At 56.8% G+C, this 110,046-nt stretch carries 105 protein-coding genes and 1 tRNA gene (1 of these 106 cut by a window edge); 59 read left to right on the forward strand and 47 right to left on the reverse strand.

The window, feature by feature from the left end; translation table 11 throughout:
* A protein-coding gene (gene maiA, locus GFB49_RS11400) for a maleylacetoacetate isomerase (RefSeq protein WP_153215999.1) crosses the window boundary here: on the reverse strand, positions 1 to 401 show its 5' portion. It extends 214 nt beyond the left edge of the window; only the first 401 of its 615 coding nucleotides appear in the window; the start codon lies at positions 399 to 401; the stop codon falls past the left edge of the window.
* 3 nt (positions 402 to 404) lie between these two features.
* A complete protein-coding gene (locus GFB49_RS11405) occupies positions 405 to 860 on the reverse strand; it encodes a MarR family winged helix-turn-helix transcriptional regulator (protein ID WP_153216000.1) in 456 nt (151 codons plus the stop codon).
* A 290-nt stretch (positions 861 to 1,150) separates the two neighbouring features.
* On the opposite strand from GFB49_RS11405, the gene GFB49_RS11410 reads away from it, so the two are divergent.
* The 3 genes from GFB49_RS11410 (at position 1,151) to GFB49_RS11420 (ending at position 5,141) form a co-directional block, all read left to right on the forward strand.
* On the forward strand, positions 1,151 to 2,794 hold the full coding sequence (locus tag GFB49_RS11410) for a sulfatase-like hydrolase/transferase (protein WP_153216001.1): 1,644 nt from the start codon (positions 1,151 to 1,153) through the stop codon (positions 2,792 to 2,794).
* 109 nt (positions 2,795 to 2,903) lie between these two features.
* Positions 2,904 to 4,400 carry an aldehyde dehydrogenase family protein gene (locus GFB49_RS11415; protein ID WP_153216002.1) on the forward strand — a complete coding sequence of 499 codons (1,497 nt, stop codon included), beginning with the start codon at positions 2,904 to 2,906 and terminating at the stop codon, positions 4,398 to 4,400.
* 9 nt (positions 4,401 to 4,409) lie between these two features.
* Complete coding sequence (locus GFB49_RS11420) at positions 4,410 to 5,141, forward strand: sulfite exporter TauE/SafE family protein (protein WP_153216003.1); 732 nt, start codon at positions 4,410 to 4,412, stop codon at positions 5,139 to 5,141.
* 174 nt (positions 5,142 to 5,315) lie between these two features.
* Here GFB49_RS11420 and GFB49_RS11425 read toward each other — a convergent pair whose 3' ends face one another.
* The 3 genes from GFB49_RS11425 to GFB49_RS11435 all read right to left on the reverse strand — a co-directional run bounded on the left by GFB49_RS11425 (position 5,316) and on the right by GFB49_RS11435 (position 8,443).
* On the reverse strand, positions 5,316 to 6,578 hold the full coding sequence (locus GFB49_RS11425) for an ABC transporter permease subunit (protein ID WP_153216004.1): 1,263 nt from the start codon (positions 6,576 to 6,578) through the stop codon (positions 5,316 to 5,318).
* Positions 6,579 to 7,379, reverse strand: coding sequence for a taurine ABC transporter ATP-binding protein (locus GFB49_RS11430; RefSeq protein WP_153216005.1), 801 nt, complete (start codon positions 7,377 to 7,379; stop codon positions 6,579 to 6,581).
* A gap of 80 nt (positions 7,380 to 7,459) precedes the next feature.
* Positions 7,460 to 8,443 carry a taurine ABC transporter substrate-binding protein gene (locus tag GFB49_RS11435; RefSeq protein ID WP_153216006.1) on the reverse strand — a complete coding sequence of 328 codons (984 nt, stop codon included), beginning with the start codon at positions 8,441 to 8,443 and terminating at the stop codon, positions 7,460 to 7,462.
* A 314-nt stretch (positions 8,444 to 8,757) separates the two neighbouring features.
* Between GFB49_RS11435 and pdxR the strand changes: the two genes are divergently transcribed.
* Complete coding sequence (gene pdxR / locus GFB49_RS11440; protein WP_153216007.1) at positions 8,758 to 10,224, forward strand: MocR-like pyridoxine biosynthesis transcription factor PdxR; 1,467 nt, start codon at positions 8,758 to 8,760, stop codon at positions 10,222 to 10,224.
* A 14-nt stretch (positions 10,225 to 10,238) separates the two neighbouring features.
* Here the strand turns inward: pdxR and GFB49_RS11445 are convergent, their stop codons facing one another.
* The 6 genes from GFB49_RS11445 to GFB49_RS11470 form a co-directional block, all read right to left on the reverse strand.
* On the reverse strand, positions 10,239 to 11,171 hold the full coding sequence (locus GFB49_RS11445) for a 2-hydroxyacid dehydrogenase (RefSeq protein WP_153216008.1): 933 nt from the start codon (positions 11,169 to 11,171) through the stop codon (positions 10,239 to 10,241).
* The gene (locus tag GFB49_RS11450; RefSeq protein ID WP_153216009.1) at positions 11,168 to 12,793 is read right to left on the reverse strand and encodes an ABC transporter ATP-binding protein; all 1,626 of its coding nucleotides are present in this window, start codon (positions 12,791 to 12,793) and stop codon (positions 11,168 to 11,170) included. The genes GFB49_RS11445 and GFB49_RS11450 overlap by 4 nt, the downstream gene beginning before the upstream one ends.
* The gene (locus GFB49_RS11455) at positions 12,790 to 13,590 is read right to left on the reverse strand and encodes an ABC transporter permease (protein WP_425505212.1); all 801 of its coding nucleotides are present in this window, start codon (positions 13,588 to 13,590) and stop codon (positions 12,790 to 12,792) included. The genes GFB49_RS11450 and GFB49_RS11455 overlap by 4 nt, the downstream gene beginning before the upstream one ends.
* Before the next feature lie 29 nt (positions 13,591 to 13,619).
* Positions 13,620 to 14,597, reverse strand: a complete 978-nt coding sequence (locus GFB49_RS11460; RefSeq protein WP_153216011.1) for an ABC transporter permease — start codon at positions 14,595 to 14,597, stop codon at positions 13,620 to 13,622.
* A 69-nt stretch (positions 14,598 to 14,666) separates the two neighbouring features.
* Positions 14,667 to 16,214 (reverse strand): ABC transporter substrate-binding protein, encoded by a 1,548-nt coding sequence (locus GFB49_RS11465; protein WP_153216012.1) that lies wholly within the window; start codon positions 16,212 to 16,214, stop codon positions 14,667 to 14,669.
* Between the two features lie 80 nt (positions 16,215 to 16,294).
* Entirely contained in the window at positions 16,295 to 17,059 is a 765-nt protein-coding gene (locus GFB49_RS11470; RefSeq protein ID WP_153216013.1) for a class II aldolase/adducin family protein, read from the reverse strand.
* 125 nt (positions 17,060 to 17,184) lie between these two features.
* On the opposite strand from GFB49_RS11470, the gene GFB49_RS11475 reads away from it, so the two are divergent.
* From GFB49_RS11475 to GFB49_RS11490, 4 genes are all read left to right on the forward strand, one after another.
* A complete protein-coding gene (locus GFB49_RS11475; protein WP_153216014.1) occupies positions 17,185 to 17,877 on the forward strand; it encodes a GntR family transcriptional regulator in 693 nt (230 codons plus the stop codon).
* Between the two features lie 3 nt (positions 17,878 to 17,880).
* Positions 17,881 to 18,906 carry a histone deacetylase family protein gene (locus tag GFB49_RS11480; protein WP_153216015.1) on the forward strand — a complete coding sequence of 342 codons (1,026 nt, stop codon included), beginning with the start codon at positions 17,881 to 17,883 and terminating at the stop codon, positions 18,904 to 18,906.
* 34 nt (positions 18,907 to 18,940) lie between these two features.
* Positions 18,941 to 20,323 carry an aspartate aminotransferase family protein gene (locus GFB49_RS11485; protein ID WP_153216016.1) on the forward strand — a complete coding sequence of 461 codons (1,383 nt, stop codon included), beginning with the start codon at positions 18,941 to 18,943 and terminating at the stop codon, positions 20,321 to 20,323.
* A gap of 170 nt (positions 20,324 to 20,493) precedes the next feature.
* A complete protein-coding gene (locus GFB49_RS11490) occupies positions 20,494 to 21,039 on the forward strand; it encodes a hypothetical protein (RefSeq protein WP_153216017.1) in 546 nt (181 codons plus the stop codon).
* Positions 21,040 to 21,089: 50 nt separating this feature from the next.
* On the opposite strand, the gene GFB49_RS11495 is transcribed toward GFB49_RS11490, so the two are convergent.
* On the reverse strand, positions 21,090 to 22,400 hold the full coding sequence (locus GFB49_RS11495; protein ID WP_153216018.1) for a glycosyltransferase: 1,311 nt from the start codon (positions 22,398 to 22,400) through the stop codon (positions 21,090 to 21,092).
* A 469-nt stretch (positions 22,401 to 22,869) separates the two neighbouring features.
* Here GFB49_RS11495 and GFB49_RS11500 point away from each other — a divergent pair, with 469 nt between their 5' ends.
* From GFB49_RS11500 to GFB49_RS21415, 6 genes are all read left to right on the forward strand, one after another.
* On the forward strand, positions 22,870 to 25,086 hold the full coding sequence (locus GFB49_RS11500; RefSeq protein ID WP_153216019.1) for an NADP-dependent isocitrate dehydrogenase: 2,217 nt from the start codon (positions 22,870 to 22,872) through the stop codon (positions 25,084 to 25,086).
* Between the two features lie 269 nt (positions 25,087 to 25,355).
* Positions 25,356 to 27,209, forward strand: a complete 1,854-nt coding sequence (locus tag GFB49_RS11505) for a methyl-accepting chemotaxis protein (RefSeq protein ID WP_153216020.1) — start codon at positions 25,356 to 25,358, stop codon at positions 27,207 to 27,209.
* Between the two features lie 405 nt (positions 27,210 to 27,614).
* A complete protein-coding gene (locus tag GFB49_RS11510; RefSeq protein ID WP_153216021.1) occupies positions 27,615 to 29,516 on the forward strand; it encodes a methyl-accepting chemotaxis protein in 1,902 nt (633 codons plus the stop codon).
* Positions 29,517 to 29,720: 204 nt separating this feature from the next.
* Positions 29,721 to 29,795: transfer RNA gene (locus tag GFB49_RS11515), tRNA-Gln, on the forward strand.
* Between the two features lie 61 nt (positions 29,796 to 29,856).
* Complete coding sequence (locus tag GFB49_RS11520) at positions 29,857 to 30,249, forward strand: hypothetical protein (RefSeq protein WP_153216022.1); 393 nt, start codon at positions 29,857 to 29,859, stop codon at positions 30,247 to 30,249.
* A gap of 56 nt (positions 30,250 to 30,305) precedes the next feature.
* The gene (locus tag GFB49_RS21415) at positions 30,306 to 31,583 is read left to right on the forward strand and encodes a tyrosine-type recombinase/integrase (RefSeq protein WP_194269326.1); all 1,278 of its coding nucleotides are present in this window, start codon (positions 30,306 to 30,308) and stop codon (positions 31,581 to 31,583) included.
* A gap of 6 nt (positions 31,584 to 31,589) precedes the next feature.
* Here the strand turns inward: GFB49_RS21415 and GFB49_RS11530 are convergent, their stop codons facing one another.
* The gene (locus tag GFB49_RS11530; RefSeq protein ID WP_153216024.1) at positions 31,590 to 31,769 is read right to left on the reverse strand and encodes a hypothetical protein; all 180 of its coding nucleotides are present in this window, start codon (positions 31,767 to 31,769) and stop codon (positions 31,590 to 31,592) included.
* Positions 31,766 to 31,999, reverse strand: a complete 234-nt coding sequence (locus GFB49_RS11535; RefSeq protein WP_153216025.1) for a helix-turn-helix domain-containing protein — start codon at positions 31,997 to 31,999, stop codon at positions 31,766 to 31,768. The genes GFB49_RS11530 and GFB49_RS11535 overlap by 4 nt, the downstream gene beginning before the upstream one ends.
* A 165-nt stretch (positions 32,000 to 32,164) precedes the next feature.
* On the opposite strand from GFB49_RS11535, the gene GFB49_RS11540 reads away from it, so the two are divergent.
* The 28 genes from GFB49_RS11540 (at position 32,165) to GFB49_RS11675 (ending at position 54,986) form a co-directional block, all read left to right on the forward strand.
* A complete protein-coding gene (locus GFB49_RS11540; protein ID WP_153216026.1) occupies positions 32,165 to 32,509 on the forward strand; it encodes a helix-turn-helix domain-containing protein in 345 nt (114 codons plus the stop codon).
* Positions 32,503 to 33,120: an autoinducer binding domain-containing protein gene (locus tag GFB49_RS11545; RefSeq protein WP_153216027.1), complete on the forward strand. Its 618-nt coding sequence runs from the start codon at positions 32,503 to 32,505 to the stop codon at positions 33,118 to 33,120. Before GFB49_RS11540 ends, GFB49_RS11545 begins: the two co-directional genes overlap by 7 nt.
* 100 nt (positions 33,121 to 33,220) lie before the next feature.
* Complete coding sequence (locus GFB49_RS11550; protein ID WP_194269327.1) at positions 33,221 to 33,868, forward strand: acyl-homoserine-lactone synthase; 648 nt, start codon at positions 33,221 to 33,223, stop codon at positions 33,866 to 33,868.
* 150 nt (positions 33,869 to 34,018) lie between these two features.
* Positions 34,019 to 34,333 carry a hypothetical protein gene (locus tag GFB49_RS11555; RefSeq protein ID WP_153216029.1) on the forward strand — a complete coding sequence of 105 codons (315 nt, stop codon included), beginning with the start codon at positions 34,019 to 34,021 and terminating at the stop codon, positions 34,331 to 34,333.
* Positions 34,326 to 34,592 (forward strand): hypothetical protein, encoded by a 267-nt coding sequence (locus tag GFB49_RS11560; RefSeq protein WP_153216030.1) that lies wholly within the window; start codon positions 34,326 to 34,328, stop codon positions 34,590 to 34,592. The genes GFB49_RS11555 and GFB49_RS11560 overlap by 8 nt, the downstream gene beginning before the upstream one ends.
* Positions 34,592 to 35,944, forward strand: coding sequence for a DNA methyltransferase (locus tag GFB49_RS11565; RefSeq protein ID WP_153216031.1), 1,353 nt, complete (start codon positions 34,592 to 34,594; stop codon positions 35,942 to 35,944). The genes GFB49_RS11560 and GFB49_RS11565 overlap by 1 nt, the downstream gene beginning before the upstream one ends.
* A 65-nt stretch (positions 35,945 to 36,009) precedes the next feature.
* The gene (locus GFB49_RS11570; protein ID WP_153216032.1) at positions 36,010 to 36,771 is read left to right on the forward strand and encodes a DUF6456 domain-containing protein; all 762 of its coding nucleotides are present in this window, start codon (positions 36,010 to 36,012) and stop codon (positions 36,769 to 36,771) included.
* A complete protein-coding gene (locus GFB49_RS11575; RefSeq protein ID WP_153216033.1) occupies positions 36,771 to 37,010 on the forward strand; it encodes a hypothetical protein in 240 nt (79 codons plus the stop codon). The genes GFB49_RS11570 and GFB49_RS11575 overlap by 1 nt, the downstream gene beginning before the upstream one ends.
* 28 nt (positions 37,011 to 37,038) lie before the next feature.
* The gene (locus tag GFB49_RS11580; protein ID WP_153216034.1) at positions 37,039 to 37,314 is read left to right on the forward strand and encodes a hypothetical protein; all 276 of its coding nucleotides are present in this window, start codon (positions 37,039 to 37,041) and stop codon (positions 37,312 to 37,314) included.
* On the forward strand, positions 37,311 to 37,916 hold the full coding sequence (locus tag GFB49_RS11585) for an HD domain-containing protein (protein WP_153216035.1): 606 nt from the start codon (positions 37,311 to 37,313) through the stop codon (positions 37,914 to 37,916). Before GFB49_RS11580 ends, GFB49_RS11585 begins: the two co-directional genes overlap by 4 nt.
* 4 nt (positions 37,917 to 37,920) lie before the next feature.
* A complete protein-coding gene (locus GFB49_RS11590; RefSeq protein WP_153216036.1) occupies positions 37,921 to 39,114 on the forward strand; it encodes a CHC2 zinc finger domain-containing protein in 1,194 nt (397 codons plus the stop codon).
* On the forward strand, positions 39,107 to 39,814 hold the full coding sequence (locus GFB49_RS11595; protein WP_153216037.1) for a DUF2793 domain-containing protein: 708 nt from the start codon (positions 39,107 to 39,109) through the stop codon (positions 39,812 to 39,814). The genes GFB49_RS11590 and GFB49_RS11595 overlap by 8 nt, the downstream gene beginning before the upstream one ends.
* A 36-nt stretch (positions 39,815 to 39,850) precedes the next feature.
* Entirely contained in the window at positions 39,851 to 40,129 is a 279-nt protein-coding gene (locus GFB49_RS11600; protein ID WP_153216038.1) for a hypothetical protein, read from the forward strand.
* A 75-nt stretch (positions 40,130 to 40,204) separates the two neighbouring features.
* On the forward strand, positions 40,205 to 41,872 hold the full coding sequence (locus tag GFB49_RS11605; RefSeq protein ID WP_153216039.1) for a DNA primase family protein: 1,668 nt from the start codon (positions 40,205 to 40,207) through the stop codon (positions 41,870 to 41,872).
* A gap of 342 nt (positions 41,873 to 42,214) precedes the next feature.
* A complete protein-coding gene (locus GFB49_RS11610; RefSeq protein WP_194269328.1) occupies positions 42,215 to 42,868 on the forward strand; it encodes a hypothetical protein in 654 nt (217 codons plus the stop codon).
* A gap of 370 nt (positions 42,869 to 43,238) precedes the next feature.
* Positions 43,239 to 43,649 carry a hypothetical protein gene (locus GFB49_RS11615; protein ID WP_153216041.1) on the forward strand — a complete coding sequence of 137 codons (411 nt, stop codon included), beginning with the start codon at positions 43,239 to 43,241 and terminating at the stop codon, positions 43,647 to 43,649.
* A gap of 126 nt (positions 43,650 to 43,775) precedes the next feature.
* Positions 43,776 to 44,417, forward strand: a complete 642-nt coding sequence (locus tag GFB49_RS11620) for a DUF1441 family protein (protein WP_153216042.1) — start codon at positions 43,776 to 43,778, stop codon at positions 44,415 to 44,417.
* Complete coding sequence (locus GFB49_RS11625) at positions 44,401 to 46,536, forward strand: terminase gpA endonuclease subunit (RefSeq protein WP_153216043.1); 2,136 nt, start codon at positions 44,401 to 44,403, stop codon at positions 46,534 to 46,536. Before GFB49_RS11620 ends, GFB49_RS11625 begins: the two co-directional genes overlap by 17 nt.
* Positions 46,530 to 47,021: a single-stranded DNA-binding protein gene (gene ssb / locus GFB49_RS11630; RefSeq protein WP_343032550.1), complete on the forward strand. Its 492-nt coding sequence runs from the start codon at positions 46,530 to 46,532 to the stop codon at positions 47,019 to 47,021. Before GFB49_RS11625 ends, ssb begins: the two co-directional genes overlap by 7 nt.
* A gap of 94 nt (positions 47,022 to 47,115) precedes the next feature.
* The gene (locus GFB49_RS11635; RefSeq protein ID WP_153216045.1) at positions 47,116 to 47,661 is read left to right on the forward strand and encodes a hypothetical protein; all 546 of its coding nucleotides are present in this window, start codon (positions 47,116 to 47,118) and stop codon (positions 47,659 to 47,661) included.
* Positions 47,658 to 49,148 (forward strand): phage portal protein, encoded by a 1,491-nt coding sequence (locus GFB49_RS11640; protein ID WP_153216046.1) that lies wholly within the window; start codon positions 47,658 to 47,660, stop codon positions 49,146 to 49,148. Before GFB49_RS11635 ends, GFB49_RS11640 begins: the two co-directional genes overlap by 4 nt.
* Positions 49,149 to 49,152: 4 nt before the next feature.
* Positions 49,153 to 51,045 carry a phage major capsid protein gene (locus GFB49_RS11645; protein WP_194269329.1) on the forward strand — a complete coding sequence of 631 codons (1,893 nt, stop codon included), beginning with the start codon at positions 49,153 to 49,155 and terminating at the stop codon, positions 51,043 to 51,045.
* Between the two features lie 69 nt (positions 51,046 to 51,114).
* Positions 51,115 to 51,396, forward strand: coding sequence for a hypothetical protein (locus GFB49_RS11650; RefSeq protein WP_153216048.1), 282 nt, complete (start codon positions 51,115 to 51,117; stop codon positions 51,394 to 51,396).
* Positions 51,374 to 51,673, forward strand: coding sequence for a hypothetical protein (locus GFB49_RS11655; protein ID WP_153216049.1), 300 nt, complete (start codon positions 51,374 to 51,376; stop codon positions 51,671 to 51,673). The genes GFB49_RS11650 and GFB49_RS11655 overlap by 23 nt, the downstream gene beginning before the upstream one ends.
* The gene (locus GFB49_RS11660) at positions 51,670 to 52,005 is read left to right on the forward strand and encodes a head-tail joining protein (RefSeq protein ID WP_153216050.1); all 336 of its coding nucleotides are present in this window, start codon (positions 51,670 to 51,672) and stop codon (positions 52,003 to 52,005) included. Before GFB49_RS11655 ends, GFB49_RS11660 begins: the two co-directional genes overlap by 4 nt.
* 4 nt (positions 52,006 to 52,009) lie before the next feature.
* Positions 52,010 to 52,399, forward strand: coding sequence for a hypothetical protein (locus GFB49_RS11665; RefSeq protein WP_153216051.1), 390 nt, complete (start codon positions 52,010 to 52,012; stop codon positions 52,397 to 52,399).
* The gene (locus GFB49_RS11670) at positions 52,399 to 52,749 is read left to right on the forward strand and encodes a hypothetical protein (protein WP_153216052.1); all 351 of its coding nucleotides are present in this window, start codon (positions 52,399 to 52,401) and stop codon (positions 52,747 to 52,749) included. The genes GFB49_RS11665 and GFB49_RS11670 overlap by 1 nt, the downstream gene beginning before the upstream one ends.
* Positions 52,750 to 52,901: 152 nt before the next feature.
* Positions 52,902 to 54,986, forward strand: coding sequence for a phage tail length tape measure family protein (locus tag GFB49_RS11675; protein ID WP_153216053.1), 2,085 nt, complete (start codon positions 52,902 to 52,904; stop codon positions 54,984 to 54,986).
* Between the two features lie 33 nt (positions 54,987 to 55,019).
* On the opposite strand, the gene GFB49_RS11680 is transcribed toward GFB49_RS11675, so the two are convergent.
* Positions 55,020 to 55,184, reverse strand: a complete 165-nt coding sequence (locus tag GFB49_RS11680) for a hypothetical protein (protein WP_153216054.1) — start codon at positions 55,182 to 55,184, stop codon at positions 55,020 to 55,022.
* A gap of 326 nt (positions 55,185 to 55,510) precedes the next feature.
* Between GFB49_RS11680 and GFB49_RS11685 the strand changes: the two genes are divergently transcribed.
* From GFB49_RS11685 to GFB49_RS11735, 11 genes are all read left to right on the forward strand, one after another.
* Positions 55,511 to 56,194: a DUF2460 domain-containing protein gene (locus tag GFB49_RS11685; protein ID WP_153216055.1), complete on the forward strand. Its 684-nt coding sequence runs from the start codon at positions 55,511 to 55,513 to the stop codon at positions 56,192 to 56,194.
* Between the two features lie 12 nt (positions 56,195 to 56,206).
* Positions 56,207 to 57,082, forward strand: coding sequence for a DUF2163 domain-containing protein (locus GFB49_RS11690; protein WP_153216056.1), 876 nt, complete (start codon positions 56,207 to 56,209; stop codon positions 57,080 to 57,082).
* A 196-nt stretch (positions 57,083 to 57,278) separates the two neighbouring features.
* Positions 57,279 to 57,689, forward strand: a complete 411-nt coding sequence (locus tag GFB49_RS11695) for an NlpC/P60 family protein (protein ID WP_153216057.1) — start codon at positions 57,279 to 57,281, stop codon at positions 57,687 to 57,689.
* A gap of 5 nt (positions 57,690 to 57,694) precedes the next feature.
* Positions 57,695 to 61,576, forward strand: a complete 3,882-nt coding sequence (locus tag GFB49_RS11700; RefSeq protein ID WP_153216058.1) for a baseplate multidomain protein megatron — start codon at positions 57,695 to 57,697, stop codon at positions 61,574 to 61,576.
* 8 nt (positions 61,577 to 61,584) lie between these two features.
* The gene (locus tag GFB49_RS11705) at positions 61,585 to 61,986 is read left to right on the forward strand and encodes a hypothetical protein (RefSeq protein ID WP_153216059.1); all 402 of its coding nucleotides are present in this window, start codon (positions 61,585 to 61,587) and stop codon (positions 61,984 to 61,986) included.
* A 71-nt stretch (positions 61,987 to 62,057) separates the two neighbouring features.
* Positions 62,058 to 62,297 (forward strand): hypothetical protein, encoded by a 240-nt coding sequence (locus tag GFB49_RS11710; RefSeq protein ID WP_194269330.1) that lies wholly within the window; start codon positions 62,058 to 62,060, stop codon positions 62,295 to 62,297.
* On the forward strand, positions 62,275 to 63,885 hold the full coding sequence (locus GFB49_RS11715; protein ID WP_153216061.1) for a hypothetical protein: 1,611 nt from the start codon (positions 62,275 to 62,277) through the stop codon (positions 63,883 to 63,885). Before GFB49_RS11710 ends, GFB49_RS11715 begins: the two co-directional genes overlap by 23 nt.
* Positions 63,882 to 64,340 carry a dATP/dGTP diphosphohydrolase domain-containing protein gene (locus tag GFB49_RS11720; protein ID WP_153216062.1) on the forward strand — a complete coding sequence of 153 codons (459 nt, stop codon included), beginning with the start codon at positions 63,882 to 63,884 and terminating at the stop codon, positions 64,338 to 64,340. The genes GFB49_RS11715 and GFB49_RS11720 overlap by 4 nt, the downstream gene beginning before the upstream one ends.
* On the forward strand, positions 64,337 to 64,984 hold the full coding sequence (locus tag GFB49_RS11725; protein WP_153216063.1) for a D-Ala-D-Ala carboxypeptidase family metallohydrolase: 648 nt from the start codon (positions 64,337 to 64,339) through the stop codon (positions 64,982 to 64,984). The genes GFB49_RS11720 and GFB49_RS11725 overlap by 4 nt, the downstream gene beginning before the upstream one ends.
* Positions 64,975 to 65,226, forward strand: a complete 252-nt coding sequence (locus tag GFB49_RS11730) for a hypothetical protein (RefSeq protein WP_153216064.1) — start codon at positions 64,975 to 64,977, stop codon at positions 65,224 to 65,226. Before GFB49_RS11725 ends, GFB49_RS11730 begins: the two co-directional genes overlap by 10 nt.
* Positions 65,227 to 65,590: 364 nt before the next feature.
* On the forward strand, positions 65,591 to 66,985 hold the full coding sequence (locus tag GFB49_RS11735) for a hypothetical protein (RefSeq protein WP_153216065.1): 1,395 nt from the start codon (positions 65,591 to 65,593) through the stop codon (positions 66,983 to 66,985).
* Positions 66,986 to 67,322: 337 nt separating this feature from the next.
* Here GFB49_RS11735 and GFB49_RS11740 read toward each other — a convergent pair whose 3' ends face one another.
* From GFB49_RS11740 to GFB49_RS11835, 20 genes are all read right to left on the reverse strand, one after another.
* Entirely contained in the window at positions 67,323 to 68,201 is an 879-nt protein-coding gene (locus tag GFB49_RS11740) for an SIR2 family NAD-dependent protein deacylase (protein ID WP_153216066.1), read from the reverse strand.
* Positions 68,194 to 69,174, reverse strand: a complete 981-nt coding sequence (locus GFB49_RS11745) for a ParA family protein (protein WP_153216067.1) — start codon at positions 69,172 to 69,174, stop codon at positions 68,194 to 68,196. The genes GFB49_RS11740 and GFB49_RS11745 overlap by 8 nt, the downstream gene beginning before the upstream one ends.
* A gap of 860 nt (positions 69,175 to 70,034) precedes the next feature.
* Entirely contained in the window at positions 70,035 to 70,283 is a 249-nt protein-coding gene (locus GFB49_RS11750) for an FAD-dependent oxidoreductase (RefSeq protein ID WP_153216068.1), read from the reverse strand.
* A 6-nt stretch (positions 70,284 to 70,289) separates the two neighbouring features.
* Complete coding sequence (locus GFB49_RS11755) at positions 70,290 to 70,622, reverse strand: RidA family protein (protein ID WP_153216069.1); 333 nt, start codon at positions 70,620 to 70,622, stop codon at positions 70,290 to 70,292.
* A gap of 12 nt (positions 70,623 to 70,634) precedes the next feature.
* Positions 70,635 to 72,131 (reverse strand): amidase, encoded by a 1,497-nt coding sequence (locus GFB49_RS11760; protein ID WP_153216070.1) that lies wholly within the window; start codon positions 72,129 to 72,131, stop codon positions 70,635 to 70,637.
* A gap of 26 nt (positions 72,132 to 72,157) precedes the next feature.
* A complete protein-coding gene (locus GFB49_RS11765; RefSeq protein ID WP_153216071.1) occupies positions 72,158 to 72,970 on the reverse strand; it encodes a sulfite exporter TauE/SafE family protein in 813 nt (270 codons plus the stop codon).
* A 10-nt stretch (positions 72,971 to 72,980) separates the two neighbouring features.
* Positions 72,981 to 74,366: a M20 family metallopeptidase gene (locus GFB49_RS11770; RefSeq protein WP_153216072.1), complete on the reverse strand. Its 1,386-nt coding sequence runs from the start codon at positions 74,364 to 74,366 to the stop codon at positions 72,981 to 72,983.
* 8 nt (positions 74,367 to 74,374) lie between these two features.
* Positions 74,375 to 75,955: a gamma-glutamyltransferase gene (locus tag GFB49_RS11775; protein WP_153216073.1), complete on the reverse strand. Its 1,581-nt coding sequence runs from the start codon at positions 75,953 to 75,955 to the stop codon at positions 74,375 to 74,377.
* Entirely contained in the window at positions 75,952 to 77,589 is a 1,638-nt protein-coding gene (locus GFB49_RS11780; RefSeq protein ID WP_153216074.1) for an ABC transporter ATP-binding protein, read from the reverse strand. The genes GFB49_RS11775 and GFB49_RS11780 overlap by 4 nt, the downstream gene beginning before the upstream one ends.
* Positions 77,589 to 78,503 carry an ABC transporter permease gene (locus GFB49_RS11785; RefSeq protein WP_153216075.1) on the reverse strand — a complete coding sequence of 305 codons (915 nt, stop codon included), beginning with the start codon at positions 78,501 to 78,503 and terminating at the stop codon, positions 77,589 to 77,591. The genes GFB49_RS11780 and GFB49_RS11785 overlap by 1 nt, the downstream gene beginning before the upstream one ends.
* 12 nt (positions 78,504 to 78,515) lie before the next feature.
* Complete coding sequence (locus GFB49_RS11790) at positions 78,516 to 79,433, reverse strand: ABC transporter permease (protein WP_153216076.1); 918 nt, start codon at positions 79,431 to 79,433, stop codon at positions 78,516 to 78,518.
* A gap of 72 nt (positions 79,434 to 79,505) precedes the next feature.
* Positions 79,506 to 81,017 carry an ABC transporter substrate-binding protein gene (locus tag GFB49_RS11795; RefSeq protein ID WP_153216077.1) on the reverse strand — a complete coding sequence of 504 codons (1,512 nt, stop codon included), beginning with the start codon at positions 81,015 to 81,017 and terminating at the stop codon, positions 79,506 to 79,508.
* Positions 81,018 to 81,373: 356 nt separating this feature from the next.
* Entirely contained in the window at positions 81,374 to 82,123 is a 750-nt protein-coding gene (locus tag GFB49_RS11800; protein WP_153216078.1) for an HpcH/HpaI aldolase family protein, read from the reverse strand.
* Between the two features lie 10 nt (positions 82,124 to 82,133).
* A complete protein-coding gene (locus GFB49_RS11805; RefSeq protein WP_153216079.1) occupies positions 82,134 to 83,069 on the reverse strand; it encodes a DUF6282 family protein in 936 nt (311 codons plus the stop codon).
* A 46-nt stretch (positions 83,070 to 83,115) separates the two neighbouring features.
* Positions 83,116 to 83,844 (reverse strand): NAD(P)H-dependent oxidoreductase, encoded by a 729-nt coding sequence (locus GFB49_RS11810; RefSeq protein ID WP_153216080.1) that lies wholly within the window; start codon positions 83,842 to 83,844, stop codon positions 83,116 to 83,118.
* 3 nt (positions 83,845 to 83,847) lie between these two features.
* Positions 83,848 to 84,777: a 3,5-dioxohexanoate:acetyl-CoA acetone transferase gene (kce, locus tag GFB49_RS11815; protein ID WP_153216081.1), complete on the reverse strand. Its 930-nt coding sequence runs from the start codon at positions 84,775 to 84,777 to the stop codon at positions 83,848 to 83,850.
* Positions 84,778 to 84,784: 7 nt separating this feature from the next.
* Positions 84,785 to 86,056, reverse strand: coding sequence for a TRAP transporter large permease (locus GFB49_RS11820; protein WP_153216082.1), 1,272 nt, complete (start codon positions 86,054 to 86,056; stop codon positions 84,785 to 84,787).
* The gene (locus tag GFB49_RS11825) at positions 86,056 to 86,625 is read right to left on the reverse strand and encodes a TRAP transporter small permease (protein ID WP_153216083.1); all 570 of its coding nucleotides are present in this window, start codon (positions 86,623 to 86,625) and stop codon (positions 86,056 to 86,058) included. Before GFB49_RS11825 ends, GFB49_RS11820 begins: the two co-directional genes overlap by 1 nt.
* A 62-nt stretch (positions 86,626 to 86,687) precedes the next feature.
* Complete coding sequence (locus tag GFB49_RS11830; protein ID WP_153216084.1) at positions 86,688 to 87,680, reverse strand: TRAP transporter substrate-binding protein; 993 nt, start codon at positions 87,678 to 87,680, stop codon at positions 86,688 to 86,690.
* Positions 87,681 to 87,756: 76 nt separating this feature from the next.
* Positions 87,757 to 88,665: a cupin domain-containing protein gene (locus GFB49_RS11835; RefSeq protein WP_153216085.1), complete on the reverse strand. Its 909-nt coding sequence runs from the start codon at positions 88,663 to 88,665 to the stop codon at positions 87,757 to 87,759.
* Positions 88,666 to 88,789: 124 nt separating this feature from the next.
* Here GFB49_RS11835 and GFB49_RS11840 point away from each other — a divergent pair, with 124 nt between their 5' ends.
* Positions 88,790 to 89,674, forward strand: a complete 885-nt coding sequence (locus GFB49_RS11840; RefSeq protein WP_194269331.1) for an IclR family transcriptional regulator — start codon at positions 88,790 to 88,792, stop codon at positions 89,672 to 89,674.
* 144 nt (positions 89,675 to 89,818) lie between these two features.
* Here GFB49_RS11840 and GFB49_RS11845 read toward each other — a convergent pair whose 3' ends face one another.
* Positions 89,819 to 90,829 carry a hypothetical protein gene (locus tag GFB49_RS11845; protein ID WP_214644956.1) on the reverse strand — a complete coding sequence of 337 codons (1,011 nt, stop codon included), beginning with the start codon at positions 90,827 to 90,829 and terminating at the stop codon, positions 89,819 to 89,821.
* A 187-nt stretch (positions 90,830 to 91,016) separates the two neighbouring features.
* Complete coding sequence (gene gcvA, locus GFB49_RS11850; protein ID WP_153216087.1) at positions 91,017 to 91,970, reverse strand: transcriptional regulator GcvA; 954 nt, start codon at positions 91,968 to 91,970, stop codon at positions 91,017 to 91,019.
* Positions 91,971 to 92,130: 160 nt separating this feature from the next.
* On the opposite strand from gcvA, the gene GFB49_RS11855 reads away from it, so the two are divergent.
* The gene (locus GFB49_RS11855) at positions 92,131 to 92,790 is read left to right on the forward strand and encodes an FMN-dependent NADH-azoreductase (protein WP_153216088.1); all 660 of its coding nucleotides are present in this window, start codon (positions 92,131 to 92,133) and stop codon (positions 92,788 to 92,790) included.
* 109 nt (positions 92,791 to 92,899) lie between these two features.
* On the opposite strand, the gene GFB49_RS11860 is transcribed toward GFB49_RS11855, so the two are convergent.
* Positions 92,900 to 93,367 (reverse strand): MarR family winged helix-turn-helix transcriptional regulator, encoded by a 468-nt coding sequence (locus GFB49_RS11860; protein ID WP_214644957.1) that lies wholly within the window; start codon positions 93,365 to 93,367, stop codon positions 92,900 to 92,902.
* 210 nt (positions 93,368 to 93,577) lie between these two features.
* On the opposite strand from GFB49_RS11860, the gene GFB49_RS11865 reads away from it, so the two are divergent.
* Genes GFB49_RS11865 through GFB49_RS11875 form a run of 3 tightly spaced genes read left to right on the forward strand, consistent with a single transcriptional unit; the run spans position 93,578 to position 96,395 of the window.
* Positions 93,578 to 94,600 carry a TRAP transporter substrate-binding protein gene (locus GFB49_RS11865; protein ID WP_153216090.1) on the forward strand — a complete coding sequence of 341 codons (1,023 nt, stop codon included), beginning with the start codon at positions 93,578 to 93,580 and terminating at the stop codon, positions 94,598 to 94,600.
* Positions 94,600 to 95,091: a TRAP transporter small permease gene (locus GFB49_RS11870; protein ID WP_153216091.1), complete on the forward strand. Its 492-nt coding sequence runs from the start codon at positions 94,600 to 94,602 to the stop codon at positions 95,089 to 95,091. Before GFB49_RS11865 ends, GFB49_RS11870 begins: the two co-directional genes overlap by 1 nt.
* Positions 95,088 to 96,395, forward strand: a complete 1,308-nt coding sequence (locus tag GFB49_RS11875) for a TRAP transporter large permease (protein WP_153216092.1) — start codon at positions 95,088 to 95,090, stop codon at positions 96,393 to 96,395. Before GFB49_RS11870 ends, GFB49_RS11875 begins: the two co-directional genes overlap by 4 nt.
* 174 nt (positions 96,396 to 96,569) lie before the next feature.
* Here the strand turns inward: GFB49_RS11875 and GFB49_RS11880 are convergent, their stop codons facing one another.
* From GFB49_RS11880 to GFB49_RS11915, 8 genes are all read right to left on the reverse strand, one after another.
* The gene (locus GFB49_RS11880; RefSeq protein WP_153216093.1) at positions 96,570 to 98,000 is read right to left on the reverse strand and encodes an NAD-dependent succinate-semialdehyde dehydrogenase; all 1,431 of its coding nucleotides are present in this window, start codon (positions 97,998 to 98,000) and stop codon (positions 96,570 to 96,572) included.
* A gap of 2 nt (positions 98,001 to 98,002) precedes the next feature.
* On the reverse strand, positions 98,003 to 99,049 hold the full coding sequence (locus GFB49_RS11885) for a tartrate dehydrogenase (protein WP_153216094.1): 1,047 nt from the start codon (positions 99,047 to 99,049) through the stop codon (positions 98,003 to 98,005).
* A 21-nt stretch (positions 99,050 to 99,070) separates the two neighbouring features.
* The gene (locus GFB49_RS11890) at positions 99,071 to 100,534 is read right to left on the reverse strand and encodes an aldehyde dehydrogenase family protein (protein ID WP_153216095.1); all 1,464 of its coding nucleotides are present in this window, start codon (positions 100,532 to 100,534) and stop codon (positions 99,071 to 99,073) included.
* 92 nt (positions 100,535 to 100,626) lie between these two features.
* Entirely contained in the window at positions 100,627 to 102,000 is a 1,374-nt protein-coding gene (locus GFB49_RS11895; RefSeq protein WP_246149689.1) for an NAD(P)/FAD-dependent oxidoreductase, read from the reverse strand.
* Positions 101,997 to 102,296, reverse strand: a complete 300-nt coding sequence (locus GFB49_RS11900; protein ID WP_153216097.1) for a (2Fe-2S)-binding protein — start codon at positions 102,294 to 102,296, stop codon at positions 101,997 to 101,999. Before GFB49_RS11900 ends, GFB49_RS11895 begins: the two co-directional genes overlap by 4 nt.
* Positions 102,293 to 104,284, reverse strand: coding sequence for a hydantoinase B/oxoprolinase family protein (locus tag GFB49_RS11905; protein ID WP_153216098.1), 1,992 nt, complete (start codon positions 104,282 to 104,284; stop codon positions 102,293 to 102,295). Before GFB49_RS11905 ends, GFB49_RS11900 begins: the two co-directional genes overlap by 4 nt.
* Positions 104,277 to 106,343: a hydantoinase/oxoprolinase family protein gene (locus tag GFB49_RS11910; protein WP_153216099.1), complete on the reverse strand. Its 2,067-nt coding sequence runs from the start codon at positions 106,341 to 106,343 to the stop codon at positions 104,277 to 104,279. Before GFB49_RS11910 ends, GFB49_RS11905 begins: the two co-directional genes overlap by 8 nt.
* Positions 106,344 to 106,435: 92 nt before the next feature.
* Positions 106,436 to 107,332 carry a LysR family transcriptional regulator gene (locus tag GFB49_RS11915; protein WP_153216100.1) on the reverse strand — a complete coding sequence of 299 codons (897 nt, stop codon included), beginning with the start codon at positions 107,330 to 107,332 and terminating at the stop codon, positions 106,436 to 106,438.
* A 101-nt stretch (positions 107,333 to 107,433) separates the two neighbouring features.
* Between GFB49_RS11915 and GFB49_RS11920 the strand changes: the two genes are divergently transcribed.
* Positions 107,434 to 108,531 (forward strand): NAD(P)/FAD-dependent oxidoreductase, encoded by a 1,098-nt coding sequence (locus GFB49_RS11920; protein ID WP_343032553.1) that lies wholly within the window; start codon positions 107,434 to 107,436, stop codon positions 108,529 to 108,531.
* Between the two features lie 2 nt (positions 108,532 to 108,533).
* On the opposite strand, the gene GFB49_RS11925 is transcribed toward GFB49_RS11920, so the two are convergent.
* A complete protein-coding gene (locus tag GFB49_RS11925; RefSeq protein WP_153216102.1) occupies positions 108,534 to 109,859 on the reverse strand; it encodes an NAD(P)/FAD-dependent oxidoreductase in 1,326 nt (441 codons plus the stop codon).
* Between the last annotated feature and the right edge of the window lie 187 nt (positions 109,860 to 110,046).

A 110,046-nucleotide genomic window follows, 5' to 3' on the forward strand; every position in this document is an offset into this window, starting at 1 on the left:
GGTGGGATGAAATGCTTCATCCAATCTGCCATGGACAGGTTTGGATTTTGCGCGGTGCCAAAACGCGCCACGCGCAGGTTGCAGACCGGGTGCAGATCCATGGCAATTGCATGGGCCAAGGCGCGCACATGGGCGCGATCAGCTGCGTTTTCCGGCAACAGGCCAAGGGCGCGGGTTTCATCCAGATATTCGACAATGGCCAGGGATTGAGTCAGCTGTAACCCGTCGATCTGCAGCACCGGCACCAGCCCTTGCGGGTTGCGCGCCAGGTGATCGGGGGCGGTCTGGTCACCTTGGACCAGGTCCACCAATGTGCTGGTCCAGGACAGCCCACACAGCCCCAGCGCGATCCGCACCCGGTAGCTGGCAGAGGATCGCCAGTAGTCAAAAAGATGGATCATTTCCTATTCCTTGAGCAGCCTGTCCAGACCTGCCTCAAACCCTTCCCGCGTCTCTCCCAATTGTTCCAGGATCTGATCCTGAAAGGCTTCGGCCAAGGGGAGAAGATCCACCATCATCGCCCGGCCTTTGTCCGTCAGCGCCAGATGCACCAGCCGCCGGTCACCAGGATTGACGGTTTTGACAACCAGCCCTGCCTCTTCCAACCGGGTGGCGGCGCGGCTGACTTTGGACTTCTCCATCGCCACCCGCGCTTCGATGTCACGGATCGAGACCCCGTCAGATTGGGTCAGATGCACCAGCACCCGCCAGTCCGGGATCGAAATGCCAAAATGGCTGCGGTATTGCCGCGCCAGCAGTTCCGACAGCTTCTGAGCCGCCACCGCAAGGCGGTAGGGGGTAAAGTTCTCCAGATCAAAATCTTCAAGGATCTGGGTCGGATCAACGGGAGTGTTAGTCATAAAGGGGTCGAGCCTGGCATTGGAGTAAGGGAACAGATTGATTTCACCCGCGGCCGGGCTGGGTTGCAAGTCCTCATTAACAGGTTTCAAAATATTCATTGCATGCGCAACAAATAACTTATCCCCATTGCAATTGCAATAATCATCAAAGCCCATCCAAACCAGCGCAGAATTGGCCTGTTGAGGTGAATTGGCGATTGCAGGAGCGGGAGGCGTAGCGCAGAACAGATGCCAGTCTGTGTCCCTGGCCTGGGTGGCCCCTGCGGCCCGTTAATTGATCGGAGGTTTCCTTGAACATCCTGTTTGTCATGTATGATCAGCTGCGGTTCGACTACCTCAGCTGCGCAGGTCATCCCACATTGCAGACCCCTCATTTTGACCGTGTGGCTAAAATGGGCGTGCGATTTACCAAGGCCTATGTGCAATCTCCGATCTGTGGCGCGTCACGGATGAGCTATTACACCGGGCGCTATGTTTCCTCGCACGGGGCGCAGTGGAACGGGTTTCCGTTGCGTGTGGGAGAGATCACGCTGGGGGATCACCTGCGCCAAGCGGGCATGGCCTGTTGGTTGCTGGGCAAGACCCATATGAAAGCCGATGCCAAAGGGATGGCGCGGCTGGGATTGTCGCCCGACAGCGTGATTGGCGCGCGCCAAGCGGAATGTGGATTTGACGCCTGGGCGCGCGATGACGGGCTGTGGGGACAAGGGCCGGATGGGTTTTATGACGCAAAACGCTCGCCCTATAATGAATATCTGAAATCCAAAGGCTATGACGGCGAAAACCCTTGGGCAGATTACGCCAATGCCGGTGTCGAGGGCGATCAGATGGCAAGCGGCTGGATGTTTGAAAACGCCGACAAACCCGCCAATATCCGCGAAGAAGACAGTGAGACCCCCTGGCTGACATCGCAGGCGATCGACTTTATCAACCAGGCCAAAGGTCCGTGGTGTGCGCATGTGTCATTTATCAAACCGCACTGGCCTTATATTGTGCCTGCCCCCTATCACGCGATGTATGGCACCGAGGACATCCAACCGGTGCAGCGGGACGACCGGGAATTGGAAAACCCGCATCCCGTTCTGGCCGCCTATCACGACATCAAAGTGGCCGATGCCTTTCGCAAACAAGAGGTGCGCGACAAGGTGATCCCGGCCTATATGGGGCTGATCAAACAATGTGACGATCAGCTGGGCCGTCTGCTGGACCACCTTGAGGCCACGGATCGGATGAAGGACACGATGATTGTCCTGACCTCGGATCATGGGGATTACCTGGGCGACCACTGGCTGGGAGAGAAGGATTTCTTCCATGAGGCCTCGGTCAAGGTGCCCATGATCATCTATGATCCGCGCGCCGAGGCCGACGCCACCCGCGGCAGCACCTGTGACGCGCTGGTCGAAGCCATTGATGTGGCGGCAACCTGTGTGGATGCCGCCGGCGGCGATGTCGCCGATCACATATTGGAAGGGCGGTCGCTGCTGCCCTGGCTGCATGGCAAATGCCCAAAAAACTGGCGTCAGGTGGTGATCAGCGAATATGATTATTCCGCGACCCCAAGGGCGGCAGCCCTGGGTGTATGCCCGCGGGACGCGCGGATGTTCATGGTGTTTGACGGGCGCTGGAAGCTGATCCATTTCGAGGGGGGCTTCCGCCCGATGTTGTTTGATCTGCAATGCGATCCGGATGAGTTTGTGGATCTGGGCGATGACCCCGCCTATGCAGGCGAAATTGCCGTTATGTATGAACATCTTGCGGCCTGGGGGCGGCGGATGTCGCAGCGGGTGACCATGTCGGATGCGGATATTGACGCCAATCGCGGCCGGTCGGCGCGCAAGGGGATCCTGCCGTTTCTGGTGGATGGCAGCGAAGTTCCGGACGCGCTGACCGAGAAATATCGGGGTCCAGTCCGGCAGGATTACACCCCGGATTGATGGGGCTCGCGTCCAGTTTGGATCTATTTTCTGGGTGCATTGGCCCTACTCTGTCCGGGCGATGCGTTCATATGAAGGAGCAAATCTGAACAAGAAGCGAGTCCCTCCTATGGCACAGCCCAACGCCCCTTTGTCTTTTGCCACCGCCGATGATGTGATCACCGCCTATACCCAGGTGAACCTGGTCGGTGGGGCCCGCGTGGCCAGTGCCGCAGCGCTGGATGTGAAAAACCCGGCCACCGGCGCAGTTCTGGGTAAAGCTGCCGCCAGCAACGCCGAAGAAACCGAAGCCGCCGTCGCCACCGCCAAAGCGGCTCAGGCCGGTTGGGCTGCGATTCCCGCCCGCACCCGCGGCAAGATGGTCGCCGAAGCCGCCCGCGCTGTGGCCGCACAATCCGAGATGATCGCCCAGGTTCTGGCGCGTGAGACCGGCAAGGCGATCCGCACCGAATGCCGGGGGGAGATCACTGTAGCCGCGGATATCCTGGAATTCTACGGCGCGCTTGGTTCCGAGCTGAAGGGGCAGACCGTACCGTTTAACCCACGCATGATGACCACCACCACGCTGGAGCCGCTGGGTGTTGTCGCCGCGATCCTGCCGTGGAACGTGCCGCTGGTTCTGGGGGCGCTGAAAATCGGCCCGGCGCTGGTTGCGGGCAATACTGTTGTGGTCAAAGCCTCGGAAGAAGCGCCTTTTGCCACCTTCCTGATGGCCGAGATCATGACCCAATACCTGCCTGCGGGCGTGTTGAACGTCATCAATGGTGACGGCAAGACCTGCGGCACTGCGCTGACCCACCACGAGGATGTGGCCAAGATCACCTTTACCGGGTCGGAAGCCGTGGGCGAGGCGATTTATAAGGTGGCCGCCAGCCGCATTATCCCGGCCTCGCTGGAACTGGGTGGCAAATCGCCGATGATCATCTGCGCCGATGCGGATCTGGACAAGGCGGTGGCCGGCGCGATTTCCGGCATGCGGTTCACCCGTCAGGGCCAAAGCTGCACCGCGGCCAGCCGGATCTATGTGCATGATGATCTGTTTGACAGCTTTATGGAGAAACTGGGCACCGAACTGGAGAAGCTGGTGATTGGTGATCCGCTGGATGAGTCCACCGATGTGGGCACCGTGATCAACCAGAAACAGATGGATGTGATCCAGGGCTTTGTGGCTCAGGCCGAAGCCACCGAAGGGGCTGATATCCGCCGCTTTGGCGCGCTGCCCGAAGGTGGTGATCTGGCGCCGGATCTGTTCATGCAGCCGACCCTCTTGCTGGGTCTGCCTGAGGATCACCCCTGCGTCACCCAAGAGATCTTTGGCCCTGTGGCCGCAATCCAGCGCTGGTCCGATTATGAGGACGTTATTGCCCGCGCCAATGGCACCCATTATGGGCTGGCGGCCTCGGTCTGGACCAAGGATCTGTCGACCGCGCTGGACAGCACGTCACGCCTGAATGCAGGCTATGTGCAGGTGAACCAGAACCTGACCATCCAGCCCAACGTCTCTTACGGCGGATTTGGCCGGTCTGGCTTGGGCAAGGAAGCCTCGCTTGAGGCGATGGTGGAGCATTTCACCCGCTCCAAGACCATTGTGATCAACTTCGATTAAGGCCCAGATATGGATCATGTGATTTTATTGTCCGCAGCGAGTTTCGCTGCGGGCTTTTTGCGTGGGGTGACCGGATTTGGTTTTGCCCTTGCGGCCGTGCCGATCTACAGCCTGATCGTCTCGCCGATATATGCGGTGCTGATGGCGCAGATCCTGCAGGTGGCAGCAGCGCCCGTGGATCTGGTGCAGAACCGCCGTCACATTGATCGTCAGGCGCTGGGGCGGCTGGTGATCGGCTCGGTTCCCGGTGTTGTCATTGGCGCGCTGATCGCCACCCAGCTGTCGCCGGATCTGTTGCGTCTGGTGATTGCGGCGCTTGTGTTGTTAGGGCTATTTGCGCTGATGGCCAAGGTCACCCTGCCGGACGGGCGTGGACCTGCGCTGATTGCCGGGAGCTGTTCCGGGCTATTGGCCGGGCTTGCGGCGATGCCGGGGCCACCTGCGGTGGCCTATTTCCTGGGACGCGGGGCCGACAAACAGGTGAGCCGGGCGTCCTTGCTGATCTTCTTTGCCTTTACGGCCACAGTCGCCCTTGGGTTTGTGGCGGCGACATCGGATGTGTTGAGCTGGAACATCGGCCTGAGCGCGGCGCTGTCTTTTCCTGCGATGATGGCAGGCAGCTGGGGCGGAACTTGGGTGTTTCAGCGCTTGGGCGATGGCTCCTATCGCAAGGCGGCCTTGGGCGTGTTGCTGCTGTCGGCGCTGATGACCGGTGGCAAAGGGCTGATGGGCCTGTTGTAAGTCATCTCTGTTGTTAAATGGAAAAGGGTCGGCATTTGCCGACCCTTTACAGTTTGAGGAAGGGGCTGAGGCGCCCCTTCCCGGTTGGGATATGCCGCACTCAGGGGCGACCTTGTTCTTGTTGGAGGTTGGAAAGGTCAGGAGCGACCTTTTCCTGTTTGGGGGTTGGAAAGGTCAGGAACGACCTTTCCAAGGAACCAAGATGGTTTCAGCCCGGCGCATCAGAATGTCGATGCCAAAGCCGATGAGACCGATGATCACAATACCCATGATCACAATGTCGGTGGCCTGGAACTTGGAGGCGGCTACGATCATCTTGCCTGCACCTTTCTCAGCCGCAACCAGTTCGGCGGCAACCACGGTACCCCAGCAGACGCCCATGGCGACACGGGCACCGGTGAAGATTTCCGGCAGCGAGTTCGGCACGATCACATGGCGCAGCACTTGCCATTTGGAGGCCCCGAGGGAATAGGCGGCCTGCACTTTGGTGATGTTGACACCAGAGACACCCGCGCGCGCGGCGATGATCATCACCCAGAGCGCAGCCAGGAACAAAAGCACCACTTTGCCGTTTTCGCCAATGCCGAACCAGATGATGACCAGCGGGATCAGCGCCAGAGGCGGCACCGGGCGCATGAATTCCACGATGGGATCAAACCAGCCGCGGGCCCAGCCCGAAAGCCCCATGGCATAGCCCAGGGGAACCCCGATCAGCGTGCCCAGGACAAAGCCTGCAAAGACGCGCCAGAGGGACCAGCCGACGTGTTCGAACAGGGCGGCGTTCTGGTAGCCGTTTGAGGCGATCTCAACCAATCGAGAAACCACATCTTCTGGGGGCGGCATCCAGATCGGCTCCATCTGGAGACCGGGATTGGGGGAGAAGTTCAGCGAGCCTTTGGCGGTCATGGTGACGCTGCCGTTTGGCACTTTGACCGTTTCACCGGGCGCAATGGCCTGACCTTCGACAGCGGTGGTTTTGGCCCCATCACCATCGTTTCGATGGGCGCGGATCAGAACCGAGCGCCAAGCGGCCACGGTTGCCGCATCACCTTGCGCAAAGCCTGTGGCGGCGGGCGCATCCGGCGTGTCGACCTTGGCACCGGTTTCATGCACCAGCACGTTCACGGTGGCATCAGATGTTTGCCCCGCGTCATTGGTCGAGGTGTAGGTGAAGGAGGTATACCCCACAAACGGTCCCGGCACATGGACCGGCACCAGTTTTGAGCCCGTGAAGGCTCCCCAGACCAGAAAGACCACCACAAGTGAGACCACCGACGCGGCTCGGTCGGCGCGCACCGCGCTTTCGTCGCCGAAGGTCACGGTTTTCAGCGAGTTAAAATCGGCCGCTGGCTGCATCGCTGCGCGCACCGTGCGAATGGCAAAATAGGTGCCCGCAAAAAGCGCCACGTAGATAAAGAGAATGAGTAGACCCGTCATTTAGCTCTCTGATGCTCCCATGATTTCTTCTTCCATTTCCCAGATCATCTCGAGGATCTCTTTCTTGGTCTCGCCAAACAGCGGATCCTCTTTAACGGCGCGCAGATCTGCCCCCACGGCACGGTCTGCAAAGGGAAGGCGGTATTCTTTGAAAATCCGCCCCGGACGAGGGGCCATGACCAGAAGCCGTTCACCCAACAAAAGCGCCTCGTCCACCGAGTGCGTGATCAAAATGATGGTCTTGCCCGTCTTCTTCCACAGATCGAGCACAAGGCCCTGCATCTTTTCCCGTGTCAGCGCATCCAGCGCGCCAAGGGGTTCATCCATCAGGATCACATCGGGATCATTGGCCAGACAGCGCGCCAAAGCCACACGTTGCTGCATGCCGCCCGAGAGTTCATAGACCGCCTTGTCCTTGAACGCGCGCAGACCCACGGTGTCGAGGAGGTTCTCCACGATGGTGTTGCGCTCAACCTCGGGCATGCCCTTCATACGGGGGCCAAATTCCACATTGTGGCGCACGCTCATCCACTCAAACAACGCGCCTTTTTGAAACACCATGCCGCGTTCGGCACTGGGGCCTGTCACCGTATTGCCATTCAGCGATACCTGTCCGGCGGTTGGGGCCAAAAAACCGGCCAAAATATTCAACAGTGTGGATTTCCCGCAACCTGATGGTCCCAGAACAGACAGGAGTTCACCCTGCTTCAGTTCCAGCCCCACATCCTGGAGGGCTTGCACATGCGATCCATCCGGAAGATCAAACCGCATGGAGACATCATTGATACTCAAGGCTCCCATATTCGGTGGCCCCCTTTCCCCAACTTCTAATATGACGAACCCGCAGACAGGAGCCTGCGGGTCCATAGGTTTAAATGTACTTACTTGGCGGCGGTCAAAGGACCTGCGTTGACCGCGTCCACATAGCTTTCGAGCGCGCCATCGATGGAGCCTGCGGTCACAAAGACGTCGGCGACACCTTTCATGAAGGTTTGCGCGTTGCCACCCAGCCATTTCTCGGACAGTTGCTCATCCACGGATGGGAAGGAGAAGGTCGAGATGGACGCTTTGGCCGCCTCGATGTCCATACCGGCTTCGCGGGCGATTTTATCCAGCATCTCGTCTGAATGGCTTTCGTTCCATGTGGCGTTGGCTTCTGCGGTTACGGCCAGGAACTTGGACACAAGCTCTTCGTTTTCGACAACAAAGTCGGCCGGTGAAGAGGAGACGTCAAAGACCAGGATGCCCAGCTCTTCTTTTTCGGCACCGGTCAGCAGAACATTGCCGTGTTCTTTCATGCGAGCCAGACCGCCGCCGAAGCCACAGGCAAAATCAACCGCGCCCTGGGCCAGGGCCGCAGCGCCATCGGTTGGGGCCATGTCAACAATATCCAACGAAGCGACATCGACGCCAAAGTGGTCCATCTGGCGCAGGAAACCATAGTGTGCGGCGGTCCCGATCGGAACGGCGACCTTTTTACCGGCCAGCTCATCCGCGCTGTCTTTGTCGATCTCAAGCTCGGCCGCCACAACGCAGTTGTCGTTTTCCGAGTAGCTGACAGCCACATCGATGACCTGCAATGGCTGCCCGGCAGAGGCCGCAACCACAAATGGCGGCACGCCTTGGGAGATGGAAATCTGCACATCGCCCGATGCCATTGCGGCGGACATGGCGGTGCCGGTTTCAAAGGCAACCCAGTTGACTTTTACACCCAGAGCTTCGTCATAGGCGCCATCTGCTTTGGCAGCCAGGAACGGCATCGGCCATTCCAGGAAATAGCCAACAGTCAGCTCCTCGGCGGCTGCGGCATATTGTGCGCTAAGGGCCAGGGCTGTGCCTGCCAGCAGCTTGGTGAATACTTTCATCTTACTCTCCTTGTCTGGACATCTACGGGACTAACCCGCGCTCGGGGCCTTGAGGAGCCCACTTTTTTGTGATTCAGCCACAGGGGCGAACGTGTGGTCAATAAGGCGTGCTCTGATGGGTGGGGACAACAAAAGAGCCACGTTGGATTCATCTCTGGTGGTATTTTGGATCTAAGAAATATCGCAAATGCCTAGTTTTTCATCAGTTTCGAAGCTGGCTTTACCACAATTACGGGCGTTGCCTGGGCTGGCTTGTCTCTGGTCACCAGCATTGGTAGCTTTAGCGCCAAACCGTCAGTGAGATAGATCCAATCATGGCCATCCCCCCCGAAATTTTCCTGCTTCCCCCTGGCGGCGAAGGGACATTACAGCAGAAAATTCAACAGGTTGTATCAGAATCCATTGTGTCCGGGCGCTGCGTGGTCGGGGAACGGATGCCCTCCACACGGCGGCTGGCAGAGCATCTGAATGTGGCCCGGATTACCGTGACGTTGGCCTATAATGAACTGGTGGCCAACGAGTATCTGACCTCCCGCGGGCGGTCGGGCTATTATGTGGCGGACACGGCCCCCAAACGGCCAACCTTTGATCCTTTGGCCACAGAGGCCCAGGAAAAGGTGCAATGGGGGAAGAAGTTCAATCAGAAATTCTCGGCCCATTTCGAAATCTCGCGCCCGCCCAATTGGCGCGATTATCGTTACCCCTTTATCTATGGGCAGTCGGATGCGGATCTGTTTGACCACCGCAACTGGCGCGCCTGTGCCCTGCGCGCTGTGGGGCGGCGGGATTTTGATACGCTGGCCACCGATCATTATCAGCGCGACGATCCGATGTTGGTGGAGTTCATCCTGCGTCAGATCCTGCCCCGGCGCGGGATTGCGGCGCAGCCGCAGGAAATCCTGATCACGATGGGGTCACAAAACGCCCTGTGGCTGGTGGTCGAATTGCTGCTGAACCGGCGCCGCAAGGCCGTGATCGAAAATCCAGGTTATCCGGGCCTGCGGCAGATCCTGGCCCCCAAACGCTGCGCGGTTGAGGCGATTGATGTGGATCACGACGGCCTGCCGCCCGATCTGATCCCCCAGGACGCCGATCTGGTCTTTACCACGCCCAGCCATCACTGCCCGACCAATGTGACCATGTCGCTTGCACGCCGGCAGGCCCTGTTGGACCGCGCGGCGCGGGATGACTTTGTGATTGTCGAAGATGACTATGAGTTTGAGCTGTCGTTTCTCAAATCCCCTTCCCCCGCGCTCAAGTCGTTGGATCAGGCGGGGGCTGTGATCTATGTCGGCTCCTTCTCGAAATCGGTCTTCCCCGGATTGCGCCTGGGCTACATGGTGGCCCCAGAAGAGGTGATCGACGAGGCGCGCGCCCTGCGCAGTGCGGTATTGCGCCACCCGCCCAGCCATGTGCAGCGCACCGCCGCCTATTTCCTGTCGCTTGGCCATTTTGACGCGCAGTTGGCACGCCAGTCCCGCAGTTTCAGCCGACGCCGCACGGTGATGGAGGCTTGCCTACGCAAACATGGGCTGCTGAACAGCCAGCGCGGCGATTTTGGCGGCTCGTCCTTTTGGCTACGCGCGCCGGATGGGGTGGATACCTCACAACTGGCCTATGACCTGCGCAAAGACAGCGTGCTGATCGAGCCGGGTGCTGCGTTTTTTGCCCCCGAAAAGCCCGACCGGCGGCATTACCGGCTGGCCTATTCCTCGATCCCTTCGGGGCGGATCGAGGCGGGGATTGATCTGATGGCGGAACGGATGGCTGCCACGCTTTAGCGCAACGCGGGTCATCAATACCCGCGCGCCTGCCTGTCATCGGTGTGGGTTCCGGCCGCCACCCGTGCAAGGCTGTCGCGAATCGAGAGCACAACCGCACGCGAATCCGGTGCGCTGGCGGTATGAGGAGTCACCAGAACCCTTGGGTGGACCCAAAAGGGATGTCCCTGCGGCAAAGGTTCCGTCACAAAGGCATCCAACGACGCGCCAGAGATCTGACCCGTTTCAAGTGCGGCCAACAGGGCCGTTTCGTCCAGATGTTCCCCCCGACCAATGTTGATCACGGCGGCCCCTTTAGGCAGCGCCGCGAACAGCTCAGCGTTCATAATGTTGCGCGTTGCTTCGGTCAGCGGCAGGACGTTGATCAGAATATCCGTGCGGGCCAGGAATGCAGCGCGGTCATCGTCCAGAAAATGGGTGACCCCTTGGACCACGGGAGCCGGCATGCGGCGCGACAGGCTGGCGGTGGGATAGCCAAGTGCCGCGATCTGAGTGGCCACCTGCCGCCCCATCAGACCAAAGCCCATCACCCCAACCCGGCGTTCCATCGGTGAGCGGCCAAACATCGGACGGTTCCAATGCTGTGCCGCCTGATCCGCCAGATGTTGATCCATGCCCCGGTGATGCCACAGCACATGGAAGGCGGCAAACCCCGCCATCTGCAGGGCCTGATCCTGATCTTCGACCCGCAGGACCGGTACGTTGTCCGGCAGCGATGGGCAGGACAGGATCGCATCCACCCCAGCAGCGGCAGACACCACCGCTTGGAGGTTGGGATATGCCGCAAACGCATCCGCAGGCGGACGAAATGTCACCACAAAATCCACCGCGCCCGGATCTGTCACCTGTTCAGGCCGCAGCATGGTCAGATTGGGGGCATGCTCCGCAAAGGCCGCGCCATGAAGGTTCAGGATGTCAAAGCCTTCGCTGATGGCAACACCAATCATGTGCCGCTCCGCAGGTCATGGGCCTGTTGCCAATCGGCTCCGGGCACAGCCGCCAGGAGCTGTTTCGTATAGGGATGTTGCGGGGTCAGAAACACCTGTTGCACGGGGCCGATCTCCACCAATTGTCCGGTTTGCATGACAGCTATGCGATCACACAGCTGGGCCGCAACCCGCAAGTCGTGGGTGATGAACAAGATCGACAATCCCATGCGGGCGCGCAAATCCCGCAACAGGTCCAGAACCTGCGCCTGAATGGACACATCCAACGCCGAGACCGCTTCGTCCGCGACAATCAGATCGGGTTCCATCGCCAGGGCGCGGGCAATGCCGATCCGCTGCCGCTGGCCGCCGGAAAACTCATGCGGGAACCGGCTGGCGGCTTCGGCGCCAAGGCCGACGATCTCTAACAGTTCATGCGCGCGGGTGGTGGCGTCGGATTTGGACTTGCCCATGGCAATCGGCCCGTCGATCAAGGCGCGCAAGATCCGGTGGCGCGGGTTGAGCGAGGCATAGGGATCCTGAAACACCATCTGCACCTTGTCGCGCTGATGGCGCAGCTCTTCCTCTGTCAGGGCGGCCAGGTCCACGCCATCCACCAGGACCTGGCCGCTGTCTGGGGTCACCAAACGCACCACACTGCGCCCCAGAGTCGATTTTCCCGACCCGCTTTCGCCAACCAGGCCCAGGACTTCGCCCCGTGCCACCGAAAGTGAGATATTGTCCACAGCGCGCACTTCGCGGGCGGTGCGGAACAGACCGCCGCCGGTGCGAAACACCTTGTTCAGATTGCGCAACTCCAGAACCGGCACTGGTGCAATCTCGCGCGCGTCCGGCAAAGCGCCGCTGGGGATCGCCGCGAGCAGGCGTTTTGTGTAGTCATGCTGGGGGTGGGTCAGAACCACTGCGGCAGCGCCGCGTTCAACCACCTGCCCCTGACGCATCACAATCACCTGATCGGCGATTTCGGCCACCACGCCAAAATCATGGGTGATGAACATCACCGCCATGCCGCGTCTGCTGCGCAGATCCAGGATCAGCTGCAGGATCTGGGCCTGTGTGGTCACATCCAGCGCCGTGGTGGGTTCATCGGCAATCAACACCTCGGGCTCAAGCGCCAGCGCCATGGCAATCATCGCCCGTTGCCGCTGCCCGCCTGACAATTGGAACGGATAGGCGCGGATGATCTTCTTGGGGTCCGGCAGGCCAACCTCTTGGATCAGGTCCAGCGCTTTTTGCCGCCGCTCGGCCGGGGTGAATTTATTGTGGGCGGCAAAGACCTCGGCGATTTGGTCACCAATGCGCATCAACGGGTTCAGCGCGGTCATCGGTTCCTGAAAGATCATCGCGATGCGGGATCCGCGCAGCTGTTGGCGGGCGGTTTCGGGCAATTGCAACACATCCTGGCCGTGAAACAAAGCCGTGCCGCCCCCGACCGTGACGCCACCGGGCAAGAGCCCCATCAAAGCGTTGGCGGTCATCGACTTGCCAGAGCCGCTTTCGCCCACCACGCACAGGATCTCACCCGCGTTGAGGGTCAGGGTCATGTCCGACACGGCCAAGGGGCGGTCAGCACCGGCTGGCAGGGCAATCGACAGGTCAGTGATTTCCAGAACCGGGCTCATGCGTGACCCTTTCGGCTGAGATGGGGGTTCAGCGCGTCGTTCAGCCCTTCACCAATCAGGTTCAGCGCCAAAACGGTCAGGACAATCGCGACCCCCGGAAAGAAACTAAGCCACCAGGCCGAGCGGATCACAGTGCGCGCCGCGCCAATCATATAGCCCCAGCTCATGATATTAGGATCGCCAAGCCCCAGAAAAGACAGCGAGCTTTCCAGCAGGATGGCCGTGGCCACCATCAGCGAGGCCAGAACGATGATCGGCGAGACTGTATTTGGCAGCACCTGTTCGATCAGAATGCGCCGGTTGCTGAGGCCAGACAGGCGCGCGGCGTCCACATATTCGCGGCTTTTGACCGCCATGACCTCTGCCCGGACCAGACGCGCCACGGGCGGCCAGCTGACGATGGCGATGGCCAAAGTGATCGAGGTCAGAGAGGGTTCCAGAATGGCCACCAGCACAATCGCCAGGGCGAAATTTGGGATGGTCTGGAAAAACTCGGTAAACCGCATCGCGCCCTCATCAACCCACGCGCCATAAAACCCGGCCAAAGCGCCGAGGGGCACGCCGATCAGCAGGGCAACAAGGGTGGAGACGAGGCCAACGAGCAGGGAGACCCGCGCGCCGTGGACCAGCCCCGCCGCCACATCGCGGCCCAAAGTGTCCGTGCCCAGAAGGAAGCCCTCCATCGCCATCGGCTGCAGGAAGGGGCGTTGCACCATGGCCCAGGGACCGCGAGGGTAAAGAAGCGGTGCAAAGACCGCCAAAGCCACCACAATGGCCAGGATCAGGACGCCGATCATTGCGCCCTTGTGTTTGGAAAATCTGCGGATCATGTGCGGGCTCCGATCCTTGGATCGACCAGACGGTAGATCACGTCGGTCAGAATATTGAAAAAAATCACCATTGCGGCTGACACCAGAAAGACGCCGAGGATGGTGTTGTAATCACGGGCGGCGAGGCTTTCGAACATCAACCGTCCGATGCCGGGCCAGGCAAAAACCGTTTCTGTCAGCACCGCGCCGCCGATCAATTGGCCCGCTTGCAGCCCCGCCAATGTCACCACCGGCAGGATCGCGTTGCGCAGGATGTGACGGCGGCGGATGACCGGGCCGCTCAACCCTTTGGCCTTGGCGGTGCGGACAAAATCCATCTGGCTGACCTCCAGCATCGAGGCGCGCGTCATCCGCATATAGACCGCCATAAAGAATAGCCCCAGCGTTGCGGCAGGCAGGATCAGGTGTTTCAGGATGTCCAGCACACGGGCCAGGCCCGAATAATCCGCGCCCACGGTTTCATAGCCAAACCCCGGCAACCAGCCGAGTTGTACGGAAAAGACCAGAACCGCCATCAGCGCCGCCCAATAGAGCGGCGTGGCATAAAACAAGAGCGCAAAGGTGGTGAGGATACTGTCCGAAACCTTGCCCACCCGTGCCGAGGCGGCCACGCCCAATGCGATGCCAAAGGTCAGCGAAATCACAAAGGCCGACAGCGTCAGCAACAGTGTGGCAGGCAGGCGATCCAGGATCAGATCCAGAACCGGCGCCCCTTGGCGGAAGGAATAGCCAAGATCCAGCGTCAGCACATTGGAGACATAGGTCCACAGTTGCACGTGAAACGGCTGATCCAGACCAAACCGCGCCCGCAGCTGGGCGATCATCTGCTCATCGGCAGCGCCCGCTTCCCCGGCCAGAACCACGGCTGGGTCTCCGGGGGCGGCGTGGACCAGAAAGAAGTTCAAGACGGCAATGGCCAGCAGCGTCAGAACCGCCTTGAGCAAACGGCCAAACACTTGGGTGAGGGCAGCCATGGGCGGCATTCCTCCTTTGATATTTAGAATTGGGTTGGCCCGCGCGGGAGAGGCGGGCCAACGACGAGCTTACTTCTCGAGCCAGGCGTCGCGCAGGCCGTCGTTGATCCCGATGGCTGTTGTCACCAGATCCTGGACGTCGCAGCGGTAGATGGTCGGGAATTCAAGCTCGAGGAGCCAGGCCACCGGCACATCGTCAACAATGGTCTTTTGGATGTCGACATAGGCGTCGGCGCGCGCGGATGGGTCCGCCATCACCGCAGCCGCATCCCATTTGGCGTCAAGCCCTTCGTTCACGTAGCCTTGGACATTGTTCCACGGTGACCCTTTGGCGATATTGGACGCCACATAGGTCCGCGATACGCCCAGCGCCGGATCGCCGTATTGGTAGAGATAGGTGAACGCCATGTCATAATCCCATTGGGCGGTCTTCTCATTCCAGCCGGCCACATCCGTTGCATCAATCTCAATCTTGATCCCAACCTCCGAGAGGTTCTGGCGCACCGCTTCGGCCCAGCGCTGCCAGGTCTCACCATATGGCAAGGGCAACAGGCGCACTGGCTCGCCGTTGTATCCCATCTCGTCCAACAACGCTTTGGCCTTGGCGGGATCATGCTCGTAGATGTTCACATCATCCGTGTAGAAATTGGTTTTGGAGGACACCGGTCCGGTGGGCACTTTGCCAAAGCCGTTCCAGACCACATCGCGCACAAATTCGCGGTCCATGGCGTACATCACGGCCTGACGGAAGCGTTTGTCCGCGGTAGGACCTTCGCGGTTGTTCAGCCACATCCAGGCGTGCGGGGCAAAGAATTCCCAGCCCTTGCCGGTGGAACAGACACCCTCCATCGCCGTCAGACGCGGCACATCCCAGTTTTCCACGGATCCCCCCGGCAGAACGTCCACCTCACCGGTTTCAAAGGCCACGGCGCGGGCGGCGGCATCTGGGATCACGCGGTAGAACACCTCATCCAGTTTGGGCAGCCCGTCGAGATAGTAATCCTCGTTCTTGACCAGATGGATATAGCTGCCCTTTTCCCAGGCCGAGAACTTGAACGGGCCGGTGCCGATCGGCGTCGCATTGGCCGGGTTGTTGGCGTAATCCGTGCCCTCATAGATGTGTTTGGGCACAATCGGCATGGTGCCCGTCTCAAAGATCGAGATGAAGGGGCCAAAGGGTTCGTTGAGCGTAAAGACCACGGTTTGCGCATCGGGGGCCGTGATGCTGTCGACATATTTCAGCGATGAACGCAGGCGGGCGTGGGTTTCGCGCAGGAACACATCGGCCGAGAACACCACGTCATCGGCAGAAAACGCTGTTCCATCGTGCCATTTCACACCGTCTTGCAGTGTAAACGTATAAACCAACCCGTCATCAGAAATGGTCCAGGATTTCGCTAGGCTGGGCTGTGGCTCCAGATCGGTGTTATAGCGCAGAAGGCTTTCGTAAATGTCGCCCGCCACCAATTGGGTTGGGCCGTTTTGCACCAGACCCAACATCAACCCCGGCGGTTCAGGCTGTACTACAATGTCCAGACGGCCCCCGGTTTCGGCTGCCAATGCGGTGCCAGCCAGGGCGGCGGCTATAAGAAAAGTCGTCGCTTTAAGATAGTTCATCATTTTCCCTGTCGTTGTTGGATAAGAGCGCCGCGGTTTTCCGTGGTCATTGTCTTCGGTGAAGTGTTGCTTTGGGTAAATTACTGTTCGAATGCAGGTGCCTTTCGTCTGAGGAGCCGCAAAATCGCCTCCCATTCAGGATCCGACGCGCCGTTGAGCTCAACCGCGTCATAAGAGCGGGCGTATTGTCCTGCGGTGTGTTCGGCCACATCGTCCGGCAGCACATCCGGCGTCAGCCCCATGCCAAGGGCTGCGATCTGCGCCTTGCAGGACCGCTCCAGATTGATGGTGTATTTCACCGCCTCAGCAATGGATCGGCCCAGCACCAGAGTGCCGTGATTGCGCAAGAACATGATGAATTTATCGCCAAGGTCCGCCACAATCCGGGCCCGTTCATCCAGATTGAGGGCAATCCCTTCATAGGCGTGAAAGGCGATCCGGTTGTGAAACTGTGCGGACCATTGATTGAGGGACAAGAGCCCCTCTTTGACCGAAGACACGGCAACACCTGCTTCGGTATGGGTGTGCAGCACACAGACCGCATCATGGCGCGCCATGTGAACCGCCGAGTGAATGGTAAAGCCCGCCGCGTTGACACCAGCCCCGTAGGGGTCATCCACAACGGCTCCGGTTTCATCCACGGTGACCAGATTGGAGGCCGTGACCTCGTCAAAGCGCAGTCCAAAAGGGTTCAGCAAAAAGCGGCGCGCGCCATCAGGACCGTCGGGCAGCCGGGCTGAGATATGGGTGTAGATCCCGTCGTCCATACCCAGATGGGCGATCAATTGATAGGCCGCCGCCAGATCACGGCGCAGGGTTTCGATGTCGGATTTATGGTCGAGCATCCCTGCTCCTTTCCTTGCTGTTGCCGTCATTAGGGGGTGCGCTTTGATTCATGTCAAGAAATTGTCGACAATCGACAAAGTGAGCGATATTCTTGCCTCAAGCCTGCGCGAAGAGTGATCAGAGAATGAAGACATCGGAGAATTCCGCCAAATTTCAGCCCATTGACCGGGATGGCTTGGTCGAACGTGTCGCCAATTTGCTGAGCGATGCGATCATCAAAGGGCAGATGAAGCCCGGTGATCGTCTGTCGGAATCGGTAATTGCCCGCGAAATGGGCCTAAGCCGCGCCCCTGTGCGGGAGGCCGCACGGCTATTGGAAAGCTCGGGCCTTGTGGCCTATCAGCCCAACCGGGGCTTTTTTGTGCGCAAAATCTCGGCGCAGCAGCTGGATGACCTTTATGATCTGCGGATCGCAATCGAGGTCGCCGCCGCACGTCGGGTGCTGCGGCATGGTGATGATGCGCTGCTGGATGGGCTGCGAGAGCAATATGAGACGCTGAAAGCCGTCTCAAACATTGAAACGGATATGCATGTGCAGGTCGAAGCGGACATGGAGTTCCACCGCCGCATGATCCTGGCCTCGGGAAATCCCCGGTTTCTGAAGATCTTTGACCAGATCGCCCGCGAAACCGAGCTGAGCATTGTGGTGATCGGCACGCTTTATGGCGATCCCGAATGGATTGCCGAGACCCATGTGCCCATTCTTGAGGCGCTGGCCGCGCGTGATGAGCCGGGAGTCGTTGCCGCAATTGAATATCACATCGGGGAAGCCCAGCGTCTGGTGACCCAGCAATTCCGCCTTCTTGAGGACAAGTGACAGATGAAATGCTTTTATGCGCCAGAAACCGAACAGCATAATCCCCAGTTCCGCCTGACCCATGGCCGCCCCAGCAGCAATGCAGAGCTGCCCAAGCGGGCCGAATTGCTGTTGGCGGGTCTGAAACAGATGGGGTTTGAAACCACAGAGCCCCCCCAAGCGCCGCGCAGCGCCTATGAGGCTGTGCACACGCCCGAGCTGCTGGCGTTTCTGGAAACCGGATGGGAGGCCTGGCAAAAGCTGCCGGGCGCGTCCGAAGAGATCATTCCAAACCTGTCACCTGACAAAAATATCGCAACCTATCCCGACAGCATTCTGGGGCGCGCGGGCTGGCATATGGGCGATGCCTCTGCCCCGGTGGGACCCCATTCGTGGAACGCCACCTGTCGAGCCGCGGATTGCGCCGTGGCTGCGGCCGATGCGGTCGCGGATGGTGCGCCGGTTGCCTATGCGCTGACCCGCCCGCCGGGACATCACAGCAGCGCCGATGTTGTGGCAGGCCACTGTTTGATGAATATTTCCGCCATCGCCGTGGAGCGCCTGCGCCAGACCAAGCCTCGTGTGGCGACGCTGGATATTGACGTGCACCACGGCAATGGCACCCAGGCGATTTTCTATGACCGCGACGATGTGCTGACCGTGTCGATCCATGCGGACCCTTCTGATTACTACCCGTTCTACGTCGGTCATGCCCATGAAACAGGCAACGGCGCTGGCGACGGGTTCAACCTGAACCTCCCCCTGCCCCGCACAACCTCCGATGACGTCTGGATGGCTGCGGTGACCCAGGGGTTAGAGCGGATCGCAGCCTTTGAACCGGATGTTTTGGTGGTGCCCCTGGGGTTGGACGCCCATGAAAATGACCCGTTGGATGGGATGCAAGTGTCTTGGGACGGGTTCCGCCGTGCCGGTGCCGCCATCGCGGCCACCGGGCTGCCCACCGTTTTGATCCAAGAGGGGGGGTATCTGTCTGATGATTTGACCACGTCCCTCGTCTCCTTCCTGTCAGGCATGCTGGACCGCGCCTGATCTCTCTTTCTTCCTTTTGTGGAGCCATACGACCATGAGCACACTTTCCAACTCTCTGCATGCCGCTGATGTGGCGCATTCGATCCACCCCTACACCAACGCCCGCCTGCACGAAGAACAGGGCCCGCTGATCATGACACGCGGCGATGGCGCGCGGGTGTATGACAGCGAGGGCAAGGAATACATCGAAGGGCTGGCGGGCCTGTGGTCTGTGGCCGTTGGGTTTTCGGAACCGCGCCTGCGCGAAGCTGCGATGAAGCAGATGGAAGAGCTGCCCTATTACCATTCCTTTGCGCATAAGGCGAATGAACCCGCCATCCGCCTGGCCGAGAAACTGGCCGAGATGACGCCAGACGGGTTGAACCGCGCGTTTTTCACCAATTCGGGATCCGAAGCCAATGACACCGTGATCAAGATGGTCTGGTTCATGAACAACGCCCTGGGTCGACCCGAAAAGAAGAAGTTTCTGTCGCGCACCAAAGCCTATCATGGGATCACCGTTGCGTCGGGTTCCTTGACCGGCCTGCCCGGCAACCACCGGGATTTTGATCTGCCGATCATTCCGGTCACCCATCTGACCTGCCCGCATTTCTGGCGCAATGGCGCAGAAGGCGAGACCGAGGCAGAATTCACCGCTCGCCTACTGACAGAGCTGGAAGAGACCATTGTGGCAGAGGGGCCCGACACCATTGCCGCCTTTATTGGTGAGCCGGTGATGGGGGCCGGTGGTGTCATAACCCCGCCCCAAGGGTACTGGCCCGGCGTCGCAGAGATCTGCGCCAAATACGATATCCTGCTGGTCTCGGACGAGGTTATCAACGGGTTTGGCCGCCTGGGCGCGCGCTTTGGCTGCGAGAAATACGGGTTTGTGCCCGACATCATGGTTGTGTCCAAACAGCTGACCTCCTCTTATATGCCGCTGGCCGCGATTATGATGAACGACAAGGTCTATAACGCCATTGCCGACAACACCGCCAAGCTGGGCACCTTTGGCCATGGTTACACCACCTCGGGGCACCCTGTGTCCTGTGCGGTGGCCCTAGAGAACCTTGCGATCCTGGAAGAGCGGGATCTGATGGGCAATGCTGCGCGTCTTGCGCCGCTGTTTCAAGAGAAGCTGCAAGCACTGGCCAGCCACCCGCTGGTGGGTGAGGCCCGTGGCGTTGGCTTGATCGGTGGTTTGGAGCTGGTGGCAGATAAAGAGACTAAAGCCGCGTTTGAACCTGCAGGCTCCATGGCGGCGCGGGTGGTCAAACACGCCCAAGAGGCCGGGCTGATCTGCCGCAATATCTATGAAACCGTCGCGCTCTGCCCGCCGTTGATGATCACCGAAGAAGATGTGGAGATCATCTTTGCCCGCCTGACCCAGGCCTTGGATCAAGCGGCCGATTGGGCCCGCGAAACAGGCGCAATGTAACCATAAAATGCAAGCGGCCACGCCTTGGCTTGGCCGCTTCGCTCTTTACGTCGGCAAACGGTCTTGCTAAAAGCCTAGTATTTTAGTAGGAAATAAAAACCCAGCCGCATCGCCCTCTCGATTCAGCCCGGCTTCATTCCTGAAATCGTGGTGATCCCAGAGGGCCGAGCATGAAATCCCCAAAGAAAATCGAGCGCACGCATATCCCAACCGGCCGACCCAAGGTGCAGTTCCCCAAGTCTTGCACCCGCGCCCCATCGGCCAAAGAACGCCCCATTGCGACCTCGGGTGCGGATCAGGATGAGGTCACCTGCCTTCAAGTGGCCCGCCATTTGTTTTGCGCGTTCACCATGCCTGCCTCGCAGGCCTGGATGACGGCGTTTTCTTTGGCCGAAGCCCATTTTGATTATAAAAACGGCCCTGCGATTGCTTCCCTGGTCGCGCGGGTTCTGGATGCGGTGCGCCGGTCCCGGCGTTCTGGTTTTCACTACAACTCACCCAATTGCGAGAAATGTTCCGCCATTTTGACCGAACACGAACGTCGCCTGATGGACGCATTGATGATGGTGCGGCGGGGACGTCTGGAACGGGCGGAGTTGGAATTGATGATGCTGTGCGAAGGCAATGACACAGCCCGCGCCATGATGTGGATCCGGGAATTGGCGCTGGCGCTGCCCCCGTTACGCCATAAACAGCCCTCGCAACGACTGCAGTAGGTACGGTTTCAGGCCCCACGGGTTTGGGCCGCCACGCACTGTCTGGGACGTTACGATTGCGAAGAAGGTCCCGCCAGGCTGTCCCCCCAGCGCGCCCTCAGACGGCCCGCACCGGGCGTGTCTGGCTTTAGCTGTTCCTTGATCAGATGCGAGCGGTGTTCAAAGACGTTTTCATCCGTGAACGGCAGCCCATCGGCACGGGCCTGACCGATCAAACGCGCCATACGCGCCCGATCCGCGGCCAGATTGGCAATTTCATAGGTCAGCAGTTCCACATCATCGCGGGGCACCAAAACCCCGCCCGCATGGGCCGAAATCAGATCCTGAGCATAGGAGCTGTCGTATCCGACAATCGGTGTTCCATTGCTGAGCGCCTCGATCAGGCAACGCGGGCTTTCGGGGGTTTTGTGGCAGAACATAAAGACATGTGCACTGCGCAGCGCCTCCAACACTTGGTCATGGGCCGAGACAAATCCGGGCAAAAACACCTGATCTGACAGTCCGGCGCGGTGGATGCGGGTGCGCATCTGGTCAAGCTCTTCGCCCGCACCCAGCCAGGTTGCGCGGAAATCCACCCCCATGACTTGCAGCCGCTCAAGCACGGCAATCCAATCCAGCGGCCCTTTCATGGCGTCGGCACGTCCGGCATAGACGATCTGTATGGGGCCTGCATCTGCGGTTTTGATCTTCTCGTCCAGACGGCTGGCGGAAATATGATCTTCGGCCCGGATGTGAATATCATGCACCAGATGCGGATTGCTGCTAGAGGGGCTGTAGGCGTCAAACGTGTCTTTGCCATGGAACAGGCCAAGCGCCGCCATCGACACCACCTTATGTTCCAGCCAGACCATCGGGCGATAATAAAGCCGGGCGCGCCAGCGGTTGCGCCGGTCCGGATCCTTGAGGTCCTGGCGCATCACCTCGGATTCGACACGGTCCGTCCAGACCGCAAACCGACGCCCCTGACGGCGCGCCTCAAACCCGGCAACCGCGCCCCAGTCACCAAACAGGCCGCCAATAGCAAAACTGAGATACTCTGCCTGTCTGATCAGATCCGCGATCTGGCGGCGGGTGCTGCGGAGGCAGCGCAGAAACTGGTCCGGACGATAGGCCGTCGGCAAGGGTTCAAAGCGCACACGCTCCAGCTCCTCTTGGAATTCTGCTGCGGGCAACCAACCCGCAGGTGGCGGCGCCTCTTCTACGGGCATCATGGCGGTGACGTGGTCAAAGTGGCTGGCCCACAGGCGCAAACCGTTGATCGCCTGCCGCTCCACATAGAGCTCCCCGCCAAAACGGAACAACGGCACCGGTGCATAGATCAGCAATCGCCCTTCACGGCTCGCCCCCTGTCTGTCAGTCATAATGCACTCTCCACCCGTGACGGGCATAAAACGCCGCGCCCGCTGCTCAGAACCTTTTACCACTCTAGCCGAAATTCTATGCATACGTCCCATAGAACACAGGCGTACCGTGAAAATTCTACGCATTAAATGACGGCAAAGTATGAATATCCCGCCCATAAGGAGAGGACCCTATTCGATATTCCCGTTTTTTGGACGCAATGCCCCGCTTGGACCCCTTTATGCTGGCCCCAATCCCACAGGAAAATGGTCAGGACAAAGGCCCGGGACGCATGCGCGTCACTGTGACTTACAGAAATATGCAGCTAAGAATTGCACGAAAGCCGCGTCTGATTTACACGGGGGCCATGACAGCCGCCGAAGACAAGGGGTTTTCCCTCCTGAATCCAGCTGGCGCATTTCTTCCACAGCGCGGGTTTTGCCCGTGCCCCGTCCAACCACCTCCGTTATCGCTGAAAGGGTATGGAACATGACAGACACTTCGAACCCCGATATTTTGTATACCATTGTAGACGAAGCGCCTGAACTGGCCTCCGCTTCGTTCTTGCCAATCATCCGCACCTTTGCGGCGGCAGCGGGTGTTTCCGTTGGCACCAAGGATATCTCCCTCGCGGGCCGAATCATTGCGACCTTTCCGGAGAAGCTGACCGACGCACAGCGTCAGGATGACGATCTGGCCGCATTGGGTGAGCTGGTGAAAACCGCTGACGCCAACGTTATCAAACTGCCGAACATCTCTGCATCCGTGCCGCAGCTGGTTGCGGCGATCACCGAACTGCAGGCACAGGGTTACGACATTCCGAACTACCCGGAAGATCCCGCCTCTGATGAAGAGAAAGAGATCCAGGCCCGCTACGACGCCATCAAAGGTTCGGCTGTGAACCCGGTGCTGCGCGAAGGCAACTCGGACCGTCGTTCGGCCAAAGCGGTGAAGAACTACGCCCAGAACAATCCGCATTCGATGGGGACCTGGGACGCGGCAAGCAAGACCAAAGTGTCCTCCATGCCCGGCGATGATTTTTATGCGAACGAGAAGTCCGCGACCATCACCGCCGCACAAGCGGGTGACGCAAAAATCGAATTTGTTGCGGCCGACGGCTCTGTCACCGTTCTGAAGGACGTCTATCCGCTGGCGGAAGGCACCGTTGCGGATGCGACCTTCATGTCGGCCAAAGCGCTGGCTGCTTTCCTGGCAGAGGCCATCGAAGACACCAAAGCCGACGGCACCATGTTCTCGCTGCACATGAAAGCGACCATGATGAAGGTCTCGGACCCGATCATCTTTGGCCACGCGGTCAAAGCCTGGCTTGGCCCGGTTTGGGAAGCCCATGGTGACGCAATCACCGCAGCAGGCGGCTCTGCAAACTCTGGCCTGGGCGCGGTTCTGGCGGCCATCGACACGCTGGACAATGCCGACGCCATCAAGGCGGAGATCGCGGCCCTGGACCGTCCGTCCATGTATATGGTCGACAGCGACAAGGGCATCACCAACCTGCACGTGCCGTCTGATGTGATCATCGACGCATCGATGCCAGCCGTGATCCGCGCCGGCGGCAAAGGCTGGGATGAAGCAGGCAACAAGGGCGACACCAACTGTGTGATCCCCGACCGCTGCTATTCCACCGTCTATGACGAAAGCATCAATTTCTTCAAAGCCAATGGCGCGCTGGACGTGACCAAAGCGGGTTCGGTTGCAAACGTTGGTCTGATGGCCCAGAAGGCCGAGGAATACGGCTCTCACCCGACCACTTTTGAAGCGCCTGCAGATGGTGCAATCCGCATCGTTCTGGCCAATGGCGAGACCCTGCACAGCCACGCGGTTGAGGCTGGCGACATTTGGCGGTCCTGCACCGTAAAGAAAGCCCCGATCGAGAACTGGATCGAACTGGCACTGGACCGTCAGCGTCTGACCGGTTCCGAGGCAATTTTCTGGCTGGACGCAAACCGCGCCCATGATGCAGAGCTGATCAAATACGTCACCCCTGCCCTCGAAGCCGCGGGCAAGGCGGATCTGTTCCAGATCCTCGCCCCGCGTGAAGCAACGGCTCAGTCGTTGAAAACCATCACCGCAGGCAACGACAGCATCGCCATCACCGGCAACGTGCTGCGCGACTATCTGACCGACCTGTTCCCGATCCTGGAACTGGGCACCTCGGCCAAGATGCTGTCCATCGTGAAACTGATGCAGGGCGGCGGTCTGTTTGAAACCGGTGCGGGTGGTTCGGCTCCGAAACACGTGCAGCAGCTGGTTGAAGAAAACCACCTGCGCTGGGATTCCATGGGTGAATTCTGCGCTCTTGGCGAAAGCCTGAACTTCCTGGCTGATGTCAAAGGCAACGCCAAAGCGGGCGTTCTGGGCACTGCAGCCGAGGTTGCCACCCAAGGCATCCTGGACAACAACAAATCGCCCTCGCGCAAGGTTGGCCAGCCGGACAACCGTGACAGCCATTACTGGTTCGCCCGCTACTGGGCCGAAGCACTGGCCGCACAGGGTGAGGACGCAGAACTGGCCGCTCATTTTGCCCCAATCGCCAAAGCCCTAGCAGAGGGTGAAGAAGCGATTCTGGCAGAATTGGCAGCCGCACAAGGCAAAGCAGCTGATATCGGTGGTTACTACCGCCCTTCGGTTGAGAAGAAGGCTGAAGTCATGCGCCCAAGTGCCACATTGAATGGCATTATTGGATAAGTTCCGAAGCCGGAAAAATCTTATACAAACTTTTGGAATCTCACCCGACCCCGGGTGAGATTTCTTGATTCTTGAATATTTCCTTTTAAAAACGGCACTTTATAGGTGATTTTTTTATGCATCTTTTGCGGTATCAACCTAAAGCTTCATTTCGACTACAGAAAACATTCAAATAGAGGAAACAGGCGAAACACCTCGTTAACACTCCCCGTCCTACCAAGGTACTGACTGTAACCATTCTACTTTCGACCAGTTAGGACTCGTAAAGAATGCCCGCATTTATGCATAAATTGTCCCTGCGCATCTACGCAGGCGCTGCTCTGGCTCTCCTTTTGACAATCGCCATGAGCGTTATCGTGGACAAACAAGTTCGTGCCGCAGCCTTTGATATGCGTGAACAAGAGCTGGCACGCCTCACTGAAACAGCCGCCAGCCTGTTGGCGGATCTGGAAACCAAGGTTCAAGCAGGCGAATTGACGCCCGAAGCGGCCCAGGCCCAAGGGCAAGCCGCCATCACTTCGCTTCGGTACGAAGGCTCTGGCTACTTTTTTGTCTTTGACCGGCAAAACCACATGATTGTCCACCCGTTCCGTCCCCAATGGATCGGCGAAGACAAATCTGATATAAAAGACGTCAACGGCCTTCCTATCTTCATTGAGATGAACCGCATCGTCTCAGAACAAGGTGAAGGCAAGCTGACTTATTGGTTCAACAAGCCCAACACCGACATCCCTGAGCCCAAGATGGGTTATGTGCATCTGTTCGAACCTTGGGGTTGGGTGATCGGAACCGGCACTTATGTAAATGACGTTGAAGACACATTGGCGACCATGCGAACCAATCAGTTGATCGTGTTTTCGATCGGTTTGGCCTTGGTGATCGCCGTAGCCTATCTCTGTTCGCGCAGTGTGATCAAACCGCTAGATGGTCTCAAGAAACGCATGACAACCCTGACCGAGGGCGACATCGACTCTGAAATCCCGTTTGGCACCTACAAAAGCGAATTGGGCGACATGTCCCGCTCGTTATCCGTATTCCGGGATGGGCTGCATCGCCAAAAAGAGCTTGAGGTGGAGCAGCAGGTTCAATCAAAAGAAATCTCTCAGGTCATCGATGTGCTTAGTAGCCACTTGGCAAAGATGTCCAATGGCGACCTGGACATCAAGATCGCTGAGAGTTTCCCACAGCAATACGAGCAGCTGCGCCAGGACTTCAACAAGACGCTGGATCAACTACAAGAGACCATTTCGCAGGTTGTGGACGCTGCTGCATCAATCCGCAGTGGCGCCTCTGAAATCAGCCAAGCATCGGATGACCTGTCACATCGCACCGAAAGCCAGGCCGCAACTCTGGAAGAAACGGCAGCGGCGCTGGATGAACTGACGACCAGTGTACGCTCGGCCGCAGAAGGTGCCCGTGGTGTGGAAACCACTATGGGAGAGGCGCGAGCACAGGCGGAAACCAGTGGCGACGTGGTGCGCAATGCGGTGTCGGCGATGACCGAGATCGAACAAAGCTCCAGCCATATTGCGCAGATCATCAGCGTGATTGATGACATCGCATTCCAAACCAACCTCTTGGCTTTGAACGCCGGTGTTGAGGCCGCGCGCGCTGGTGAAGCAGGCCGCGGCTTTGCGGTGGTTGCTTCTGAAGTTCGTGCACTGGCGCAACGCTCCTCGGATGCGGCGATGGAGATCAAAAAACTGATCTCTGACAGTTCGCAACAAGTGGAACGTGGCGTGGATCTGGTCGGCAAAGCGGGAGAAGCGCTGGAGCAGATCGTTGATCGCGTCAGCCATATCTCGACCCTGATCTCCAACATCGCCGAAGGTGCCGCCGAGCAATCCACTGGACTTGCTGAGATCAATACCGGCATGACCCAATTGGATCAGGTGACCCAGCAGAACGCTGCCATGGTTGAACAGGCAACAGCTGCCGGTCACATGCTGAACACGGACGCCGGGAAACTGGCCGAATTGGTGGCTTACTTCAACACGGGCAATGGATCGGTTACTCCAATGCCGCGCAGCACACCAGCTGCAGCGCCGTCGGCGCATGGCGACATCAGTGAGGAGATGGCTCCGGTGGCTGCATCTGGCGGGAAAGCCTGGCAGGATTTCTAAGGACCACCTTAAAGCGCAACTCTACGCAATACAGAAAACGATCGCTGTTACAGCGGTCGTTTTTTCGTAAAAAAAAAATTCATCGAATCCAAACTTACGTGACCTGGATGGCGTTTCGAAGCGTTGCGACAGCTTGCTTTCCGGCGAAGCTCTCTCAAACTCAATCACAAACATGTGAAAAGGCAAAAAAACGTTACTCAACCCCAAAGCTGCAGGACCACGCAACGGTATTATTTTGTTTATTTACAGATACTTGCATGAATTCACCTGAGAACATTGCCCGTTTGCGGGCGCTTTTCGGTTTTTCGATGAATTAACTTCTGAACGGTTAGGGATCAGTGACCCCGCGCGCCGCTTTGCGGGAATTTGAAACGAGATACGTCCAGTCAAAGGAACGTTTTAGAGATGCCTAACTTCATTCGCCTCCTTCAAACGCGCATTTACGCAATTGTCGTCCTTGCGATTGCTATGGCGACCGCGCTGACCTTCTTTTTGCTCAACCGATCTGCAGAATTTGCCTATGACTTGCGCCGAGACGAGCTGCGCACGCTGGTTGAAACCGCAATCAGCACGCTTGACGATTTAGACAAGCAAGTGAAATCAGGTGAAATCTCCCTTGCAGACGCGCAGCTCCAAGGCCGTTTTGAGCTGGAGAAACTGAAATTCGGCGATCAGGGGTACTTCTTTGCCTATGATCACAACCACATCACCAAAGCGATCCGACCGCGTCCCGAATGGATCGGCACGGATAAGTCCGACGTCCAAGACAAAACCGGCATCTTCATCGTGAGAGAGCTGGTCAAAATTGCCAAAACCAAGGGCCAAGGCGAGCTGACGTATTGGTTCAATCGCCCTGGTGCTGGCGACGCTTTGGAAGAGAAGCTAAGCTATGTCATCAACTTTGACGCCTGGAATTGGGCGGTTGCGGCAGGCACCTATCTGAATGACATCAAAAGCCAATTGGCTGCGCAACGACGGACTGCTCTGATCTCTTTGGGCGGGGCGTTGCTGGTTCTGTTGGCGATCAGCGTTGTCCTGACCCGCACCATCACACGTCCGCTGTCTGCGCTGAACACGCGGATGAAAAAGCTTGCTGAGGGGGATGAGACCACGGCCATTCCTGGTATGGGGCTGCAAAACGAATTGGGTGCCATGGCCCGCACAACCGATGTCTTGCGCAAAAACCTGATGCATCAGAGCGGGTTGGAAGAAAAGCAAAAAGAAGAAGAACAGCTACGCACCGAGGTGGTGGAGCAATTGCGCACCCATCTGGGGAAGCTGTCGCGCGGCAATCTGGACACCAAGATCCACGCCAATTTCCCACAGGAATATGAACAGCTACGCCAGGACTTCAACACCACGATCGATCAGCTGCAAAGCACAATTTCCCAGGTCATCGATGTATCCAGCAGCATCCGCAATGGGGCCAATGAGATCAACCAATCCTCGGATGACCTGTCCCACCGGACCGAAAGCCAGGCAGCAACACTGGAGCAGACCGCTGCTGCCTTGGAAGAGATGACCGCCAGCGTGCGCTCTGCCGCAGATAGTGCCCGCAGCGTCGAAACCACGATGCAGGAGGCCCGTCAGCAAGCCGAAAACAGCGGTCAAGTGGTGCAGAACGCGGTGTCGGCCATGACCGAGATCGAGCGCAGTTCCAGCCATATCTCACAAATCATTGGCGTGATTGACGATATTGCCTTCCAAACCAACCTCTTGGCCCTGAACGCGGGTGTTGAGGCGGCGCGGGCAGGCGACGCAGGCCGCGGCTTTGCGGTTGTGGCCTCGGAAGTGCGCGGCCTGGCACAGCGCTCCTCGGACGCGGCGATGGAGATCAAAAAGCTGATCTCTGACAGTTCGGAACAGGTTGAACGTGGGGTGGATCTGGTTGGCAAAGCCGGTGAAGCGCTGGAGCAGATTGTGGATCGGGTCAGCCATATCTCGACCCTCATCTCGGCCATTGCCGAAGGCGCGGCAGAACAGTCGACCGGTCTGGCGGAAATCAACACAGGCATGACGCAGCTGGATCAGGTCACCCAACAAAACGCGGCTATGGTCGAAGAAGCAACGGCCGCAGGCCATATGCTGAATTCGGACGCGGGGAAGCTGGGGCAATTGGTGGCCCACTTTGAGATCGGCAAAGGCTCCGTTGCAACGCTCAGATCTTCCAACGCACAGGCCGCAGCCCCAACTGCCCCGACTGCCCATGGGGATGGGATGGACGAATGGAACGCCGAAGCCGATGCGCCCGCCGCTCCCAAACCCGCTGCTGTCGCCAATGGCCGGGACATGTGGCAGGACTTTTAACCGTCCTGCGTTTCACGGAACATCACAGAAGGCCGACCCAAACGGGTTGGCCTTTTTTCTTGCTCAAACCCTAAGAGCCTGCCCCTAAGTTAATGATTTATATACATTTTAGGAGTTGAATTTTTTATCGAGCGAAGATTACATTTTTGCAAAAAAGTGCTTGCACGCCCCCCGCACAAGCATTAGAACGCCCCTCACAAGCGCTGGGATGTAGCCAAGTGGTAAGGCAACTGTTTTTGGTACAGTGTACCGTAGGTTCGAATCCTACCATCCCAGCCAATTTTACCCGCCCCCCGATACGCACCGTATCGGGTTTTTTTGCTTTAAAGAAGCAAAAACAATGACTTACCTGTGGGGCTGGATTTGGCCACTTGACCGCAACATCCTTATCCCGCAACATTTCCCGCAACAAATCCCGCAACATTTTGGCAATCAGTGGATGGTGCAAATGGATGACCGAGGATTAAGACCGAGATACAATCGAAACCCGAGCCGCTGTGAACGTTCCATTGATTGGTTGTTGTTGGCGGTTTCTTTTTCCATTGGCGGTGTGCAATTGCTTGGCATCATCAACACAGTAGTTGAGGCCGGAAAAACCCTCTGGATGAGCCATTTTTTTGCTCAACCCGATAGGGTAGCCATTTGCTTTAGTGTGGTTTCGGCGGCTATTGCACTGACAGTTTTTGCGTGTATCATTATTGGAAAAGCAACCAAAGATAGATTTCAGGGCTGAGGGTCTAATAATTGGGAGTCGTTAATGATCGGGGGCGGTTCTATTGGGTCAAGCGCGTGCCGAAACGATTTGCCGGGATGGTTTTGGGTGCGGATGGCAAGCCTGTAACGCAAGTCAGGCAAGCGCTGCATACAGATAACAAAGCGGAGGCACAGTTGAAGGCGGCGCAAGTTGAGGCTGCCAGACTTGCCGAATGGGAAGCGATGGCAGCGGGTTACAACGATGATGCCCGCGCACACTATGAGGCCGCAAAGAAGCTCGCACAGGCGCGCGGCTTTCCGTACCAGCCGATTTCAGCCCTATCAACCGGCGACACAGAACAGCTTGTGGAACGCATCAAATCGGTTTCGGGGGAAAACCTTGCAAGTAAATCTGTTGCTCAAGCGGTGCTTGGCACCGTTCCTGAGATCTACCCTAATCTTGCTGAGATGAAGGATGAGTATTTCACCCTCACGCGCACACGCCACCTGAAAAAAACAGCCCCCCAGCTAAAGCGCTGGCGTCAACCGCGCGACCGTGCCGTGAAAAATTTTCTTGAGGTCGTGGCGCAACGAGATGGCCGGAATATCCCAATCGCAATGCCGATTAATGAAATCACCCGTGAGCAAGCGTTGACCTTTCGCGACTGGTGGTCCGCGCGGGTTGAGGGTGGCCTAAAGCCGGAATCGGCCAACAAGGACTTTGGCCACTTGTCAGAAATGTGGAACACATGGGCATCCCTGAATAAGGTTGACCTGCCAAACCCGTTCTCAAAACTGTGGTTTGAGATCAAGGGGCGGAAAAAGACCAAGACACCCCCTTTCACAGGGGAATGGATTAAGAAAAAGATGCTTTGTGACGGCGCATTTGACGGGTTGAATGATGAGGCCCGTGATGTGTTTTTGGTCACCGTAAACACCGGATTGCGCCCCAGTGAGGTGACCGATGCGCCTTTGGAGGATTTTGTCATAACGCACAATATTCCACATATCAAAGTGCGCGAGAATGGCCGTGAGATCAAAGTTGCACACACCGAGCGCGACGTTCCCCTCACCGGCGTATCCCTAGAGGCCGCCAGACGCATTGTGGCACGTGGCGGCATTCAGCGATATCGGCACAAGGCTAATTCATGGTCTGCCGCAATCAATAAGTTTCTCGCCAATAACGGCATGAAGGAAACACCAGACCATTCAGCTTATTCCATCCGGCACTATGTCGAGGACGCATTACTTGCGGCTGATGTTGATGATCGAATACGGGCGGATATCTTGGGGCATGAATATGACCGCCCGAATTATGGCACCGGCGGCGCGTTGGAGGGCCGCCTCAAGGCCCTGTCTCGCATCGCACTATGAGGCCGCTTATAATCCCATCGTTTCAACAACCGCGCGCGCCCTCGCTACCGCCGCTGATTTTTCTGACAGAGCGCCAATTTCTCGCTCCATGCGAGTGAAGGCGGGCAAAAATTCATCCCCATAAAGTTTAACAAGTTGCGCAGCACCCTGCAGAGCTTTTTTGTACTCAATTTCTTTCTCTGTCATGACAAAGAAACCTTTGTCTTAACTGTGTATCTGGCAAGCTTGTCCCTCAAGGTTGTATTTGAAAGACCAGCCAATTCAGCGGCTTTTGTTCGATTTCCACCGGCCTGCGTCAACACATATTCCAGATAAATCCGTTCGACCTCCATAATCACTTGAGGCAACGTTTGGCAATCTTGGCACAAGTGGATTTCACCACCCTCACTAATGCAAATCTTGCTTTGTTTTCCCATGGAAGCACCTAACCCAAGACACCAACAACTCGAAATCCATAAGTAGTGATAGCTAAACTAGAGTTATTCACATGTTTTGGGAAGTATATGTAGCATAAAATATCACAAAGCATCATTCACGGGAAAATATCTGGACATATAAGTTTATAAAGCTAATATATCCCTATGGATGATATGGATGCAAAATCACATCGCCTGTTAGCAAAATACCTCTCCCGTTTACGCGAGGGGTTGCGAAACACGGGCGTAACTCTTGAGGAAGCCTCAATAAAAGCAGGCCGCAATAAACAATATGCCTCAAGGGTATTGAGCGGAAAAATTAACCCAACACTTGAGGCCATTATACAACTTTCGGTAGCAAACAATATTGATCCTGATTTTGTGTTTTTGGACGGTGAAGCCTATGCCCGGATATCCTCCTACAAATCCGCGCGGCAGGTTATTCCGAATCAGCGTGAAGAGCTGGCGGCACAGCTTGCAGCCAGCTTCCGCAAAGGCGGTAAATGGTAATGAGTGAAAATCTTAAAAGAGCCGCGCTTGAGGAGTTTGAGCGCGCGTGCCCGGCAGGCTTTGCAATTGTGGTCAATATCGAGTCTTTTCAATATGATTGGGTGGAGTTCCGCTATCCCGATGCATGGGTGGAACGCTACGTGCAGCGCGAATACATTTTGGAAGATCCCACCCTTGTGATTTCAAAACATCGCTCTGGGCATGTGACATGGGAAGAGCTGCGCCAACTGTTCCCCGACAATGTTGTAATGAATGAGGCAAAGCGCTTTGGGTTGAAGCATGGAAACACGCTCATTCTGAACTTTGGCGGCATGAGAACCATCGCAAGTGGCGCGGGAAAGGTCTGGTCCGAAGAGGACATTAAGACACTCACGGCTGCCCTGCGTTTACTTCACGGATTGCATGCAAAGCCACATGACGCGCAACTAAACGAAAAGCAATTGGCGGTGTTGCGCCTTATGGCAGATGGTCTGCGTGACGCAGAGATTGCTGAACGTATGAATGTTGCGCCAATTTCAATAAGAACGTGGCGATCTACTGCGCAGAAGGCGACCGGCACCAAGACGCCTGCGCAACTGTTGGCTTTTGCGATCCGAGCGCAATTGATTTAGGCATAAGCAGCCCACCCCACTTGGGTGCGAGTCGCGCCATTTACTCTTCTTAGGCGTGCATACTTACATCATAGGCGTTTCCCAACAAAGGAGTCGCCTTATGGAAATTTCTATTGCCTCATTCGCTCAATCACCTGCCTCTTGGTCGTTCTTTGATCAATACCTTGAGCTGCGCCGCCGCAAATTCTGCAGTGAGCTTGGTTGGTCTATCTGGTCAGATGACAGGGTTGAATTGGATCAATACGACAACCCAAATACGTTTTACTCTTACGTCCATGAAAAAGGTGTGCTTGTGGCAGCCGCGCGCCTGATACCCGCAGACCTTGAGTGGCACGGGTGGCGCAATCTCTTGGTTGATGCTCACAAGGGGATGGTGCCCGCGATCCCGCCCGGCTTTCTTCCACCAGACTTTGATTTTACAAGTTCATTTGAATGCTCACGTTTGGTTGTGGATGAGGACAACCTCCCCTCAACATCCAAAGCCCATCTATCGGCCCTGAACCTCTTGGTGCAGGGCCTCATTCATGCCGCAAGCCTGCAAAATGGGCGCAAGATGCTTTCCCTTTCACCGCCGCCCCTCAAGCGTGGCCTTCGCATGGCTGGTTTTGACGTGGCCTTTGAGGGCGCGCCCTACACCTGCCCTGATGACCAACGCAGCTATCGTGTGTTGAGCATGCCTGTACCGCGAATGCCCGATGAGATGCGCGAAATTCCGCACTTTTCGCGGCAAGCCGCGCGGGTCGCATAAATACTGTTGACCCCCACCGATAGCCGCTAAAATCCTCCGATAAACCGTTTACTCACAACGCCTTACCGCGAAAACCAACGGTTTATCGGCCTGCCGTTCCATCCCAAAACGGCACATAAATTTTCCAGATCCTTCACGAGGAGACTGGAAATGGAACACATCGAATGCACCCCGCCGGACAACGGCTTTGCAAATCTTCGCAAGTCTTTGCGCGGTGGATTGATCATCTCAAAGACTCTGCCGTTTGACGTGGTTTTGTCCCACATGAACCACTTGGGTGTGCAACCTGACGATGGCGCAAAAGCCATTCTGTCACTGATTGATGACGGGGTGGCAGCCGTTGTGCGCCAAGATGGCGGCGGCATTTTGCAAGCTGCGCCAAACCTCAAATCAACGCATGATCGCTGCCGCTATTTTGATTGCCTGACCTTTTTGCAAATCAACAAGGAGGCGGGCCATGCGTAACCCGTCCTTGCTGCGGTTCCTTGCCGCTGTTGATGAGTACACAAAGACCGGAGCTTTGCTCATGACCGTTTCAGGTTATGACCCCGCCGAATTGGCGGTGGCTGTTCGATCTGCCATGGAGTTGGGCTTCATTGAGGGCACCGGTGAGGTGCACCCCTCGCTGCGTATCACAGATGCGGGCCGCGATTGGGCGGCAGAGGAATTGGCCCCGTTTGCGCGCCTTATGGCCGCCACATCAGCAATCGGGAGGGCCGCATAATGGTTGCCCTGACCTTGCATGAGGGTGATTGCCTAGAAGTTTTGGCGCAACTCCCCGAGGCGCATTTTGACGCCATCGTGACAGACCCCCCTTATCACCTCACGAGCATTGTAAAGCGTTTCGGCGGTGATGCCGCCGCCGAGGCAAAACATGGCACGGATGGACTGTTTCAGCGTTCTTCCAAAGGGTTCATGGGTAAGACGTGGGACGGCGGGGACATTGCGTTTCGACAGGAAACATGGGCGGCTGCCCTGCGTGTCCTGAAACCCGGCGGTCATCTTGTCGCTTTCAACCATTCCCGCACCTATCATCACATGGCGGTTGCAATCGAATTGGCGGGGTTTGAACTACGCGATTGCATCCAGAATCTCTATGGCGCTGAACCCGCTTGGTCCGTGTTCTTGGACACTTTGCAACCTGAACAGATCGGGGCCTTGGCGCGCGCAATGGAGGCAGCTTCACCAAGCCTGCTGGCGTGGTTCTATGGTTCAGGATTTCCCAAAAGCCACGATGTAGCGAAAGGCATTGATAAGTTGCTGGGTGTGGAACGCGAAAGCCTCGGCCTAGATCCGCAGAAGTCCGGCAAAAAACGTAACAGTATGGCGGGCGGTTTCGCAGGTGAATACCACATCACACAACCCGCAAGCCCTGAGGCAGCCGACTGGGCCGGGCACGGTACAGCACTTAAGCCCGCCTTTGAACCAATCGTTCTTGCGCGCAAGCCCCTGCAGGAGAAATCCGTTGCGCGCCAATACCTAGCGACCGGCACCGGCGGGTTGAATATCGACGCCGCCCGCATCCCCGCCGATGATGATCAGTTGGCGCAGAAATATGCTTCTGTTCAGGGTACGGGGGCGCGCCACAATAACGTCTTTGGCTCTGATACACGCCCCCGTGACGGTGCTGCACCACATGAGGCGGGCCGCTGGCCTGCAAATATCTGCCATGACGGCAGCCCTGAGGTGTTGGCTAAATTTCCACAAGAGCCAGTGCCGGGCCACAAAATTGCAACCCAAAGCATGGCCCGTTTCTTTTATTCAGGCAAAGCAACCAAAGCAGACCGCAGAGGGTCAAAACACCCCACGGTGAAGCCACAAGAACTTATGCGCTGGCTGGTTCGCCTGACCACTGCGCGCGGCGGGCGAGTTTTGGATATGTTTGCCGGTTCGGGGGCCACAGGTTGGGCTGCTGCAATGGAGGGGCGTGAATGCCACCTCATTGAACGTGACCCCGGATATGCCGAACACATCCGAACCCAATTGGCTGATTTTGACCCCGAAAAGCTCACCGGTGCCCCTGCCTTGCAAGACGCAGACTCCCTTGAACCAGATCTATTTGGGGGTGAGTCATGAACGGTCTGGCCATTTCGTCTGACGCTCTTTCTGCGTACCTGCGAAACATTATGCAGTGCAGCTCAATGCGCCAAATCGCGGCGCAGGATGGTTGCCAGCCTTCTACAGTCCTGCGCCGGATACGCAGGGTGGAAGATCTGCGCGACATTCCCGAATGGGACCATATACTTTCAGCGGTGGAGGATCATCTCGGCACTGAGCAAAGTCCCGATTTCTCAAAGATCGACCGGCAAACGGTACTAACAGCCCTGAACCTCACCGCCAGACGCGTTGAGCGTGAATTCAAAGGTGCTTTTGAAGCGCTTGCGGACTTGGATTGTTTCCTTTTGTGCGGGGATTTCCCAAAGGCAGCGGTCATTCATGGGGAGAAGACAGTGGGTTCAATGCCCCGTGTTGTCTTGTTGGCCGCGCTCGCGTTTGGCTGGCTGACCCTGTTGGCAGGAAGCACAGACAAAATGCGCTGCTACAAGCCGACCACGGCAGCGCCCGGATGCACTCAAATGTTAGCTCAAATTCCGCAATTCAGCGCCTTAGAAGTTCTGCACAAGCGCAATCCTGAATTGGTGACCATCGAACACCTGAGCACAGGCAAGTCCTTTCAAGTGGCTTACCTGATGCGCGGTGCCACCACCGGTGAGACCTATCGCAAAACCACGGCCCATATCCCACCGAGGTTGTTGTGTATTCTTGAGGAAGTGTGCGGCAAAGGCGCTGGTTTTGAAGCTGTTGAACGCAAGATGAACCTGCCCGCCCGATCTGCAAAGGTGCTTGCGGTCGCGGCGTTGGAAGTTTTCGCACACCCTGCGCAGCCTTCTATTGAACCATAATGCGCCCCCTGACCCCCAAATGTGAGGTCTGTGGCGGGCTCAAACCCACACGCGGCGTTGGCTTCCCTCTACTCCGCCCACCGGCCCCAGACCTCCCCCACCGCTTGCGTGGCGCAGTCCTGTGGATCTGCGACAGCACCCGCTGTGACCGCATCGCACAAATGCGCGCCCGCAAGGCCGCTGCGGCTGAAGGTGTGGAACTCACAACCTTTGACCGCGTTCACATCGTCACCCCTTGAAGCTCACCCCAACAGAAAGGGAACTACTATGGCTGTAAATGTAGACATTCAGATCCGATGCCGAGGTAATCACGACGCCATTTCAATGCACTTGCGCCCGGCCCAAAACGGCTTTGTTGCGGCCTTCGAAATGGGACGCAATCGGGATGATTACGGTTTCAGATCCGATTCATCAGAGCTTGTGGCAACCAGCCCCGCCGCAATCAAGCGGGCGGTCATGGCTGAGTTTGAACGCCGTCTTGATACCCAGCTTGCCGAATTGAAGGGCAGCAAGCCTGACAACAAGGCCGGGGGCGCAAAATGAGTGATTTCAAAAGCACCCAGAGCACCGTTCATGATGCCGCGATCTGGACGGGCACTTGTTACATGGATTTGCTTGACCCAAATCCTGCCGAGATCCACCTAACAGACATAGCCCGCGCCCTGTCTCGCCTTGCCCGCTTCAATGGTTTTGGCCGCGCGTTCTATTCTGTGGCTGAGCATTCCGTTTGGTGTGTGCGCGTATTTGAGGTGCACGCGGCAGGTGATATCTATTCCGATCCGGTCTTACGCGACATTGCACGTGATATCCTCTTGCACGATGCACCCGAGGCGTATCTTGGGGACGTGACAAGCCCACTCAAGGCGCACCTTCCAGACTACCAGCGCCTTGAAACCCGCATGGCCGCTGCAATCGCCGCACGCTTTAACTTGACGGGCAGCGCCCCGGAATGGGTCAAGCGCTGTGATCGCGAAATGCTGGCGATTGAAAAGGCCGATCTACTGCCAACCGCAGGGCCGTGGCCGGTGGATGGCTTGGAATACCCACCCAATATCTCGCCACTACACCTGACCCCAAGCCAAGCGGAAAACTTCTTTCTACAGGAAGCGCAAAAGCTCGGTTTCGACACGCGAGCCGGGGGCTAAACGCATGGCTCTTTCGGATGAGGTCAAAGCCCGGGTTTCGCTGCGCGAAATTGTAGAGCAAACGGTGACGTGGGATCGGCGCAAGAGCAACCCCGCGCGCGGGGAGTATTGGGCACCCTGCCCGTTCCACGGTGAAAAGACAGCCTCTTTTCACATCACAGAACCCAAGGGGCACGGCGGGCAGTTTTACTGTTTCGGCTGCGGGTCCAAAGGCTCGGTCATTGATTTCATCATGGCCCGCGACTCCATTCCCTTCACAGCCGCTGTGCGCGCGTTGGCGGATCACGGCAATATTGATCGCACAGCAGATCCCGCCCGCATCGCCCGCTTTAAGGCTGAGTCCGAGGCACGCCAACAAAAGGCAGAGGATGAGGCAAAGGAACTGGCAGAGCGGGGCGTTACGCAGGCGTCCCGCATCTGGCGGGCATCGCTTGCCGATCACCCGACGCTCATCACCTACCTCGAGCAAGGCCGGGGTGTAAGTGTTGCCGCACTTGGCGGTATCCCCCCAACGCTACGCCTGCACCCGGATTTGCCATGTTATGAGGGCGACGGCGGCAAACGCCCCCGGATCGTGCATCGCGGCCCCGCCATGGTTGGCTTTATCGGTCGTGACCGGTTGGTTGGCGTCCACCTTACGTGGGTTGATCCCGTCAATCCAGCATTGGGCCGGGCGCGTTTTGCGAATGGCATCAAGGTGCCCAAGAAATTCAAGGGCCGCACCGGCGAAATCTGGGGGCAGCCGGTGGTGCTTTCAAAACCTGAGGGCACACTTGTTGTTGCGGGTGAGGGCATTGAAACCACACTGGCGGTGCAATCTGCCACGCTTGTAAAAAATCCGGGCTTTGAGGGGCGATTTGAGGCGGCGCTTTCGCTGGGTGCCTTGTGTGGCCCTGAGGCCAAGACCGGTGCTCGACGCGGCAAGAGCGCGCGCACCGGCAAAACACTGCCCTCCCCCATCCCAGACCTTGAGTCCCCGCGCCCCGGTTGGCTCCCCCCGGCGGGCGTCACCCGCGCAACAATCCTTGCCGACCCAAGCACCAAGTGCCCCGAAAGCGCCCGCCTCAACGCAGAGCGCGCCGAGGCAAAAGCAGCACACCATTGCCCCCACGGCGCGCGCCTCGCCATCCCGCGCGGGCAATGGGATCACAATGACGATTTTGCAGATCTAGCCAAGAAAGGTGAACTCAATGCCTGATACCTCTACACGCCTCGGAATCCCGTTCCTGCAGGCCGCTCAAGCGCAAAAGCATGTGACCGTTAATGAGGCACTGACCACGCTGGATGCGCTCACAAATATGGTGTTGCAGTCCATTTCCACCGCGACCCCACCTGCCATGCCAGAAGAAAGCCAGTGTTATTTTGTGCCCGACAGCCCAACCGGCGATTGGGCAAATGAAGCGGGAAAAATCGCGCATGTCTTTAATGGCGGCTGGCGTTTTGTCACGCCGTTGACCGGCATGCGTGCTTGGCTTGCGGATGAGGACAAGGCGGTGGTTTGGAATGGCAGCGCATGGCAGCCGATAACAACCATAAGCGCCGCCAATGGAGCCACAACTAAAACCGATGTGGTCACCGCGTCCCACACCGTTACAGCCGGGGCCACAAACGACACCGGGCTGATTATTCCTGAGCGCTCAATCCTGTTTGCAGTTTCCGGCACGGTTTCCACCGCGTTTTCAGGGACATTGGCAAGCTTTGCGGTTGGCCTGCCCGGGCAAGAGACGCGCTTTTCCAATGGGCTTTGGATCGGGCAAGGATCAACTTTTGTTGGCCCCAGCACGCCAGAGGTCATTTGGTCTGATACCCCGGTCCGACTTTCAGCCGAGGGCGGTGATTTCACTGGTGGTGAGATCAACCTTGCTGCCCACGTGATGCGCTTCACCGCGCCATTTTAATCCGCGACCGATCAACGTAATGAAGGAAAGCGCAAAATGACACCCGAAGCCCATCAAAAAGCCTCTGAACTTCTGAGCCAAATCAAAGCCATCCAGTCGGCAATTCACTACTGGACCGAGGTTATCAAATCGCCGCAGGAATGGTTGCGCAAGGGTGATGCCGCGCAGCCCAGAAGTGCTTACGAGTACCCCGACTACGCATTCCCGGCGCAAGCGACACCAACCGAGGATGAATTCAGCTCCCTCAAAACCGCAGTGCTCAAACGTCTGCGGCGCGAATATGAGCGCCTAAAAACCGAGTTTGCTGAGCTTTGAGCTTGAGGCTGCGGCGCGTTCCAGCGTGCCGCGTCCCTCACCGCCGAATAAAACCACAAACCGGAGGCTATACCCATGGAAACAGCAGGCACTATTGTTTCCCATCAGCGCGCCACAGAATTGACGCTTGATGAGCGGCTTGAGCTTGAAATGAATGATGAAGACAATGCCGCCCGCATTCTGTCTGTCTATGGCGAGGAGTTGGTTTTTGTATCGGGCAAAGGCTGGGCGGTTTGGGATGGCACCCGGTATTCGTTCCGGTCGGGTCACCTTGCTGCGCGCGAGATCGCGCATAAATTGCGCCAACTGGTCCTTGAGGAAGCCGATTACCTACAGCGCACCCTCAATCCCAGCGACAAGGAAATTGACGATTTTATTGAAGCAATGGCCCGCAAGCGCCCGCCCATTTTTGTGAGAACGCCAGAGGATGCCCGCCGCATGATGGGCTTTGCGGCTTCTGCAAAGCTGCGCCAACACGCCACAAAATGCGGCAACGCGGCCAAGGTCAAAAGCGCCCTGGAGACATGCGAACACCAGCGCCGTGCCGAAGTTGAAGATATGGACGCAGACCCGTGGACATTGGTCTTGCCCAATGGCGCGCTTGACCTGCGCGCCGTGAAGGGCTGGGAAAAGCCATTGGCGGCAACTGAGGCTGAGGTGATCGCCAGCAAGATGACGTGGCTGCGGGAGACCGATCGCGCCAAGCTCCCAACAAAATGCGGCGGTGTACTGTTTGACCCTGCCTCCACCTGCCCGGGGTGGGAAGAATTTATAGAACTCATCATCCCCGACCCCGCCACCCGCGCATGCACAAAACGCATCTTTGGCGCGTTCCTTTTTGGCGAAAACCGGGCACAGATCTGCGTTTTCTTGCGCGGCCCGGGCGGCAATGGGAAGTCCACATTGCTGAACACGCTGGCGCATGTCTTGGGGCGGCGGGACGGGTACGCCGCCACTTGCAAGGTAGAAATGTTTCTTGATACCGGCAACCAAAGCCCCTCAGGCGCGAACCCTGAGGAGGTCGATTTGCCCGGTGCCCGGGTCTATATCGCGACCGAGCCGGGCGCACGCGATGTTTTGAGTGCAAAGAAGGTCAAAGGGCTTACGGGCGGTGACCGCCGCATGAGCCGGGGCAATTATCAAGACCCGTTTTTCTGGACCCCAACCGGCATCCCGGTCGTATCAATCAACAGAACGCCCAAGATCAAAGATGAGGATGAGGGCACAAAGCGGCGCTTGGTCTTTATCCCTTTTGACGTGAACTTGCGCGCCCTGCCGCCCGAAAAACAGCGCTCTCAGGGTGAGGTTGAGGCGGAATTGCGCGAGGAAGGAAGCGGAATTTTGAACTGGCTGATTGAAGGCTTTCAAGAGTTTATGCAACGCGGCATTGATCTGCCCGAACCTATGACCCGGCTGAAAGAGCAACTGCTTGAAGCGGCTGACCCTGTGGGGGTTTTCCTTGAGGAAATGACCACGAAAGAGACCAAAGGCCGCCTGTCTGTCAGCGACTTCTACAAGGTGCATGAGGCATGGTGTGAACAAGAGGGCCGCCAGCTTTACCAAATGAAGACCGTGGGTGACATCATGGTTGAAAAGGGCTTTGAGCGTGGCCCGGTGCGCGGTCGCTCGCATTGGAAGGGCTTGGAATGGAGCGTTGCCGCTGCCGATTTGGTGGAACGTGAAACCGGTGTGCGGATCAGCACAGCACGCGACGTGAGCGATGATAACCCACCGCCGTTTTGACCGCCTTTATCCCTCCCCGCGCACGTCACCTCCCCGCCCCGCGCCCCGGGTGAGGGGGTGAAAAAAGGTCACCCCGAATGAGAAACAGGGCGTGGGGAAAGCGGCCCCCGCCGTGGTCCGGCGGGGAAGGGATATGCGAAAACGGCAAATTTTGAAAACTTACCTCACCCTCTTCACCACAAGGTCACCCTCTTTTTCTCTTATAAGTAATTGAAATTATTGGGTGTGGTGAAGAGGGTGAAGAGGGTGAGTGTCGCGCTATATGGGCGAATTTGTCTTGTAGCCGAAAAAATAGAAATCAATGGGGGTTGGTTCACCCATCCCACCCGGAAAAGGGCAAGTATGATGGCCAGAAAAGGTAAGAAGCGTCCAGCACCCAAAGTCACGCTACCACCGTTTACGTGGGACACCGAAGCCACTTTGTCTGATGGTGGCACATACAACCTAGCGCGCCCGGCTGTTAGGCAGGACAACATTGAAACGCTTGGCGTAGAGGATGATCGCATCGTGTCGCACCGTGCGCGCGTGTGGCGTGTCAAGCAACCCCCGGTCTTGCGCATCCTGAACCCAGCCGCAAAGGCCGCTGTGCTGGATTACGTGGACGTGTTCGAAACGGTGCATTCCTCAGGTGGCACCAGTGACCCTACAGGTGGGGGTGGCGGTGGGGCTGGTGCGCGCGGCCCCAGCCTCCGTGCCATCACCGCCGCAGAACGCCTGCGCACAATGCACACGGCACTTGAGGGGGGTGAAATGATAGTGCCAATCAAGGACGCGCAACGCCAAAGGCGTGGCCCGCGCACAGCCCGCATTGCGTTACGCCAGCTTGTACAGTGGGCCGCCATCGACGAAATGAACGGTGCGGAGATCCTGAAAAAAGCAGGTGCTGCGCCTTCAAATGAGATCGCACAAGATGCCGTTACGGTTGCGGTTGCTGAGATCGGAACCCGCCTTGCGGTCTGTTGCGGTTATATGCCCGCCGCAGAACTCACTTGCTGAAAAAACGCAACGGCCCGTAGGCTTGAGATATAACCCTTGGCATCGTCAAAGAGGTGCGAGAGGCGATCAGCAACAGCGCTAGCCCTCTTGGAGACACCCCCAAGTCACCGGTGGCGCAATCACAGGTTGGTCAAGCTGGTCAAACCGGGGCTTGGGGGTTTGGGTAAGAGAGGCGCCCGCCTTGGATCTGAGAATTAAAAACAACATCAGGGAATTTCGGCGTGGCCTCAATGATGTGGCACAGCGCCAAATCCCATTCGCGCTAAGTCTCGCGATCAACGATGTGTTGAATGAAATCCGCAAGAATTGGGAAAAGCGCTTGCGCCGCGCGATTGATCGCCCCACCCCATTCACCTTGAGGGCCTTTTCAGTGCGCCGTGCAAGCAAACGCACACTCACCGGCACGGTGTTTGCAAAGGCCATACAGGGCGAATATCTCAAACACCTTGAAGATGGTGGCGACCGCAGACCTGCGCGCCGGGCCATCCTTGTGCCGGTGGGCCAGCGGCTCAATAAATACGGGAACATGCCACGGGGCGCGGTTGGCCGTACCCTCAACAGCCAGAAGGTTTTCAGCGGAAAACCCAAAGGGCACCGCCGGGCTGGCATCTGGCAGCGCAATAAGCGCAATGGCTCGCTGAAACTCTTGATCCACTACGCTGACCGCGCGCGCTATGCGCCGCGCTTAAAGCTGGTGATGGGGGCCGCAAAGACTGCCACAGCCCGAATGCCCTCAGCAATGCTCAAGGCAATGCGCAAAGCGGTAGGAAGTGCCCGATAGGTTCTTTCCAGCCGCACGCCACATGGGTAATTCGCGCGCATGTGTGATTTGTGACTTTCTGTTTCTGGGCAACTTGCACTTTGGGTTGTGGTTGTTGTTTTTCCATTCGGTAAAGGACGGTTTGCAATGACAGATCAGACGCAAGATCTGCGCGAACTAACCAGCGTTGAGGTCGAACTTGTAGAAACCCACCCGCTGCCCGAAGGGGTGCCCGACGCTTTGGTGAATAAAGCACAGCTTGAGGTTGGGCTTGGCGTATCTGGCACCACAATTTCAAACTGGTTGCGCCGTCCAGACAATCCTTTGCCCTTTGAAGATGCTGGAACAAATGGGCGCTCCTATCAATTCCGCCTCTCTGTAGCATTCGCTTGGATGAAGGCAATGCGGGCTGAGGAAGAAAGCGCCAAGGCGGCAGGTGATGCCGCCACCGCCCAACTTTCCATGGCCCTGCTGGGTGGCGAGTCTGCTGCTGGGTCATCTGGGAAAATGAGCCTTTCAGATCAGCGCAAACTCATTGAACTTGAGGCGTTGCGGCGTGTTGAAGCGACCAACCGGCGCGAGCTTGTGTGGATGGATGACGTTGTGGCGGCGTTTGAGGCTTACAACGAAACGGTGCGCGATGCGCTTGATGCGCTGCCCGACAAATTGGCACGTGCCCTTGGCCTTGAGGGGCGTGACTTAGAAAAAGTCGAACGTGTTTGTGATGACGTGCTTGAGGGCGCGGAAAGCAAAATCGGGGAGTTAATCGACAATGGCGAAAGCGAATGACGCCCTATTTGATATTGAGCCGCTACCGCCGTTCTCCCGCGCTACAAAAGCAATTCGATCCGCCTTGCCCTCAATTCGGCCACGGGCGCGCGTCTCGGTTTTGGATACCGCCCCGCGCCGCCTGATCAAAAGCGGCGGCCAATGGGTAAAGTGGCGTCCAGATGTAGCGCCTTACATGAATGAACCGATGGAGGTTGTCACATCCAGACGGTTTGACAGCATTGCCTTTGTTGGCCCGGCGCGGTCTTCGAAGTCTGAGGGCTTGGTTATGAACCCGCTGGCCCATGCAATCCTTGCGCAACCGCGCGTGGTCGCGGTGTTCAGCCCCACCAAGGGGGCCGCGCAAGAATGGTCAGAGGGTGCGCTTGATGAATTGATCAAGAACAGCCCCGATTTGCGCGAACGTCTGGCCAAGGGTAAGGGCGCAGATAACGTTTTTACCAAGAAATTCCGGGGCGGGATGCGGTTAACGATTGACTGGCCTGTCAAAGATAAGCTGGCGCAACGTTCTATCGCTTTGGTGGTCGGCACTGATTACGATGCCTTCCCTGCTGATATCGGTCGAAACGCTGAGGGGATGGGAGAGGGCAGCGCCTTTGGCCTGATGCGCAAACGCACCGAGGATGCGGGTTCCCGGGCTATGACGATCATCGAATCGTCACCGCGTTACCCGGTGATTGATGAAACATGGACGCCAAGCACACCACATGAGGCCCCGCCGGTCAGTGGCGGTATCGTTCCAATTTACAACAGCGGGTCGCGTGGTCGGCTGTATTGGCAGTGCCACGATTGCCACGAACATTTTGAACCTCGTTTTGAGAGGCTGCAATTCCCGGAGGCGGGGTCACCACTTGAGCGCGGCGCGGCTGCATATATGGCCTGCCCCCATTGTGGCAGCGTTATGGAGGCGCGCCACAAAGCTGAATTGAACCTTGCTGCCAAATGGCTGCATGAGGATACAAATGGAGAGTTGGTTCCCTTGGCGGATCTGACCCGCGAGGTGGCAACCGCATCCTATTGGCTGCCCGGCCCCGCCGCAGCGTTGGCCCCGTGGTCCCGCATTGTCAGCCGTCACATCGAAGCTGAGGAAGAGCACAGCAAAACCGGTGGTGAGGGCGGTTTGAAATCGGTCACCAATACCGAGCTTGGCTTGCCATACCTGCCGCGCGCGCGGTCTGTTTCAGCCGGTCTAACCGTGGAGGTTCTAAAAGAGGCCGCCACGGATCACGCATGGCAGGTTGCACCGGAGGGCACCGCCTTTCTCACCGCCGCCATCGACGTACAGAAAGGGAAATTCGTTTGCCAAGTGGAAGCTTGGACGCTTGACCTTGAGCGTGTGGTCATTGACCGTTTTGATATCGTCAACCCGCCGGAGACGGCCCCACACCATGAAGGGCGCGGCATCCGGCCCGACCGATATGGTGAAGATTGGGATGCCATTCTCCCGTTGATGGAGAAAACATACCCATCCGCCACCGGTGGCTATGCGCTGAAAGTCTTGGCAATTGTGTGCGATCTGCGCGGCGAACCGGGGGTCACACCACGGGCGCGAGACTTCTACCGAAAGTGCCGTCTTCTACACCCGAACCGGTTTTATCTGGCCATGGGTAAAGGTGGTGATAGGCCCCCACGCGCCGCGTTGAAATATCCAGACACAGCACACCGTGGCAAAGAGCATGTCGCGCGCGATGTACCGGCCATTGAGGCGGGCACGGACAAGCTGAAAGATGAGGTGGCCGCCTCGCTCATGCAGGAATTCGGCGGTTCGAGAAAGTTGAACGTGCCGAAATACGCCTCGCATGAGGTGTTTGAAGAATTTTGCGCCGAACGCCGCTATGATGACGGATGGGCAAAACGCCCGGGCGTTCAACGCAATGAAGCCTTGGATCTTAGCGTTTACAGCCTTGCCCTTGTCATCGTGCTGGAAGCTGAGGCGATCAACCGGGAAAATCCGCCCCTCTGGGCACTGCCCGGCCCGGGCAACCTGATGGCCATCACCTACACTGATGAGGATGGCCAGACCAAAACAGGCACCCTCACTGAACCGAAACCCACCCCCACTGAACAGCCCGCAAAGGCACCTCAGTGGAAGGTGAAGCGAGCAAGGAGAAAGTGGTAATGGCTCTCAACCGTGCTGAAATCATCGGCAATCTTGGGTCCGACCCGGATGTGCGCAGTTTTTCAAATGGTGGCAAGGTCGCCAACCTCAGTATCGCCACCACACGCAAATGGCGTGATCGCCAATCAGGCGAGACGCGCGAAGAAACAGAGTGGCACCGCGTTGCGATCACCGCAGAGGGTCTTGCAGGGGTTGCGGAGCGCTACCTCAAGAAAGGCTCCAAAGTCTTTATCGCTGGACGTCTGCGCACGCGCAAATGGCAAGACCAAAATGGCCAAGACCGGTACAGCACCGAGATTGTTGTATCTGGATTTGAGGGCACGCTTGAGATGTTGGGCGGCCCGCGCAGCGGTGAGGGCGATCAGTCCGGCGGCGGATATGGCAGCCAGCAGGGTGGCGGTTACGGTGGCGGGTCTAGCGGCACCCATGGCGGCACGGGTGGTGGTTCTTCAAACCCCATTGATGACGATGAAATCCCGTTTTGATGGGGGGCGCTGAACTGCCCGACCTACTGGCGGTGATTATAACCTTTGGGTTCTTTTTATTGCTGCCAACACCCCCCACCGGTGGAGATGATAGATGACAAATGAAACGAACATCCCGTCGCAGCTTGTTGCGGGTGACAGTTGGGCTTGGTCTGATGCTCCCGCTTTCGCATCGCACCCGCCCCCGGATTGGTCACTTCATTACATCTTGCGGCCCGTCACTGGTGGTGACCCGATCACCATAGTGGCGAGCCATGGCGAAACCAGCTTTGTGATCACTCATCCTGCATCTGAAACCCAAAGCCTTGCGCCCGGGGAATATGAATGGTCTGCGCTGGCCTTTAACGCTGGTACAGGCGACCGCGCCCGGCTGAGCGTCGGGCGGATCTGCATTTTGCCAGATCCCTTGCAGGCGACAGGTGATCAACGTAGCGGCGCTGAGCGCATCCTTGCCGCAATTGACGCAACCCTTGAAGGGCGTGTGAGTAAGGATGCTGAAAGCTACACGATTGAAGGCCGCAGTATCGCCCGCACGCCGATAGAAGACCTGACCCGGCTGCAGTCCATCTATTCCCAACGGGTCGCGCAAGAGCGCAACCCGGGCGGATCACCTATCCAATATCGGAGGGTCTCGTTTTGAAGCTTTGGCCTTTTGCACGCCGGTCTGAAAAACCGGCCTCCCCGCCTTCTCACCGCCGTGAACCCGCCCTATCGACACGATCATACCGCGCGGCCTATCCCGACCGTCTTGCGTCTGGTTTCAATATCTTTGGCACCACAACCCGAGATGAGACGCGCCGTGAGATCCGTGGTCTTGTTGGTCATTCCCGGCATGCATCCCACAATTTCGACCTTGCACGGTCCTATGAAATGCTTATCCGCCGCCATGCAATTGGTCCAAGCGGTATTCGCTTACAGATGAATGTGCGTGACCCAAACGGGTCGAAGGACACCCGCGCGAACGCCACTGTTGAGGCTGCATGGACGAAATGGGGCAAAAAGGGTTCACCAACGATCTGCGGCAACCTGTCTTGGTGGGGGCTGGAATGCCAAATCGCCACCGGCATTGCACGTGAAGGCGGAGCATTTATTCGCATGTATGAGGGGCGCGGCTATGGTCCCTTTGGCTTTCAGGTGGAGCCGGTGCTGTTTGACCGGCTTGACTTGGATCTGACGCAAGCCCTGCCCGGCGGCAACTACATTGAGGCCGGGATTGAGTTTAATCAAAATGGCCGCGTGCTTGCTTTCCATATTTGGAACAAACCCCAATCAGAAGCGCACCACGGCACCGCCCGCATCCGCGAACGGGTGCCCGCTAAGAACATGATCTATGTGGTTGTACCTGAGGAAATTGGCCAAGTCCTTGGTGTTCCTCGCTCATCCACGGCGTTGCGCCTCCTCAATATGATTGAAGGCTTTCAAGAGTCGGCCATGGCCGCCGCGAACTATGGCGCGGCGCAGATGTTGTTTTTCGAACAAGAAAACGCGGGCCAACAACTCAGTGCAGCTCATGAAAATACGCCTATTGACGAAATCGAGGCGGGCACCATTGGAATGCTGCCCCCGGGCGTCAAAGCGACTTGGAGTCAAAGCAAGTATCCAGATCAGGCGGTTGAGCCATTTATCTGGCACATGACCACATCAGCCGCCGCCGGGCTTGGTGTGGCCCCGGAAAGCCTCACCGGCAATATGAAAAACTCATCTTTCGTGACACTGCGTGCGGGCAAAGGTGAGGAACGCGACGAATGGCGCATGTTGCAGCGCGCGATCTATGAGGGCTTGCACGATCAAGTTTTCTCAAGGTGGCTGCACCTTGCGCTGCTAACGGGTGCGCTGGCCTTGCCAATTTCCAAATTCGACAAATTCAACGCGGCGACATGGCGACCACGCGGATGGGCAAGCGTCAATCCAAAGGATGACGCCAACGCCAACGCCACTGCTTTGGCAAACGGGGACAAGTCCCTGACCGAAATTTGCGCCGAGCGTGGTCGTTCCTTTGAAGATGTGCTGGATGAACGCGCAGCAGAAGTGGCCGCGTTCCAAAAGCGCGGCTTGCCGGTGCCTGAATGGCTTGGGGTGCTGGATGAGGGCACGCCGGGCGATCACGACCCACCACAAAAGGAGTGACAGCATGAGCCTTAAAATTCCGGCATTCGCCCATCGCATGGGTGAGATCACAGGGGCACCAGACGGTGCCCCTTCTGATTCCCGGGAGGTGGAAATCTCATTCTCAAGCGAAACGCCATACAAGCGTTACAACTTTGAGCGTGAGGAAAGCTTTCTGGAAGTTTTGGGGCACGGTGAGAGTGAGGTTGACCTAACACGCCTCAACTCTGGTGCTGCCCCATTGCTGAAAGATCATAAGCCCGTTCTTGACGCCAAAATTGGTGTTGTGGTTCGGGCGTGGCTGGAGGGGGCACGCGGCAAAGCGTTGGTCCGTTTTTCCAAATCCCCCGCCGCCGAAGACGTCCTTGCCCGGGTTCGGGATGGGGACATTACTTGTGTGAGCGTTGGATACGCCATCACACATGCAGAGCGGATGCCTGAACAGGACGGGCACCCGGTCGTGCGCGTCACCCGTTGGGTGCCAAAGGAAATCTCTTTCGTCGCCATTCCGGCTGACCCGACCGTTGGTTACGGGCGGGCAGATCAGAACGCAGCGGCCACCATCATCATCACCGAAAAGGAGGCAGAGATGCCGAACACCGCCACCACTGAAACCCGTGACGACAACCAAACGCCTGCAACCCCAGCCGTAGCAGCAGCGCCCGACGCGCCCCAACAGCGCAGCGAACCAGGCGTGGCTGACGCTCTCACCGCCGAACGCCGCCGCTCCAGCGAAATCATTGCGATTGGTGAGCGTTTCAACATGGCCACTGAAACCGTGCGCAACGCGCTGGACAAGGGCACATCCGTGGGTTCTTTCCGCGAAATCGTGATGGATCAAATCACGGAAACCAACACCGCCGAGCGCAACGCTTCACAAAATCACATCGGCCTCAATCAACAGGAAATTCGCGATTTCTCACTGATGAACCTTGTGCGTTACATGGCAAATCCATCTGATGCCAACGAACGTGCCGCCGGTATGGAAATTGAAGCGGCCCGCACAGCGGCCAACGAAAAGGGCGCAAACACCGAATTCACGCTGCCCACCGACATTCTATTTGACCGCAGCTTTGCAACGCGCGCGCAGAACGTGGGCACCCCGGCTGCTGGTGGCAATCTGGTTGCAACCAACCTGATGGCGGGTTCATTTATCGACACGCTTAAAGATGCAATGCCGTTGGCAGGGGCTGGGGCGGTTGTTCTGCCCGGTCTGGTGGGTGATGTGGATATCCCCAAGCAAACCGGTGATGTGACCGAATACTGGCTGGGTGAAGATGAAGACGGTACAGATAGCGAGATCACCGTGGGGACCGTTTCTCTCTCACCTCACACAGTTGGCTTTGGCACACCCATCACCCGCAAGATGATGAAGCAAGGCACGCCGGGCATTGAAACGCTGGTGCGCAACAGCATTATTTACACTGCCGCGCGCGCAATTGAACGCGCGGCTGTTCCGGGCCACGCATCCCCCAACGCCCCAACATCCGTGCGCTCTCAGATTGTTGCATCAGCGACCGACTGGAGCACTACTGATGAAATCACACGCCGAGAACTGGTTGGTATGAAAACCGCTGTAAAGTCTGCCAACGCGATGGGGTCCAATCCAAAGTGGCTGATGAACTCAGTTTCCTATGGCGGCCTTGAGGAACAACTTGACGGGAACGGCAACCCGCTGTTCTTCCGCAACACTGACAAGCTGCTGCAGTACGGCGTCAACGAAAGCAATGTTCTGGCTGATTTCGAAGTTTTCTTTGGCGTCTGGTCCAACTTGGTGATTGGCATGTGGTCGGGTCTTGACCTTTCAATTGACAAGGCAGCAAAGGCGGCATCCGGCGGCATCGTCCTGCGTGCCTTCCAAGATGTGGACTTTGCCTTGCGCCACATTGAGTCCTTCAAAATGGGCAAAAACGCCTAAGGCGCACAACCCCATGTAATTGAGCGGCACCCCAACCTGAGGGTGTCGCCTTTCCCGGAGGGTTCCCCAATGGAATTGGCTTATTACGCAAAGGCGATCACCGCCTTTGTTTTCTCTCTGATTGTCCCACCTGTGTTGCTGTGGCTCCTAGGTGGTGACTCAAATGACCTTCTGGGCGCTGCAATTCTTGGTGCAACCAGCGCCCTCATCACTGCTTTTGCGGTGTTCTTGGTCCCAAACCGGACCCATGGCTTCAACGTCAACGATATCGCAGCCTCGCTGGTCCAAGCGGGATTTGATGCCGTTGAGCAACGCGAGGAGATCGAAGATGACAAACCCCAAGTCCACTAACCCCATTGCCAATGGCCGCGTCAAAATTGAGGGTGCGATTTACAACAAAGGCGATGAGATCCCGGCAGGACGGGTTGCCGCCGAGCGCCTGTCTCGCCTGATTGACAAGGGCCTTGTTGGCTATCCCGGTCAAGACGTCCAATCCGCTAAGGGCAGCGGCGCTGAAACAGCCGCTGCGGCACCAAAAGCTGTGGAAACACCTGCCCCGGAAAACCGCGCCGAGGGTAAATCTGGTCGCCCTGACCTCAAAGTGCCAGAGGGTAAAACCGAGGCATGATTGAAGGCCCCGAAGAGTGGGCAATTTTCACTGACCCAGACGTATTTGGCGAGGTGATCACCTATCAGGGCCAAGGTCAGACCCCGGCGGAAATCACCGCCGTGTTTTCTGCACCTTATGCGCTCATTGATGGCGGCCCCGGTCCCGGGGTTGCCACGACCCAGCCCACCCTAACTTTTGGGTCCGAACAACTCACATTCACGCCCCGCCAAGGCGATCAGGTGACCCTCACCCAGTCGCACCCGGGTTTTCCGGCTGGCACCACCCTTCGCGTGGCAGACCCGCAACCTGATGGCGCGGGTCTGATCCGGCTTATTCTCGAAAGGAACTGATATCATGTTGAAAGGTAAGGATGGGGTTTTCCGCTACGGTGCCTCAAAGGAGCGCGTTGGCGCGGTCCAAAACTGGAACATTGACGAATCCGCTGATGTGGTGGCGGGGTGGGGAATGGGTGATGCAGGTGAAAGCGCTTTTACCACTGTGTCCCGCTTTTCTGGCTCGGTCGAATTCTACCTAGATCCCACTGACCCCGGCGACGATATTGCAATTGGCGATACGTTTGAGATTGATCTTTACCCGGGCGGTGAAACCAGCGGATCTGCGTACTTCACCGGCACCATCTTGGTTACAGCCACGCCGATGGCGGGCAGTAAAGATGGCATCCCAACCAAGACCGTCAATTTCCGCAACGCCTCTGGCACTCTCAGCAAAAACACGGTGGCATGATGAACGACGCATTGACCTCACTGACCCAACACTATGACCGGCTGCGCAATCAGACTTTCACCGTGCCGGGCGTCACCAAGTCGGACGGTGAACCCTTGGTGATCTATTTTGATCCACCCACCAACGCGCAAGCCGCACAGGTTCGTGCGCGTGCCGGGAATGCGCAAGATGAAGCGCGCATTACCCTCTACACCGTCCTGTTGCTGGCCAAGGATAAGGATGGAAACCGCTTGTTTGACGACAAGGCCGAGACTGTTCAAGCGCTCACCGAGAACGTGCCCGGGCGCATCCTTACGCAGATCGCAAATGCGATTATGCGTTTCTCAAGCGTTCCCGACTTGGGAAACTGATACAGGCAAGCGGCGAGGCGAAAATGGTTTATCGCCTCGCTGTGCGCCTGAACAAATTCCCATCTGAAATCATTGAACGACCCATTGAAGAATTGCGCGGCCTTTATGCCTTCCTTGAGTGCGAGGCGAGCGCGCAAAGCAAAAGGTGAGCTATGTTCGGTAAAGTAAAAGACCTGTTTTTCAACATCACGGGCCGCGATCAAAGCGGCCCGGCCTTTGGGTCGGTTAATCGACGTCTGCGCGAAACTGATGCGCTTGCAGCAAGTGTTAGCGAGCGCACAGCCCGCGCCGGGCGTTCAATGCAGCGCTTTGGCGCAGCGGGTACATTGGCTACGGGGGCGGTTGCCTTGGCGTTTCGCGATGTGATCGGCCTCTATGATGAGCAAGCCCGGGCTGAGGCGAAAGTTGCGCAGGCAGTGCGCCAGACCGGCGGCGCTGCTGGTTTCACCGCCGCACAGCTCAATGAACAGGCCAGCGCCTTACAAGACCTCACCCGGTTTGGCGATGAGGATATCCTGAACAAGGTCACCGCCCAATTGCTGACATTTGGCAATGTGTCTGGCCAGATCTTTACCGACGCTCAAAGCCTTGCGCTTGATTTGGCGACCACTCTGGATGGCGACCTACAAAGCGCGTCAATCATGCTTGGCAAGGCCCTCAATGATCCGGTGAAGGGTTTGAGCGCTATGAGCCGCGCGGGCATCACGTTTAGTGAGACGCAAGCCGAGGTTATCAAAGACCTCGCCAAAACCGGCGACATTGCCGAGGCACAGCGCCTAATCCTTGATGAGATCGCAACATATTACGGTGGGCAAGCTGCCGCCGCGCGGGACGCCGGGGCCGGTATTGTTGATGCGTGGTCAAATACATGGGGCGACGTCAAAGAAATCGTTGGCGGTGTTATTGTGGACACCTTGCCGCCCATCATTGCGGGTTTGAAAGACCTGATCGGGTGGTTCACTGACCTCACCCCAGAGGGTCAAAAAACCGTTGTGATGTTTGGCGCGCTGGCCGTTGCAATCCCGCCCGTTACCGCAGCAATCGGCCTTATGGCGGTTGGGGTTTCGGCCCTCATGGGGCCGGTGGGATTGATCGCCGCAGGCTTGGCGGCAATAACGGGCGCGGCAATTGCCCTTACGCCTGAACAAACCAAACTCTCAACAGCGACCGATAATGTCACATTGGCGCTGGGTGACGAAATCACCCAATCACAGCTATTATCCGAGGTTCTGGGCACAAGCACACGCATGTCACTGGATGCGGCAAACAAAAAGCTTGATGAGGCCCGGGCGCGTCATGAAAACGTCAAAGCAATCGTGGCTGAGCAACGCGCGCTAAAGCTTCAATCATCCGACTATCAAGACATTCTGGGGGCGATTTCGGACACTGAAAACGCCCTAAACTCTCTTGGCTTTCCGTCCATCGACGTGGCACCCGCGCGCAGCTCTGAGGCGTTTGAGGACTTGCAGTTGCGAATGGTCGAACTCCGAAAGCAGCAACAGGAATTTCTGCGCGCCGGGACTGAATATGAGGATCAGCTTAAACGGACTGAGGAAAATATTCGCTCATTGGAGGAGGCGATTGCCGACGCAGCCGGTGGGACGGTCACGCTTGGTGGTGACGATTTGATCACCCCCATCTCCCCCGGCGACCGTGCGGATACGCCAGACACACCGGGCGGCGGTGGTGGTGTGGCCAACGCCTTGCGCGACATCGGTTCGGCCATAGATGAAACGGCTGATGCGGATGGTTGGGACGTGGTGAAAGGAAACCTGCGTGCCCTGTTGTTTGAGGGGCAGAGCTTTGGTGACACCTTCGCAAACGTTGTGTCATCGGCCCTTGATCGCTTGTTTGACCTTGCCTTTTCGCCCGCGTGGGATGCGCTCTTTGACAACCTGTCAGAAAGCTTTTCCGGCACCGGCGGCGGATCAGGTGGCGGCGGTTTGTTGCAGGGTCTGTTCTCTGGGGCAAACAACTTTGTCGGCAACATCCTTGGCCTTGATACAGGTGGTGACGTAACTGTCAGCGGTAAGGCCGGGATCGACCGAAACTTGACCGTGCTGCGCACTTCGGACGCTGAACAGGTTAGCGTGCGTAGGCCGGGGGATATGGGCGGCATGGGTCGGGCGGTGAATGTCTACATCCAGACACCAGACCCGCAAGCTTTTCAGGCCAGCCGGGCACAGATCGGGCAGCAAATTTCCCGGGCGGTTGCTGTGGGAAATCGGGCAACGTAGCTTTAGGGCGGTTTTTGTTGAGGGATTGGCGCGTTAGTCCTGTTTCGCGCTGGTTCCCCAAAGCTTGAAAAGCCGCTTTCCTGAGATGACCAACAAAACTGCCACGGTCACAGAAATGACAAGCGCGCCAAATCCCTGAGCCTCAAGAAAACCAAGTTTCACATTGGTTTCTGAGACTAGCTCAACAAGTATTTTCATTTGGATCTTCCTTAAAAATAAGGAGCGGGAATGATTACCGCTCGAGGGTGAGATCCCAAAGCCTCTCAACTTCGGGGTATAGAAATCGTATTGGCAGCGCGACCGCAGCCAACCGAACCTGTCGCTTTATCACTCTCTCTTTACTTATCTCCGCGCTATGGCACACGTCCTTAGCGTGTGCGCCCGTCCCTTAGCGCTCCCACACAGTGCCATCATGATTCTAACAGCACTATGTAGTGGGGCAAGCTTATCAAACCACTCCATCTTGCGCAAGCACTGCGTGAGTTACTGACGCTTGTTTAACTTTCAAACCGAAGGAAGCGGCAATGGCCCACTATTCAATCGAATTCCCGCGCGATATTGCACAGGGCTGCCAAGCCATCCTTGAGCGCCGTGATGAAGTGGTCATGTTGGCAAGTGGTCATGAGGAATCCAATCAGCGTTGGACACATGCCCGGCGTTCTTGGGCCGCCGGTCTGGCAATCCGCTCACATGCTGATCTTGCCAAAGTGGTTGAGCTGTTTGAGGAGGTGCGGGGCCGCGCCAACTCGTTCCACTTTCGCGATTGGCTGGATTGGCGCAGCGCTTTAGCACCCGGGCCAATCACGCCGACTGACCAACCCCTTGGCAGCCCAATCACAGGCAGCACCGAATATGAGCCTGCATTTGGGGATGGGGTCACAACTGCATTCCAGATCACCAAACGATATGGACTGACCAATCCTTACTTGCGCCCCATCGCGCTGCCGCACTCAACATCCCTAAGGGTGGCCGTTGATGGCACCGAGATCGTTTCAGGATGGACGCTTTCACCCACTGGTGGCGTGCTGACATTTGACACGCCGCCCGCTGCTGGTCTCCCCCTCACTGCCGGGTTCACCTTTGATGTACCGGTTCGGTTTTCAGACAGCTCGCTTTCCTTGGAGTGGGCTTATTTCAATGAAAACGGCGGCTCTGGCATGGCCCCGGATATCACGCTGATTGAAAAACGCCTTGATTGGCTGAGCTGAGGAACATCTGACATGAGTGCTTATTCAGACGCCCTTGAAACGGGCAGCACAACCTTGTGCCGTTGTTTCCGCATCACCCGCGCCGATGAGACGGTAATGGGGTTCACCGATCATGACGCGGATATCAGTTTTGACGGCGTAACCTACAGCGCAGAGGCCGCACTGAGCGCAAGTGAAGCAGCCTCAACACTTGGATTTGCGCCTGATGAAATGGAGGCGCACGGTGCGCTTTCTCATCAGGCCATCACGGAGGCCGATCTTATTGCCGGGCGCTTTGATGGTGCCGCTGTTGAGGTCTGGGATGTGGATTGGCGCAACACTGCGACACGTGCGCTTTTGGGGCGCTACACGGTCGGTGAAGTTGAACGCGGTGGTGTGGCATTTCGTGCCGAGCTGCGGTCCTTGGCCGCCTCTTTGGATCGGCCAGAGGGTCGCGTACATACCACACTTTGCGATGTGCGCCGCCTTGGGGATGGGCGCTGCGGGCTTGATCTTACCGCTTGGCAAGCCACCGCCACTGTTGTTTCGGTTGATGGCCTTGAGGTCTGGGTATCAGGTTTGGACGAGTTCAATCCGGGCTTTTTTGACAAAGGCACGGTGGAATGGCTGACAGGGGGCAACGCGGGATCGGCAGGTGACATCCGGGCGACTTTGGATAGTGCGGGATCACTGGTCTTGTCGCTTTGGCGGGCACCGGCGGCAACCATTGCTATTGGTGATACGCTGACAGTGACAGCGGGCTGCAACAGAACGGCTGACACTTGCCGCAATCGGTTCAACAACTTGGTGAACTTTCGGGGCTTCCCGCACATGCCCGGCGAGGCGTTCTTGCGTGATTATGGCATTGAGGGTGACCCGGATCAGACCGGAGGCAGCCGTTTTGAATGATGCGTTAAACCCCGCCTTAGTCATAGCTCACGCCCGGGCTTGGATTGGTACACCCTTTATTCAGCAGGGCGCATTTCGCGGCGCAGGTGCGGATTGTGTCGGATTGATCCGGGGCTTGTTTTCCGAGGTCGCAGGAAAGGTGGTCACCCCACCACCGTGGCATCACGATTGGTCAAGCGGGGTTGGTGAGCCGATATTGAAAACCTTGCCGCAGCATGTCACCCCGATTGCTATTTCGGATGCGCGCCCGGGCAATATCGTGACCTATCGCGTTGGCAAGAAGCGCGCGGCCCATGTTGGCATTCTCACCGATCTGGGAATCATTCACGCTTGGGAACATTGCGGCGTAACCGAAAGCCCTGACCATATCCGATCCGTTACAAGTGCTTGGGCCATACCTTGCCCCTCAGGCTGCGAAACCGGGCCTAAAAGCCTGAGGTTAGACGATTGCCTTGCGGTGATCTATCCAGACCCCAACGGCTATTATGCGGAAATATCGCTCTTGGTCGACGGCTCTCCCCTCGCCCGGTCCCGACATTACACGTCTCAAGCGCAAGCTCTGGCTATGCTTGATCCGATTTATTCAAACATCGAAACAGTGGAGTAAGCTTCATGGCAACGCTATTACTTGGTGCGGCAGGGGCCGCCGTTGGTGGCGCTATTGGCGGCACTGTGTTCGGGATTGGTGCGGCAGCGATTGGCAAAGCGGTTGGCGCTTCCATTGGCCGCGCCATTGATCAGCGCCTTTTATCGGCTCTGGCTCCCGCAACCAAGCAAGAGGGGCCGCGCTTGGAAACGCTGGATGTTATGACCAGTGAAGAAGGTGCCCCGCTTTTTAGCTTGAATGGACGGGTTGCCATCGCCGGGGAGGTCATCTGGGCAGCAAAGCTCAAAGAGGTCGTGAAGACATCCACCCAAAAAGTTGGGTCAGGCAAGCGCAAGCAAAAAGTTGAAAAAACTGAATACAGCTATTTTGCCTCCTTTGCGGTCTCGCTGGGCGAGGGGCAATTGTCTGGGTTTGGCCGAATTTGGGCCAATGGAGAACTGCTGGACATCACCGATTTGTTGAGCGATGGGCGGTTGCGGTTTTACCCGGGGTCTGAGACGCAAACGACAGACCCTTTGATTTTGGCGATTGAAGGTTCAGCCCCTGCTTATCGCGGCACCGCGTACATCCTATTTGAGGATTTGCCACTTGCAGATTTCAACAACGCGGTGCCTCAGATCAAGGTCGAAGTGTTTGGCCAAAGCGGTGAAATGGAGCAACTGGTCAAGGGTGTGAACATCATCCCCGGCTCTACCGAGTGGGGCTATATGCCTGAGGTTGTGCATAAGCAGGAACTCAACAATCAAGGTGAGGTTGTTCAACAGGAAGCCGACAATGCAGCGCGTTACAGCGGTGTTTCTGATTGGACTGTCAGTTTAAACCACATGGAAACTGTGCTCCCTGAGGCCAACACCGTGAGCCTTGTTGTTGCATGGTTTGGCACCGACTTGCGCGCTGGTCTTTGTGAGATTGAACCACGCATTGAAGATCGGGAGAAATCCACAAGCGTACCATGGGGTGCATCTGGACTGACCAAAGAGACCGCAAACGAGGTTTCGCAAACTTCGGACGAGCGGCCCGCCTTTGGCTCAACGCCCGCCGATATTGCGGTGATCAGCGCCATTCGCGACCTGCGCGCACGCGGAAAGCGTGTGTTGCTCTATCCGTTTGTGATGATGGATGTGACAGACAGCCAAGCCCTACCCGATCCATCGGGCGACGGTGTGCAAGGTGCCTATCCTTGGCGTGGCAGGATCGCGCCGCGCAACGGTGAGGGTGTTGGCACTGAAATCGCCGCATTCATGGGCACCGCCGCTCCTTCTGATTTCACCGCCGCCGAGAATGCCGTGACATATAGCGGCCCGGCAGAATGGCGTTTTCGCCGGTTCATTCTGCACCTTGCGCACCTCGCCTCAGTTGCGGGTGGGGTTGACGCATTTCTGATCGGCACCGAAATGCGGGGGCTATCAATGGCCCCAAGTGAACCGGGTGTGTATCCGTTTGTGTCTGCGCTCAAAACGCTGGCAGCCGATGTTCGCACAATTCTGCCCACCTCGCTCATCAGCTATGGTGCAGACTGGTCAGAATATCACTCCCATCAGGATGGTGACGATTTGCGGTTTCACTTGGACCCGCTTTGGTCTGATCCCAACATAGACTTTGTGGGCATTGATAATTATTTGCCTATCTCAGATTGGCGACCGGGCACGTCTCACTTGGACTATGACCCGGTGCGCGGTCACACCTCGCCATATTCTCTGGACTATTTGAAAGGGAATATTGAGGGCGGGGAATATTGGGATTGGTACTATCAATCCGACGCCGACCGGGCCGCGCAGATCCGCACACCAATTGAAGATCTGGCCTATGGTGAGCCTTGGGTCTATCGGCAAAAAGCGGTGCGGGATTGGCAGTCATACACGCACCATGAGCGCCTTAGCGGCATCCGGGAAACACCTTCCACCGATTGGGTCGCTGGTTCAAAACCGGTATGGTTCACAGAGCTTGGATGCCCGGCGGTCACTTTTGGGGCCAATCAACCAAACGTCTTTTACGCGCCGAAATCCTCGGAAAGCTTTTTGCCGTGGTTTTCAGTTGGCGTGCGAGATGACTTCATGCAACGCCAATACTTGCGCGCCAGTTTGGAATGGTGGCGCGACAACGGCGGCACCGCTGTCAGCATTGACGATGTTCAAATTTGGTGCTGGGACGCCCGGCCATGGCCTGAATTCCCGCTGCAAACCTCGTTATGGTCAGATGGCCCCGATTGGTTCTCGGGCCACTGGCTCAATGGTCGCGCAGGAGCCGCCCCGGCGGCTGAGGCCATTGAGCGCCGCCTGACAGGATACCATGGGTTGTCTGACAGCGACTTGAACCTGAGCGCCTGCTTTGGTCAAGCGGACGGCTACCCGGCCTCTGCCCCGATAGGTTTCCGGGACTTTCTGCAACCGCTGGAGGTGGGGCTGGCCTTGCAGTCCCATGAGGCGGGCGGGCGGGTTTTGGTTGAGTCGCGCGGGGCTGCCATCACCGTGCCTGAGGTTCAGGAGTCATGGTTCATAGATGTGGAAAATGGCCCCTTGTTCACAGCTAAGCGCGGCGCGCTTGAGGATGTGGCATCAACCGCAATTGTTCGGTTCTTGGATGGACTGGGTAATTATGAGCGTGTTTCCACGCGAGCAATTATCGGTGCGGGCCGTGAGGGGGGAACGTCAACGGCTGAATCACCTCTGGTGATGGATTTCAACTCCGGCACCATGGCCGCTGAACACTTGTTGCGGGTCGCGGCGGACGGTCGCGAAAGTCTCAGTTTCCGACTGCCGCGATCTTCCACCCGCATCAGGCCCGGCGTGGTTGTACCCGTGCGCTTGGGTGATGAGGCGGTGCGACCAATGATGATTGAGCGCGTGGTTGAAGGCGAAACCAAAACCATTGAAGCGCGTTCTTACAACTATGGCAGTTTTGCCCCAACAGGCAATCTTACCCGCCCCGCGCTTTCACGGCGTGTGCGAGGGTCTTCTGCAGTGATTGCGCGGATCTTGGATGTTCCGGTCTTGCCGGGCAGCATCGCTGAGGAATGGGATTCGCTTGTCGCATTCCATTCTGATCCATGGCCACAGGGCATTGTCTGGGCGATAGGTTCAGATGACACCACGGGTTTTGCCGATAGTGGCGATGCGCCGGTGCGGTCTGCAATCGGTGAAACCACAAGCGCGCTTGCTGCGGGTGGCTCTCACACATGGCAAGAGGTGACCGTCACTGTGCGCTTAAACAGCGGTGTTTTAACATCAGCCGCCGCCGCTGATGTGCTCAACAACAGCAATGGGCTTGCCATTGAGCATGCCGCCGGTTGGGAGGTTGTTCAGTTTCGTGATGCCGAGCTAATCGGGCATCGTGAATGGCGATTAAGTGGTTTATTGCGTGGCCGCCTAGGTACGGACGGCGTTGTATCAAATTCCGCGTTGCCATCAGGTGCCACTGTGGTTGCCTTAGACACCGCGCTGCAGCCGCTTGGCCTTGCGTCATCTGAGGTTGGATTACAGCGATATGTGCGCTTTGGTCCTGTGGATCTTGATGTGTCGAAACACGATGTGCGCCCGCATGTGGGCCAAGCTGCTGGCCGTCGCCCTTATGCGCCCTGTCATCTGCGTCTTTTGGAAAGTAACAGCGACACGGTTCTGACTTGGGTTAGACGCACGCGCACGGACGGGGAGGCCGATTGGCGTGATGAGGTCACGGATGTGCCCCTTGGTGAAGCAAGTGAGCGCTACGCCGTTGAGGTTATCAGCGGTGACACCCTTGTGCACACAACCGAGGTCACCGAGCCAAATTTTACCTACACCGCCGCACAGGCCGCGTCTGATGGCGTGCCCACCCCCTTCACTATGCGGGTTGCGATGATTTCCGAAACCTACGGCCCCGGCATGTGGGCCAGTATTGAAGTCACCTAGGAGGTTACATGAGTGACGCTATTTTGATGGCTGCAGCCGCCCGGCTGGCTGCGGCATTTCCTGATTGGAATGATGCGACCGGCAACGCCCATCCTACGCCTGCCAGCAGCCTCCCGGCATTCGCTTTGCGGCTGACCTACTCCGATTCTGAGCGTGTCGGGATGGGTGACCATCGCTTTATTCATGAGGGTCAGCTTGAAATTGGCATTGAAATCAACACGCCGCCTGACAGTGAGACTGGCCTCCATGACTTAGCGAGGCAGATCAACCAAGTCTTGCTGGCTGACCCGCCAGACCTCAACGGCACGGCTTGGTCAATTGAAAAAGGCAGCTTTGAAGCTGACCACGAAAAGGCAGAAACACCGATCAGTCGGGGTGAACTTCTGATGCCCATTCAAGTTCTCGAGTAGCGCGATCAGCGCCGTTTTTTTTAACTAGACACCGGCCCGGGCATTCCCCGGGCCTTTTCATTGGAGGCGACATGCACCCCCATGGCATCGCAACAATGATGGGTAGCACAGCGCTCACCGCGCCGCTCTGGCTGACCTATCTTGGACCCTTCCTGCAAACCATCGACCCACTTGTGCAGTTTCTTGCAGCGGCCCTTGGTCTGCTGATTTTGGTTCTGACCGCTTGGAACAAGGCACTTGAGGTGAAACTCAAGCGTTCCCGCCTCAACGAAATTGAGGAGGCCGAGGATGGCAACCAAGCAAAAAAATAAAACTGCCGCCCGCCGCTCCCCCATAACCCCTGCTGAGGCCCGTGATGCTGTTTTGGCCGTTGAGGCCCATGGCGGCCTCAGCCAAGCCGCAAGTGCGCTCAACGTCAAGGTTCCTTGGCTTCAGCGGCGGTTGCGCAAGGCTGATGTGTGGGGCATCTCGGCGCATGGTGAGATCACGGCAAGCGTTGCGCGCCGCTTGCCCCGCCCCTCTGGCGGCCCGGCCCGTTACATCCTCACCGCCGCGCAGTCGAACACAAAGGTGCACCCAGAACTTTGGGAAAACCTGAAAGCTCTGGCAGAACATTACCACGCTGAAATTATGGTTGGGCGTATCCGTTACAACCACACAGCGTGGCAGATCGGCCAAGAGGCCGTGAAACGCTCAGCGGATAGTTCGCTTTGGTATGACGACGCCCTTGAGGCGTTTTTCTGTGATGAACGTGTGGAAATAGCGCCCGGCCTTTTGTGGGTGGGTGATATGAATATCATTCCCACAGCAACCGACCCGCTATCTGGTCTGGATAGCTTTGCCGGGTCGCCAAGTTGCATTTTTCCTCACCCTCAAGTGGCACTCAAATCGGTTGCAACCGCACCGGGTACAGATACCAAAATTCTGTACACCACCGGCGCAGCAACGCTTAAAAACTACATCAAGCGCAAAGCGGGTCTGAAAGCCGAATTTCACCACGCCTATGCAGCCTTGATTGTTGAGGTGGACTCCGCTGGTGATTGGTTTGTGCGGCAAATCAATGCTGATACCAACGGCGTTGTTCATGACCTAGATTTACGTGTTGAGGGCGGGAAGGTGGCAACCGGCCAGCAGGTGCTGGTGCTCACCCCGGGCGACATTCACGGCACTGAGGTGGACCCCGTTGCCTTGCAAACCGTTTGGGGCGACGGTGGTTTGATCGACGTGCTGCAGCCCGCGCACCAAGTGCTGCATGACGTGCTGAATTTCGGCAGGCGGTCACACCACAATACTGTGTTTGACCTGATCGCAGCCCACTACAACCGGGCAGAGTCGGTGGAGGGCGAGATTGAGGGCACCGCCGCCATCCTTAACCGCATACTGCGCCCGGGCGTTGCCACCCACGTTGTCAAAGCAAACCATGATGAGCACTTTGACCGATGGGTGCGAGAGGCCGATTTTCGCCGCGATCCGGTGAATGCTGCTTTCTACCTTGAGGCCGCCGGGCAGAAAGTCGCTGCACTCAAACGCGGTGACCTGAGCTTTGACCTTGCTGAATGGGCACTGAAGCGCGCCGGGCTTGCCGCAGAGGTCCGTTTTTTGGCGCGGGATGAGCGCCTTGAAATCGCAGGTATTCGCCATGATCAGCATGGCGATATTGGCCCAAACGGCGCGCGCGGATCGGCGGCCAACCTTTCCCGCACAGGTGAGAAATCCAATATCGGCCACTCGCATTCAGCGCGCATTTATCATGGTTGCTACCAGATGGGCACGATGAGCCTTTTGGACATGGGTTACAACCAAGGCCCCTCAAGCTGGTCGCACTCGCTGATTGTCACCTACGGGAATGGCAAGCGCACAATCATCACTCTGAAAAACGGAAAATGGAGGGCCGCATGAGCTACCAGAACGCCAAGTCTTTGGGTTTTGACCCACAGGACCGACCTACTCCCCACCCTAACGACCCAAAGCAAGAGGCTGGGCTGGAAAAGATCCCATTTGCCTGCCTTCCAATTGCGGTGCTGGCCGAGGATGCCGTTGCCCATGGTGAGGGTGCACTGAAATACGGGCGGCACAATTGGCGCAATGGTGACGTTTTGGCCAGCACCTATTTTGCCGCCACCTTGCGCCATCTGTTTGCGTGGTTTGAGGGCGAGGATATCGACCCTGACAGTGGGCTTTCGCACCTCACCAAAGCGCGCGCCTCGTTGGGCGTCCTGCGCGATGCACAAATCCAAGGCCGCGCGATTGATGACCGCCCCCCAGCCAGCCCGGCTGACCTCATGGAAAAACTCAATCAAGTTTCGGGCGACATGGCCCGGCGCGTTGCAGCACTCAAAGGAGGCAACCAATGATCTTTTTCAAACACTGGAGCCATGTACCTGCTGACCTTTGGCGTTGGCCGAATTTCTCACCCGAAGAAATCGCCTGCCGAGGCACTAGTAAGGTAGGCATTGATTTTGATGCCATGGAAAAGCTGCAAGCACTACGCAACCGGCTTGGCACTCCGATCATACTCAATTCGGCCTACCGTTCACCCGAACACAACAGCGCTGTAGGTGGTGCTACCAGATCGCAACACCTGAAAGCCAAAGCCTTTGATGTGTCTATGGCGAACCATGACCCAGAACAGTTTGAACTTGCAGCCCGCGCGGTTGGTTTTACCGGATTTGGCTTCTACAAGCGCAACAATTTCATTCACATTGACACAGGCCCGGATCGTGAATGGGGTGATCGCTGGAAATCCCCCAAAACAACAACCTTGCCCCCACCCCGTTTCTCACCGCCGCCAGCACCAGTGCCTGAGCGCCCACGGGATGATATTGACCTTAAGGGGTTAGGCGCGGGTGCAATCGGGGGTGTAGCCACGGTCGGGCCGGTGCTATCTGGCATCGGCAACCTGACCCCCGTGGCGCAGGTTGTGGCCGTTTTGGGGGCCTTGTTGCTGGTTGCCGGATTGGCTGTAATGGCCCGCAGAAAGCTTCGCGAATGGGCTTAACGTGGCTCATTCTTGCCAAGGTGCCCCGCTTTGCTTGGGGCACGCTTGCAGCGCTGTTCGTGATTTTCCTCGCATACAATTTCGGCAGCCGGAACAAGGCGTCCGAGATTGCAAAAAGAGAATTGGAATCCTATCGTGAAACAACTCGAAAGATTGACAGCGCGACTAGCGCTGATAGCAATGCTAACGCTGCCCGTGAGCGCTTGCGCGATAAGTTCGGGAAATGGACAAGCGATATGTGATCGCCTGTCACCACTCGCCGTGAAACACGGTCGCGCCCTCCTGAACCCGCAAGCACCGGACCAAATTGTAACAACCGGTGAGCCGTTGGTGATGGGCCTTATTGCAGCTTGTTGATTCAGCCCCGCCATACAATGGCGGGGCTTTTCTTGTTGGGGTAGATTCTACGTTTGGCAACCACAAAAGAAGCGAACGGAAGGGGTGCGGGACTTTACCGACGTTCGGCAAATGACTGCATTGGGGGGACAAATCCAAATTACATACCGCGTTGTTGTTTTTTTGTTTGCAGATACAACGTAAGAAGTAGCAACCTGCGAGACAGGATGTGTGAGAAGCTATGTCGCCAAGCCGGGCTGGAGGTAACTTATGAATGACGAAGAGCATGAGTTGGACTATAATCTGAAGCCTCCTGAGCCGTTCGACAGAGCAATCGCTAATCTTAACCTTCGAGGCATTTCAAACACCTCAAGTGAGGGATTAGATCTGGAAATCACTGCCAGCTTTGGCAACGACTATATTGATATCCCCTTGTCAGACGGCGGCATCTTAGAAGCAAGATGCAACATCTTCGAAGCGCTGATTGTGGCGAAGCCGTACAACTGCCATTTCACTGATAAAAATAGCACCGAGCGCGATGGCGGATATCAAATAGTCCAGAAGTTCCATGGAGAGAGATCATCGTCTCAGATGGTACAGAGGAATAGTTCAGTCGGCGGAGAAGTATCTGGGGGAAAATATGGCGCGTCGGCGTCTGCTAGCCATACGAGAACGAAGAACAAGGAAACTGGGACTTCTGATAAGCACACCATCACAGGAGAGAAGCAGTTCCGTCAGGTTCAATATGGTTTAGATCAGATTAGGATTTTCCCCAATCCTGACAAGGCTGCGTTGGTGGGAAACCTGGTTGACCATTCCCAGTGCTTTAGAGTCCTGCCCATTGACAGTTCAAAGCCATTTGGCGTCCTTGTCCAATTGTTGGTTCGTCGGAACTGGCTTTTGTTGAGTGACCCCAAACCTATTTCATTATCTGAGCAGCTAACGAGTTTTTTAGACCGTGCCCTGAAGGGAAACGATCCTATTGATCGGTTTCATAAAGAGGCGTTCCAAGTGCTGCTCCAACATCTGGTCTCAACTGGCTTGCAGGCTGTTGGAGAAAGCACATATGCGACATTCGCCGCCCGTGCTATTCGGGCAATCCCAGTGTCGGGCAACGACTTAGAGCATCGGCACATTGACCTACACCCCCGCTCACTGGAGCTGCCCGTTCGTGACATTGAGGCCGTTCTTTCCGAAGACCCGGTCGCCGTACGAAGGGTGTTACTTGAGCACGGTGTTGATGAAGCTAACATCCCGGGCTTGCCCAGAAGGTTCGCTTTTCTCCCTACCGGTGTATTGCTTGAAGACCTCGAGCAACCCGTTGAACTTCTGGAATTGATGAGATCGTGGACTGACCGATACGATAGGAGTGATTTCGACATCTTAACTTCGATTGACTCCAATTCACCGATTAGGCCTTGGGACAAAGTGATAGTTCCTGCTGGCCACGAGAGCTTTTCGACAGGTCGAATGCGCGTAAAGCGAATAAGAGAAGTGGACTATACTGGCATTCGCGCCTTGATAGAAAAGACAGCGGTTTCTTTTCAGTACATCCGAAAGTCAAGAAAGTACCCTTCAAAGAACTTTGACTATGTAGAAGGCGAGTTTGTGCAAATTACAGACGATCGCCAGACAGGGATTTCGGAGTCTTTGAATGCAAACTGAGAGGCAGGTTCCGACCCAGCTTTGATTGCGCTCCACAACGCGAAACACACGCGCAATTTCTTGTTTGATCAGCTTAGTTCGCACGGGTTCGGCCAACAGCTTCTTCAGCTTCCCGGAAGCAGACACTCAGCGGCTTAAGGCTGCCCGATCTGGTGCTGCGCCCCGCATGAATGTCAGCGAAGCGCAGTTAGTACCTTTGCAAAGTCACTGGTTTGACCCGCTCAATCAAGACTTCAACCGGAGGAGAAAACGGTAAAATCTTACGTTATTAGAGCGTTGCTGCTTGATGCCTGCCCGTCGACCTGAACATGCTATGCATGTCCGTGCTTAATCAACACTACCAATTACCTGTTTTAAATAGTTTTTGCCTCTCTTCGTCCACCGCAGTAGCCAGCTCATTTAGCGAGTCTACAAGTCCGCTGTGTCCAGCATCTTTTTTGTCGTAGTGAATCGTCTGTATTCTTCGGTTGTTTTGGAGCGAACCTTCCAGCTCAGGCTTTTGTTCATGTGAGAGCCTGAAGTGCATTCGAGCTTCATCTGATACGGAACCAAAGTTGTGATTCTCCAGGAGAAGGTTAAAGTCCGGATCGGTGGTTCCACAGCCAATGAAGAGCAAGGAGTGGGTCTGGATTACAGCTTCTACCACGCGATAGAAATTCGCATAGTTGTTTCTGACATTTGAGTAATCGCGTTGTGTCAGAATAACTTTATCAAAGGAATTCTTGCTTCCGTGAACATACACTAGGTAGCGCAAATCTCCGGTTAAAATCTGCGAAACATCTTCATCATGGTACTTCGTGACTGTGAGCGTATCTCCAAACTCACTTGTGGCAGCTCTTTCAAAAATACCGTCAAAATTCAGCGAAAAGAAAATTCTCTGATCGAGGTTGGATATTTGAGTATGGATCTCCGAAAAATCATAGTTTGGTTTAACAAACTGCTCACGTAAGAAGTTGCGCCATGCCTCGCCGCCGATGTGTTCGCGAAGCCATTCAGCGGCATGTAGCAGATCGTTCGCCTGCAAGGCCTCTTGAACGGCAGCAGGACATCCGTCGTAGCTTTCCAAGCAGCTTTCCAGCAGTTCTTTCCAAAGGGGAGGTCGTTTCACACCATCAGCTGCAAGAGAATGCTTCGAAACACCTGAGCCAATTACGGGTACAACCCGGCGCCTTGCAAGCTCTCTAACGAGGTATTCTTGTTGGCCCCAATCAGTCATCGATGCGATCCCGAAGTACTTTTGCGACGTCCACTAGAACCTTGCGAGCTTCTTTAACTCTAGCGAAGTGGGAGCCAACCACACCATCTTGGGATGTGAGTTCGAAGATTGGCCGTCGTACAGACTGTGACATTGGTACCAAACTAAAGAGATTGGGAATGCTACCAATTTCATAGTCTTGTTCAGAAGCGGGCAACTTTTTCCCATACTTCAGAACTTCTTGTTCGATCTGCCCCCTAATTTTCTCATAGGATTGAACAGGCCGTTTGACGCCTTTTTCGGACTTTTGCTTGTATTGTTGCGTTACATATCCAACGAACGCAGCGCCACTAGCACGCTTCCGGGCAAACTCTATTATCGGCTCATCGGAAAGTTGCGGATTTGTGAGAATGTGATTTAGCGAGGCTGCGTTACCGTTGAACCACTCAACAATGTTCCCGAACGCTTTGAGCGAAAAAATATCAATGGTCATTGGGCTGACAAAGTAGTCACAAGCCATTAGAACCACTCGATTGATAGAGCCAAGTGATGGTCCAACATCATAGAAGACGAAGTCATAATCGGACAGAAACTCTTCGTTCAGTTTTGCGAGAGCAAAGGTTGTCTGGAGCCCACGTTCCACTTCGGTAGATAGCCATTCTCTTGCCAGAAAATCTTCGACCATGGCTAGCGCAGGATGTCCCGGCACGAGGTCGACATTGAACCCTTCGCTGCGCACAGCGGTGACCTTGCCGCTTGAAGCTCGGCCCGCACGCAATTCAAAGAAGAACTCCGCAATTGTTCCTTCTTTGGTTTCAATTATCTGTTCAAATTGATTTTCTGAAAGAAGGTACTGTGACGCATTACACTGTGGATCACAGTCCACAACGCAGACCTTCTTGTTAAAGACCTCAGAAAACACAGCGGCCATGTTGCAAAGGAGTGTCGTCTTGCCAACGCCACCCTTGTTGTTAAAAAACGCTAAAGATTTCATGAAAATTCCCTCAAGGGTTGCGAGATTTCATGACAACATGTACTCGCTAGCAGTTCCATATTTCAACACCTTACATTTCGTCGTATATTTGGGGACAAGGGCCTGACGCAAACCTCACGTGTTGCGCTGCCGCTGATAGGCTTGGCTTCGGCCGCGAAGACGGCACCCGCCACCGGGCATATAGTTTAGCCTCACCGGCCAGATATTTCCCTTATACATGGTGGCTTTCGGTAAATCGCATTGTCTGTTCACACCCAATGCGCAAACTTGGCTAAGCGTCGGTCAAATGTCCAGAAAGGGCTGAGAACAGACATAGACAATATGTTCCGGCTTTGCCTTTTAGTCGATTCGACTGCACGACGCGACAAAAACATCCCGCAACATTTCCCGCAACAAATCCCGCAACATTTTCTGAATGAAGCGCAGGCAAGCCATTGTTTTAAATATATTTATTGCGCTACTTTTAATCCTACCATCCCAGCCATTTTCAAGTTTCGTCGTCTTGCTTGAAGTTGGATTTATCCAGCTTGAAGTCGCATTTCGTCCAACCAAAACTTGAACTTCGCACATCCTGGGCATTGGAACACGGTCGCTAACGCAAAAGCTGCTCGGTGAACAAAAACGCTTTTGAGGCGTGAATACCATATGCTTCGGTTTTATGGTCTCGAAGTACTGCCTGGTTATGCGGCGGCCACCCTCCCCACGCCCGGTGCAAATTGACCTCGGTCACCGCCCGTTCAGAAGCGGTTATAGTGATCAAGATGCTGCGGCGATTTCAAATCATGCGCTGTTTCCCGTTGACAGCTGGGAGCGTGAGACTGGCTTTGTCGACAGCTCCCGCGAAGAAATGGAAGCAATCCTTAGCGGCTCTCAACCGGCGGTGAAGGCACGAATCGACGCCACAGAAGAGGCCACCCAATGGCCTTCTGGAACCGCGATCTGCTGAACCTCTGGAGTAAAGGGCGCTTGTGTCGGCTAGGACTACGACCGCTGGCCGCCTGTCCCGTTGTAAATCTGTCGACCACAGTGACATCATGGCCCCGTGTCAGCAGGGCAAGCGCCGCACCAACTCCGGCCATTCCCGCCCCCAGAACAAGGAACTCAGCCATGGGGGTTTACTCTTCCGCAATCACGGTGATTTCGACTTTGGCGTCGATGACAAGCGAACACACCACGGTCGTGCGCACCGGATAAGGCTCTGGAAAGGCTTCCGCATAGACCTTGTTGAAATCGGCAAAATCCGCCGGGTCGGTCAGATAGCAGGCGCAGGACACGACATTGGACAGATCCATACCCTCTTTGGCCAACGTCGCCTTGATGTTGTTCAGAGTGTTTTCCGATTGCGCGGTGATGCCTTCCGGGATTCTGCCATCGGCGTCAAAGCCCAGCTCGCCGGACAGATAAAGCGTGGTGCCAACGCGGCGGGTCTTGGACAGGGGGATGTTCATGTTGTTGATCCTTTAGTTGAAAGTCAGAAATTCATCGGCATCGCTGAGGTTCGGCGCGGCTTTCAGCGCTGCCAAATCCGGCGGCGGGACACGCAGATCACTACCAGCAATGATCGCTTCGATTTCAGCTGCAACCGCCAGCACACCCAGATCGTCATGGCGTTTGCCAACGATCTGAAGCCCGAAGGGCATGCCATTGGCATCCAGACCGCAGGGAATGGTAATCGAGGGATGCCCCGCGATGGTTGAGGCGTAGGCCATAGCCAGCCAGTGATAATAGCTCTGCGTGGCAACCCCGTCGATTTCGGTCGGGTAAAGCTCACGCCAGGGGCGCGGGCTGATGGTCACGGTCGGCGAGATGACAAAATCATGCGTCTCAAAAAACGCCTGCCAGTCCCAATAGTACCGACCCTGGGCAAAGATCGCCTGAGCAACATCCTCGGCCGAGTACCGGCGCCCCTCTTCGACATTGTCGGCGACATTGGGGCCAACAAACGCACGCTGTTCATCATACAGCTTGGCGTGAATGCCAAGGAACTGCACCGCGCGCAGCACCGCAAAGATCCGGTCTGCGTCAACACATTTTGGCGCAGTCTCTTCAACCTGACCGAAGACCGGCGTTAGCTGGGGCAGGACTTTACGGAAATGGTCGCGGATCAGGTTTTCCGCCGGAGCAAATCCATAATCCTCGGTCACCGCGATTTTCAAGGACGACAGATCCCGGCGCGGCAGGTTGGCAAAAGCGCTGCCCTCCCAGGGTGTTTGCCCGTCAATCACCACAGTGCAGGGGTCATTGCGGTCAGCCCGCGCCAGAACCGACAGCATCAGCCCCGCATCCGCCACGCTGCGCGCCATCGGGCCGGAGGTGGGCATCGGGATCAGGCCCGCGGCGCGGGTGTTTCCAGGCACCACACCGGGGCTTGGACGATAGCCCACTATCCCGCAATAGGCTGCCGGGTTGCGCAGGGAGCCACCCGTATCTGACCCGGTGGCCAGCGGAGCATAGCCACAGGCCAGCGCCACCGCAGATCCCCCGGAAGATCCGGCACAGGTACGGGACAGATCATAGGGGTTCGCTGTCACCCCATAAACACGGTTGCGGGTATTTCCACCCGCGCTCCATTCCGGATTATTGGCCTTGCCCAAAGGCAGGCCGCCCTGCCCACGCATCGCCGCCACAATTGCATCATCTCCCTGGGCGATATTGTCCTTGAAGGCTTCAGAGCCAAAGGTTGTGGGCAGGCCTTTGACATCAATCATATCCTTGACCGCAAAGGGCAGGCCCTGCAGCGCCCCCAGAGGCTCACCCGCCATCACGGCTGCTTCGGCGGCCCTGGCCCCGTCCATCATCGCCTGATCATCACGCGCCACAATGGCGTTCACGGCATGATCCAACGCATCCACACGGGCCAGACAGGCCTCTGCCAGTTCTACCGGTGACAGGGCTTTGCGATCAATCAGACGGCGCGCTTCAATCGCGCCAAGGTCAGCAGGGTCTGTCGCCGTCATGGCAGTCTCCTTCTTTTATCGGGCCCTCAGCCCATCAGCGCCTTGCGCAGCATATTGCCGGTCAAAAGCAAGATCGTACAGGCAAACACCAACCTGAGCCGAGCCGGGCTGAGGCTATGCGCCAGTCGCACCCCCAAGGGTACGGTGAACATGGTCGACAGCACGATCAGAACCACGGTGGGCAGGTTGACGTAACCCAGGGTCAAAGGTGGCTTCCCCTCCACATTCCAGCCCGTCAGCATGAATGTGACAAAGGCCGGAACCGAGATCAGCACACCGAATCCCGGCGATGTTCCCACCGCCCGATGAGGCGCCACATTATAGGCGGTCAGCAACGGCACTGTGAACGAGCCGCCGCCGATGCCCATCAGCGCCGATAGAAATCCGATTGTACCGCCATATGCTGCCCCCAAAGGGCGCGGCGGCAGGTGGTCGGCAATTCGCCAGTGTTTCTTTCCCAATAGCATATAGAGACCCAGACAGGCTCCGATTATGCCAAAGACCAGCTGTAGCTCTTGAGATCTGAGCGCCGTGGCCGCCAGCACTCCGGCAATGGACCCCAGAGCAATAAAGGGTCCCCAGCTTCTGATCAGTTCAAGGCTGACCGCTCCGCGTTTGGCATGGGAGGACACCGAGCGCAGCGAGGTGAAGATAATGGTTCCGGTCGAGGTTGCCACACAGATCTGCATCAGCTGATCCGGATGATAGCCAAGCGCGTGATAGGCGTAGAAGAAAGCCGGCACCAGCACCACTCCACCGCCCACACCCAGCATGCCAGAGATAATCCCCGCAACCAGACCGGCCCCCACCATCATGGCAAGCAATGTCACATATTCCATCGGCTGTGCCTTATTCGCAGGGGAGCCCGTGTTCCGCCAGATCGGCAAAAAGGCCGGTCATGACCAGAAGCGCCTGCCGGGACAGGGATTTGAGGACGTGCTCGTTTGGCGCATGTTGCGAACACCCGGCGTAGGAGTGCGGCACCCAGATGGTGGGCAGGCCCAAAACTTCGGCAAAACAGTCATTCGGAAGCGAGCCGCCCAGGTTCGGCAACAGATGCGGAGCCGCCCCCAGAGTCTGTTCCACCGAGTGCGCTGCAAATTGCACCATCGGGTGATCGGGATCCAGCCGGGTGGCCGGGAAAGCGTGTCCTGACGCCTCGATCGCGACCTGTTCGAACCCATGGGCATCCAGATGCCGCCGCAGGGCGGGCAGGATTTCCTTGGTGTCCGTGCCGACAACAAAACGCAGCTGGCAGGTGGCCCGCGCGGATCCGGCAATCGCATTGACAGGCGCTTCCGGCACCCCCGACGTCATCGCCAGAACCGCAAAACTGTTCCAGCCAAAAACCCGCTCGGCCGGGCTCAGCCCGTCTTCGCCCCAGTCGGCGTCCAATGCGATCCCGGTCTCATGGGGTGGAAGCGCGGCCAGCACCTCGCGCACCCTTGCGGTCAGACTGGTGGGGCGCCACTCCGGGATCTTGATCTGCCCGCGTGCATCGGTGATGCAGGCCAGCGCATGTGCCAGGATGATCGCCGGATCGGCCAGAAGCCCGCCGAAATTGCCCGAATGGTTGCCGCCTTCACGCAGATCGAGACGAAGATCAAACCCAATGCCCCCCCGAGATCCGGTGAAGATTGTTGGCAGATCCGGCCGCAGCCGCGGCCCGTCCGACGCAATAAAGACATCCGCCGCCAGGAGTTCTTTGTTCTGTGCGCAAAACGCCTTGAGCCCCGGAGAGCCGGTCTCTTCGCCCATCTCGATCAGGACTTTGGCATTGAACCCCAGCTTGCCCTGCGCCGCAATCACAGCAGCCATGCTGCGCAGGTTGATCAGATGCTGCACCTTATTGTCGGCACTTCCCCGCCCATAAAGGCGATCACCGTCCTCGATCAACACAAATGGGTCCAGCCCGTCGCGCCACTGCCCTTCCTGGGCGCGCACCACATCACCGTGACCATAGGTCAGCACCGTGGGCAGATCCGGATCTTCGGTCCGTTCGGCGGTCAGAATCGGCGGCCCACCCTCTGTGGGATTGTCGTGGATCTGACAGGAGAACCCCAGGCCCATCAGCAAAGGTTCCATTGCCTCCTTCAGATAGGCGATCAGATGCGGCGCACCACGGGGGTCCTGACTTTCGGTAGGACGCGCCACCAGCGCAGCCAGCTCCTGCTGAAAATGCCCGTCATCAAAATACTGCGCCACATGGGCAAACGCGGTGTCGCGAAGAGTCATTCCTGTCCTCATTTATTTGGCACTTCCGCCACTCCATCCCCCCAGGGAGAGAAGGTCTCGGTGGTGCCGGAATTGATCTCACCCTCGCGCATCACCCCGGCAGGGCAGGCAAAGGCAAAGGGGAACGGCAGGCGCTGTGCAGTTGCCAGCGGGAACACCTCACCCAGGGCTTCGGTAACGGGACCGATCAAACGCGCATCCGCGACCACAAGATCGCCCCCCGATGCATCCAGACGCGGGGCTTCGATTGCCTCCTGCATGGTCATACCCTGCTCCATCAGATAGGCTGCGATTTGTGAGACCGCTGGCATGATCTTACGCCCGCCACTTGCACCCAGGGCAAAGCGGCGCGTGCCCGTTTCACCCACCACAGGACAGACGTTCATCAGACAGGCCTTGCCCGCTGCGAGCGTGTTCGGCTTGCCCGGTTCCGGGTCAAACCACATGATCCCGTTGTTCATCAGCAGACCGGTTGAGGGTGAGACCACTTTGGCGCCAAAGATCGACAGCAGGGTCTGGGTCATCGACACCATGTTCCCCGCTCGGTCTACGATGGAGAAATGCGTGGTACAGCCTGGTGTTTTGGCGCTTTCATGGTCGCCCATCGTGGCCAGTCGTGTCGCATAGGCATCGCGCAAACCGCTGGCACGCCCTACAAAAGCCGCGGGCGTTGCCGCATCTTCGGAGGCATATCCAGTCTGCCACTGTGCCACCGCATCCGACAATGTCGGACCTGCAGTCAGTCCAGGCACCGCAAAGATCGTGCCCCCCCGGAACGGAACCTGCAACGGATCGGCCCAGATCGGCGCATAGCTGGCCAAGTCCCCAGCCGTCAGGAACCCGCCTTTTTCGGTCACATCCCTGACCAGCGCCTGCGCCAGATCCCCGGTGTAAAAATCCTGCGCTCCGGCATCTGCCAGATGGGTCAAGGTGGCCGCCATCTTCGATTGGTCCAGCCGCTGGTTGGCCTGCGCCGTCCAACCGGAGCCTTTGGGCCACTGACCATCGTCAAGGAACAAATCCGCCGCGTCCGGATCGCGGGCCAGATCCCGCGCTGACGCGGCAATTATCAGCGCCGCATACCAATCCACATGCATCCCGGCCTGCGCATGTTCAATTGCAGGGGCCAGCAGCTCTGACCATGGCATCCGGCCAAACCGGCTATGGGCGGCCGCAATCCCGGCCACCGTCCCCGGTACGGCAATCGAACTCGCCCCGGTAATGTTGCGATCCTCGACCACGGCCTCCCAGGGGAAAAGATCGGACGCCTTGCCCGCACCAGAGAGTGGAAAATGCCCCGGATCAAGCGACGCTGAAGATCGCATTCCATAGGTCAACGCATGGGCACGGTTTTCATCGGCGCGCCAAAGCATCATGGCCCCACCACCGGCGGGGCCAGACATCCAGGGTTCCAGAACGCCCATGGCAAAGCTCACGGCGACTGCGGCATCCACCGCATCACCACCTGCCGCCAGAACCTCGGCCCCGGCCTTGGCCGCCAGCACATGCTGCGCGGCCACAACCCCGCCCGAGGTGGCAGTCACGCCCGGTTTGCGCGTCACCTGTGACGGGGCGAACGAACCGCTCATACCGTCACCGGCGGCAGTTTGGAGACATCAGGAACCTCCCAGCCCTTGCCGGGCTGCGCATCCAGAAGCATCCGTGTATAGGCATGGGACGGCGCACCAAAGACCTGATCAACCGTCCCACGTTCGACGATTTCGCCCTTTTGCATCACAATCAGATTGTCGCAGACCTGTGCCGCCACCCGCAGGTCATGGGTGATAAACAGAACAGTCAGCCCCATCCGGTCGCGGATCTCGTTCAGGAGCTTCAGAACCTCCTTTTGCACCGACACATCCAGGGCCGATACGGCCTCATCCGCGATCAGCACCTTCGGTTCAACCATCAGCGCGCGTGCAATACAGATCCGTTGCCGCTGCCCGCCCGAGAACTGGTTGGGGTAACGGTTGAGCGCATCGGGATCCAGCCGCACAATCCGCATCAACTCGCGTGCTTTCTCCATCGCATCGGCGCGGTTTGCACCAAAATTCACCGGCCCTTCGACCAGCTGGTCCCCAATGGTGCGGCGCGGGTTTAGTGACCCGTAAGGGTCCTGAAACACGATCTGGATCATCTTGCGATAGGGATGCAGCCCCTTGCGCGAATAGCCTGCAATGTTCTTGCCCTCGACCCAGACCGAACCATCATCGGGATCTTCCAGACGGATCAGACATTTGACCAGCGTCGACTTACCCGAGCCGCTTTCGCCCACAATCCCCAGCGTTTCACCCGGGCGGACTTTGAAATTGATGTCCTTACAGGCATGCACGTCACGCGCCTTTTTGAACATGGATCCGGGGATGTGATAGGTCTTGTTCAACCCCTCAACCTTCAGCATCGCCTCTCCATCCCCCAGATCCCGCTGATCACGGGTCCGACGCGGCACTGCGTCAATCAACAGCCGGGTATAGGGATGGCGCGGACGGTTCAGGACCTCTTCGGCTGTGCCCTCTTCGACAATCTGACCGTGCTGCATGACCACAACCCGGTCGGCAATCTCGGCCACTACGTCAAAGTCATGGGTTACAAACATAATGCCTGCGTCGTGTTTCTCGCGCAGTTCCTTGAACAGATGCAGTATTTGCGCCTGGGTCGACAGATCCAGCGCCGTGGTCGGCTCATCCGCGATCAACAGCTTGGGGTCCAGCGCCAGCGCCATAGCGATCACGATCCGCTGACGCTGCCCGCCCGACAGCTGATGGGGATAGCTGGAATAGATCCGTGCCGGTTCCGGCAGATGCACCTCTTCCAACAGTGTCATGGTGCGCGCCTTGCGCTCCGCCTTGGGCAGGCTTGTATGCTCCTGAAACATCTCCTCGATCTGATCGCCGACGGTATAGCAGGGGTTCAGCGCTGACATCGGTTCCTGGAACACCATGGCCATTTGCGATCCGCGCATCTTGGCATGTTCATCGGCCCCAACCTTCAACAGGTCTTTGCCGTCAAACACCACCTCACCGGTCGATGGCGTCAGCGCCTTGGGCAAGAGCCCCATAGTCGTGAAAGAGGTGATCGACTTGCCCGAACCGGACTCGCCCACGATGCAGACGATTTCCTTTGGCGCGATGGTCAGCGACAGATCCTGCACCGCAAAAGGACGGTCGCCCCCTTTGGGCAGGTCCACGGTCAGGTTGAGAATAGAGAGAATTGGGGTGCTCATCAGTTACGACCCTCCGGTGCGGTGACATCGCGGATACCGTCCCCCATCATGTTGATCGCCAGAACCAACAGGAACAAGGCAATGCCGGGAATGGTGATCATCCAGGGTTCAAATAACAGCATTTCTTTCCCTTCCGAGATCATCAGACCCCAGCTTGGCGTCGGAGGCTGCACCCCCAGACCCAGAAAGCTCAGCGCGGCTTCAAGGATAATTGCATGGGCCATCTCAAGTGTGAAAATCACGATCAGATGGTTCATGACGTTGGGCAGGATGTCCTTGATCAGAATACGCGGCAGGGAAGCACCCAGAACTTCGGCTGCGGCCACATATTCCTGCTTGCGCACCTGCATGGTGGCAGATCGCAGAACCACCGCAAAACGATCCCACAGCAACAATCCCAGAACCGAGACCACAACCATCAGCGACCCGCCAAACAGGGCCACGACAGCCAGCGCCACCAGAACCACCGGCATCGCCAGACGCACGTTGATCAGGAAGGTAACAACCGTATCAACACGGCCACCGAAGTATCCCGCCATAATCCCCATGGTGGAGCCAATGAGGCCCGAAATCACCGCTGCCAGCAGGCCAATCATCAACGAGATCCGAGCGCCATAGGCCAGCCGCGCCCAGTAATCACGCCCCAATGCATCAGTGCCCAAGACGTGGTTTTCGTCCCCCCCCATAAAGACCGGAGGTTTCATCCGCGCCAGAAGGCTTTGTTTGAACGGGTCGTGTTCGGTCAGAAACGGTGCAAACACCGCGATAAAGACAATCGCCAGGATCACAGCGGATCCAAACAGCAGCCCTTTGTGGCGCAGTGCGCGCCGGACCATCGCCTGCCGCGGCGTCAGGGGTTTGCTCTGGTCTGTTGCGGTCACAACCGGCTCCAGTTCAGTCGTTGTATCAGTCATTGGTCAATCCCCTCAGCTCACGCGCAGACGCGGATCCAGCCAGGCGTTCAGCACGTCAGCCAGGAAGGTGAAAAAGATATAGAAGGTCGAGAAAATCAGGATCAGCGCCTGCATCGTCGGCAAGTCATTGCGCGAGATCGACTCCCACGCCAGATAGCCCGCTCCATGCAGCGCAAAGATCGACTCCACCACGATGGACCCTCCCAGCATAAATCCCATCTGCACCGCAGCCAGGCTGACAACCGGAATGATCGCATTGCGCAGCGCATGTTTGAACATGATCTTGCGCGTCCCCAGCCCTTTTGCGCGGGCGGTGCGGATGTAATCAGCGGAAAGCACCTCAATCATGCCCGCACGGGTCAGACGCATGATGGCAGGCGTTGCATAGTAGCCCAGCACCACAGTTGGCAGGATGAAGTGGCGCCATGTCTCATTGCCCGAGGCCGGAACCAGCCCGAGGTTGATGGAGAAAATCACCACCAGAATAAGGCCAAACCAAAAGGACGGGATTGCCTGCCCCACAACCGAGATCAACAGCGCCGCACGGTCGATCAGCGAATTCGGGCGCGCCGCCGCCGCCACCCCCATCGGGATGGCCAGAACCAAAGCAAAGGTGATCGCCGACAGACCCAATCGCATGGTCACCGACAAGCGATCCGCAATAAGCTCGGTCACCGGCAGATCGAAATACCAGGACATGCCCAGATCGCCCTGCACCGCGTTCCTCAACCAGTCGAGATATTGGATAGGTAGGGGGCGGTCGAAGCCGAAGCGTTCGTTTATCGCCGCAATATCCTGTTGCGACGCGTTCTCACCGGCGATGGCCACCGCCGGATCCCCGGCCAGGAACAGCAGGCTGAAACTGATTGCAGAAACAGTAAGCGCCACAAGGAGAGCAAGCCCCAGGCGCTTAAGGATGAACATGAGCATTGGAATAGCCCTTATTTAGGAGGGTCAGCGTGGTCGGCCCCCATAGGGGACCGATCGTTGGCTGCGGTAGAATTAGTTCCAGGAGATGTCGAAGAAACGCACGATCTCGTCGTTGGTTGGCGTATAGGCCACATCTGGGGACATCACGTAGTTCACGTTGTACGTCCACAGCGGAACCCAATAGGCCTCATCCGCAATCTTTTTCAGCGCTTTGGAATATAGGCCCTTACGCTTTTCCTTGTCGCCGGTTGAATCCGCTTCCTTGATCCAATCGATTACTTCCGCGTCCATGGCATCATCCAGCACACCGCCGGTGAAGAATTCGCCTGTGATCGCCGAGGCATCCGCCAGCGAGTAAGATCCCCAGGTCTGGAAGGAAATCGCCACTTCATCCTTGGTACGCTTTTCACGCAGGGCCGCATATTTCAGATAGTTGAAGTTGGTGGTGATACCGACTTCGTTGAGGAAGCCCATCATTGCTTCGGCATAGGGGCGGTTGCGATAGGCGTAAAAATCAATCTCGAAGCCGTCCGGATACCCGGCTTCTGCCAGTAAGGCCTTTGCCTTTTCAGGATCATAGTCATAGGAGGTCAGGTCCTGCTCGCATCCAAACTGGATCGGCGCGCAGGCCGAGTTCACAACAATCGACGAGCCTTTGACCAACGCATCCACAATCGCCTGACGGTCAATCGCGTGATAGATCGCCTGACGGACCAGCTTGTTGGTCATCGGACCTTCGGGGTCCACCGAACCGGCGGCGTCCATTGCGATGTAACCAATCCGCATCGCTTGCGCGTTTTCAACGTTGTATTTGCCCAGGCCATCCAGCTTTTCGGTTTGATCCGCCGGTACATTCCACAGGTAGTCCAGCTCACCGTTGAACAGCTCTGCCACTTGGGTGTTGATGTCCGGAATGGTTTCGATATCAATCTTGCCGATAGAGCCTTTGCCCTTGGGGCCACCGAAATAGTTGTCATTCAGCTCCAGCAAATAATGCTTGCCCGGCTCCAGCTCCGCCATTTTATAGGGTCCAGTGCCAATTGGCTTCAACGCCATGCCTGCGGGGCCAACCTCTTCGTAATATTCATTCGGGTAAATCACCACCGGACCTGCCAGGAACTCTTCAGCCGGTGGGAACGGAGCCTTTAGGATGATGCGAACAGTGTAATCATCCACCTTCTCGGCGTGATCCATCCATGAGACGTTTTTGACAACTTTGACGTTTGAGTCCGGGTTGGTGACATAGTTTACCGTATACACAACGTCATCGGCGTTGAACGGTTCACCGTTATGGAAGGTTACACCTTCGCGCAGCTTCAGCTCCAGCGTAACATCGTCGACCCAGGTCCATTCGGTTGCCAGATTGCCCTTGTATTCGCCTGAAACCGGATCACGATACAGCAGACTGTCCCACAGAGCACGCGCCAGCAGAATACCTTCACGAGCGGAGTTGTAATAAATGTCTACGGACTCCAGCTCACGCTGAAAGGCCATTTTCAGGGTGTCGTCGGCTTTGCCAGCCAGGGCACCGGTCGTTGCGGTTGCCGCAATTGCTGTGCTGGCAAGCAATGTCTTAAAGTTCATTGTTCATCCTCTCTGTCGAATCTGGCGCAGCTGTTTTTGTGTTCTCGTTCTGCATCTTGTATACAATGATCGAATTCAGTATTCGGTCAAGAAGAGAGTATGTATGCACAAATAATCTCGATGAGCTGCATGGTTCTGCCCTTAAATTGGACAAAGTACCGCAGACGGCCGATTTCGAGGCGGACAGAAACTGAACGCAACCTGGCTGGCAACAGAACTCAATGCACCCCGCACAGCATTGCCCGAGGCCATCGTCCTCCTGTATCGACTATAGAAGCGATTGAAATACCGCATGACGTTGAGTGCATGACACCCAACGAGCCACATGCAAATTTCATCTGGATGTGAGGGCGTTTCTACCCGCCTTTAACTGGTAAAAGGCTGGACGCGGCGCTTTTCAGCATGGATTGATCTGAGCCGCAAACGAACAGTGTTACGCCCTTGGCATGCCAATCCGGAATGTGCGCAGCATTTCCAACAAACAGACCAATCGCCTTGTCATGTTTCTGCCCCGCGGCCACGATGCGGAGTATAGCCTCATCCAGCGCGTCCGAAGGATAGCCGACCTGCATAGACTGCGCCAGATCGGCAGGGCCGATAAAGAGCATATCAACGTCATCAATGGCGGCGATGTCATCCAGATGATCCAACGCGCTGGCGTCCTCGATCTGAACCATCGCAACGCTGGAGGCATCGCAGTTGTGTTGATAGTCCTGTATCGTCATACCGCCGTAGTTTCCGGCGCGGGGGGATGGGGAAAGCCCGCGTTTGCCACGTGAAAACCGAACCGCATCGCAGACCGCCTCGGCGTCAGTGCGGTCCATCACATGGGGCACCATGACCCCGGCCACTCCCAAATCCAGAAGTGGCGCAATCCAATCACGGGATGTGCCCCAGCGACGGGACAGTATTGGCATCCCGGCCGCACGTGACGCCAGTGCCATCATGTCCATCTGAGCAATGCCAATCGGAGCATGTTCCTGATCAACGACCGCAAAATCCAACCCTGCCTCTCCCAGGATTTCCACAATTTGCGGGGCCGGTGTTTTGATGAATGTTCCGATCAAAAGATCTTTGGCTTCGATGCGGGATCTGAGATCTTGCATTCTTGCCTCCTCAGTCGTTCAGGCCGATGACATCGGCAGCGTTTTTGGCCATCATCTGGCGGATTTCGTCATCCGAACAGCCAAGCGCGAGACAGGTCGCAACCCCGCGCTGGAACCCATGCAACGGTGTCAGCGTTCCGACCTGTCCCAGATCAGAGCACAAGATTGTACGTTCCGCGCCGACCAAATCGATAAAGGCGCGCAGCTCGTCGTTGGTGCGGGTCCTGAACTTGGACCCTTCGACAAAGAACGCCAGCGAATGTTCGACAAAGGCGCCCATATCCGCGATTTCCTTGGTGTCCTCCATCGAGGCGCCGACAATGTCCTCGGGATGGGTAAAGATCAGCCGCTCAACCCCGCGTTTGCGCGCCTCGGCAAAGACGGTCTTGGTTTCCGAGACGTGAATATGGCCGCTGGCAAGCGCCATACCGGTGGCGGCCATCACATCCAACAGGTCAAGAACTTCGGGCCGCAGCTTGCCGTTTTCAAACAGTGGCACTGGCGTAGCCGGGCGTATTTTCTGGGTCGAGGCCGGATGCGCCCAGCCTGAGGACTTCTCCCATTCCAGATGGTTCTCGGCGGCCAGGGTCGGCAGCCAGACAATCCGCCCCCCCATCGCGCCTGTGTGTTCGACCGCATAGGGGTTGATGCCGCCCACCACATTATTCAGCACGATTCCCGAAAACACCTTGGTTTTGAGGTCCGGATAATGATCCGTAATCATCCGCGCGCAGATCACGCCGGAATAGTCGTGATCCTTGGTGACCATCGCGGCAAAGCCGTTTTCCGAATATATGCGCGCCAGGTCCAGATGATCTACCGCACGCGGCGCGATAGAGGGGCCGGAATGCACATGTGGGTCAACCGCGCCGGTCAGGAGCTCGGCGATGCGCGCTGACTCTCTGGTTTCGATCTGTTCAATCTTGCTATTTTCTGGCTCGCTCATGTCCGGGCCTCCTTTCCCATAGGGGTTGATGTGCTTTGGGCGGGCTTTATCCTTTGTGCGCCCAGGCGCCGTCGGGGACACTGTCAAGGGCGGTGCGCCAAGCGTCGCTGCGTTCACAAGGCTGTTCAGCCAGCGTCAGTGCGGCCTGGGTGGCGGCAGATAAATAGGACTGGCGCGCGGCGTCATCAGTGCGCGGCACGCCATAGCTGACAACCGGTTCGGAGACGTCAAAGCCCATATATTCCAGCGCCAGTTTGCGGACCGGCATCAAGAGCGGGCCAATCGGGCCATAGGAGCCGTCGTGGGAAAACCGCTCGGGCGTGCCGCCGGTGGTGACGCTGATCATGGCGCGGCGACCGCGGAACAGGCCGGTGTCAAAGCGCCGCCCGTCGACATAGGCAAACCCATAGCTCAGCACCCGGTCAATCCAGCCTTTCATCAGCGCGGGCGGCCCCCCCCACCACAGTGGAAATTGTAGGATCAGATTGTCGGCTTCGGCCACGCGCGCCTGTTCCCGCGCGATATCAGCGGCAAAGCCGTTATGACGCGCCGCATGGGCCTGTTCAGCCTGAATGTGGAACTGGTCCGGGTCGGCCATGTCAAGCATGTCGTGGCGACCAATATCGGCGCGGAACCCTTCGGCGGCCAGATCGGACACCGTTACCTGATGCCCGGCTTTGCCCAGCTCTTTGGCCATGGCTCCGGCCAATGCATGATTAAATGAACCCGGCGCGGGATGGGCCACGACAATCAGAATGTTGCGCGTGTTGGGCATCGACTAGAACTCCACCCGATCGGCGCCCTTGAGGTTCAGCATGGCGCGCGCCTCATCCGGCGACGCAATTTCAAAGCCCAGGCTTTCGGCCAGCTCACGCGCGGTGCGGACTTGTTGTGCGTTGCTGGTGGCCAATTCGCCGCGTTTGGCAAAGAGCGAGTCTTCCAGCCCGACGCGCATGTTCCCACCCAGCAACAGCGATTGCAGCGCGACCGGCATCTGGTGGCGTCCCGCTCCCAGAACCGACCAGTGGTAGTCTTCACCAAACAGCCGATCTGCAGTGCGGCGCATATGGGCGACATCTTCTGGATGGGCGCCAATGCCGCCCAAAATACCAAAGACGCTCTGCACAAAAAACGGCGGTTTGACCAAGCCGCGCTGCACAAAATGGTGCAGCGTGTAGAGATGGCCGATGTCATAGCATTCCACTTCGAACCTTGTGCCACTGGCCGAACAGGTATTCAGAACATGTTCAATCTCGGCAAAGCTATTGTGGAAAATACGCGAGCGTGACCCTTCGATAAAATCTCTTTCCCAGTCGAACTTGAAGTCCTTCATCTTGTCCAACAACGGGTAGAATCCAAAATTCATCGTGCCCATATTCAACGACGCGATTTCGGGCTGGAAAGTTGCGGCGGGACGCAGTCGCTCTTCGACACTCATCTGGGGCGACCCGCCGGTGGTGATGTTTATGATCACATCCGAGCGTTGTTTTATCACCTTCAGGAAGGGCTCAAATCGCTCTGGAGATTGGTCAGGGCGCCCGGTTTCAGGGTCACGGGCATGCAAGTGCACAATCGCTGCCCCGGCCTCTCGCGCCTCCAGTGCGGCAGTGGCGATTTCTTCTGCGGTGATCGGCAAATGCGGCGACATGGACGGGGTGTGAATACCGCCAGTGACTGCGCATGTGATGATGATTTTACGTTTTGTCATGTGGTCCTCAGAACAGGGCGCGCGGGATGAAAAGGGTCAGTTGCGGGATCAGCGCGATCAGAGCCAATACACATAGGCAGATCCCCACCAGCGGCAGAGCCTCGCGGATGACCCGTGTCACTGGCTCTCCAGAAATAGCCGACGCAATGAACAGAAGGATACCGACCGGCGGTGTCGCCATGCCGATCACGACATTCAGCACGACAACCGTTCCGAACTGCACCGGGTCCATGCCAATCAGAACCTGCATTTTCAGCAGGATCGGCATGGTCAGGATCAGGATCGAGATCGGCTCAAGAAACATGCCCAGCGCCAAAAGGAAAATGTTCAGCAACAGCAGGATAAGCCAGGGGTTCTCGGTGATCTGAAGCATGGCTTCAGCGATCAGGGTCGGGACCTGCTCAAGCGTAAAGACAAAGGACACAATGCTTGCCATCGAGGTGATGAACAAGATCGAGGCCGACACAAGCGCCGTGGCAATCAACGCGTTCCAGACGCGTTCAACCGTCAGGTCCTTATAGATAAACCCGATGACCAGCGCATAGGCGACAGCGACCGCCGCGGCCTCGGTTGGGGTAAAGATACCGGCCTTAATCCCAACCAGAATGATCAGCGGCAAGATGAGGGCTGGCAAGGTGCGCCGGGTGGCCGCCAACCGCTCGGCCAGCCCCATTTTTTCGGTGACGGGAAAGCCGTCGCGCCGGGCACGCCAGCTGGCATAGATCAACAGGCCAGAGGCAATGGCGATGCCGGGCACAACCCCGGCCAGGAACAACTGACCGATCGACGCCCCAGAGAGAACGCCGTAGATAATCATGGTGATCGAGGGCGGAATGATCGGCCCCATGACCGAGCTCACGGCGATCAGCGCGGCGGCATAGGCCGGGGGCATGCCTTGTTTCGACATAGTGGGGATCAGGATGGTGCCGAGCGCCGAAGCCTCTGCAGTCGCACTGCCGGAAATTCCCGCAAAAAAGCCCGAAGACAGGATCGATACCGACGACATGCCGCCACGCCGATGTCCAACCATGGCACGGGCGAAGTTGACGATCCGGTCCGTCACGCCGCCGACATTCATCAACGATCCTGCCAGGAGGAAAAGAGGGATGGTCAGCAAAACGAATTGATCAATGCCCGCGATCATCCGCTGCGGCAGCATCAATGCCATCATGCCATTGCCCGACAGATATAGATAGGCCGTACCCCCAATCCCTAGAGCAAGCGCAATGGGAATGCCGCTGGCCAACAAACCCGCAAAGACCACAAAGAAACTGCCCATCAAGACGCCCCTTCAGACGGTGCAAGGCCGTCGTTTCCTTGATTTTCTATGAATTCAGGGTGAAACCGCGTGATCAGATCTGCGACAACATGCAACGCCATTAAGGACAGACCAACCGTAACCGACACGTAGACCCAGCGGATCGACAACCCCAGCGGTTCGCCAGCCAGCGACTCCCAGATGAAATCCAGCGCCGGGATTGTCTGGCGATCAAAACGTGAGGCAAAGTCATAGCCATGCCACGCGATCAGCCCCAAAAAGAACAGGATTGGCACCGCCATCACCGCGCTGAGCAGCCATTTCCCGCGCGGCGGCAGATGCGTGGGCAGAAAGTCCAGCGCGACAAATTCACCACGACTATAGGCCAGGCCTAGCACCAGAAAGGTCTGCCAGATCAACAGATAGCGGCACAGCTCTTCGGCCCAAATCAGCGAGTCACCAAGCACGTAGCGGGCGCAAACCTGCGCGACCATAATGCCAACAATCAGCGCCATGCACAGGCCCGCCAAAACACGCACGGTCCGGATATAGACACGGATGATCAAAGGATGAGGGGACACAGATGTCATAATCTGCCTTTCGAGTTGCGCCCCGCGCGGTTTCAGACCGCGCGGAGAGTGGACTGCGGCGGTCAACCGGCGGCGGCGACCAATTCAGCAATCAGCGGATCCTTAGCCGCCCAATCTGCGGTCATACCCGACACCTTGGTGCGCATCGCATCCAGATCCGTCAGCTCCAGCACTTCGACCCCCTTAGCTTTGAGCGTCTCGCGCCCCTCGGCGTCCTGGGTTTTGGCATAGTTCAACGTGGCGGTTACCGAACGGCGACCGGCCTCGGTCACGGCGGCTTTTTCTTCGTCGTTCAGCGTGTTCCAATACCGGTCCGACATGATGGTTGTCATGTGCCAAGGGTAATGGCCCGTCAGGGTGAAGTGCTTGCCGACCTCCCACAGGTTTTCGCCCAGCATCGACGAAACATTGATTTCTACCGCATCCAGAACACCTGTTTCCAGCGCGCCATAGATTTCGCCATAGGGCAAACCGACAGGGGAAGTTCCAAGCGTCTCCCAAATCTGTTTGTGCAGCGGCACCGGAACGATGCGGGTTTTCAGACCCGACAGATCATTCAGCGAGGCTACAGGGTCTTTCACGGACAGGAAATGTCGTTGACCAGTGTCGGCGGTGGCGAGGCTGACCAACCCCGCATTGTGCAGATCGTCTTGAATTTTCAAGCCAACCTCGCCCAGTGCCAATTCGCCAAAATGGTCGTAATCCCGCACAAGGAAAGGCAACTGCCAGGCGCTCATCGCTTGGCGACCGGTGACCAAAGGAATAAGCACGCCCGACACGGCCGTAACATCCATTGTTCCGGCAACAGTGCCTTCCAGCAGTTGTTTGTCGCCGCCCAACTGACGGTTGGGAAAGATGTTGATGTTGAATGCACCGGGCAAAAGCTCTTCGAGAGTTTCGGCAAAGCTTGTAGCCAGCTTGTGGCCAGGGTGCACTTCGTTTGCCGCATGTGCGATCTTCATGGATTTGCCCGCAGCTCGCGCGACGTGTGGCGCGGCCAGGCTTCCTGCAATGGCGGCTGTGCCAGTCTGCAAAAGGGTTCTTCTTGTGATCATCGGTCTCTCCTCCCAAGTGATCGATTGGTTCCGATTTTCCGCCGGGTTGTCCCCCGGTGATGTCGGTTTGGTGCCGCTACGTGCCCTCCGGCATTGGGTAGTCGTCGGCGTTCAGCACCCAGCCCGGCTTCATCGAGAAATCCATGCGGGGCGGGCTGAAAATGTCGATGAGCTCATTACACCCTTCCCCTGTTGCGCGCGTGGTATGGATGACCGGCGGGGGGATTACCAACATCGAAGGCGACGCCATTTCAATCGCTTCATCATCGCGCCAATCCGCCATATCGCTGGTCCAAGCCCAACGCAGATAGTGGGTAAACTTACCCTGCAGCGCCAAAGAGCCTTGCTCAAAATCGTCATGATGATGCGGAGACATCTTGGACGGGTCACGCGGGCCCTCAAAAGGCTCCAGCACATTGATCATTAATGTGGTGCAGCGGAAAATGCGGCCAAAACGACCCTCTTCCTGGGGGACATCCAAGCTGTAGGCGCGGATCTTCCACCCATCCTTAGGCTCCGGCCAAGGTTGAAACGGTGGGATATGCGTTCGCGGCACTTTATAGCCCTGCGCGTTGCCGCAACCCTCGGCCAAGTCAGTGTTCTGGGTGGACAAGATCCGCACCAAAACGCCACCTTCGGGCAAAGTTACGGAGCTGTCTCCGGGTGGCACAAAGACGAGACTGTTGCCCGGCACATGCAGCTGCGATCCGTTCCACTCGATCAGGGCTGAGGCCTTGGGCAGAAGCACCGCGTATTCGTCAATCTGCGCTTTTCGCTCATGGGCAACGCCTGGGGCGGCCTCGGTGTAAGCGACCAGGAAGTTGTGACCCCGATGCATCCAGGCTTTTCCCGCGTCGTTCGTTAATTGCGGATCATCGGCGTAGAAATGTGCCTCTTGTGGTTCGGCAATAAGCCCCGTTTGCGCAATGGTGCTAGCCGGTGCCTTGAGCGCCAGGGAAGCGCGCGGATCTGACTTGTCATACATCACTTAAACCTCTCGGCGCGCGCCCAGAGAGGAATGTGAACACATCTTTTGCTATCGAACATTTGCCTGTCCTCCCCTTGCATATGTTTCGCTAGTCGATACAATGTATCTTAGTTCGAAACATATGATCCTGACCGGGATGCTGTCAAGCGTGGTATCTGCCGCGCATTCCGGGCCCGTTTTTAAGGGCCGACAATTGAAGGAGGTGCAGAAATTGAATCCGGGAACTGACGACAAATCAGACATTATCCAAAGCGTCGCTCTGGCTCTCCAACTGCTTGAAACACTGGCAGAAAGTGACGCGGAAATAGGCGTAACCGCGCTGGCCTCATCGCTTGGAACAACAAAAAGCCGCATCTATCGGCATCTGCGAACACTGGTTACACTGGGCTATATCTCACAATCCGAAGAAACCGAACGGTATCGAATCGGCGCACGACTGATCGCCTTGGGCAAGGCAGCCTCTGGATCGGCTGACCTGACGTCAGTGGCCTTGCCTCATATGCGCGTGCTTCGAGATGTTACGGGACATGCCGTCAGCCTTGGCCAAGTCGAACAAGACGGCATCCGTATCCTCAACACACTGGCTGGCAACATGCAAATCGAAGTGGGTGTTCGTCCTGGCTCATTGCTGGCGTTTACCAATTCAGCGCAAGGCAAGGTCGCGCTGGCATCAATGTCTGACGAAGATCGCGCTGCCGTGATCCCCTCGAAACTGTCGGCCGCCACACAGTTCACGATTACGGACCAAGAGGAGTTCCGGGCGCATATCGACAAAATTCGCGATCAACGTTGGGCGACGGCACCGAATGAGACCATGCTGGGACTTAATGCGCTGGCCTGCCCGATTATCGATGCTGATCGCAAAACGATCGCCACAATCGCGATTGTCAGCCTGACGCAGTACATCGAAATTCCGCCAGACCCGGTTCAAATACAAGCCGTCTCAGAGGCCGCAGAGCGCATATCTTTGCAACTCGGTTGTCCGAAGGACATGTGGGAGAATTGACGCAGCAGAACCTGTTGACCATCACTATATTTATCTGCTGGGAAGCTAACCTGTGACCACCTCAAAGCGTTCAAACCTGCGATCCGTATTTGCAAAAAGGAAGGGCAACCTGTGCTGCCCTTCTCGCATCGCTATTTAGCAAGCTTACTTGGAGCCAATTTCTTGGATGCGGAAGCTATCCAGCAAAGGTGTCTCTCCCTTGAGGCTTCCACCCAAAGTGTTCAGCCGCCCGTAGCTGACAAAGATCTTACCATCACGCAGGGTTCCGGTGGTGGCATATACGTTTCCAGTGTCAAAAGTGTCAGCGATTTTTGCGCTTTCCCAATCATCGTTTGTGGTCAGCTTGAAGATCGTGTCCGACTGGACGCCAGAAGCAACATTCGTGATCGCAACGAGAGTATTGGCATCCGCCAGCACCAAACCATCGGTTCCAATCAGCGCTTTTGGCAGTTTCACTTCGCTAAAATTCTCCGGCGCGTCCAAAGGCACTTTGAACAGCGACCCATCGCTTTTCTTGGCGACCAACAGATAACCCTCCGGATGGGTTTGAATTCCATTGAGATTGAAACCCTCCCCGCGGAAGCGCTCATTGGTCAGGAAAACGCTTGCCTGGCCATCGGGCGTCACTTTGTAGATTGCAGCGGCCAGACTGTCGGTGACATAGGCATTGCCGTCTTCATCCACTGTCAGATCATTGGCAAATCTCTTCTCATCCGGACGCAAGCCTGAGAGATCCACATAGTGCAGCGGCTCACCTGTCGCGAGATCATAAATAGCAAGGGCAACAGTATCGAATTTGTCCGACGGCGCACTGCGCTCGGCCACGCCATAGTCTGAGTTATTGACGAGCAGCCGCCCACGTTCCGCATCCACCCGGATCCCAACCGCAGAGCGCAAACGTTCATCCTGGATCAGATCGCGGACTTTGCCCTCTGGCGAGATGGCCACGACCTTGCCTTTGCGGATTGAGCCCAGAATAAATTCACCGGTTGTCGGGTGTGTTTCAATTCCTTCCGGATAAAGGCTCGGAGCGTCATAGGCGAGGAAGGCGCTATCATCCTTCGCCAGTGTAACAGCCTTTCCTGCAAAAGCAGGTGTGCTGATCATCAGCGCAGTGGAAAAGATGGCAAGTGCCTTGGTGGAAAAGACGGTCATTCTTAATCTCCGCAATTTGAAAATGATGCGCTTCACAAGTAGGCAAACAGGGCAGAGCCGACGACTGAAGGTTTTTCAAGGCACGGATGAGACTGGCTATGCAAGATCACGCACGCTTTATTTGCGTTATCTGAAATGCATCTTTTGCGCTCGACTGCAGCCGCGATGCACATCTGCGACCGGTGGTTTAGCCCGTGCCCCCATCCAGCACACGCAGCCCGATTTCGCTGTCCCGAAACAGGTCAGCCTGCGCCAGTATCCACTCCTGAAACACGCGCACTTTGGCCTGGGCGAAATTGGCGGGCGGGCAGACAAGATAATAGCTTTTGTCTTTCAGCTTGATGTCGAACGGCATTTCCAATTGATTGTGTTCGAGGTCCCGCGCCGCCGCGATTACGCTAACAAGCGCGACGCCGTGACCATCACGCGCGGCTTGCAGACACATATGAGCATCGCTGAACGTTGAGATCACCGAGCTGGAAACGTCTTTCACCCCGGCCGCATGAAACCATTTTGCCCAACTGGGATCAATTTTGGAGAACCTGCTCCATTCATAGTTCACCAATGGTTGGTCCAGCAGGTCCGAAGGCTGTTGAAGCTGTGCGCTGATTTCCTTGGTGCAAACGGGAGCCGCAAAATCATCCAACACCCACGCCGCATGAAAGTCCTTATACTCCCCAAAGCCATAGCGGATGGCCACATCAATTCCATCCCGGGCAAAGTCAGTCACTGTATCAGAACTAAGGATGCGCACGGACAGCCCAGGATACTCTTTCAAGAATTCCGGCAATCGATGGGCCAACCACTGACCTGCAAAAGAGGTGGTGGTACTGACGACCAGCTCCCCTTTCACTTCGTCGGAACCCAACACGTTCGATGCCTCTGCAAGTTTCTGAAATCCCTGTATTACCAGCCGCGCATAGGCTTCGCCCTCCCCTGTCAATCGCAGTGAGCGCGTCAGGCGGTGAAAAAGCTTCACCCCAAGATAATCCTCCAGTGCTTTGACCTGATGGCTGATCGCGGTTGGGGTTACACACAATTCTTCTGCGGCCAATTTGAAGCTCAAATGGCGCGCTGCTGACTCAAAAGCTTGCAGTGCTTTCAGTGGTGGGAGACGGTTGGGACGGTCCGAGTGCGGCATTGAAGATCCAGTTTTCCAAGCTCTATATCAAAGCCGAGCCAAAAAATAACAATTCATACACGGATCCTTTGTCACCCGTCGGATGAGAAAACGGCATGTGACGTGACCCGTGAGCAAACCTAGTTTGATCGGACAAACTACAGTCTCGATTGAGGTTAACATGAAAATCCTACGGATAGATTCAAGTGCGCGGACCAACAGGTCGATTACGCGCGATCTTGCCGATACATTCATTCACGAAGTTCAGACACTGCATGGGAAAGCAGATGTGATTGTGCGCGACGTGGGGCGTGCGCCGCCACCTTTCATCGACGAAGAATGGATCGCGGCCTGTTTCACCCCGGATGCTGAACGCAGCCCCGCCCAACAGCGCAAACTGTCGTTGTCAGACACATTGATATCAGAAGTGAGCGCGGCACAGATCATCCTAATTGCTGTACCGATGTACAACTATGGCATGCCCGCAGCGCTGAAGGCATGGGTTGACCAGGTTGTTCGGGTGAACAAGACGTTTTCATTTGACCTGTCGCGCGGCGATTGGCCGCTTGAGCCGATATTGTCGGGAAAACAGTTGCTGGTTGTTTCATCCCGAGGGGAATTTGGATTTGAACCGGGCGGAGTCCGCGTAGAAATGAACAGTCTCGACCCCCATATCGCCGCATGCGCGCGCTATCTGGGGGTGTCGGATATCAAAACGGTTGCGGTGGAATATCAAGAATTTGGAGATGACCGCCACGCGGCATCAATAAAGTCTGCAAAAGCAGAACTGGCTGCAATTGCGCAGGAAATATGCCCTTCCCAATTACCAGAAATCGTTTGAAGAAACGTCTGATTAGCGGCGCACGAACCTCGGCATCCGCAGAAACCGCCACACGCTAGGTGCCCAGTGTGGCGGTTGCACCTTTTTCAAAGAACCTTGGGAACATCGATTAGGACCCATCAACGACCTTTCGCATAAGCCTGCGAAGTTCGCTAATTTCATCTTGGCTCAAACCGCCCAAGATCTCTTGCTCCACTGCTCTCATCTTTGGAACCAAATGGGAAAAGACCTTTTGTCCTTCTGCAGAGGTGCGCAGTATACGGCTTCGTCCGTCTTTCTTGTTCGACCGAGACAAGAGCCAACCTCGTTTTGAAAGACTGGCGATCGCTCGGCTGACCGTGACTTTGTCCATACTGGAGAGAGTTACGAGTTCCGCGGGGGTGTAGCTGTTTGACATGCCCAAAATTGCGAGCGCACGCCACTCATAGGGTTTCATGCCGTATTCATCGACATACACACGCGCAACCGCTTCGCTTACGCATTTGTAGAACACGCGGGTCTGGTAGGGAAAAAAATCTGGAAGATCAAAGTCAGTCTCTGCGTCAGTTCCCGTCTGACATGTAGGGATGTCTTTCATCTGCGCGTCCCGCTTCAAACTTGCTCCTCCCTTTTTGAACTGACCCTTAGCGTAACTTTCTGTGACTTGGAAAGTAAATATAGTTTCTTTTGAAATTACTGTTGACATAGTTTCTTTTGAAACATCTTATCTCCGCAGATCAGCTTATGAAAAATGCAAGCTGAACAGATTCTAAAGCGTGCTGAACGGATTCTTTAGGGAGGAAAACAAATGCAATTTTTGCGGAAATCACTCGCGCAGATGACACTGGCAGGGGCTATGGCCACCATGACAGCTGGTATTGTTTGGGCAGAAGAGCTTGTTCTGTCATCATGGCTGCCACCGCAGCATCCTATTGTGGTCGGGGTGGTGGAACCTTGGGCCGCAAAAGTTGAAGAGGTCACCGAAGGTCGCGTGACGGTTCGCGTCTTGCCGCGTCCTTTGGGCCCACCGCCTGCGCATTTCGACCTGGCTGCTGATGGCGACGCTGACGTCGTGTATGGCTTGCACTCCTTCACGCGCGACAACCGGTTTTTGCGATCGCGGATTGGCCAATTCTCATTCCTTGGAGATGACGCCGTATCGACGTCCAAAGCCTACTGGAATGTCTATACCGACAAGTTGGACGCAGCTTCGGAACACGAAGGCACCCACCTATTGTCCCTGTGGGTCCACGGTCCTGGCATGTTCCACAACAATCAGCGTGCCATCGAAAGCCCCGCGGATTTTGAAGGCCTGAAAATCCGTGTACCCGGCGGTTATGTGTCTGAATTGGTGGAAGCACTTGGCTCAACCACACAGTTCATGGGACCGGGTGAGGTTTTTGAACGTCTGTCCACCGGCGTTATCGACGGTGTAACCTTCCCGGTCGAAGCGCTGCGGGCCTTTAACCTTTCCGAACATGTCACCCACGCGATGTCTGTGCCGGGTGGCCTTTACAACACGAGCTGGTTCATGGTCATGAACCAAGATCGTTGGGACGACCTATCTGCCGAAGATCAAGAAGCCATCAGCAAAATTTCTGGCGCAACACTTGCCGGGCTCGCTGGAGAGGTCTGGAACGCGGCTGATGCAGGTGGTCTCGCCGACGCTGAGGCCGCGAACATTACCATCACCCCAGCAAATGACGATGTCATGTCGGCATTGACTGAATTTGCGGACACAGCAGAAGCAGCGTGGGCAGCTGAGCTGGATGCACAGGGTTTTGACGGTGCCGCTGCTCTTGTAGAATTGCGCGCGCAAGCCGCGCAGTAATGTCAATGCCAGACCAAAACAAATTGGCCAAAGCAGGCTCCCTCGTGGCGTCTGCTCTTGGATTGGCCTGTGCCCTCGTCTTGCTATCGATGATGTGTTTGACGGGGGCCGATGTGCTTGCCCGATATGTTTTTAACGCGCCGATCAAAGGCGCGTTTGAACTGGTTGAAATTATGATGGTGCTGCTGGTTTATCTCGCTTTCCCGCTTGCCATTCTCGCCAACTCCCACGTGGAAGTAGAACTTTGGGAGCCCAAATCAGTTTTTGCGAACAAATTCCGCATTATTTTGGCCTCCATATGTGGATTGGCGGTCTTTTCGATCTTTGCCTTCGAGCTGTTCGAACATGCGCAGAAATACACCAAGCGCGAGACCGTAACAAACTCTCTGAGTTTTCCACTAAATTACATCGCTTACGCGGCCATGGTAGGGGCTGCTGCTTGCGTGCTTTTCACTGTCACCTCTGCGATTGATAGGCTCAAATCCAAATGATTGAATCTGTTATTGGCATAATCGCCCTTTTCGGGCTTGTGCTGCTTCGTGTCCCTATTGCTTTTGCAATGGTCGTTGTCGGCACCCTTGGCTATGCGGCTCTGCGCAGCTGGGATTCAGCATTTAGATTGGCTGGAAACGCAGCCTTTGATGTGCCGCTGTCGTTCACGCTATCGGTCATTCCACTTTTCATTTTGATGGGGAACCTCTTGACCCTATCAGGCGTATCAGACGCCTTGTTCTTGACCGCACATCGTGGCTTGCATCGTTTGAAAGGCGGCTTGGCCATGTCGACCATTGTGGCCTGTGGAGGCTTCTCCGCTGTATGTGGATCGTCCCTGGCAACGGCCGCTACGATGTCCAAAGTTGCAATGCCAACAATGCGCAAGACGGGCTACGCTGACGGTCTTGCAACGGGATCCATTGCCGCGGGCGGCACACTTGGCATTCTGATCCCGCCGTCCGTTGTCATGATCATCTATGGCCTGATCACCGAAGCCGATATCGGCAAATTGTTTATCGCAGGTATGTTACCCGGTCTGTTGGGCGTCTGCTTCTACCTATTGACCGTCGCCGTAGTCGTAAGGCTGCGCCCTGGTGATGCGCCGGCAGAAGGTGAGCTCGCGCCAATTTCCCGCAGTGACATCAATGGCGTAATCGCAGTCGTTTCATTGTTCATTGTGATCATCGTCGGGATTTATGGCGGCATTTTTACACCCTCTGAAGCCGCTGCCGTGGGTGCCGTTGTGTCTTTGATTATCGCAATCGCACGTCGGTCGCTTACGATACGCAATCTGTATTCAGCCTGTGTGGAAACCACGCGGACAACGGCGATGATCTTTGCGCTGATTATCGGTGCAGAGGTGTTCTCAAACTTCATCAATTTTGCCGGCCTACCTGATGCGATCCTGACCTGGGTAAGCGGGATGGATGTTGGCCCCTTTGCGGTCATCCTGGTGATCATGCTGGTCTACGTGGTGCTTGGCGCCGTGCTCGAAAGCCTTTCCATGATCCTTTTGACCGTGCCAATCTTTTATCCCTTGGTTCTGTCGTTGGATTTTGGATCAACTTGGCTGGCCACAGATGCAGCCGTTACGATCTGGTTTGGGATATTGGTTGTGGTAGTTACAGAAATCAGCCTGATTTCTCCACCAATCGGATTGAATGTCTTTGTCCTGCGCTCGGTGCTGCGCGACGTGCCGATTATGACAATTTTTCGCGGTGTTCTACCATTCTGGATGGCTGACATGGTGCGCCTGGCGGTGCTGATCGCACTGCCCGCGGTTTCACTCGTGCTGATTTGAACGCTATTTGGGAACCAGCTGCAAGAAGACCAGCACAGTAACTTAGAGCCTTGCCCAATGTGAGCACAGTAACTTCACGGCCATTGCGGAACTCGAGCGACACGCCCGAATGCCGCTTTGGCCTTGAAATCAAAACGTTTGAGAGTGCCTGCCTCAAAGTTTGAACAGAGCAGGTCAAAGCCCGCCAAAATGGAAGGCTTTGGTTTCGAGATACTCTTCAATGCCTTCCTGTGCCCCTTCACGACCGAGGCCCGAAGACTTCACGCCACCAAATGGTGCCTCGGCATTGCTCACAGCTCCGGTATTCAACCCAACAAGGCCAAATTCAAGCGCTTCGCCAAACCGAAACGCTCGGGCCAGATCTTGGGTGTAGAAATAAGCTGCCAAACCAAAAGGCGTACCATTGGCCAGATTGAGCGCTTCTTCTTCGGTCTCAAACCGAAAGACGGGCGCAACGGGGCCAAATGTCTCTTCCGAAGCTAACAACATCTCAGGCGTTGCATCTCGCAAGACAACAGGATCAGCAAATTGCGAAGCCAGCTGGCGGGACTGTGTCGTGGGGCGCGCGCCTTTTGCTACGGCGTCTTGAACATGCGTGCTGATTTTGGACAAGGCGGCCGCATTGATCATCGGGCCAATATCCACGCCCGGCTGATCGCCCTGGCCAACCTTCAGCGCATCAACTCGCGCCGATAATTTCGCGACGAACGTCTCATATACTCCGGATTGCACCAAAATCCGGTTAGCGCAAACGCAGGTTTGCCCGCCATTGCGAAATTTAGACATCATTGCGCCGTCGACGGCTGCGTCAATATCTGCATCATCAAAGACAATAAACGGCGCATTACCTCCCAGCTCGAGACTCAGTTTCTTCAACGTCGATGCGCATTGCTCTGCCAATAATGCACCCACGCGGGTTGACCCTGTAAAGGACAGTTTGCGCACAATGGCGCTCGACGTCAGGGCGCGACCAATGCCTACGGGCAAACCGGTCACAATGTTTATGGCCCCTGCCGGAATACCGGCCCTTTCTGCGAGCACACCCAGGGCCAGCGCAGAATAAGGAGTGAAATCTGAAGGTTTGATCACCACGGTGCAACCTGCAGCCAGTGCAGGCGCAACTTTGCGAGTGATCATTGCGTTTGGGAAATTCCAAGGCGTGATGATTGCCGCGACACCTACCGGCTCTTTCAACGCAAACAGTTTCTTCCCTGGCACCGGGATCACTTTGCCATTGATGCGGCGCGCTTCTTCGGCAAACCAACGAACAAAGCTGGCCCCATATACAACTTCGCCCTCGGCTTCGGCCAATGGTTTACCCTGCTCTGCACTTAGAATGCGGCCCAGATCTTGCTTGTGGATTAGCATAAGGTCGTGCCACGCCATCAGCAAATCTGCCCGCTCTGCATTGGGACGTTGGCGCCATGCAACCATGGCAGTTTCTGCGGCGGAAATCGCTCTATGTGTTTCTGCTTCTGAACAGTCAGGCACACAGCCTATCACCGCGTCTGTTGCCGGATTGGTGACCGGTAAATCCGGCCGTTCCAACCACTCTCCATTCACAAATGCCGCATGTCGTAACAGATCGGGATCATTTAATCGCATGATCAATGCTCCAGTTCAGCCACAATACCCGCGGTGATTGCCGCGGTTGTGTGTTTGCCAGGCCGCGTGCCAATGCCCTTTGCGGTGGTGGCTTCAATCGCACGCAACAATGCAGCTGCGGCTTGAGACTCCCCCAAGTGTTCCAGCATCATGGCTGCCGACCAAATCGCTGCAATCGGATTGGCAATGTTCTGCCCAGCAATATCAGGGGCCGAACCGTGCACGGGTTCAAACATCGAAGGTCCAGAGCGATCCGGGCAAATATTGGCAGAAGCCGCAAAACCAAGCCCGCCTTGGATTGCCGCCCCCAGATCCGTCAGGATGTCACCAAACAGGTTTGACGCCACAATCACATCCAGATCCTGCGGGGCCATCACCATTTTGGCCGCCATTGCGTCGATATGCATATTGCTGACAGTCACATCCGGGTATTCTGCCGAAAGTTCGCGGGTGACTTCATCCCAGAAAACCATCGAGTACTTCTGCGCGTTGGACTTGGTGACGGACGTCAAATGTCCGCGCCTGGCGCGAGCTTGTTCAAAACCGAACCGCAAAATGCGCTCCACACCGGTGCGTGTGAAGACAGAGGTTTCCACGGCCACCTCATCATTGGTCCCTTGATGGACACGTCCGCCTGCACCGGAATATTCGCCTTCGGTGTTTTCGCGAATGCAAAGAATATCAAAGGCGTCCGCGACCAGCGGCCCTTTAACGCCTGGCAACAGCCGGTGCGGGCGAATGTTGGCATATTGGGTAAACGCCTTTCGTATTGGCAAAAGCAGCCCGTGCAATGAAACCGAATCCGGTACGGTATCAGGCCAGCCAACCGCGCCCAGAAAAATTGCATCAAAGCCGCGAAGCGTTTCAATGCCGTCTACTGGCATCATTGTTCCATGTTCCAGATACCATTCGCAGGACCAGGGAAATTGAGTGTTGTTCAAAACAAACCCAAACTTTTGGGCGACCACATCCAAGACGTGAACTGTGGCCTCTGTCACATCCACACCGATACCATCGCCGGGGACTAAAGCGACTTCATAAGATTTCATACTACTAGCTTTCTCTTGAGGTCACAGATCGATCAATACGGACTTGCTGCGGCGGTTTGCCAGAAACGCTTCGCGCCCCAAGTCTTTACCCAGGCCGCTGGACTTCCAACCACCCGTTGGCAGAATGTGATCTTGTGACCGGCCATAACGATTGACCCAAACGGTGCCCGCTTCAAGCGCCTTGGTCACACGCACTGCTCGCGACAGATCACGTGTATAGACACCTGCGCACAATCCGTAGGTCGGATGATTGCCCAACGCCAGAGCCTCTTCTTCCCTGTCAAAGGTCTGGAAGGTGACAACTGGGCCAAAAATCTCTTCGGTCACAGCGGGATTGCTGTCGGTGACACCTGTGATGATGGTCGGCTGATAAAAACTGCCCGCCCGGTCAAACACAGCCCCGCCACACAACACTTCGCCACCTTCGGCTTTGGCGGCCTGAACAATTCCATCAATGCGCTGCAGCTGTTGGTTTGAGATTATTGGAGAAAACCCGGCTGGATCGTCCCATGTCGCAGCTGGTTGTTCTTGTGCAAAGGCCTGAACCAGACGCTGAGACAGCTCATCCGCCACATCGCGGTGGACAATCAAGCGCGTCCCTGCAACGCAGGTCTGCCCCGCATTTGGCAGCACACCCCGGGCCAGGCAATCAGCCACCAGATCAAGGTCCGCATCGGCAAAGACAATCTGCGGAGATTTGCCGCCAAGTTCCAGCGTCATCGGCTTGATACCGGTTTTTGCGATATTTTCCATGATCGCTCCGCCCGCACGGGTAGAACCGGTGAAACTGACCTTGGCGATATCCGGGTGACCGGTAATGGCACTACCCGTCGTTTGTCCATCCCCAAGCACAATATTGATCAACCCTTCGGGGATACCTGCGCGCACCGCCAGTTCCGCCATAAACAATGTCGAGAACGGTGTCATTTCTGAGGGTTTCAAAACCACTGCATTTCCGGCGGCAAGAGCGGGCGCCAGCTTCCAACCCGCCATTGAAATTGGATAATTCCAAGGGGTAATGGCCCCAACAACCCCATACGGCTCATGCGACACAAAACCCAATTGGCCTGCAGAGGTCGGAGCCAGATCTCCGCCTTCCTTATCTGCAAATTCAGCAAAAAACCTGATCTGCGTGGCCGTTATTTTAGCATCCCCAACGGCCACATGGCCCACCGGTCGGGTGGAACACACAGCTTCAAGCTTTGCCAGCGTTTCAGCCTCGGCTTCGATCAGATCCGCCCAAGCATGGAGCGCACGCAAACGATCGCGCGGAGCACAGTTTGCCCAACCGGTTGTACGCAAGGCGCGCTGTGCAGTCTCAACCGCTTGATCCACGGTGTCGGCATCTGCCTTGGCTATGTCTCCCAGGATGCGACCATCAGAGGGCGCCGCAACCGAAAGCGCCGCAGCGCCAGAAACATATGAACGTCCAATAAAATGGCCGTTGGGAAGCGTCAGTGTGCTGGGGTCAAAGGAACGTTTCATTGGCGCCGATCTTGTTTGAATTCATCACTAATCTACGTACTGAACCTCAGCAAAAAGGGCCGAAATGCAGCCGAATGCAGCACAATATTTTCTTACGGCTGCTCTTTCACGCATTCACTATTAAGCACTGCTGAAATCGGCACCGGGCGGATTGGTGGCTGCGCCCGCAATCGCCCCACTTCACGGGGCGCGGTTTGTCCAATGCCCGCAAGAACTTGGCTCGCTGCAAACTGGCAATATCGCCCCTGACAGCGCCCCATCCCCACACGACACTGGGACTTTACCCGATTGATTTCAATGCCAACGCGCTGTGCGGCCTTGGTAATGTCATTCACCGTAACGCCTTCGCATCGGCATACCACGGTGTCGCCGGGAAGCTGTTTCATCAAATCTTGAGGCAGTTGAAAAGCCGTAGCCAAACCACTGGCGAACCGACGCATTCGAGCATAACGCCGCAATACCCTTTTGTTGAGTTCAGGCGAGAGCGACATATCCGCCAAACACGCGCTTGCCGCTATGTGGCCGGCACATTCTGCGGCGTCCGCCCCCAAAATGCGCGTGCCGTCCCCTGCAAGATAGACGCCCTTGCCGATGCGTCCAACTTTATCAATGGTCGGCAACCACTGGGACCACTCAGGTGACCATTCGAATTGCGCGCCGACAAGATCCGCAAGCTGCGTGTCGGCCATAAGATGCCATCCCAAACCCACGGCATCGCAGGGTGTTTGATGCTGTTGGCCTTTGTGATCATGCCAATGCAGATGGGTCGGTCCCCTTTTGTTGGTCTTGATGCTCAAGGTGTTGACCCCAGCATGGTAACGTCGACCAATAACAGACCGCAGATAACCGCCCCGCAGTGTCACAATAGGGCGCGCCATAGCCATAGCCCATGCGCCCTTTAGCTGTTGGCGCATGGGAGCAGTGTCCAATACAGCCAAGACATCCGCGCCCGCTTTAATCAATTGCGCGGCCACCAATGTCAGCAGCGGACCTGTGCCTGCCAGCACCAACCTACGCCCCAGCGCAGCCTCTTGGGTTTTTAGCGCAATTTGCATCGCACCCAGAGAGAAAACACCAGCTGATTGCCAACCCGGTATGGGCAAGAGACGATCACCGGCACCGGTGGCTAAAATAAGCCTCTCAAACCGAAGACACTGGATGCCGTCATCTGTCAGAATTTGCGCGTTGTTCTGGCCAATGGACGTCACTGAGCTGTGTGGAAGATGTGTCAGTTGCCCCTTTGCGACCATCTGATCAAAACACCGATGCAGCGCTACAGCCTTTGCGGCTTCGGACCCATACCGACCTTTGGCCCCATAGTTTGTCTCGATTGAAGGTCGCCGATAAATTTGTCCGCCTGCCTGTTTCGCCTCATCCACCACAACCGGGTGTAACCCTGCCTTTACGCAGGTTTCAGCCGCACGAATACCTGCTGGTCCCGCACCAACGATGAGGACACGCGTCATGTCAGCCATCCGTCACCCGCCGTGGATCTCAACCGCATGCCTGCTCGAATCTCAGTGGAGCAGGCGCGCAGGCGCTGACCCTCTTCTTGCCAGACCCAACAGTCCTGGCAGGCCCCCATCAGACAAAACCCGGCGCGCTGTTCCGGGCCGAACTCAGCCTGTCGCAGCGCGCCTGTTTGCGACAATACCGCCATCAGGATTGTATCCCCTTGCAGGCCTTGCATCGGCTGGCCATCAAAGAAAAAGTCGACGCTGGCCCGTGTTGTTGATGTCAAACGGTGCAGCCGTCCAGTCATGTGTCACAACTTGGGCTGGCTGGATTGAGCAGCTCTGCCAGCTCCGGGAACCTTATTTCGATTTCCGCCAAGGCCGCGTCTACACCTTCCGCACCTTTGCGGCCGTCCATCCGGGCAAAGACCTCGGTTTTTGTAAAAAACCGCCAATGGGTCGGCAATTGCGCAAGGGCTTTGGTCAACGCGTCATAGGCGGCGTCAGTCCATTGTGCCTCATAGGCATTCCGCTCCGCCCCAAAATGGAACATCGTATCGCGCAAGGAACGGGATTGGCGCAAGGTCTGCGTTTGTTTGTAGTCAACAACCCCATTGTTTATCACAACGCCATAGGCGCTTTGCGCCGCTTTGGACGAAACATACCCACAGGTGACATCCCGTGCGACACGATCCGGATCGCGCAAGTACGGGTCTCCACGCCCTCCTCCGCCAGCCGAGCGGATCGTCAGCACATCACCGGGTTGCAACACTGCGGTGTCCTGATTGCCCAGATCAAATCTGCTCTCTGTATCAGGATTCATGACCATATGCGCCAACCCTGCAGAACACCCACCCAAAGTACCCCATGGGCGAAATTTCGATCGATCCCGGTTGCGAGCTGTGATCCGCGTATCCGGTGAAAAAACCCGAAACGAGAGTTCTGTCGCAAGGCCTCCACGCCATTGCCCTGCCCCACCGGAATCTGTCGCAAGACCATATTTCAGGACCTCCACCGGCACTTCGGTCTCGGTGATCTCAATCGGTGTATTTTTCAGATAGGCAGCGTCGGCACCTGATCCATTGGTGCCATCCCGGTGAGGCATCCCGCCCCCACCGCCAACCACGGGATTGACGGCTGCAATCACCGTCTTTTGCCTCCGCTCATCGCGGGTCATCACATTCACGATGCAATTGTTGCCCGCTGGCGCCGCGGGCATTTTTTCTGGAATGGCTTGTGCAAAGGCCCCAAAGATAACCGAGCGCAACCGCGCGCATGTCAAAGACCGCATACCAACCGCGGCTGGCGCAACGGGGTTCAGCACGGAACCTTCAGGCGTGATGCAGGTAAAGGCGCGTGTCAGGCCTGTATTCAACAAAATTTGCGGGTTGAGCGTATACAAAACATAATAAACCCCAACCAAAAGCATTGTGTGGCGCGGATCCCCACCAGAGGGCACATTTAATGAAGACCCGAGCTGAGGATCAGATCCCGAAAAATCCAGAACGGCCGCGTCGTCTTGAATGGTCAGTTTCAGATGCAAGCGACAGGGGTTGCCTATGTTGCTGTCTTCGTCAGCATAATCCGCAAAGCTGTATTCACCGTCAGGAATTGCTCGCAAAATGGCCCGCGCTTCGGCTTCTGCCTGATCCATCAGCGTGGCGACACCGCTCACGAAACCCGTTTTGCCAAATCGCTGGATCATCGCCTGCACTTTGCGCTCACCAGTGTTCAGTGCCCCAACAAGCGCCTTGATGTCTCCGATATTCAGCTCAGGCTTACGCACATTAGTTTCCATGATCCGCATCAGCGTTTCATCAAACACACCTTCGCGTACCAGTTTCATGGGCGGAAAGCGCAAGCCTTCTTGGTGCACCTCGGTCAGCGACCGGCTCAGCGAGGCGGGGACAGCGCCTCCCATGTCTGTGTTGTGAATATGGCCGCCTGTCCAGGCAACAATTTCACCGTCGCTGAACACCGGCTTCCACAAATGTGTATCAGGAGCATGGGTTGCGACATGGCCTGAGTAAGGATCGTTGGTAAAAGCAATATCGCCCGGCCGATAATCCGCCACCATATCGATGGCCCGCCCATAGGTCAGACCCGGATACCAGGTCGCGCCAAGCTCCATTGGCACAGCAAAGGTATCGCCACGCCGGTCCATCAGCATAACGGTGAAATCCTGCGTTTCTTTCACAAAAGCGGAATGCGCCGTGCGGTGCAACGTGTGTGCCATATTCTCGGCAGCCGCGCGAGCATGGTTGGCCAGGACCCGCAGTGTCATTTTATCAGTCATTTGAAACCCCATCAAAACGCACCACAATATTTGACATTGGATCAACCGTCGCTGTGCAATCCTGTGGGATGATCAACGTCGTGTCTTCTTGGGAGACAATGGCAGGACCTTTCAACTGGGCGCCGGGCGGTAGGGCCTCACGCTGATACAGCGGGATATCGCAGGCCATTCCGGTGAAAACAGGTACAGTTTTTTGGGGTTCAACCTTACAGGGCTTGGCAGTGTGCACCGGAAAGTCCGGGTCCGGCCCGGCCCCCACAATGGCCAGCCTCAGGTTGATAACTTCGATCTGACCTGTTGGATCCGCAAAATCGTACAAACGCGCGTGGGTATTATGGAAGGCCTGAGCGATATCCTCGGCAGAGTCCAACCACTCCTGTTTGAGCGCTACTTCAACTTCATAACTTTGCCCCGAATACCGCATTTCAGCAGTGAGGTTCAGCTCGGCAGCACCTTCGTGGCCCTGCTTGGCCAACCACGCACGCGCCTCTTCCACGAGATCAGCAAACAGAACTTGTAAGTCGGAACCAAGCTGACCATCCAGTGGGGCAAAGACCGTGCGGATGAAGTCCCCGCGTAAATCCGCAACCAGCCCTCCCAGTGCAGACACCACTCCGGGCCGGCGCGGCGCAATCATGCGCCCCATTCCAAGATCCTTTGCAAGGAACGCTCCAAGCATCGGCCCTCCCCCACCAAAGGGCAACAGAGTAAAGTCCCTGAGATCAACGCCCTCCCGCGACGCGAGCTTTTCAACTTCGACAAACATTTCCGACAAAGCGATGTTCAAAATTGCCTGTGCCGTCTCTTCTACACTGCGCCCCAATGTTTTGGCCAAAGCGCCAACTGCATTCCGCGCGAGGCTTTGATCCATCCGAAGTTGCCCATAGGCCAGATCACTGTGCCCCAGCCAACCGCAAACAGCCATGGCATCTGTCACTGTTGCGTCGGTCCCGCCACGCCCATAGCAGGCCGGACCTGGAATCGAACCTGCCGAAGTTGGTCCAACACGCAACACTCCGTGACCGTCAACAGATGCAATCGATCCACCGCCGATAGCGATGGAACTTACTGAAACCGAAGGGATATAAAGCGGGAAATCCCCGATCATCTCACCCGTACCGAACTGAGCGGCACCGTCGATAATAAGAGCGATGTCGGCCGAAGTACCGCCAATGTCCAATGTCAGAATACGGTCCTCACCCGCCTGACGCGCCAACCAGGCTGCTCCGGTCACACCTGACGCGGTGCCAGACAACAGCATCGACACGCAGTTTTCTCGCCCGTCCCGCGCGCTCATCACGCCACCATTGGACTTGGTCAACAAGGCCTTCGCCGGGATGCTCTTTTGTTCCAGACGCTTTTCAAGCGCTTCGAGGTAACCTGCAACACGTGGGTGCACATATCCGTTCAGAATAGCAGTACAACTGCGTTCATATTCACGGATCACGGGCCAAACCTCGGACGAACTAAAGGCAAAAACACTCGGTTCCATTTCCAAAATCATGCGTTTCACCAAACGCTCATGCGCGTCATTGCGCCAACTGTGTAAGAAGGAAACGATGATGCCCTCAGCCCCCGAAGCCAAAGCCTGTTTTATGGCCGTTGCCACAGACTGCGCATCTGGTGCTGTGGTCTCTTCACCCTGTGCATTCAGCCGGGCTTTGACCCCAAAAATTCGATCGCGGGGGATGAGAGGGTCTGCACGGTGGCAAAACAGGGAATACATGTCAGGCATCCGCAACCGCGCCAACTCCAACACGTCTTCAAAACCCGCGTTGGTGATCATCGCGAGCTTGGCCCCTTTGCGTTGCAACACTGTATTGATCCCAACCGTGGTGCCATGGACAAAGCGAGTCACAGCCTCTGGGGCGAGCCCTTCTTGCTCTTGAAGAACAGATAGGCCCGTCGTCAGTTCTGCCCCTGGATCATCAGGCGTCGTCAGAACTTTCAGCGTTGCCAAACGGCCGGAATTCACCTCAAGCGCACAGAAATCCATGAAGGTACCGCCGATGTCGACACCAATTTTCCAATCTTCACGGGGGGGGCTCGTCCCATCCATCGTATCGCGTCCTTTGCAATCTGTTGACGCAAAGGGAACAGATATAGCCGAAAGCGTCCAAGACGCTTACAATGCCCGGCCATAAGAAAAACTTATGATTTTGTTTTGCCTCTTAAGTCACAAACAGCACGCAACTCCTTTGACATTATCTGATCCGCTTGGGACAGCTGTCGATCCTTCAAGGTGAGAAGGGACAAAGGTATTGTGGGGCTGTCGGCTAACGGTCGCACCTTTATGCCTTGGAAGTGCTCCCAGGGTAGCAAGGCGTCAACCAGAGCGACACCCAACCCAGCCTGTACAAACCCGACCGCAGATATTGATGAATCAATTTCCAAATCAGGCTCAAACGATATCCCTTGTCTTTGGGCGGCCTGTTGCAATTCATCCCTGGGGCGGGTCTGCGTACGGTATGAAATAACTGTGCGCTCCGCCATCATATCGAACCTTACCTCTGCCTCATTCGACAGCTCAGAGTGTTCAGACATCAGACAGCAAAATGATGTTTTATCAATAACTTCCGCGCGAATATCTGAAGGAACTTGGTCATCCAAGGCCAACGCCAATGTGGCATCTCCTGTCCTTAACATCGAAATCAGAGTGCTGATGGGCGCCACATGTACGCGCAACTGGATATTGGGATGCTTCTGCCGCAATCGGCTCAATGCATTCGGCAAGACCGACATGGAAGGCGGGGCGGACGCCGCGATACGGACAAGCCCAGATCGCCCCTTGCGCAGATCTGTCGACTTCCGACGCAACCCCTCAAGCCCCGAAAACAGGCGTTCCGCATCGGGATACAGCTCCAAAGCCTCCGGCGTTGGATGGAGACGGCCCTTTTCACGATTAAAAAGAAGAAAGCCAAGTTCGTCCTCAGTGTGACGCAATACCTGGCTTAACGCAGGCTGTGAGATATTGAGCACGCGCGCTGCACCCGTGACGGTGCCAATCCGCATAACGGCTGTAAACACTTCCAATTGACGCGCGCGCATTGTGACTCCATAGGCTGAACTTATAGTCGTCGCAGAAAGCTGTCTTTGACGCAAGCCGCAGATCCCTTTTTGATGGCAAAAGGAGGTACGATACCTTGCATGTGATCATCTTGGGCGGTGGCCTAATGGGAACCGCGACGGCTTATTTTCTAACTAAACGAGGGGCACGCGTCACACTGATTGAACGTGGCCAAATTGGTGCAGGTGCAACCGTCGCCTCATTTGGAAACATTCGGCGCTCTGGACGTTATCTGCCGCAAATGCCTTTGGCTAATCGTTCGCTGGCTCTGTGGTCACAGCTTGAAGCCTGGCTGGATCTTGATGTCGAGTTTCGCCCAACCGGTCATTTGCGGCTGATCTTTGATCAAGACGGCCTATCCATGATGCAACAGTTCCGCAAGGACGCCATGGAATGGGGCCTGACACTGGAAGTTTTGGAGCCAAAAGACATCCAGCGACGCTTTCCGGGCTTGGGGCCAGAGGCGGTCGCGGCCTCTTATTCACCGGATGATGGCTCTGCCAATCCGCGCCTCATAGCGCCTGCATTTGCAGCCGCCGCCGCGCGCAATGGCGCACGCCTCCACGAACAGGTCTGTGTTTCAGACATACAACACAAAGACGATGGCTTTGCGGTAAAGACCACAGCTGGGACCTTTCAGGCGGACACGTTGCTAAATTGTGCCGGAGCCTGGGGCGCTTATATTGCTGGTCACTTTGGCGAAAAGGTTCCGATCACATTGGCCGGACCGCAAATGGGTGTCACCGAGCCTCTGCCCCACCGCATACTCCCCGTGGTTGGGGTTTGGTCAAAAAGTCATGGGGCCTATCTGCGCCAGGTCGAGCGCGGGAATGTTGTTTTTGGTGGCGCTGTGGCGCGGAGCCAAGTGGGCGAAGACGGATATGCCAAGGTTAATCCGTGCGCTTTGCCGACCCAAATGAAAGAAGTGGTGAAACTGGTGCCCGCCCTTCGGGAAGCGACGATCATTCGGCAATGGTCAGGGGTCGAAGGTTACATAGACGACATGCTGCCGGTGATGGGCTCCTCCCACACCACCAAGCGGCTGTTTCATGCCTTTGGGTTTTGCGGACACGGTTTTCAGCTGGGCCCCGGTGTGGGGGATGCGATGGCTGAGCTGATCACAACTGGGACCTGCTCCACACCTCTGTCGCCCTTTGATATCGGAAGGTTTGCCGCATGACGTCAGAAATCGGATACTTTGCCCCATTGGCTGCCCGAAAAACGAGACAGTTTGTATTGCGACATCTGCGTAATGGGTGCACGCGCCAACACCATATCTGCCATCAAATGGCCAACACCGGGGCCAATCCCAAAGCCATGCCCAGACAATCCAGCGGCCAGAGCCAAGCCTGGGACGCCAATATCACTGTCGATAACTGGCACCCCATCTGGCGTGCTGTCGATATAGCCCGCCCAAGACGCCTGAATAGGAACTTGGTTCAACGCCGGAAAGAGCTGTCGCCCGCGTGCCAGAGTTTTTGCAATCGTTCGCGCATCTGGGCGCGGGTCCAAAATGCGTATGTGTTCCATCGGCGTCGGCTGGTCCATTTGCCATTTCTGCACCCCATCAAACCCCGCACGCCAGGCCTGCGTGCCGCCGGGGGCCAGCGAGCGCCAGCGCCGCAGGAACATGGGCAGGAAATGTTGCGCGCCGCGCAGCATACGCGGCGTCGGATCGACCTTTGCAAGCCCCGAAATCGCGAGCGTGTAGCCGCCATCACCGCGTTTGGTGATCGAGACATCTTTGGTATGCACCGCATCCGGCACGCCTTGCGCTCCCGGAGCCACGGACAATATGGAACTGCGAACCGAGGATTGGGGAAAAAACACACCGATCTGGTGCAGGAAACTCCCCGCCCAGACACCACCGGCGAGAACCACCTGAGTGGTTTTGATCAGACCTTTCTCGGTCACAACACCAGACACAGCACCGGCGCTCAATTCAACTCCACGCGCCGCACAGCCCTGCAGAACAATCCCACCATGTTTTTTGATGCCCCGCGCAATCGCAGGCGCAGCTGCGGCTGGATCGGCTATGCCATCTGTCGGAGACCAAACGCCGCCTTTCCAGGATTGTCCGGTTGCCGCAGCGTGCTCGGCTGCTGCTGCAGCGCTCAACATGCGGGTATCAACACCTTCGCCGCGCGCAAACCGTCCCCAGTTTGCCCAGCCATCAATTTCAGCTTCGTTCTTGGACAGATACAGCAGACCACAGCGGCGGAACCCGATGTCTGCGCCGCAGTCCTGCATCATCTGTTCCCACAAGGTCAGACTGATACGCGACAAAGGCAATTCGCGCGCATCGCGGTTTTGTTGTCGGCACCAACCCCAATTGCGGCTGGATTGCTCGGCTCCGATGCGCCCTTTCTCCAAGAGCACAACATTTTGCCCGGCCCGTGCCAGCCAGTAGGCAGTGCAAACACCAATGATCCCGCCACCTATGACAACGGTGTCTGCCTGCCGAGGGCAATTGGAAGCAGAGTTAATGTGCAGAAGCGGAGCCGTCATCGATCATTCCCAATTCTTTTCTTAGGAAGTACCTTGAAACAAACGCTGCGAACTACCGGATTGTACGGGAATTCAGCATATTCTGTTAAAGAGCGCCCCGGCGAATGGCTTGTGTGGATGGCTCCTGCATAGCAAGACATTTTTGATCTGATTTGTGCATTTGTCAGAAGCAGTCATGTGTCCGGCC

This window comes from Tritonibacter litoralis (assembly GCF_009496005.1).
Lineage (GTDB): Bacteria > Pseudomonadota > Alphaproteobacteria > Rhodobacterales > Rhodobacteraceae > Epibacterium > Epibacterium litoralis.

Excerpts from the sequence above, each read along its gene's own strand:
- GFB49_RS11465 (WP_153216012.1), bottom strand. The coding sequence starts at position 16,214 with ATGAACTATCTTAAAGCGACGACTTTTCTTATAGCCGCCGCCCTGGCT.
- GFB49_RS11645 (WP_194269329.1), top strand. The coding sequence starts at position 49,153 with ATGAGCCTTAAAATTCCGGCATTCGCCCATCGCATGGGTGAGATCACA.
- GFB49_RS11700 (WP_153216058.1), top strand. The coding sequence starts at position 57,695 with ATGGCAACGCTATTACTTGGTGCGGCAGGGGCCGCCGTTGGTGGCGCT.
- GFB49_RS11480 (WP_153216015.1), top strand. The coding sequence starts at position 17,881 with ATGAAATGCTTTTATGCGCCAGAAACCGAACAGCATAATCCCCAGTTC.
- GFB49_RS11665 (WP_153216051.1), top strand. The coding sequence starts at position 52,010 with ATGTTGAAAGGTAAGGATGGGGTTTTCCGCTACGGTGCCTCAAAGGAG.
- GFB49_RS11870 (WP_153216091.1), top strand. The coding sequence starts at position 94,600 with ATGTCAATGCCAGACCAAAACAAATTGGCCAAAGCAGGCTCCCTCGTG.
- GFB49_RS11425 (WP_153216004.1), bottom strand. The coding sequence starts at position 6,578 with ATGACGGGTCTACTCATTCTCTTTATCTACGTGGCGCTTTTTGCGGGC.
- GFB49_RS11865 (WP_153216090.1), top strand. The coding sequence starts at position 93,578 with ATGCAATTTTTGCGGAAATCACTCGCGCAGATGACACTGGCAGGGGCT.
- GFB49_RS11530 (WP_153216024.1), bottom strand. The coding sequence starts at position 31,769 with ATGACAGAGAAAGAAATTGAGTACAAAAAAGCTCTGCAGGGTGCTGCG.
- GFB49_RS11660 (WP_153216050.1), top strand. The coding sequence starts at position 51,670 with ATGATTGAAGGCCCCGAAGAGTGGGCAATTTTCACTGACCCAGACGTA.
- GFB49_RS11555 (WP_153216029.1), top strand. The coding sequence starts at position 34,019 with ATGGAACACATCGAATGCACCCCGCCGGACAACGGCTTTGCAAATCTT.
- GFB49_RS11900 (WP_153216097.1), bottom strand. The coding sequence starts at position 102,296 with ATGACTGGACGGCTGCACCGTTTGACATCAACAACACGGGCCAGCGTC.
- GFB49_RS11600 (WP_153216038.1), top strand. The coding sequence starts at position 39,851 with ATGACACCCGAAGCCCATCAAAAAGCCTCTGAACTTCTGAGCCAAATC.
- GFB49_RS11520 (WP_153216022.1), top strand. The coding sequence starts at position 29,857 with ATGACTTACCTGTGGGGCTGGATTTGGCCACTTGACCGCAACATCCTT.
- GFB49_RS11420 (WP_153216003.1), top strand. The coding sequence starts at position 4,410 with ATGGATCATGTGATTTTATTGTCCGCAGCGAGTTTCGCTGCGGGCTTT.
- GFB49_RS11635 (WP_153216045.1), top strand. The coding sequence starts at position 47,116 with ATGACAAATGAAACGAACATCCCGTCGCAGCTTGTTGCGGGTGACAGT.
- pdxR (WP_153216007.1), top strand. The coding sequence starts at position 8,758 with ATGGCCATCCCCCCCGAAATTTTCCTGCTTCCCCCTGGCGGCGAAGGG.
- GFB49_RS11795 (WP_153216077.1), bottom strand. The coding sequence starts at position 81,017 with ATGAACTTTAAGACATTGCTTGCCAGCACAGCAATTGCGGCAACCGCA.
- GFB49_RS11760 (WP_153216070.1), bottom strand. The coding sequence starts at position 72,131 with ATGACGGCGACAGACCCTGCTGACCTTGGCGCGATTGAAGCGCGCCGT.
- GFB49_RS11475 (WP_153216014.1), top strand. The coding sequence starts at position 17,185 with ATGAAGACATCGGAGAATTCCGCCAAATTTCAGCCCATTGACCGGGAT.
- GFB49_RS11810 (WP_153216080.1), bottom strand. The coding sequence starts at position 83,844 with ATGCCCAACACGCGCAACATTCTGATTGTCGTGGCCCATCCCGCGCCG.
- GFB49_RS11750 (WP_153216068.1), bottom strand. The coding sequence starts at position 70,283 with ATGGCTGAGTTCCTTGTTCTGGGGGCGGGAATGGCCGGAGTTGGTGCG.
- GFB49_RS11790 (WP_153216076.1), bottom strand. The coding sequence starts at position 79,433 with ATGCTCATGTTCATCCTTAAGCGCCTGGGGCTTGCTCTCCTTGTGGCG.
- GFB49_RS11735 (WP_153216065.1), top strand. The coding sequence starts at position 65,591 with ATGAATGACGAAGAGCATGAGTTGGACTATAATCTGAAGCCTCCTGAG.
- GFB49_RS11495 (WP_153216018.1), bottom strand. The coding sequence starts at position 22,400 with ATGACTGACAGACAGGGGGCGAGCCGTGAAGGGCGATTGCTGATCTAT.
- GFB49_RS11710 (WP_194269330.1), top strand. The coding sequence starts at position 62,058 with ATGCACCCCCATGGCATCGCAACAATGATGGGTAGCACAGCGCTCACC.
- GFB49_RS11840 (WP_194269331.1), top strand. The coding sequence starts at position 88,790 with ATGATCCTGACCGGGATGCTGTCAAGCGTGGTATCTGCCGCGCATTCC.
- GFB49_RS11610 (WP_194269328.1), top strand. The coding sequence starts at position 42,215 with ATGATGGCCAGAAAAGGTAAGAAGCGTCCAGCACCCAAAGTCACGCTA.
- GFB49_RS11860 (WP_214644957.1), bottom strand. The coding sequence starts at position 93,367 with ATGAAAGACATCCCTACATGTCAGACGGGAACTGACGCAGAGACTGAC.
- GFB49_RS11570 (WP_153216032.1), top strand. The coding sequence starts at position 36,010 with ATGCGCCAAATCGCGGCGCAGGATGGTTGCCAGCCTTCTACAGTCCTG.
- GFB49_RS11740 (WP_153216066.1), bottom strand. The coding sequence starts at position 68,201 with ATGACTGATTGGGGCCAACAAGAATACCTCGTTAGAGAGCTTGCAAGG.
- GFB49_RS11905 (WP_153216098.1), bottom strand. The coding sequence starts at position 104,284 with ATGACTGATAAAATGACACTGCGGGTCCTGGCCAACCATGCTCGCGCG.
- GFB49_RS11830 (WP_153216084.1), bottom strand. The coding sequence starts at position 87,680 with ATGATCACAAGAAGAACCCTTTTGCAGACTGGCACAGCCGCCATTGCA.
- GFB49_RS11730 (WP_153216064.1), top strand. The coding sequence starts at position 64,975 with ATGGGCTTAACGTGGCTCATTCTTGCCAAGGTGCCCCGCTTTGCTTGG.
- GFB49_RS11625 (WP_153216043.1), top strand. The coding sequence starts at position 44,401 with ATGGCGAAAGCGAATGACGCCCTATTTGATATTGAGCCGCTACCGCCG.
- GFB49_RS11500 (WP_153216019.1), top strand. The coding sequence starts at position 22,870 with ATGACAGACACTTCGAACCCCGATATTTTGTATACCATTGTAGACGAA.
- GFB49_RS11855 (WP_153216088.1), top strand. The coding sequence starts at position 92,131 with ATGAAAATCCTACGGATAGATTCAAGTGCGCGGACCAACAGGTCGATT.
- GFB49_RS11800 (WP_153216078.1), bottom strand. The coding sequence starts at position 82,123 with ATGCAAGATCTCAGATCCCGCATCGAAGCCAAAGATCTTTTGATCGGA.
- GFB49_RS11780 (WP_153216074.1), bottom strand. The coding sequence starts at position 77,589 with ATGAGCACCCCAATTCTCTCTATTCTCAACCTGACCGTGGACCTGCCC.
- GFB49_RS11405 (WP_153216000.1), bottom strand. The coding sequence starts at position 860 with ATGACTAACACTCCCGTTGATCCGACCCAGATCCTTGAAGATTTTGAT.
- GFB49_RS11875 (WP_153216092.1), top strand. The coding sequence starts at position 95,088 with ATGATTGAATCTGTTATTGGCATAATCGCCCTTTTCGGGCTTGTGCTG.
- GFB49_RS11460 (WP_153216011.1), bottom strand. The coding sequence starts at position 14,597 with ATGGCTGCCCTCACCCAAGTGTTTGGCCGTTTGCTCAAGGCGGTTCTG.
- GFB49_RS11595 (WP_153216037.1), top strand. The coding sequence starts at position 39,107 with ATGCCTGATACCTCTACACGCCTCGGAATCCCGTTCCTGCAGGCCGCT.
- GFB49_RS11505 (WP_153216020.1), top strand. The coding sequence starts at position 25,356 with ATGCCCGCATTTATGCATAAATTGTCCCTGCGCATCTACGCAGGCGCT.
- GFB49_RS11585 (WP_153216035.1), top strand. The coding sequence starts at position 37,311 with ATGAGTGATTTCAAAAGCACCCAGAGCACCGTTCATGATGCCGCGATC.
- GFB49_RS11670 (WP_153216052.1), top strand. The coding sequence starts at position 52,399 with ATGAACGACGCATTGACCTCACTGACCCAACACTATGACCGGCTGCGC.
- GFB49_RS11910 (WP_153216099.1), bottom strand. The coding sequence starts at position 106,343 with ATGGATGGGACGAGCCCCCCCCGTGAAGATTGGAAAATTGGTGTCGAC.
- GFB49_RS11545 (WP_153216027.1), top strand. The coding sequence starts at position 32,503 with ATGGTAATGAGTGAAAATCTTAAAAGAGCCGCGCTTGAGGAGTTTGAG.
- GFB49_RS11720 (WP_153216062.1), top strand. The coding sequence starts at position 63,882 with ATGAGCTACCAGAACGCCAAGTCTTTGGGTTTTGACCCACAGGACCGA.
- GFB49_RS11430 (WP_153216005.1), bottom strand. The coding sequence starts at position 7,379 with ATGGGAGCCTTGAGTATCAATGATGTCTCCATGCGGTTTGATCTTCCG.
- gcvA (WP_153216087.1), bottom strand. The coding sequence starts at position 91,970 with ATGCCGCACTCGGACCGTCCCAACCGTCTCCCACCACTGAAAGCACTG.
- GFB49_RS11455 (WP_425505212.1), bottom strand. The coding sequence starts at position 13,590 with ATGATCGGCGTCCTGATCCTGGCCATTGTGGTGGCTTTGGCGGTCTTT.
- GFB49_RS11845 (WP_214644956.1), bottom strand. The coding sequence starts at position 90,829 with ATGACCGTCTTTTCCACCAAGGCACTTGCCATCTTTTCCACTGCGCTG.
- GFB49_RS11770 (WP_153216072.1), bottom strand. The coding sequence starts at position 74,366 with ATGACTCTTCGCGACACCGCGTTTGCCCATGTGGCGCAGTATTTTGAT.
- GFB49_RS11685 (WP_153216055.1), top strand. The coding sequence starts at position 55,511 with ATGGCCCACTATTCAATCGAATTCCCGCGCGATATTGCACAGGGCTGC.
- GFB49_RS11450 (WP_153216009.1), bottom strand. The coding sequence starts at position 12,793 with ATGAGCCCGGTTCTGGAAATCACTGACCTGTCGATTGCCCTGCCAGCC.
- GFB49_RS11885 (WP_153216094.1), bottom strand. The coding sequence starts at position 99,049 with ATGAAATCTTATGAAGTCGCTTTAGTCCCCGGCGATGGTATCGGTGTG.
- GFB49_RS11890 (WP_153216095.1), bottom strand. The coding sequence starts at position 100,534 with ATGAAACGTTCCTTTGACCCCAGCACACTGACGCTTCCCAACGGCCAT.
- GFB49_RS11590 (WP_153216036.1), top strand. The coding sequence starts at position 37,921 with ATGGCTCTTTCGGATGAGGTCAAAGCCCGGGTTTCGCTGCGCGAAATT.
- GFB49_RS11690 (WP_153216056.1), top strand. The coding sequence starts at position 56,207 with ATGAGTGCTTATTCAGACGCCCTTGAAACGGGCAGCACAACCTTGTGC.
- GFB49_RS11765 (WP_153216071.1), bottom strand. The coding sequence starts at position 72,970 with ATGGAATATGTGACATTGCTTGCCATGATGGTGGGGGCCGGTCTGGTT.
- kce (WP_153216081.1), bottom strand. The coding sequence starts at position 84,777 with ATGACAAAACGTAAAATCATCATCACATGCGCAGTCACTGGCGGTATT.
- GFB49_RS11755 (WP_153216069.1), bottom strand. The coding sequence starts at position 70,622 with ATGAACATCCCCCTGTCCAAGACCCGCCGCGTTGGCACCACGCTTTAT.
- GFB49_RS11605 (WP_153216039.1), top strand. The coding sequence starts at position 40,205 with ATGGAAACAGCAGGCACTATTGTTTCCCATCAGCGCGCCACAGAATTG.
- GFB49_RS11535 (WP_153216025.1), bottom strand. The coding sequence starts at position 31,999 with ATGGGAAAACAAAGCAAGATTTGCATTAGTGAGGGTGGTGAAATCCAC.
- GFB49_RS11565 (WP_153216031.1), top strand. The coding sequence starts at position 34,592 with ATGGTTGCCCTGACCTTGCATGAGGGTGATTGCCTAGAAGTTTTGGCG.
- GFB49_RS11880 (WP_153216093.1), bottom strand. The coding sequence starts at position 98,000 with ATGCGATTAAATGATCCCGATCTGTTACGACATGCGGCATTTGTGAAT.
- GFB49_RS11620 (WP_153216042.1), top strand. The coding sequence starts at position 43,776 with ATGACAGATCAGACGCAAGATCTGCGCGAACTAACCAGCGTTGAGGTC.
- GFB49_RS11490 (WP_153216017.1), top strand. The coding sequence starts at position 20,494 with ATGAAATCCCCAAAGAAAATCGAGCGCACGCATATCCCAACCGGCCGA.
- GFB49_RS11655 (WP_153216049.1), top strand. The coding sequence starts at position 51,374 with ATGACAAACCCCAAGTCCACTAACCCCATTGCCAATGGCCGCGTCAAA.
- GFB49_RS11925 (WP_153216102.1), bottom strand. The coding sequence starts at position 109,859 with ATGACGGCTCCGCTTCTGCACATTAACTCTGCTTCCAATTGCCCTCGG.
- GFB49_RS11650 (WP_153216048.1), top strand. The coding sequence starts at position 51,115 with ATGGAATTGGCTTATTACGCAAAGGCGATCACCGCCTTTGTTTTCTCT.
- GFB49_RS11915 (WP_153216100.1), bottom strand. The coding sequence starts at position 107,332 with ATGCGCGCGCGTCAATTGGAAGTGTTTACAGCCGTTATGCGGATTGGC.
- GFB49_RS11745 (WP_153216067.1), bottom strand. The coding sequence starts at position 69,174 with ATGAAATCTTTAGCGTTTTTTAACAACAAGGGTGGCGTTGGCAAGACG.
- GFB49_RS11580 (WP_153216034.1), top strand. The coding sequence starts at position 37,039 with ATGGCTGTAAATGTAGACATTCAGATCCGATGCCGAGGTAATCACGAC.
- GFB49_RS11775 (WP_153216073.1), bottom strand. The coding sequence starts at position 75,955 with ATGAGCGGTTCGTTCGCCCCGTCACAGGTGACGCGCAAACCGGGCGTG.
- GFB49_RS11560 (WP_153216030.1), top strand. The coding sequence starts at position 34,326 with ATGCGTAACCCGTCCTTGCTGCGGTTCCTTGCCGCTGTTGATGAGTAC.
- GFB49_RS11540 (WP_153216026.1), top strand. The coding sequence starts at position 32,165 with ATGGATGATATGGATGCAAAATCACATCGCCTGTTAGCAAAATACCTC.
- GFB49_RS11835 (WP_153216085.1), bottom strand. The coding sequence starts at position 88,665 with ATGTATGACAAGTCAGATCCGCGCGCTTCCCTGGCGCTCAAGGCACCG.
- GFB49_RS11485 (WP_153216016.1), top strand. The coding sequence starts at position 18,941 with ATGAGCACACTTTCCAACTCTCTGCATGCCGCTGATGTGGCGCATTCG.
- GFB49_RS11895 (WP_246149689.1), bottom strand. The coding sequence starts at position 102,000 with ATGACGCGTGTCCTCATCGTTGGTGCGGGACCAGCAGGTATTCGTGCG.
- GFB49_RS11445 (WP_153216008.1), bottom strand. The coding sequence starts at position 11,171 with ATGATTGGTGTTGCCATCAGCGAAGGCTTTGACATCCTGAACCTTCAT.
- GFB49_RS11805 (WP_153216079.1), bottom strand. The coding sequence starts at position 83,069 with ATGAGCGAGCCAGAAAATAGCAAGATTGAACAGATCGAAACCAGAGAG.
- GFB49_RS11680 (WP_153216054.1), bottom strand. The coding sequence starts at position 55,184 with ATGAAAATACTTGTTGAGCTAGTCTCAGAAACCAATGTGAAACTTGGT.
- GFB49_RS11435 (WP_153216006.1), bottom strand. The coding sequence starts at position 8,443 with ATGAAAGTATTCACCAAGCTGCTGGCAGGCACAGCCCTGGCCCTTAGC.
- GFB49_RS11785 (WP_153216075.1), bottom strand. The coding sequence starts at position 78,503 with ATGACTGATACAACGACTGAACTGGAGCCGGTTGTGACCGCAACAGAC.
- GFB49_RS11820 (WP_153216082.1), bottom strand. The coding sequence starts at position 86,056 with ATGGGCAGTTTCTTTGTGGTCTTTGCGGGTTTGTTGGCCAGCGGCATT.
- GFB49_RS11510 (WP_153216021.1), top strand. The coding sequence starts at position 27,615 with ATGCCTAACTTCATTCGCCTCCTTCAAACGCGCATTTACGCAATTGTC.
- GFB49_RS11415 (WP_153216002.1), top strand. The coding sequence starts at position 2,904 with ATGGCACAGCCCAACGCCCCTTTGTCTTTTGCCACCGCCGATGATGTG.
- GFB49_RS11825 (WP_153216083.1), bottom strand. The coding sequence starts at position 86,625 with ATGACATCTGTGTCCCCTCATCCTTTGATCATCCGTGTCTATATCCGG.
- GFB49_RS11550 (WP_194269327.1), top strand. The coding sequence starts at position 33,221 with ATGGAAATTTCTATTGCCTCATTCGCTCAATCACCTGCCTCTTGGTCG.
- GFB49_RS11675 (WP_153216053.1), top strand. The coding sequence starts at position 52,902 with ATGTTCGGTAAAGTAAAAGACCTGTTTTTCAACATCACGGGCCGCGAT.
- GFB49_RS11705 (WP_153216059.1), top strand. The coding sequence starts at position 61,585 with ATGAGTGACGCTATTTTGATGGCTGCAGCCGCCCGGCTGGCTGCGGCA.
- GFB49_RS11725 (WP_153216063.1), top strand. The coding sequence starts at position 64,337 with ATGATCTTTTTCAAACACTGGAGCCATGTACCTGCTGACCTTTGGCGT.
- GFB49_RS11575 (WP_153216033.1), top strand. The coding sequence starts at position 36,771 with ATGCGCCCCCTGACCCCCAAATGTGAGGTCTGTGGCGGGCTCAAACCC.
- GFB49_RS11470 (WP_153216013.1), bottom strand. The coding sequence starts at position 17,059 with ATGCTCGACCATAAATCCGACATCGAAACCCTGCGCCGTGATCTGGCG.
- GFB49_RS11715 (WP_153216061.1), top strand. The coding sequence starts at position 62,275 with ATGGCAACCAAGCAAAAAAATAAAACTGCCGCCCGCCGCTCCCCCATA.